This is a genomic window from Kitasatospora sp. NPDC048365 (assembly GCF_043200835.1).
Taxonomy (GTDB): domain Bacteria; phylum Actinomycetota; class Actinomycetes; order Streptomycetales; family Streptomycetaceae; genus Kitasatospora; species Kitasatospora terrestris.
In genome coordinates this window covers 1-88,657 of record NZ_JBICYJ010000038.1, presented here as the reverse complement: position 1 = coordinate 88,657, position 88,657 = coordinate 1, and the positions used below count along the sequence as shown (strand labels likewise).

Below are 88,657 nucleotides of genomic sequence, written 5' to 3'. Positions count from 1 at the left end.
CCGACGAGGGAGTCCATGCGGAGCATCGGCGACTGAGGAGAAGCCGTCGAGGTGCGTGCCCCGGCGGCGGCCCGCAGGCGGGGGTTTGAAGACGGACCCTAGCGGAACCTCCGGTCGGTGCGGGCGAGTTGGTGGAGGGCGAGCAGCACGTCGGGGCCGAGGACGGCCTCGGCGAGGACGGGCAGGCCGCGCAGCCGCAGCACGGCGCGCAGGACGTCGGCGTGGTGCAGCAGGCGCAGCGCCTCGGCGTACTCGTCGGCGTCGGCGGGCGCGGCCTCGTGCCAGGTCAGCAGCAGCGCCTTGACCACGGTGAACATCATCCGGCGGCCGCGCACCAGTTCGGCCCGGGCGTTCAGGCCGAACACCTCGATGGTGGCCGCGCCCTTCGGGGTGAGCGGGTCGTAGTCGCCGGAGGCCAGGTAGAGCCGCAGGTGGTCGGCCGGGTCCTCGCGGGACGGGTCGACCAGCAGCTGCTCGCCGGTATCCGGGTCGCGCGGGAAGCGGTCGCGTTTCTGGTTGCTGTTGCAGTGGGCGCAGGCCAGCAGGTGGTTCTGCCAGTCGAAGGTGCGCAGCGGGGCCTGGGCGATCGGCTCGAAGTGGTCGATGTCGGTGCCCAGGTTGTCGCCGCAGTACATGCAGCGTTCCAGCCCGGGCGCCATCTGCCGGAGCATCAGCCGCAGTTGGGCCTTCTGCCGGACGGCCTTGTGCCAGGCGGCGCGTCCGGTCGCGGTGTTGGGGCCGGCGGTGCGGATGGCGGCGGTGTGGCGGGCGAGTTCGGCGGCGAGGTGCGGCTGCAGGCGAGGCCGCTGCAGCGGGATCACGGCTCTCTGCCGAGCAGTCGGGCGGCGACCTCGTCCGCGCGGGCGCCGAGCGAGGAGTTCAGTTTGGCGCCCAGCTCGCGGTACTCGGCGAGTTCGGCGTCCGAGGCCTGCCCGGCGTACAGCTTGCGTTCGAGGCGGACCAGCAGGCGGCGCTCCGCCTCGGCGGCCGGCGAGTAGCTGCTCGGCAGGCCGAAGAGGTCGGAGACGGCGGTGTCGTCGCCGCTGCCGTAGAGGATCCGCTGGTGCAGGTCCTCGTCGAGGCGGTACGGGGCGCGGCCGGAGTCGGCGGGCGGCAGGTGGACCAGCGCGCCGGGGTCGGCCGCCTGGCAGACGTACGGGCTGTGCGCGGCGACGATGAACTGGGCCTGCGGGAAGTGGCCGGTCAGCCAGCCGCCGATGCGCTGCTGCCAGACGGGGTGCAGGTGGGCGTCGACGTCGTCGATCAGGATCGGGGCGTCGACGGGGGCGGCCGCGGCGACCGCGGAGGCGAGCAGGGCGAGGGCGGCGGTGCCGGCGCCGAGGTCGGCGAGCGGCACTTCCAGGCCCTCGCGGACCACGTACCGGCGGACCGGGTCGGAGACCTGCCAGCCGGGCGGCAGGATGCCGTCGGCGAGCAGCGCGGGGACCAGCGGGGCGCCGGACCGCGCGGTGACGTAGTGGGCGCGGCGCAGCCGGGTGGAGGAGGCGGTGGACAGCCGCCAGCGCGGGGCGCCGTCGACCTCGACCACGGCGTCCGGCTGCCCGGGGGCGAGCCAGCGGGCGGCGGCGACCGGCGGATGCGCGCCGAGTGCCAGCGCGAGCGCTTTCAGCAGGGTGGACTTCCCGGCGCCGGTCGGGCCGGCCAGCACCGTCCAGCCCGGTTCGCCGTCCAGCGCGAGATCCACCTCCCGCGGCCCGGCGAAGCACTTGAGCCCGGCAACCCTGACCCGCGACACGTACACGGCCCACCCCCGTCGACTCGATCACGTACCGGAGGTATGCCCCCGTTGGGGGCTGCTCCAATCGGTGATCCGGACCGGAAGCTCGCCGAGTGCCTCGCGCAGTGCGGCGGCGAAGCGGTCGTACTCAGGGGTGCGGGCGGAACCGGGGCGGTGGGCGAGGCCGATCCGCCGGCCGGGGGCGGGGGCGGCGAAGCGGACGGCGGCCAGCCGGTCGGTGCGGCCGGCCTCGACGTCGAGGGCGGTAGCGGGCAGCAGGGTCACCCCGAGCCCGCCGGCGACCAGTTGGACCAGGGTGGAGAGGCCGGCGGCCCGGGTGGTGGAGCCGCCCGCGTCGGCGCCGACCTCGCGGCAGATGTCGAGCGCCTGGTCGCGCAGGCAGTGGCCCTCCTCCAGCAGCAGGACGTCCAGGTCGAGCAGGACGTCCCGGGGGACGTCGACCCGGCCGGCGAGGTCGTGCTCGGGCGGGGTGACCAGGACGAAGTCCTCGTCGAAGAGCGGGATGTCGCGGGTCGGCGAGGCGCCGCCGGCGGGCAGCGCGAGCAGCAGGACGTCGAGCCGTCCGGCGGCCAGGCCGTCCAGCAGCGAGGGGGTGCGCTCCTCGTGGACGTGCAGCTCCAGGTCGGGGTAGCTGTCGCGGACCAGCCGGAGCACGGTGGGCAGCAGGTACGGGGCGACGGTCGGGATCACGCCCAGGTGGAGCGGGCCGGTGAACGGGCGGCGGGCGGCCTCCACCTCCTCGGTGAGCTCGTGCAGCGCGCCGAGCACCCGGCGGGCGTGGGCGGCGACCCGCTCCCCCAGCGGTGTGATGATCACCTTGCGTGTCGTACGCTCCACCAGTTGCGCGCCGAGGACCTCCTCCAGAGCGGCCACCGCACCGGACAGCGCGGGCTGGCTGGTGCCGATCGCGGCGGCGGCGTCGCGGAAGTGCAGGTGCTCGGCGACGGCGGCGAAGGCCCTCAGCTGGGCCACGGTCGGGGTGCGGTGCCTGGGCTGAACAGTACTGATAGCTCTCTCCGATCAGATACATCGAGTGTAGCTATTTCCCCGATCAGTCCACGATGTGGAACTGTGGATCACGTCCGCAATCCGGACGCACCCTCACCTCACGCTCTATCCAGGAGAAGCGAACGTGCTCACGATCGGTGACAAGTTCCCCGAGTTCGAACTCAACGCCTGCGTGGACCTCGACGCGGCGAACGCCTTCGCGCAGATCGACCACAAGACCTACGAGGGCAAGTGGAAGATCGTCTTCTTCTGGCCGATGGACTTCACCTTCGTCTGCCCGACCGAGATCGCCGCGTTCGGCAAGCTGAACGAGGAGTTCGCCGACCGTGACGCCCAGATCCTCGGCGTCTCCGGCGACAGCGAGTTCGTCCACCACGCGTGGCGCAAGGACCACAAGGACCTGCGCGACCTGCCCTTCCCGATGCTGGCCGACATCAAGCACGAGCTGATGCAGGCCTGCGGCGTCGAGGCCGCCGACGGCACCGCCCAGCGCGCCGTGTTCATCGTCGACCCGAACAACGAGATCCAGTTCGTCATGGTGACCGCCGGCTCCGTCGGCCGTAACCCCAAGGAGGTCCTGCGGGTGCTGGACGCCCTGCAGACCGACGAGCTGTGCCCGTGCAACTGGACCAAGGGCGAGGACACCCTCGACGCCCAGGCCCTGCTGGCGGGCTGACCCATGGCCCTGGACGAACTGAAGGCCGCACTCCCCGAGTACGCCAAGGACCTCAAGCTCAACCTGGGCTCGGTCATCGGCAACTCCGACCTGCCCGAGCAGCAGCTCTGGGGCACCGTGCTGGCCTGCGCGATGGCCACCCGCTCGGCGGCCGTGCTGCGCGAGCTGGAGCCCGAGGCCCGCTCGTACCTCAAGCCCGAGGCCTACGAGGCCGCCAAGGGCGCCGCCGCGATCATGGCGATGAACAACGTCTACTACCGGACGCTGCACCTGCTCTCCGACAAGGAGTACGGGACCATGCGGGCCGGCCTGCGGATGAACATCATCGGCAACCCCGGCGTGGACAAGGCCGACTTCGAGCTGTGGTGCTTCGCCGTCTCGGCGATCAACGGCTGCGGCCAGTGCCTCGACTCGCACGAGGGCGTGCTGCGCAAGGCGGGTGTCGACCGCGAGGTGATCCAGGCCTCCATCAAGATCGCCGCCACGGTCCAGGCCGTCGCCGCGGTGCTCGACGCCGAGGCCCAGCTCGTCTGAGCCCGGCCCACCGGACGACGAAGGGGCCCGGAGGACCGACAGGTCCTCCGGGCCCCTTCCGTTGCGCTACTTCGCCCGGGCGGCCTCCAGCGCCTCGAAGACCTCCTGGCCGGCGGCGTTGCGGCGGCGGAGGTGGCCGACCACCGTGTTGGTGACCGCGATCAGCGGGACGGAGACGATCGCGCCGGCGATGCCGCCGACGATCGAACCGGCGGCGACGCCGAGCACCACCCCGAGCGGGTGGACCCGCACCGCCCGGCCCAGGATCAGCGGCTGCAGGATGTGGCCCTCGATCTGCTGGACGGCCACCAGCACCACCAGCGTCATCAGCGCGGTGAACGGCCCGACCGCGACCAGCGCGATCAGCACCGCGATCGTCCCGGTGACCAGGGCGCCGACCAGCGGCACGAACGCCCCCAGGAAGATGATCACCGCCAGCGGCAGGGCCATCGGCACCCCGAGCAGTTCCATGCCGACGCCGATGAACAGGGCGTCGATGAAGGCCACCGCCACCGTCCCGCGCACGTACGCGGTGAGCGTCGCCCACGCCTTGGGGCCGGCCCCGGCCATCGCGTAGCGCGAGTGCAGCGGCAGGCCGCGCAGCACCCACCCCCAGATCCGGGCGCCGTCGTACAGCAGGAAGAAGGTGCTGAACGCGGTGAGCACCACACCGGTCAGCACCTCGACGGCGATGGTCACCCCGGTGAAGCCCGCCGAGGTGATCTGCTCGGAGTTGGTGCCGATCGCCTTGGAGATCTGGTCGGCGAAGTCGTTGATCTGCTGCTGGGTCAGGTGCAGCGGCCCGTCGACCAGCCAGTCGCGGACCGAGGTGACGCCCTCCTGGACCCGGCCGGTGACCTTGTCGAGGTTGGTGGACACCTGCCAGACCACGAACCAGCCGACCAGCCCGATGCCGGCGATGCCGCTGAGGAAGGTGCCCGCCGCCGCGAGCGAGCGCGGGACACCGTGCCGGCGCAGCCAGGAGACGGTCGGCTCCAGCAGCGCGGAGATCAGGATCGCGGCGAGCAGCGCGAAGGCGACCAGCCGCAGGGTGTCGACCACCCGGAAGACGATGTAGAGGGCGACGCCCAGCAGCAGCAGCCGCCAGGCGGACTCGGCGGCGACCCGCAGGCCCCACGGGACGGCCTCGGCGGGGGTGGCGGGCCGGCCGAGCGGATGGGTGCTCGGCGCGGCGAAGCGCACCGGCGTGCGCGGCGCGGGGACGGCCTGCCCGGCCCGGTCGCCGTCCGCCCCGTCCGCGGCATGCCGGTCGGCGGCGGCCGGCTCGGCGGCCACCGCCGCGGGCACCGCGGCGTGCAGGCGCTCGACCCGGGCGGCCAGCAACCGCGCCTCGGCGGCCTCCTGTTCGGCCTGCGCCCGTTCGGCCTCCGCGCGCTCGGCGGCGGCCAGGGCGCGGCGGTGCCGCTCGGCGGCGGCGAGCGCGCCGGCCGCCACCGCCCCGGCCTTGGCCAGCCCGCGCCAGCCCTTCGAGTCCCGCTCCTCTTCCGGCATGACCACCCCCCGTTAGACCGCTCCGCCGTGGATCGCGCCACGGCCGTCCCCACGACGCTACCCGGCCGTCAGGCAAGTGTGGCGACGGCCCCGGAAGCCGACGGAGAACCGCCGGTGACAAATCGGGACGGACCATCCGGTTTCAGACCGTCCCGGGTGGGGAGGAGGCCGATAGAGCCAACTGAACGCGGACCGGCCGGGGCCGGAGGTACCAGGACCCTCTCCGGCTCCCCGCGTCCGCACCACCGGCCGCACCGCCCGTGAGCGCACTGGTCAGCGCCGCCCGGGCGGCGCTGCCGGCGCTCCGCAGGCCGCTGTCTCGCGGCAGCACGAAGGCCCCGCTCCGCAAGCGCGGAGCGGGGCCTTCGGCACGATCGGTACGGCCTAGTACCAGTGGTGCGACTGCCAGAACGACCAGGCGCCACAGGGGCTGCCGTAGCGGCTGTTCATGTAGTTCAGGCCCCACTTGATCTGGGTCGCGGGGTTGGTCCGCCAATCGGCGCCGGCCGAGGCCATCTTGGAGCCGGGCAGCGCCTGGACCAGTCCGTACGCGCCGGACGAGGCGTTGGTGGCGGTGTAGTCCCAGCCGCTCTCGCGCTTGACGATCTGGCTGAAGCACTGGAACTGGTTGGCGTCGCCGACGATCTGCAGCGCCATGTCCTGGACGGACCCGGGGCTGATCGACGCGAGCGCACTGCGGGCGGCCGACCGGTTGGCCTCCTCCTGCTTGCGCTTCTCGTCGGCCGCCTTGGCAGCCTTGTCCGCGTCGGCCTTGGCCTGCGCGTCGGCGGCGGCCTTCTGCCGGGCGGCCTCTTCGGCAGCCTTCTTGGCGGCGGCGTCGGCGGCCACCTGCTGGGCGTTCGCCTGGGCGGCGAAGCCGTCGCTGACGTTCTGCGCCTGCAGGCCGGTGGGCACGTCGGCGAGCAGCGTGGCGCTCGCGACGTCGACCGTCTGGACGGCCTTGCCCTCACTACCCGAGGCGGCACCCACGACGGCACCCACGGCGGTCACCGCGGTGGCGGAGGCGACAGCGACTCCCCGGACCGAGATCCGAGTCACATGGTTTCCTTCCAGCAGCTCCCGTGCGCGACCGTACGGGTGCGATCTGCCCCTTGCACCGGCCTCCGCACTGCTCTGGTCACGGGAGGCGCTGGCCCGGCCGACCGGCCGAGCTGACCTCGGACGGGCGGTTGGATCGAGCGGCGTACGGCCTTTCGGTGTTCAGTTTTCCGCCCGCCGACCGGAGTTGCCGGGCGTAGATCTGCCGTACGCGGGGCCTGACAGAACCCTCACCATGCCGCACCGGGACGTGTCTACGCAATTCCCGGTTGCGTGGCGGATCTCACAGACTTCGCCGAGCTGGGGGTTTGGCGAAAAGTCGGACGAGCGCCAGTCAGATGTGATGACAACAAAGGGAGTCTGCCGCTATGCGGCAGACTCCCTTTGCCCGACTATGTCCTACTTCAGGGCTGGATGTCCTCCAGCATCTCGGTCACCAGCGCGGCGATCGGCGAGCGCTCCGAGCGGGTCAGGGTGATGTGCGCGAAGAGCGGATGGCCCTTCAGCTTCTCCACCACCGCGACCACGCCGTCGTACCGGCCGACCCGCAGGTTGTCCCGCTGGGCGACGTCGTGGGTGAGCACCACCCGCGACCCCTGGCCGATCCGGGACAGCACGGTGAGCAGGACGTTCCGCTCCAGCGACTGGGCCTCGTCCACGATCACGAAGGCGTCGTGCAGCGAGCGCCCGCGGATGTGGGTGAGCGGGAGGACCTCCAGCATCCCGCGGGAGATCACCTCCTCGATCACGTCCGGGGTGGTGACCGCGGAGAGGGTGTCGAACACCGCCTGGGCCCAGGGGCCCATCTTCTCCGCCTCACTGCCCGGCAGGTAGCCCAGCTCCTGGCCGCCGACCGCGTACAGCGGCCGGAAGACCATCACCTTGCGGTGCTGCTGCCGCTCCAGGACCGCCTCCAGGCCGGCGCAGAGCGCCAGCGCGGACTTGCCGGTGCCCGCCCGGCCGCCCATCGAGACGATCCCGACCTCGGGGTCGAGCAGCACGTCCAGCGCGATCCGCTGCTCGGCGCTGCGACCGCGCAGCCCGAACGCCTCGCGGTCCCCGCGCACCAGGCGGACCTGGCCGTCCTGGGTGACCCGGCCGAGCGCCCTGCCCCGCTCCGAGTGCAGCACCAGACCGGTGTGCACCGGCAGTTCGGCGGCGCCCTCGATGTCCACCGGGACGTGCTCCGCGTTGAACAGGGTGTCCACCTGGTCGCCGGAGACGTGCAGCTCCGTCATCCCGGTCCACCCCGAGGTGATCGCCAGCTCGGCCCGGTACTCCTCGGCCAGCAGGCCGACCGAGCTCGCCTTGATCCGCAGCGGCAGGTCCTTGGAGACGACGGTGACGTCGTACCCCTCCGCCTGCAGGTTGCGGGCGACCGCGAGGATCCGGGTGTCCGCCTCGCCGCCCCCGACCCGGTAACCGGCCGGCAGTATCGAGGTGTCCGAGTGGTTCAGCTCGACCCGGATCGTGCCGCCCAGGTCCCCGACCGGGATCGGCTCGTCCAGCCGACCGTGGCGGACCCGGTAGTCGTCCAGCATGCGCAGCGCCTGGCGGGCGAAGTAGCCCAGCTCCGGGTGGTGCCGCTTGGCCTCCAGCTCGGTGACCACCACCACCGGCAGGACGACCTCGTGCTCCTCGAAGCGGGTCATGGCCAACGGGTCGGCCAGGAGCACGCTGGTGTCGAGAACGTACGTGCGCCGGTCTGGTGTCCGGCGGCTCTTGGTACTGACCACTAGGCCTCCAGAGCGGGTGACCCGACGTCACCCGCGGCTCACCGGTCCCCGCGACCCCGGTGGCCGGGGTACCGGTCTGAGTGGTCTATGCCCACCGGAGGCCTACCATGAACCCGCCGGAGCGAACAGTGGGATCACAACCGATGAACGTTTCCCGCCCCCCACCTGCGGGTATGCCAACCTGACCGGCGGTCAGCCGCCACCCGGCCCGCAGCCGGCCCCGGTCACAGGCCCATGCGCCGATTGCGCAGCTGGAAGTCGCGCAGCGCCCGCAGGAAGTCGACCTTGCGGAAGGCCGGCCAGTACGCCTCGCAGAAGTAGAACTCGCTGTGCGCGCTCTGCCAGAGCAGGAAGCCGGACAGCCGCTGCTCGCCCGAGGTGCGGATGACCAGGTCGGGGTCGGGCTGGCCCTTGGTGTAGAGGTGCTCGGCGATGTGCTCGACGTCGAGGATCCCGGCCAGCTCCTCGATCGAGGTGCCGCGGCCGGCGTGCTCCTGGAGCAGCGAGCGGACCGCGTCGGCGATCTCCTGCCGCCCGCCGTACCCGATCGCGACGTTGACCGTGATGCCCTGGATGTGCGCGGTGGTCGCCGCGGCCTCCTTCAGCACCTCGGCGGTCCGGTCGGGCAGCATGTCGAGCGCGCCGACCGGGTTGACCTTCCACCGTCCGGCGGCGACCAGGCCGCGCACCGCGTCCTCGATGATGCCGAGCAGCGGCACCAGCTCCTCGGCGGGCCGGGAGAGGTTGTCGGTGGAGAGCATCCAGAGGGTGACGACCCGGACGTGGGTCTCGTCGCACCAGCCGAGGAACTCGCTGATCTTGTCGGCGCCGCGCTGGTGGCCGTAGGCGGTGGTGCCGCCAGTGGCCTTGGCCCAGCGGCGGTTGCCGTCGAGGATCACGCCGATGTGGCGGGGAGTGTTGTTGAGGTGCACCTCGACCCGGCGGCCGTAGAGCCGGTAGGCGTTGTCCAGCAGGCTTCGAAGCCCTGGCGTGCGCTCGACCACATCGCGCAGACCCATTGTGTACGGCCCCTCCGTGCTGATTGACCCGGGTGCGAACTCCCCCGGCGCAGCCTACTCCGGGTGGGTGGACGGCGGTAAAGCCGCAGGTACCGGAGTTGTCACAGTCCGCGCTCGGATACGGAACGGTCTCCGCTTCCTTAAGCGCCCCCTAAGCCCCGATCCGGGTCCTTGACGCTTGCCATTGGTCTAGTCCAGCGTGTGGGCAGCACCACATCGGCACCACTGCGGACCCTCCCCCACAGCGGAGCCGCCGCGCCCCCCACCGCGGCGGCTCCTTCCCTCCCGCTCCTGTTTCCCAGGAACCACCCCAGGAGACCCCCACATGGCCCGTACGCTGCAGCAGCCGTCCCACCGGCGCCGCAACAAGCTCCCCGCCGTGCTCGCCGCCGGCACCACCGCGGCGGCCCTGGCCGCCACCGGTCTGACCCTGTTCGCCGGCGGCGCCGACGCCGCGGTCGGCAACCTGGTGAACAACGGCGGCTTCGAGGCCGGCAACCTGTCCGGCTGGAGCTGCGCCGGCACCGCCGCCGTCGCCTCCGCCCCGGTCCACACCGGCTCGTACGCGCTCACCGCCACCCCGAGCGCCGCCGCCACCGCCGAGTGCACCCAGACCGTCAGCGTGCTGCCCAACAGCTCGTACACGCTGTCCAGTTGGGTCCAGGGCCCGTACGTCTACCTGGGCGCCCGGGGCACCGGCGGCACCGACCCGTCCACCTGGTCGAGCCAGAGCGCCTGGAACCAGCTGTCCACCACCTTCACCACCGGTGCGAACACCACCAGCGTCACCCTGTACCTGCACGGCTGGTACGGCCAGTCCGCGTACAGCGCCGACGACGTCCAGCTGATCGGCCCGGGCGGCACCGCCTCCCCGTCGCCGTCGCAGACCTCCGCGTCGCCGTCCCCGTCGCCGTCGCAGACCTCGGCCTCGCCGAGCCCGTCGCAGACCTCCGCGTCGCCGTCGCCCTCGCAGACCTCGACCTCGCCGAGCCCGTCCGCGACCGTGACCACCCAGCCGCCGACCGGCAACCTGCCCAAGCACGTGCTGACCGGTTACTGGCAGAACTTCGACAACGGCGCGCCGGTCCAGCGCCTGCGGGACGTCCAGGCGAACTACGACATCATCGCGGTGTCCTTCGCCGACGCGACCACCACCCAGGGCGCGATCAGCTTCACCCTGGACCCGGCGCTCGCCTCCAAGCTCGGCGGCTACACCGACGCCGACTTCAAGGCGGACATCGCGGCCAAGCACGCGGCCGGCAAGCGGGTCGTGCTCTCGGTCGGCGGCCAGAACGGCGCGATCAGCGTCGGCAACGCCACCGCGGCCACCAACTTCGCGAACACCGCGTACGCGCTGATCCAGCAGTACGGCTTCGACGGCATCGACATCGACCTGGAGAACGGCGTCGACGCCACCTACATGTCGCAGTCGCTGCACACCCTGCAGTCCAAGGTCGGTCCGAACTTCATCCTGACCATGGCGCCCGAGACCATCGGCATGTACTCCACCGCCGGTGCGTACTTCCAGCTCGCGCTGAACACCAAGGACATCCTGACCGTCGTCAACACCCAGTTCTACAACTCGGGCGGCATGAACGGCTGCGACGGCAAGGTGTACACCCAGGGCACCATCGACTTCATCACCGCGCAGGTCTGCACCCACATCCAGGGCGGCCTGCGTCCCGACCAGGTCGGCATCGGTGTCCCGGCGTCCTCCCAGGCGGCCGGCGGCGGCTACGTCAACTCCACCGTGGTCAACAACGCGCTGGACTGCCTCGCCACCGGCAACCACTGCGGCAGCTTCGTCCCGCCGGCCAAGTGGCCGACCATCCGCGGCGCGATGACCTGGTCGACCAACTGGGACCAGAAGAACGGCAACGACTTCTCCACCAACGTCGGCAACTTCGCCCACGCCATGCCGTAACTCCTGAACGTGCGGCGCCTCTTGAGGGTGGGGCCACCGCACTTGAATAGGGGCCCGTCGTACCGCTGGGGTACGACGGGCCCCGCCCATTTCCCGGACCCTCAGCGCCGCAGCCGGCGCCCCAGGTACACCCCGCCGCCGATCAGTCCGACGCCTCCGGCCAGCGCCAGCCCGTCCTCGACCACCGGACGCGCACCGGTCTCGGAGCACGCGTCCGCGGCCGTGCACCGGACCGGCACCACGGTGCCCGCGGGCCACGCCTCGTACACGTCCCTGACCACCCGCGGGGCGCCGTCCGCCCGGGCGGCGCAGTCGGTGACCGAGGAGCGGCCCGAGCGATGGCTGTGGCACTCCTCGACCGCCACCGACTCCACGGGGGTGCCGGTGGCGCCGCTGTCGAAGGCGAGATTCCAGCCGCCGAGCAGGACCAGCAGCAGTCCGACCGCCGCCAGCGCCCAGGGGCCGGCCGGGTGGTCGTACCCGCTCCTCGCGCGCCCGCGCGGCGCGGCCTCCCGCCGCCGGCGGCGGGACCGGTTGGCCCTCCGCCGGCTCTGCTCGGTCGCCATGCGGCTCTCCCTCAGTGATTCACCAGGGCGAGCAGTGTGCCAAGAAGCATGGCCGGACCGAAAGCGAGTTCGGTGCCGCGGCCGGCGCGGCGGGTGAGGAGGAGGGCGACGGCCCAGAGGCCGGCCAGCAGGCAGGTGTAGAAGAGGCCGTTGGTGAGGGTCCGCAGGCCGTACAGGCCGAGGACCGCGCCGAGGGCGGGGGCGAGCTTGACGTCGCCGAAGCCGAGCGGCGCGAACAGCGCGAGCAGGCCGAAGAGCAGGCCGAGCGCGGCGGCGGCGAGCAGGCAGCGCAGCAGCACCGCGGGCCGGTGCTCGACCAGCGGGAGCAGGACGGCGGTGCCGGCCAGCAGCGGCAGGGTGAGCGGGTCGGGCAGCCGGTGCACCGCGGCGTCCACGAAGGCGAGCACCACGCCGAACACGGCCGTCCAGGCGAGCAGCAGCACCACCGGCGCGTCGGCGGTGGCGGCGACCGCCCAGCCGACCGCGGCGCAGACCGCCTCGACGCTGCCGGGCGGCGGTCCGGTCCGGCTTCGGCAGCGGGCGCAGCGCCCGGTGGGCAGCACCGGCAGCGGCCGCGGGCAGCAGTCGCGGCGCGGCTCTCCGGACGGCACGGCGAAGCGCACCGCGGTGGCGCGCAGCAGCGGCGCGAGCAGCAGTCCGACCGCGGCCCCGGTCCATGCCCCGTCCACAGGCCCTCCCCCGTCCGGTTGGGGGCGAGACTAGTCGCCCGTCCGTGTCCAGGTGGCGAACACCACGGAGTAATCGCCGTAACACCGCCGTAAAGTGGGTGGGTATGCAGGTCATCCAGTCCAGCAAGCTCGCCAATGTCTGTTACGACATCCGCGGCCCGGTGCTCGACGAGGCGATGCGGCTGGAGGAACAGGGCCACCGCATCCTGAAGTTGAACACCGGCAACCCGGCCGCCTTCGGTTTCGAGGCGCCGCCGGAGATCCTGCAGGACATCCTGCGCAACCTCGCCTCCGCGCACGGCTACGGCGACTCCAAGGGCCTGCTCTCGGCCCGTCGCGCGGTGGTGATGCACTACGAGGAGCGCGGCCTGCACGGCCTGACGGTCGACGACGTCTTCCTCGGCAACGGTGTGTCGGAGCTGATCCAGCTCGCCATGACCGCGCTGCTGGACGACGGCGACGAGGTGCTGGTCCCGGCGCCGGACTACCCGCTGTGGACGGCGTCGGTCTCGCTGGCCGGCGGCACCGCCGTGCACTACCGCTGCGACGAGCAGTCCGAGTGGTACCCGGACCTGGCGGACATCGAGGCCAAGGTCACCGACCGGACCCGGGCCATCGTGGTGATCAACCCGAACAACCCGACCGGCGCGGTCTACCCGCAGGAGGTGCTGGAGGGGATCGTCGAGATCGCCCGGCGGCACAAGCTGGTGGTCTACGCGGACGAGATCTACGACAAGATCCTCTACGACGACGCGGTGCACGTGCCGCTGGCGACGCTGGCGCCGGACCTCTTCTGCGTCACCTTCAACGGCATGTCGAAGTCGTACCGGGTGGCCGGCTTCCGCAGCGGCTGGATGGTGCTCTCCGGCGACCGGCACCGGGCCCGCAGCTACATCGAGGGGCTGAACGTGCTGGCCTCGATGCGGCTGTGCGCCAACATGCCGGCCCAGCACGCGGTGGCCGCGGCGCTCGGCGGCCGGCAGTCGATCAAGGACCTGGTGCTGCCCGGCGGGCGGCTGCTGGCCTCCCGCGACGCGGCGTACGAGCTGCTGAACCAGATCCCCGGCGTCAGCTGTGTGAAGCCCAAGGGCGCGCTGTACGCCTTCCCCCGGCTGGACCCGCAGGTCTACAAGATCAAGGACGACGCGCAGATGGTCCTGGACCTGCTGCGCTCGCAGCGGATCCTGATCGTCCAGGGCACCGGCTTCAACTGGCCCGAGCCCGACCACTTCCGCCTGGTCACCCTGCCGCGCCCGGAGGACATCACGGACGCGGTCACCCGGATCGGCGACTTCCTGGCCGGATACGTCCAGCCGTAGCCGCCCCCGCACGGGAACACGGGAAGGGCCCCGGGGAATTTCTTCCTCGGGGCCCTTCCGTGTGCGGGTCAGCCCAGGCGCTTGACCAGGCTGCGGTACTCGTCCCAGAGCTCGGTCGGGGTGTGCTCGCCGAACATCTCCAGGTGGGCCGGGACCAGCGCGGCCTCCTGGCGCCAGATGTCGGCGTCCACCGAGAACAGCAGCTCCTGGTCGGCGGCGGACAGCTCCAGGCCGTCCAGGTCGAAGCCGTCGACGGTCGGCAGCACGCCGATCGGGGTGTCGACGCCCTCGGCGGTGCCCTCCAGGCGCTCGACGATCCACTTGAGCACGCGGCTGTTCTCGCCGTAGCCCGGCCAGACGAACTGGCCGTCGCTGTTCTTGCGGAACCAGTTGACGTAGTAGATCTTCGGCAGCTTGCCGGCGTCGGCCGAGGCGCCGACCTTCAGCCAGTGCGCGAAGTAGTCGCCCATGTTGTAGCCGCAGAACGGCAGCATGGCGAACGGGTCGCGGCGCAGCTCGCCGACGGTGCCCTCGGCGGCGGCGGTCTTCTCGGAGGCGATGTTGGCGCCCAGGAAGACGCCGTGCTGCCAGTCGAAGGACTCGGTGACCAGCGGGACGGCGGTGGCCCGGCGGCCGCCGAAGAGGATGGCGGAGATCGGGACGCCCGCCTGGTCCTCCCACTCGGGGGCGATGGTCGGGCACTGCGCGGCCGGGACGGCGAAGCGGGCGTTCGGGTGGGCCGCCGGGGCGTCGGACGCCGGGGTCCAGTCGTTGCCGCGCCAGTCGGTCAGGTGCGCGGGGGCCTCCTCGGTCAGGCCCTCCCACCAGACGTCGCCGTCGTCGGTCAGCGCGACGTTGGTGAAGACGGTGTTGCCCCACAGCGTCTTGATCGCGTTGGCGTTGGTGTCCTCGCCGGTGCCGGGGGCGACACCGAAGAAGCCGGCCTCGGGGTTGATGGCGTAGAGCCGGCCGTCGGCGCCGAAGCGCATCCAGGCGATGTCGTCGCCGATCGTCTCGACCTTCCAGCCCGGGATCGTCGGCTGGAGCATCGCCAGGTTGGTCTTGCCGCAGGCGGACGGGAAGGCGGCGGCGACGTACTTGACCTCGCCGGACGGCGGGGTGAGCTTGAGGATCAGCATGTGCTCGGCCAGCCAGCCCTCGTCGCGGGCCATGGTCGAGGCGATCCGCAGCGCGTAGCACTTCTTGCCGAGCAGGGCGTTGCCGCCGTAGCCGGAGCCGAAGGACCAGATCTCGCGGGTCTCCGGGAAGTGCGAGATGTACTTGGTGCTGTTGCAGGGCCACGGCACGTCCTGCTCGCCCTCGGCCAGCGGGGCGCCGACGGTGTGCACGGCCTTGACGAACTCGCCGTCCTCGCCGAGCTGGTCGAGCACGGCCTGGCCCATCCGGGTCATCACGCGCATCGAGACGGCGACGTAGGCGGAGTCGGTGATCTCGACGCCGTACGCGGCCAGCGGGGAGCCGACCGGGCCCATCGAGAACGGCACGACGTACATCGTGCGGCCCTTCATCGAGCCCCGGAAGAGGCCGTTCGCGCCGGCGAAGATCTCCCGCATCTCGGCGGGGGCCTTCCAGTGGTTGGTCGGGCCCGCGTCCTCCTCCTTCTCGGAGCAGATGAAGGTGCGGTCCTCGACGCGCGCGACGTCGGTGGGGTCGGAGGCGGCGTAGTACGAGTTGGGGCGCTTGGTCTCGTCGAGCTTGGTGAAGGTGCCCTGGGCGACCAGGAGGTCCGCGAGGCGCTGGTACTCCTCCTCGGAGCCGTCGCACCACTCCACGCGGTCCGGCTGGGTCAACTCGGCGATCTCGCCGACCCAGTCCACCAGGCGCTGGTGGCGGGTGGGCGCGGACTCGGCGAGCGCAGAGATCTCGAGGGACACGATCGCTCCGTTTCACACCATCTCGGCCAGGAGACGGCATCGCGGTTGGTTGAGGGTGCTTACACCGTAGCCCCGTACACCAGCCCACCCTTCGGCGAAATGGAGCGCCTGACGCAATCTTTACTACGAAATGGCAGAATCGGCGGGCTTGCGGAGGGGTTGATGACACCGCGCGGACCCCCGGGTGACCGCCCCGAACACTCCAGAACGTCTAAAAGTGACGATCGCCACTGACTACGGGCCAGTAACCTACGGTTCCGTAGGATGCTGCCCATGACTGCGGAAGCGACAGCGGACGGGGCTGCGGAAGCCCTTCTGATCAAGCCCAAGTGGCGCGGCTGGCTGCACGCCGGGATGTTCCCGGCCGCCGTCGCGGCGGGCATCGTGCTGATCTGCCTGGCCGGAACGACGGCGGCCACGGTCGCCTGCGTGGTCTACTCGGTCAGCGCCTGGATGCTCTTCGGCGTGAGCGCGGTGTACCACCGCTTCACCTGGGGCCCGCGCGGCGACGCCGTGCTGCGGCGCCTCGACCACGCCAACATCTTCCTGATCATCGCCGGCACCTACACCCCGTTCACCATCCTGCTGCTGGACGGGGCACGGCAGCAGGTCCTGCTCTGGCTGGTGTGGGGCGGCGCGCTCGCCGGCATCGCCTTCCGGGTGTTCTGGGTCGGCGCTCCGCGCTGGCTCTACACGCCCTGCTACGTGGCGCTGGGCTGGGCCGCCGTCTTCTTCCTGCCGGACTTCCTGCACAAGGGCGGCGCCGCCGTACTCACCCTGATCATCGTCGGCGGCGTGCTCTACACCCTCGGCGGCGTGGTCTACGGGCTCAAGCGGCCCGACCCGTCACCGCGCTGGTTCGGCTTCCACGAGGTCTTCCACGCGTTCACCCTGGGCGCGTTCGTCGTCCAGTACGTGGGCATCTCGATCGTCGCCTACACGGCGGCCTGAGGCCCCGCCGCTCAGGCGGCGTCCAGCCGCTCCCGGGCCCGACGGCAGCGCTCGCAGTGCGCCGCGTCGGGCCCGTCGCCCGCCCTGCGCACGTGCGCCTTGGAGCTGAAGCGGCGGCCGACGTACGCCATCACCGCGAGCACCTCCACGGCGGACACCGCCCAGACCACCCGGGGGCCGCCCAGCAGGTAGCCCGCCACCACCGCGAGGGCGGCGGCGACCGCGGCCACGCCGCCCCAGAACTGCTCAGGACCGAACTCCATGCAAAGACCCCCCGTCGTCTGATTGGGCATCAGATACATCCCCACCCAGGGTGACATGTGCAGCACCCGGCGGGGCGAACGGGGGGTCAACGTTGCGGCAACACCAGTGGCGCCGGTGTGAAGGTCAGGTCCGGCGGCGTCGGAGCGCGACGGTCAGCCCGGTGACGGCGGTGACGCCGACCGCCGCGCCGGCCGTGGCCAGCGGCAGGACGCCGCCGCGGTCGGCCGCCGCGTCGTCGTAGCCGCCGCCCTTGCCGGCCCGGTCGTACGCCGAGCCGGGCAGCTTGTCGCCGTACCGCTGGTGCACCAGCTTCTGGTACCCGGCGACGCTCGTCCCGCCCTCGCCGACGGACCGGCGGGCCTCGTCGTCCAGCGGCAGCACCCGGTCGCCGCGCAGCACGTACCAGGCGTTGATCTGCGGCTCCCGGAAGGCGGTGCCACCGGCGGCCGCCGCCTTCGCGGCGTAGCCGGCCTCGTCGCCGCCGGAGGCGATGTTCACCACCTTCCAGGACGCACCCTGCCGGACGGTCCACACCGAGGCCTGCTGCCCGTCGGCGGCCACCGCCGTGGTCGCGGCGAACTCCGCCGTCGCGACCGCCGCGCCCGAGCGCCCGGCGACGAACTCGGCGGAGAGGCTGTAGACCGCCACCGTGTCGCCGGTCAGCCGCGGCGCCGCCTCGCCGGCGGCCCGGGCCTCCTCGGCGGCGCCGATCGCGAGCTGCTGGTTCGGCGGGACGCCCTTGCGGGCGAAGAAGTGCCCCAGCTGGTCCAGGACGGCCGGGGTCTGCGCCGCGCCCCGGGCGGCCGCCAGGTCACCGGCGGCGAGCGGGGCGGGCTGCGCCGGCCCGCCGGCCGCCGAGGCGAGCGGCGCGGCGGCGAGTGCGAGGCCGGCCGCCAGGACTGCGGCGGCGGCGGTGCGGGCGAGGTGCTTGCGGTAATCGGTCATGGCTCGCTCCTCACGCGCCGATCCGGTACAGGGAGTGGGTCCAGGAGAACGAGCTGTTGTTCACGTAGTACCAGTAGTCCGCCCAGTTGTAGCGGTAGTTGGACGGCCACGGGTCGCCCCAGTAGACCCAGTTGTTGGCGGTGTCGTAGCCGTAGACGACGTGCATGTGGCCGCCGCCGGAGCTCCACTGGATGCGGGTCTCGATCGGCCGGTTGGCGTCCACCTCGGCCTGCACGGTGGTGTAGCGCAGGTACCCGGTGACGTACGAACCGGGGTTGATGCCGATCCAGCTGAGACCGTTCTGGACGTCGCCGAGGGTGGCCTGGCTGTTGGGGCAGCTGGAGTTGGTCGAGCGGCCGAAGGCGGCGTTGCAGAACTGGTTCTGGCTGTAGCTGTAGCCGTAGAAGGTGGCGATGGTGTTGCCGCTCGCCGCCCAGCACCAGTTGGTCTGCTGCTGTTGCTGCATGGTGATGTTGAGCCTGCGTGAGGTGCCGGCGAGGGTGGCCGCGGCGGTGGGGGTGCCGGGCGCGGCGGCGGCGGCCGGAACGGCCTGGGCGGCCTGGGCCGGGGCGGTGGTCACCGCCGTCAGGGTGGGGGCGAGGACGCCCAGGGCGAGCGCCGCGACGGCACGGCGCAGCCGGGTCCGAGTGCGTGGCATGGGGGATTTCCTCCTTGCGTTCGCGCAGGAGAGGGATGTGGGGGCAGCGGCGTCCGGACGCGCTGCCGATGAGCATCCGGCGCTGACCGGTGCCGGTCAACGTCCGTTCCCTGCACCGGCGTTCGGATGTGAACGGGTCACGTCCCGGTGTGAACGGCGCAGCTGCGAGCAGCGCGGAAATCGCCGGGACCGGTGACAACGGCGCCCACGGGTGTGAATATTCACGCTCTACTCCCGGAGGTGCCGATGCCGTACGCCGACCGGCCCGACCTGGCGACCGCCCTGCGCACCGGGCCGTTCCACCTCGCCCTGCGCACCGCGATCACCGCCCGCGGGCTCGCGCTGCACCGGGTCCGCGAGCACCTGGCCCAGCGCGGGGTGCGGGTCGGGGTGACCAGCCTGAGCTACTGGCAGCAGGGCCGGCGCCGGCCCGAGCGGCCCGAGTCGCTGCGCGCGGTCCGGGCGCTGGAGGAGGTGCTGGAGCTGCCCGCGCACTCGCTGACCCGGCTGCTGGGCCCCCGGCAGGCCGCGCCCGGCCCGGCCGCCCCGGCGACCCGCCCCTACCGGGACCTGATCGCGCCGGCCGAGGCGGTGGACGGGCTGCTGGCCGTCCTGTCCGGGCCGCCGGGCACCGCGCTGCACACCGTCACCCACCTGGAGCGGATCCGGGTCGGCGCGGACCGGCGGCAGGTCAGCCGCGACTCGCAGCACGTGCTGCGCGCGCACCGCGACGGCATCGACCGCTACCTGGCGATCTACCAGGGCGATCCGGGCTGCGACATCGAACGGGTCACCGTCCGCGCCGAGGAGAACTGCCGGCCCGGCCGGATCCGCCGCGACCGGGCGGCCGAGCTGCTGGTCGCCGAGCTCCTGCTGGACCGCCGGCTGCGCACCGGCGACACCCACCTGCTGTCGTACGGCTTCGACGACGCGCCCGCCGCGGAGGCCAGCCAGGAGTACGTCCGCGGCTTCAACGCGGGCGCCGGGCAGTACGTCCTGCAGGTCAGCTTCCACCCGGACGCGCTGCCGGTCCGCTGCACCCGCTTCGCGACCCGGGAGCCCGGCGAAGCCCCCTACGAGACGGAGGAGTTGACCCTGGACGGGCACCACTGCGTGCACCTGGTGGCGTCCGCGCTGCGGCCCTGCCTGCTCGGCATCGCCTGGGACTGGGAGTAGCTCAGTTCAGATCCAGCACGATGCAGTCCTCGACCGGGCGGTAACCGAGCTTCTGGTAGACGGAGTTGCTGGTCGGGTTGGCGAGGTCGGTGTAGAGCAGCACCTCGCCGGCGCCCTCGGCGACGGCGTGCGCGGAGGCCCCGGCGACCACCGCGCCGGCGTAGCCGTTGCGGCGGTGCTCCGGCGGCGTGTAGACCGGGCCGATCCGGGACATCCCGGCGATCACCGGGCTGGCCCCGGCGAACGAGACCGGCCGGCCGGCCGACTCCCAGATGTGCCAGCTGCGTTCGGCGATCCGCTGGTCGACGATGGCGGCGGCGTCCAGGTCGGGTTCCATCACCTCGGCCTCGGCGACGAAGGCGATCAGCCACTCGATCAGCAACTCCCGGTCGGCACTCCGGGCGAGCCGGAAGCGGCCCTCGGGGGCGGGCGAGGGCGGCGTCAGCCCGTCGAGCCGGTAGAGCCGTTCGTCGGTGCGGACGACCGGCTCGGCGCCGGTCAGCCGCTGCCAGCGCTCGGCGAAGGCCAGCGCCGCGGCCTTGCCCCCGGAGACGGCGGCGAGCGCCTCGCCCCGGGCGTGCAGGGCGTCGGCGAGCGCGGCGCCGGCCCCGACCGGGGTGCGGCCGAGTCTGGGCGGGTACGGCGGGGTCTGCAGGAAGACGCCGTCGACCGGGGCGTCCGGCCGCGGGCGCCACCACCCGAACCGGGGAGGCTGCGCGCCGAAGGCGTTCAGCCCGTTCCGCTCCAGCCGGTCGGCGATGGTCAGCAGCGCGGTGTTCTCGGCCGGGTGCGCGGCCAGGTACTCCCCGGCGGCGGCCCGGAACTCGTCCAGGGATGCGGTGATGGTCCACGTCATGGGTCCATCCCTAACCGATCGGCGCCGCCGCCCACCACCGCTTTCCGGCCGGTGTTGCGCCTACTGCCACCGCCCACGAAGCAACGGCTACCGCTCCGTCCGGCCGAGCCGGGCGGCCAGCTCGCCGGCGTCCGCGGTCGGCGCGTCGCAGGTGAAGTGGCGGCAGACGTACGCGGCGGCGCGGCCGTCCAGCAGCGGGCGGTCGGCGAGCAGCGGGACGTCCTCGCGGCCGGGTTCGCCGACCGCGACGACCGCGCCGGGGGCGGTGGCGGCGAGCGCGGTGCGGTGCAGCAGCGCCCGGTCCGGGTCGTCGGCGGCGCCGACCACGGCGATCTCGCGCGGCCCGTCGAGCAGCGCCTCGGCGACGGCCAGGCCCCAGCCGGTGAACCGGGGGGCCCGGGTGCCGAGCGCGCCGACGATGGCCAGCGCCCGTTCGGCGGCGGTGCGGTGCCGCTCCGAGCCGGTGTACGCGGCGTAGCCCAGCAGGGCGCCGGCGGCGGCGTTCCAGCCGGACGGGGCGGCGTTGTCGGTGGGGTCCTGCGGGCGGCGGATCAGCTGCTCGGCGTCGTCGGCGGTGTCGTACAGCGCGCCGGAGACGGTGTCGGCGAAGTGCAGCAGCACGATGTCGAGGAGCTCCCCGGCGAGGTCCAGCCAGGCCGAGTCGCCGGTGACGGCATACAGCGCGAGGAAGCCCTCGGCGGTGTCCGCGTAGTCCTCCAGCACGCCCGCGTTGGTGCCGGCCCGGCCGTCCCGGGAGGTGCGCAGCAGCCGGCCGTCGGCGGTGAGGTGGACGGTGATCAGCAGGTCGGCGGCGCGCTCGGCGGCGTCGACCAGGTCGGGGCGGTCCAGCAGGGCGCCGGCCTCGGCGAGCGCGGCGATCGCCAGGCCGTTCCAGGCGGCGACCACCTTGTCGTCCCGGGCGGGCGCCGGGCGGGCGGCACGGGCCTCGAACATCGCGGCGCGGATCCGCCGGTACTCGGCCTCGTCCTGCGGGTCGACCGGCAGCTGCAGGGTGGAGGTGCCGTGCTCGAAGGTGCCGGCGGCGGTCACCGTGAACAGCCGGGCCGCGGTCGCGGCGTCGGCCGGGCCGAGCAGGTCGACCAACTGGCCGGGCTCCCACACGTAGTAGGCGCCCTCGGCCTGCTTGCCGGTCTCCTCGTCCAGGCTGTCGGCGTCCAGCGCGGAGGCGAACCCGCCCTCCGGGGTGCGCAGGTCGCGCAGCAGGAAGTCGGCGGTCTCCAGGGCGATCCGGCGGGCCAGGCCGCTACCGGTGGCGCGCCACAGGTGCAGGTAGACCCGCAGCAGCAGGGCGTTGTCGTAGAGCATCTTCTCGAAGTGCGGCACCACCCAGGCACCGTCCACCGCGTAGCGGGCGAAGCCGCCGCCGAGCTGGTCGTACAGGCCGCTGCGAGCCATCGCCTCGCAGGTCTGCTCGGTCATCTGCAGCGCCGCCCCGGAACCGGTCCGGGCGTGGAAGCGCAGCAGGAACTCCAGCACCATCGACGGCGGGAACTTCGGCGCCCCGCCGAAGCCGCCGTGCTTGGCGTCGTAGCTGCGGCCCAGCTCGGTCAGCGCGCCGTGCAGCTCGGCCTCGCCGGGGGCGCTCATCACGCCGCTGCCCACCGCGTACACCGAGGCCCGCTCGGCCAGGTCGGCGCGGATCCGGGCGGCCACCTCGCCGACCTCGTCGCGCCGGTCGCGCCACGCCGCCGCGACGCCCTCCAGCACCTGCCGGAAGCCGGGCATCCCGTGCCGGGGCTGCGGCGGGAAGTACGTCCCGAAGTAGAACGGCTCCTTGCCGGGCGTCAGGAACACCGTCATCGGCCAGCCACCCTGCCCGGTCGCCGCCTGCACCGCCTCCATGTAGACGGCGTCGACGTCCGGCCGCTCCTCGCGGTCCACCTTCACCGCGACGAAGTGCTCGTTCAGGTACTCGGCGACCGCCTTGTCCTCGAAGGACTCGTGCGCCATCACGTGGCACCAGTGGCACGCCGCGTAGCCGACCGACAGCAGCACGGGCACCCCGCGCCGCTCGGCCTCCGCGAAGGCCTCGGGCCCCCAGGGCCACCAGTCCACCGGGTTGTCGGCATGCTGCAGCAGGTACGGCGAGGTCGCATCCGCGAGACGGTTCGGCATGCCCCCATCCTTGCGCATCCCGCGGGCGGAGCGGCTACTCCTTGGGCTGCTCGGGCTCCTCGACGAAGTCGATCTTCTTGAAGCGGGTGTTCATCGACTTCAGCAGGAACCAGGTGGCCACGCCGAGGACGGCGAAGACCACGAAGCCCAGCAGGCCGGGGGTCACCTTGGCCTCGTCGAGGGCGAGGTACGACAGGTTCATGGGGGTGCTCATTCCTCCATGGTGACCCGGCCCCGCGGGGGCCGGGTCACCGGGGTACCGCAGGGGCTACTTGCGCAGGCCCGCGAAGAGGTCGCTCTCCGGCAGGTCGGTGTCGACGTGGGCGCGGACCAGCTCGTAGTCCTCGGTGGGCCACACCTCGCGCTGGACGTCCAGCGGGACGCGGAACCACGGCCCGTCCGGGTCGATCTGGGTGGCGTGGGCGATCAGCGCCTTGTCCCGGATCTCGAAGAAGTCGTCGCACTTCACCCGGGTGGTGATCTCGCGCTCCTTGCGGCCGCTCTTCTCCCAGCCGGCGATCCACTCGCCGTACGGGGACTCGTGGCCGTTGTCGGTGAGGTAGGCGTGCAGGGCGCGCAGCCGCTGCATCGGGAAGCCGTGGTTGTAGTACAGCTTCTGCGGCTGCCAGGGCTCGCCGGCCTCGGGGTACGCCTCGGGGTCGCCGGCCGCGTCGAAGGCGGCCACGGTGATCTTGTGGGTCATGATGTGGTCGGGGTGCGGGTACCCGCCGTTCTCGTCGTACGTGGTGATCACGTGCGGGCGGAACTCGCGGATCAGCTTGACCAGGGCGCCGGCGGCCACCTCCACCTCCTCGAGGGCGAAGCAGCCCTCGGGCAGCGGCGGCAGCGGGTCGCCCTCGGGCAGGCCCGAGTCGACGTAGCCGAGCCACGCCTGCTGGACGCCGAGGATCTCCCGGGCGGCGTCCATCTCCTTGCGGCGGACCTCGTGGATGTTCTCCTCGACCCACTTGTCACCCTGGAGCTTCGGGTTGAGGACCGACCCGCGCTCGCCGCCGGTGCAGGTGGCGACCAGCACCTCCACCCCTTGCGACACGTACATCGCCATGGTGGCGGCGCCCTTGCTGGACTCGTCGTCCGGGTGGGCGTGCACCGCCATCAGTCGCAACTGCTCAGTCAACGCCTGGTTCCTTCCAGGTATGTCCGGTTCGTCGGGCGGCCTCCCCCGCCGCCTCCGGCGCGGACGTGCCCCTCCTATAGTGACGGACTGAAGGGCGCGTCCATTCCCCCGGCAGGCGGACCCGTCCTCGTCGAAAGGACCGAGCCCGCCATGGACCAGAGCACTACGACCCTCCCCGAGGGCCGGTACAGCCGCCGCACCGATCAGGAGGCGGACCGCCGGCTGCGGACGGCCGCGATCGTCTGCGGCGTGCTCTTCCTCGGCCTGGTCGGCTGGCTGGGCACCTCGTACCTGCTGCGGGAGACCGCGATCAACGGCTCGGTGCCGACCTTCCAGGCGGTCTCGGACAGCGAGCTGCAGCTGCAGCTGTCGGTCAGCAAGCGCGAGGGGACGGCCGGGGTGTGCACGGTCCGCTCGCAGGGCGAGGACGGCGGCGTGGTCGGCCAGTACGACTTCCCGGTGCCCGCCGAGGGCGACCGCTACAGCGCCGTGGTGACGCTGCGGACCACCGCCCGCGGCACCACCGCCCAGCTGCTGGGCTGCACGCCGCGCGGCTGACCAGGCCTTTGCGCGTCTCACCCGTTCGGGCGCATATTCGAGGGAGCGGGCGGGAACGGAGACTCCCGTCGGCCCCCGGAAATTGTTAGGCTCGTGGTTTCGCCCCTTCCGAGCCGAGCGGCACGGAAGCGGGCGTTGCTTTGTAATGCCGCCCGACACCGCACTGCTGACGACCAAAACCCCTCAGCACCGCCAGCACCGACGAGGAGCACCTGTGACCCAGACCAGCGATGACGTGACCTGGCTCACTCAGGACCACTACAACAAGCTCAAGGCTGAGCTGGAGCAGCTGAGCGGCCCCTGGCGCATCGAGATCGCCCAGAAGATCGAGGCCGCCCGCGAGGAGGGCGACCTCAAGGAGAACGCCGGCTACCACGCGGCCAAGGACGACCAGGGCAAGGGCGAGGCGCGGATCCGCCAGCTCACCCAGATCCTGGAGCGCGCCAAGGTCGGCGAGGCCCCGGCCGACTCCGGCGTGGTCGCGCCCGGCATGCTGGTCAAGGTCGCCTTCGACGGCGACCTGGACGACACCATGGAGTTCCTGCTCGCCTCCCGCGAGGTGGTCGACGGCGGGCTGGACGTGTACTCCCCGCAGTCGCCGCTGGGCCGCGCCATCACCGGCAAGGCGGTCGGCGAGGACGCCACGTACGAGCTGCCGAACGGCAGGAAGGCGACCGTGAAGATCGTCGACGCCAAGCCGTTCACCGGCTGAGCCCCCCGACACGCCGAAGCGGCCGTCCCCCGTGCGGGGGACGGCCGCTTTCGCTTTTCCCTGCCCGACCGCGGAGCGGCCTGCGCCTGCCCGGCCGCGGAGCGGCCAGCGCCTATCCGACCGCGGAGCGGTACTTGCGCACCGACAGCCACGAGAACACGCCCATGATGACCAGCGACCAGACCACCGACACCAGCACCGCGTGCTGCATCGGCCAGGCGTCGTCGACCGGGCCGACCTGGTTGCCGAAGAGGTCGCGGCAGGCCTGCACGGTGGCGCTGAACGGGTTCCAGTAGGCGATCGGCTGCAGCCAGCCCGGCATCGAGCTGATCGGCACGAACGCGTTGGAGATGAAGGTCAGCGGGAACAGCCAGATCAGACCGGCCGAGGTGGCCGCCTCGGGGCTGCGCACCGAGAGGCCGATCAGCGCGCCGATCCAGGAGAAGGCGTAGCCGAGCAGGAGCAGCAGCGCGAACGCGCCGAGCGCCTTGAGGACGCCCTCGTGGATCCGCCAGCCGACCAGCAGCGCGACCAGGGCCAGCACCAGCAGGGTGAAGGCGGTCTGGACGAGGTCGGCGAAGGTGCGGCCGGTGAGCACCGCGGCGCGGGCCATCGGCAGCGAGCGGAAGCGGTCGACCAGGCCCTTGGTCATGTCCTCCGCGATGCCGGCGGAGGCGCCGGCGACCGCGAAGGTGACGGTCTGGGCGAAGATGCCGGCCATCAGGAACTGGGTGTACGCGTCGGAGCTCGCGGTCGTCCCGGGGATCTGGATCGCGCCGCCCATGACGAACGAGAACAGCAGCACGAACATGACCGGCTGCATGAGGCCGAAGACCACGATCTCGGGGATCCGGGTCATCCGGCGCAGGTTGCGCTTGGCCACCACCCAGGAGTCGTGCAGGGTCGCGGCGACACCGGTGCGGTGCCGGACCTGCGCCTGGCCGATGGCGTGCTCGGTGGAGGTGCTCGCGGTGGTCGTCATCTCAGGCGTCCTTCCCCTTGCCGCGGCGGCCCTTGTGGTCGGCGGCCTGTCCGTCGCCGTCGTCGGTCTCGTCCTCGCCCGCGGTGACGTGGCCGGTGAGCGACAGGAAGACGTCGTCGAGGGTGGGGCGGCGCAGGCCGATGTCGTCGATCTCGATCGAGCGGGCGTCCAGTTCGCGGATCACGTCGGCGAGCACCTTGGCGCCGCCGCTGATCGGCACGGTGATCCGCCGGGTGTTCTTCTCCACCGCCGGGTCGCCCTTGGCGTAGGGGCCGAGCGCGGCGACCGCCTCGGAGACCAGGTCGCGGTCGTGCACCACGACCTCGATCCGCTCGCCGCCGATCTGGGCCTTGAGCTCGTCCGCGGTGCCGCGGGCGATCACCTTGCCGTGGTCGACCACCGCGATGTCGTTGGCGAGGCGGTCGGCCTCCTCCAGGTACTGGGTGGTGAGCAGCAGCGTGGTGCCCTGGGCGACCAGGGTCTCGATCACCTCCCACAGCGCCAGGCGGTTGCGCGGGTCGAGGCCGGTGGTCGGCTCGTCCATGAACATCACCGGCGGCCGGACGACCAGGGCGGCGGCCAGGTCGAGCCGGCGCCGCATGCCGCCGGAGTAAGTCTTCGCGGTGCGGTCCATCGCCTCGGTGAGGTTGAACCACTCCAGCAGCTCCAGCGCGCGGGCCTTCGCGTCGCGGCTGCTCATCTGGTAGAGCTCGCCGACCATCTGGAGGTTCTCCCGGCCGGTCAGGTACTCGTCGACCGCCGCGTACTGGCCGGAGAGGCCGATCAGGCTGCGCACCTTGTTGGGGTGCTTGAGCACGTCGACGCCGGCCACCACGGCCTGCCCGGAGTCCGGGCGGAGCAGGGTGGTGAGGACCCGGACGGTGGTGGTCTTCCCGGCGCCGTTCGGGCCGAGCAGCCCGAGCACGGTGCCCTCGGGGACGTCCAGGCTCACTCCGTCGAGAGCGCGGACGTCGCCGAAGGTCTTCACCAGGTTCTCGGCTTGGATGGCTGGCGCCATGGACCTGCCTCATCTCCTGATTAGGGTGATTTGTCCTGATCTGTGGTACCCGAACCGGCGCATGCCAAAGCTCGCGATACATCGCGAGATGCTGGCAGTACGCGATATATCGCGTCAAGCGATTTCCGGCTGCCGGCCCACCGACTACTGGCCCACCACGTACCCGGCGTCCCGCAGCTCCGAGACCACCGACGCGCAGTGCTCCGGCCCCTTGGTCTCCAGGTGCAGGTCCACCTCCACCTCGGTGAGGCCCAGCCGCGGGTCGATCCGCACGTGCGCCACGTCCAGCACGTTGGCGTCCACCCGGGTGAGCACGCCCAGCAGGTCGGCCAGCGCGCCCGGCTTGTCCGCCAGCCGCACCCGCAGCGACAGGTACCGGCCGGCCGCCGCCAGGCCGTGCCGCAGCACCCGCTGCATCAGCTGCGGGTCGATGTTGCCGCCGGACAGCACCGCAACCACCGGGCCCTCGAACGCCTCAGACTGCTCCAGCAGCGCCGCGATCGGGCTCGCCCCGGCCGGCTCCACCACCAGCTTCAGCCGCTCCAGGCCGACCAGCAGGGCCCGCGACAGCGCGTCCTCGGAGACCGTCCGCACCCCGTCCGCGAGGGTGTTGATCACCTCGAACGGGATGTCGCCCGGACGGCCCACCATGATCCCGTCCGCCATGGTGGAGAACTGCTCCAGCGACACCGGCCGGCCCGCCGCCAGCGAGGGCGGGTACGCCGCGGCGGCGGCCGCCTGCACGCCGACCACCCGGACGTCCGGCCGCAGCGGCTTCACCGCCGCCGCGATCCCCGCCAGCAGCCCGCCGCCGCCCACCCCGACCAGGATCGTGCGCACCTCCGGGCACTGCTCCAGGATCTCCAGGCCCATCGTCGCCTGGCCGGTGATGACGTCCCAGTGGTCGAAGGGGTGGATGAACACCGCGCCGGTGGAGTCCGCGTACCGCTGCGCCGCCTGCAGCGCCTCGTCCACGGTGGAGCCGTGCAGCCGCACCTCGGCGCCGTAGTCCCGGGTCGCCGACACCTTCGGCAGCGGCGCCGCGACCGGCATGAACACCGTCGAGCGCACCCCCAGCAGCGAGGCCGCCAGCGCCACGCCCTGCGCGTGGTTGCCGGCGCTCGCCGCCACCACCCCGCCGGCCCGCTGCACCGGCGACAGCCCGGCGATCCGCACGTACGCGCCGCGCAGCTTGAACGAACCGGTGCGTTGCAGGTTCTCGCACTTGAGGTGCACCGGCGCACCGACCAGCCCGGAGAGGTACCGGCTGCTCTCCATCGGCGTGACCCGGGCGATCCCGGCGAGCATCTTCTGGGCGCCCCGGACGTCGTCCACGGTGATCGGCCAACTCTGCATGCGGCTCAGGCTAGCCGGGTCCGGGCCCCGGGCCCGTGAAGCGCGGGTTGTTCCCGCCGCTGCCCGCCGCGCGTACGCTGCTGGGCACACGCCAGCCGAACCCCGCACTCCGCGCCGCCCGGTCCCGCCGTACGAAGCACCCTCACCGCACCCCCGAACGTGAGCCGCGATGACGACACCCTCGCCCCACGACCCCGGCAGCAACGACCCCCTCCACACCCAACTCCAGTACCAGGTGGCGCTGTTCGCCCGACGGATGGAACAGGCCCGGCACGGCGCGGTGGGCGCCCTGGACCGGGCCGGCTACCTGCTGCTCGACCACCTCGCCCGGCACGGCCCGGCCAACGTCAAGGCCCTGGCCGAGGCGCTCGGCATCGACTCCTCCACGGTCACCCGGCAGGCCGCCCCGCTGGTCCGCGCCGACCTGGTCGGCCGCGTCCCGTACCCGGCCGACCGTCGCACCGTCCGGCTCGCCCTGACCCCGCTCGGCGGCCGCCGGCTCGCCGAAGTCCGGGCCGACCGCGAGGAGTTGATCCGCAGCCTGACCGCCGACTGGCCGTCCGAGGAGCAGCGGGCGTTCTGCCGGCTGCTGGCCCGCTTCAACGACTCCCTCGAGTCGTACTCGACCGACCGAAAGCTGTGATCTGCGCCACACCGGTGACGCAGCGCGAGCGGTGACGATCACTGCGTGAACGGCGCCCGGCGCCCGCCACCACGCACTCTCCCGGCGGGCCCCGGGGCGCCGGTGACGCAGCGTGCCCACGCGCACGAAGGGAACAGAGAAACGACTGGTGGGCATGAGTGCAGGACCGACGATTTCGCTTAGCTGGGACGGAGGAACAACCCGACTCCGGCGCACGGAACCCGCGGAAACCGCGGAACCCGGCGCCGCGCTCGCGAAATGAGTCAGATGGACAGCACCCCTGCGCCCGGTCGGCCGCCGCACCGGCCCGGCGCCGTCCAGGTCACCGAACTCCCGCTGGACTTCGAGGCCTTCTACCTCAGGCACCTGGACGTCTACCTCGAGTACGCACAGCGCCGGATCGGCGACCCGGCGACCGCCGCGGACCTCGTCCACCAGGTCTTCCTCTACCTGCTCAGCACCTGGGACGAGGTCCTCGTCGAGCCCAACCTGTCCGCGCACTGCTGGGACGTGCTGCGCTCCGCCATCGGCTACGAGCTGCGCCGCTCCACCGCCGACCCGACCTTCACCGAGCGGATCACCTTCGCCCGGGCGATGCTGCTCAGCCGCGAGTGGTTCGCCGCCCAGGTCGGCGACCACGACCTCTTCCGCCGCATCGCCGAGCTGCCCCCGCGCCAGTTCGACGTGGTCGTCCTGAAGTACGTCATGGGCCGGCCGGTCACCGAGATCGCCTGGCTGCTCGGCCTCAGCACCCGCACGGTCGACTACCACGCGCGCAAGGCGCGGGAACGGCTCGCCGTCCTGGTGCCCGAGCTGCACCTGTCGGACAACCACTACCCGGGGGACCACGATGAAGACGTACGACGACCGCAGGATCGATGAACTCCTCGTCCGACGCCTGCGGGCCGCCCCGCCCGGCCCGGCCGACGCCCCGGCGGGGCTGCGCCGGCTCGCCGCCGACGCGGGGCGCCGGGCGGAGGGCGGCCAGCGGCCGCCGCACTGGTGGGACAAGCGCGAGCACGTCCGCGACACCCTGGAGAAGGTCTCCCGGCTGGTCATCAACGAACCCATGGCCGCCGGGAACTTCTCCCGGCTGGCCCGGTCCGACGACTCGCCCATCGAGCGCCAGGGCGCCCGGGTGTTCGGCTGCCTGTTCTACCTGACCGGCCACCCGGTCCGGGCCCAGTACTGGTGGCGCTTCGCCGGCGGCGCCGACGACCGGACCGCCGCCTTCTGCCTCTACCTGCACCACCTGTACCGGGGCGAACTGCGCGAGGCCCAGCTCTGGTACGAGCAGGCCTCCCGGATGGAGGCCACCGGCCCGGACGCCGCCAACCTGTTCGCCGCGATGGCGAAGATCGCCCAGAACGCCGCCCCGCCCACCGAACGGCTCGCCCAGGAGGTCGACCTGCTGGTCACCACCTCCACCCACGACCACGGCGAGGCGGGCATCGCGGCCCCACCCACCGAGCGGCTCGCCGAGACGCTCAACCGCTTCGCCGGGCGCAGCTGAACCGCACCCGGCGAACCCGGCGAACCCTCGGCCCGAGAGCCGACCCCCCCGTCAGCCGAGCGCCTGCTGGAGGTCGGCGAGCAGGTCGTCGATCGACTCGATGCCGACCGAGACGCGCACCAGGTCGGCCGGCACCTCCAGCGGGGAGCCGGCCGCCGAGGCGTGGGTCATCCGGCCCGGGTGCTCGATCAGCGACTCCACACCGCCCAGCGACTCGCCCAGGGTGAACAGCTGCGCGCGGTTGCAGACCTCGACCGCCGCCTCCTCGCCGCCCGCGACCCGGAACGACACCATGCCGCCGAACGCCTTCATCTGCTTCGCGGCGACATCGTGCCCCGGGTGCTCGGCCAGGCCCGGGTAGAGCACCTGGCTGACCTTCGGGTGGCGGGTGAGCAGCTCGGCGACCTGCTCGGCGTTGGAGCTGTGCCGGTCCATCCGGACACCCAGCGTCTTGATGCCGCGCAGCACCAGCCACGCGTCGAACGGGCCGGACACCGCGCCCATCGCGTTCTGGTGGTAGGCCACCTCCTCGGCCAGGCCCGCCTCGGCCACCACCAGGGCACCGCCGACCACGTCCGAGTGGCCGCCCATGTACTTGGTGGTGGAGTGCACCACCACGTCCGCGCCGAGCGCGATCGGCTGCTGCAGGTACGGGCTGGCGAAGGTGTTGTCCACCACCAGCAGCGCGCCCGCCGCGTGCGCGATCTCCGCGACCGCGGTCAGGTCGGTGATCCCCAGCAGCGGGTTGGACGGGGTCTCCACCCACACCGCGCGGGTGTTGGGACGGATCGCCTCGCGCACCTTCTCCACGTGGTGGGTGTCGGCGACGGAGAATTCCACACCCCAGCGGGTCAGCACCTTGGCGAACAGCCGGAAGGTGCCGCCGTACGCGTCGTTGGGGATCACGATGTGGTCGCCCGGCTTGAGGATCGTGCGCAGCAGGGTGTCCTCGGCCGCCAGGCCGGACGCGAAGGCGAGGCCCCGGGCGCCGCCCTCCAGCGCCGCCAGGCACTCCTCCAGCGCGGTCCGGGTCGGGTTGGCGCTGCGGCTGTACTCGTAGCCGCCCCGCAGGCCGCCCACCCCGTCCTGCTTGTACGTGGACACCTGGTAGATCGGCGTGACGACGGCCCCGGTCTGGGGGTCCGCTTCCTGACCCGCGTGGATGGCGAGGGTCTCGAAGCCCTGGGAAAGCTGGTGCTCGGTCATACTCCTGAGCCTAGTGGCCCCGAGGCCCCACAGCCCGCTGCACAACCACCGAGCCGTACCCCGGCCGGCGCCGCTGCGACAGCCTCCGCGCGTGATCATGTCCGTACGTCGAACTCTCGTCGTCGGCCCGGGACGAGGCGGCGCGTACGACGTCCTGCAACTCCGCCCGGGGGCAAGGGATTACGGCCCTGCGGGCGGGGTGGCGCCGGTGCTCTCCCGCGGTGGACGATCGCGCGAGGGGGGCGGCTGCAGTCGGCCCGTCGCCTCGCGGGGGCCGGGGGGCGGGCGGAGACTGGAGGGGTCGGCGGGGCGCGTGGATGCCGGCGCGGCCGGTGGCGGCGCCCTTCGTGACAGGGTGAGGAGCGGTCATGGCCGGGCTGGTGCGGATGAGTCTTGACGAGCCGGAGGAGGTCCGCCCGTTCGAGGGCGGGACCGGGCAGCTGGCGCTGGTGAACCTGGAGGGCGGCGCGGTAGGGCGCGCCGTGTTCGAGCCGGGCTGGCAGTGGTCGAAGCACGTGAAGCCGATCGCGAAGACCGAGAGCTGTCAGGCGTCCCACATGGGGTACATGGTGTCGGGCCGGATGAAGGTCGTGATGGACGACGGGCAGAGCGAGGAGTTCGGCCCGGGTGACGTGATGATCTGCGCGCCGGGGCACGACGCCTGGGTGGTCGGCGACGAGGCCTGCGTGGTCATCGACTGGACCGGCTTCGCCGACTACGCGCGGGGCTGATCCGGTGCGGCGCGCCGCACTTCGTGCATGAAGCAGCCGAAGGCGAGGGCCCGGACGTGGACCACGGCGACGTCCGGGTCGGCGAGGAGTTCCGCGGCCAGGGCGGGGAGCTCGTCGGGCTCTCCGGGGACGCCGCGCAGGATCCGGCCGGCCGCGTCGTAGGCGCGGAGCACGCGCGGGCCGCTGTGCATGGCGCCGGGCCAGCCGCCGGCGGGGCCGGGGCAGGGGTCGGCGTGCACGAAGACCGGGCCGAGTTCGTCGTAGGGGCCGGGGTCGGTGCCGGTCTCGGCGGCCCAGCGGCGCAGCGGGGCGTAGCCGAGCAGGGCGATCCGGTCACCGGGGCGGGCGCGGTCGAGGCAGCAGCGCAGCGGGGCGCCGCCGGTGGTGTCGACGGAGTGGACGGGGGGCCGTCCGGCGTCGTCGGCGGTGCGCAGGGCGGTGAGGACGGCGGGGGCGATGGGGCGGACGTCGAGTTCGGTCATGCGGTCCATCGTGGACGGCGCGCGGGCCGCCGTCCGGCGGGAAACGGACGTCGCGTTCCCCGCCGGAGGGCGGCCCGTGGGTGCGGGGTCGGTCAGCTCTTGAGCTGGACGAACTCCTTGAGCTCCTCGAAGGTGAAGCCGGCCTCGTTCATGGCCTTGGCCTGCTCGCGGTTCATACCGAGCTTGGCGAGCTCGGCGAGCTGGGCGTCGGTGAGCGGTGCGGCGTCGCCGGGGGCGGTGGTGGGGCCGCCGTCCTCGAGGTCGCCGCCGGCCATCTCGCCGAAGCCCTTGGTGAGGTCCTCGATGTCCTTCTTGGTGACCTCGGTGGCGCCGCCGGGGGCCTCGATCGCCGGGACGTCGCGGCCGAAGCCGATCCGGATCGGGAAGTGGATCTCCGGGCCGGCCTTGTCGGTGAGCTGGGCGATGTCGAAGGTGGCGTGCGAGAGCGCGCCGTCGCGCAGGTAGACGTCGGCGCCGACCTTGCGGTCGGGGACGGTGGCGGGCGCCGAGTCGGGCAGCGGGGTGTCCGTCGGGAGGTCCTTGACCAGCGGCTTCGCGGCCTTGAGGAAGCCCTCGACGATCGGGCGGGCGTTCGCGGAGACGTGGATCTGCTGCAGGCCGGCGCTGGCGCCGCGGTCCTCCAGGGTGACGTTCTTGGCGAACACGTCCTTGAGCGCCTTGCCGAAGCCCTCGACGGCCTTCGGGTCGAGCGACGGGACCGCGCTGGGCGAGGCGGAGGCCTTGCCGGTCGCGCTCTCGGCCTGCTTGGAGAGCTCCTCCATCAGGGCCGGGTCGAAGGAGATCCACTTGCCGTCGAGCAGGTCCTTGGCGACCTTGAAGGACGGCGGCATCGCGGCGGACATCTCATCGATCCCGGTGGTGGGCTCGCCGGCCAGCTGGGCGACGCCTCGGGCGTCGACCTTGAGGTAGCCCTTGCCGCCGACGATGCGGAAGTCGAGGTAGTTCTTGCCGCTCTTCTTGCCGCCGATCTCGTACGCGAGGTCGACGTCCTTGCTGGTGGCGAGGGCGTTGTAGTCACCGCCGGCCTGGGCCTTCTTGAAGTCCTCGACGTCCTTGAGCGGCTTCTTGGCGCTGACCGAGACGGTGAGGCTGAGGTCGGCGAGGGCCTCGGCGGCGTTCCGCTCGATCGGGTCGTCGACGGCCTTGCCGAAGGCGACCAGCTGGTCGGCGGTGGCGTCGACGGAGAGCTCGGCCTTGAAGGTCTTGCCGTCGCCGAGCTTGTCGAACGCGTCGGCGATCTTCTCGCCGGCGGTGAGCTGCTTGACGGTGCCGCAGGCGGTGAGGCCGGTGGTGAGGGCGAGGGCGCACGCGGTGGCCGCAACGGTCAGGCGGGCGGTGCGGCGTATGGCGGTGTTGATGGCTGGCTCCTGTGGAAAGGCTGGGCGGCGGCGCCAGCCAACCACGGCGGCACCGGTGCCCACACCTGGTTATTCGCCGAGTGTCGCGAACAAACTACCGGGAGCCCCCGACGGCCCCCGGAGCCGGGGCCGTCGCGGGACTTCGCAGGTCGGACCGGTCGCGGCTCAGACCGCGCTGCCGGCCTTCCACTGGGCCCAGGGCATGTTCCAGCCGTTGAGGCCGTTGGCCGGGTCGACCGTCCGGTCGCCGGAGTTCACCACCTCGACCACGTCGCCGATCATCGAGCTCGCGTAGAACTTGGCGGCGTTGGTGGTCGGGTCGTTCGCGCCCTGGACGTCGCGCAGCGCGATGCAGCCGTGGCTGGTGTTGGCGTTGCCGAACTGGGAGGCGGGCGACCAGTAGTTGCCGTGGATGAAGGTGCCCGAGGTGGTGAGCCGCTGGGCGTGCGGGACGTCCGGGATGTCGTACTCGCTGCCGAGGCCCACGGTGGCGGAGTTCATCCGGGTCTCCTTGTACTGCTCGGAGATCACCATCTTGCCGGCCCAGGTCGTGTGGTCGGGCGCGCCGCCGATCACCGGGTAGGTGGCGGTGACCTGCCCGTCGGTGGTGACGGTGAGGGTGTCGGCCTTGAGGTCGGCGACGCTGACCTGGCTGCGGCCGACGGTGAAGGTGACGTCCTTGGACTGGGTGCCGTAGACGCCCTTGGCGCCCTGCACGTCCTTGAGCCGGAGCTTGAGGGTGACCTTGGTGCCCTTGGCCCAGTAGGTCTCGGGGCGGAAGTCGAGGCGGGTGCTGGAGAACCAGTGGCCGACGATCTCGACGCCCGGTTCGGCGACCACGGTGATCGCCGACTGGACGGCCGCGCGGTCGGTGATCGCCTTGTTGAAGTTGATCGACACCGGCATACCGACGCCGACCGTGGTGCCGTCCTCCGGGGTGAAGTACCCGACGAAGGTGTTGGCGGGCGAGGAGGTGCCGAAGACGGTGTTGGCGTCGGCCTCGCGCTGCTTCTTGTCGAGGGCGACGACGGCGACGGTGTACTTGGTGCCGCTGGCGAGCGGGTCGGTGGAGGTCCAGCTGGTGCCGTCGAGGCCCAGCTGGCCGACTATCTTCTTCCCGTTCCCGCCGGTGACCGTGACGGTCTGCAGGATGCCGTCCGCGACCGTGACCTTGACCGGCTGGTTGAACGGGGCGGCGGTGGTGCCGTCGGCCGGGACGACGGTGATCTTGGCGATGGAGAGCTCGGGGCTGGGCGAGGCGTCGGTGGCGCCGGTACCGCCGGCTCCGGCGCCCGTTCCGCCGGACGGGGTGTCCTTGTCACCGCTGCAGGCCGCCACGAACAGGATCGGGGCGCCCAGCAGCCCGCCGATGACGCCGCGCCGGGTCCAGTTGCCGCCGCGCGGCCGGTCCCGCTTCTCCGATGCCGTCACGTCACGCTCCCTGGACTCGTACGAAAGTGTTCAGATCGTACGAGACTACCCATACGGTCGCCATAACGGACAAAAACCCGGTCCGGATGGTTCCGGACCGGGTTCTCGATGTGACGCAGGGCTCACTGCACCTCGTACTCGTCCCAGCTCTCGTCGTCCGGGTCGAAGTCGGTGGTGGCGGACTCCCAGGTGGCCGAGGCCAGCTCGACGCCCGGGACGTCGCCGAGCAGCGCCACCGGGTCGACGAAGTGGGCGAGCGACCCGGACGGGTCGACCTCGATCGCCTCTACGGCCTGGGCGCGCTCCTCGTCGTCCAGGTACTCGTCCTCGGTGACCTGGGACAGGGCGGCGGCCTTGAGCGCCTTCTCGTCCGTGATCTCGGCGATGAGCTCGATGGTGAGGCGTACGAAACGCGGTGCGTCCTGCTCGGGCAGGTCAGTGCTGGTCATGCCAGCGAGCGTAGGGGTTCGGACAGGTATCCGGAAACGTCGGCGCCGGGATACGGCGAGGGCCGGTCCCGGATACCGGGACCGGCCCTGCCGCTCCGTAGCGGCACCCCCACCCGGGAGCCGGTACGGAGCCGCGCCTCACGGCGCGACGGTTGCCGCGGGAGCCGCCGCACCCTGCCGCCGGCAGTGCCGGGCAGGGGCGGGACGACGGCAGCCCCCGCGGGCGGACACGGTGGGCCGGGTCAGGGCCGACCGACGTGTCCGGGACGGCCGCGGTGCCGGGGAGCCGCTCCCGGTCTTCGCTGTCGTCCTGCTCGGCGTTCTCGCCGTCGACCACTACATTGCCGAACGGTTGTTAACCGGGTGATGCGCGGAGGTGACGTCCGCGTACCAACCAGCCGGGGCGGCATCTGTTCACCCGTTCGGCGTACAGCCGGTGACGCTGCCTCAGTGGCCGGCCCGGGCGGTCAGGAAGGCCAGCAGGTCCTGCCGGGTGACGATGCCCTGCGGCTTGCCCTCGACCAGCACCACCACGGCGTCGGAGTTCTCCAGCACGGTCATCAGGTTGGTGACCGACTCGCCGGAGCCGACCACCGGCAGCGGCTTGGACATCACCTTGTCCAGCGCGTCGGTGAGCTGGATGCGCTGCGCGAACAGGCCCTCCAGCAGCTCGCGCTCGACCACCGAGCCGACCACCTCGCCGGCCATGATGTCCGGGTGCCCGGCACCCGGGGAGACCACCGGCATCTGCGAGACACCGAAGTCGCGCAGCACCCGGACCGCCTCGGCGACGGTCTCGCCCGGGTGCATGTGGACGAACTGCGGGATGCCCTCGTGCTCCAGCGCGTCCTTGCGGGCCAGCACCTCGCCGATGTGGGCCTCGTCGGTGGCGGTGGGCAGGAAGCCGTAGTCGGCCATCCAGTCGTCGTTGAAGATCTTCGACAGGTAGCCGCGGCCGCCGTCCGGCAGCAGCACCACGACGACGTCGTCCGGGCCGAGCTCGCGGGCCACCTCCAGCGCGGCGACCACGGCCATGCCGCAGGAGCCGCCGACCAGCAGGCCCTCCTCCTTGGCCAGGCGGCGGGTCATCTGGAAGGAGTCCTTGTCGGACACCGCGACGATCCGGTCGGCCACGTCACGGTCGTAGGCGGTCGGCCAGAAGTCCTCGCCGACGCCCTCGACCAGGTACGGCCGGCCGGTGCCGCCGGAGTAGACCGAGCCCTCCGGGTCGGCGCCGATCACCTGGACCTTGCCGCCGGAGGCCTCCTTCAGGTAGTTGCCGGTGCCGGAGATGGTGCCGCCGGTGCCGACGCCCGCCACGAAGTGGGTGATCCGGCCGTCGGTCTGCTCCCACAGCTCGGGGCCGGTGGAGTGGTAGTGCGAGGCCGGGTTGTCCGGGTTGGAGTACTGGTCCGGCTTCCAGGCGTTCGGGGTCTCCCGGACCAGGCGGTCGGAGACGTTGTAGTAGGAGTCCGGGTGCTCGGGGGCGACCGCGGTCGGGCAGACCACGACCTCGGCGCCGTACGCCCGGAGCGTGTTGATCTTGTCCGTGGAGACCTTGTCCGGGCAGACGAAGATGCACTTGTAGCCCTTCTGCTGGGCCACGATCGCCAGGCCGACGCCGGTGTTGCCCGAGGTCGGCTCGACGATGGTGCCGCCGGGCTTGAGGGCGCCGGACGCCTCGGCGGCCTCGATCATGCGCATCGCGATCCGGTCCTTCACGGACCCGCCGGGGTTGAAGTACTCGACCTTCGCCAACACGGTGGCGCTGATCCCGTCGGTGACCTTGTTGAGCTTCACCAGGGGCGTGTTGCCGACCAGGTCGATGATCGAGTTGTGGTACCTCACGGGGGTCCTCCCGGTGTGTGGCTTCTGTGACTGTGGGTACGGAAAGCCTATGGCCACGGATGGCCGATGCGGGCCGGTAGCGCGCCGCGCGGACGGGTACCAGTGGGGTACGCAAGGTCAGTCGCCTCGAATCCAAGGGGGTGCGGGATGCCAGGGGCACAGGCGTCGAGGGCCCGGGTGGCCCGGAGGATCGCCACCGCCGCCGCGTACGGCGGGGGCGGGCTCGGGCTGCTCGGCGTGGGCCTGGCCGGGGTGCTGCTGACCGAGAGCCGCCTCGCCATCCGGGCGATCGGCATACTCGACGGCGACCCGCCGCGCGCCGACGGCGTGTACGGCGCCGCCTTCGCCGACGCCGACGACACCCGGCCGCCGCTGACCCTGGCCTTCCTCGGCGACTCCACCGCCGCCGGGCTCGGCGTCGCCCGGGCGCAGGAGACCCCCGGCGCGCTGCTCGCCGCCGGGCTCGCCGCGATCGCCGAGCGGCGGGTGCGGCTGGTCAACGTCGCCAAGTCCGGCGCCCGCTCCTGCGACCTCGCCCAGCAGGTCGAGCAGGCCCTGGCCGAGCGGCCCGAACTCGCGGTGATCATGGTCGGCGCCAATGACGTCACCCGGCACAGCCCGGCCGCCGTCTCGGTGCGGGAGCTGGGCGACGCGGTCCGGACGCTGCGCACGGGCGGCTGCGAGGTGGTCGTCGGCACCTGCCCGGACCTCGGCACCATCAAGCCGGTCCGGCCGCCGCTGCGCTGGGTGGCCCGGCGGCTCAGCCGGCAGTTGGCCGCCGCCCAGACCATCGCCGTGGTCGAGGCGGGCGGGCGGACGGTCTCGCTCGGCTCGCTGCTCGGCCCCGAGTTCGCCGCCCGGCCGGAGATGTTCGCGGCCGACCGCTACCACCCGTCCGCCCAGGGGTACGCCACCGCCGCGATGGCCCTGCTGCCCTCGCTCTGCGCGATCCTCGACCTGTGGCCGGAGGAGCCGGCCACCGGGCCGGAGCCGATCGAGCCGCAGGCGGTGCTGCCGGTGGCGATCGCCGCCGCCGCGGCCGCCGGGCGCGCGGGCACCGAGGTGGCCGCCGCCGGACCGGAGGCCGGGGCCTGGCGCTGGGCCCTGCTCAAGCACCGGCTGCGGCTCGGACTTCCGGGCGCGGAGGAGACGCGGAGCGCGTCGCCGAGCTCACACTCCGGGACCGGTGACGTTGGAGCTACCAAGCGGTAACTTGGCGCGCGGGTGCCCGGCCGGGGCCGGGCACCCGACCACCAGGCCGTTCAGCGAGGAGCCCGCCATGCCCGAAGCCGTCATCGTCAGCGCCGCCCGTTCGCCGATCGGCCGCGCGTTCAAGGGCTCGCTCAAGGACGTCCGCCCCGACGACCTGACCGCCCAGATCATCACCGCCGCCCTCGCCAAGATCCCCGAGCTCGACCCGCGGCAGATCGAAGACCTGATGCTCGGCTGCGGCCTGCCCGGCGGCGAGCAGGGCCACAACCTGGCCCGCATCGTCGCGGTCCAGATGGGCATGGACCACCTGCCCGGCGCCACCGTCACCCGCTACTGCTCCTCCTCGCTGCAGACCACCCGGATGGCCCTGCACGCGATCAAGGCCGGCGAGGGCGACGTCTTCATCTCCGCCGGCGTCGAGACCGTCTCCCGCTTCGCCAAGGGCTCCTCCGACGGCATCCCCGGCACCACCAACCCGCTCTTCGACGACGCGATCGCCCGCACCGCCCACCGCGCCGAGCACGGCGGCGGCGAGTGGCACGACCCGCGCGAGGACGGCCTCCTCCCGGACGCCTACATCGCCATGGGCCAGACCGCGGAGAACCTCGCCGCCCTCAAGGGCATCACCCGCGCCGAGCAGGACGAGTTCGGCGTCCGCTCCCAGAACCTCGCCGAGGCCGCGATCAAGTCCGGCTTCTGGGCCCGCGAGATCACCCCGGTCACCACCCCCGACGGCACCGTCGTCAGCACCGACGACGGCCCGCGCGCCGGCGTCACCCTCGACGCCGTCCAGGGCCTCAAGCCGGTGTTCCGCCCCGACGGCACCGTTACCGCGGGTAACTGCTGCCCGCTCAACGACGGCGCCGCCGCCCTGGTCATCATGTCCGACACCAAGGCCCGCGAGCTCGGCCTCACCCCCCTCGCCCGCGTCGTCTCCACCGGCGTCTCCGGCCTCTCCCCCGAGATCATGGGCTACGGCCCCGTCGAGGCCTCCAAGCAGGCCCTCAAGCGCGCCGGCCTGTCGATCTCCGACATCGACCTGGTCGAGATCAACGAGGCCTTCGCCGCCCAGGTCATCCCCTCCTACCGCGACCTCGGCATCGACCTCGACCGCCTGAACGTCAACGGCGGCGCCATCGCCGTCGGCCACCCCTTCGGCATGACCGGCGCCCGCCTCACCACCACCCTGATCAACTCCCTCCAGTGGCACGACAAGCAGTTCGGCCTGGAGACCATGTGCGTCGGCGGCGGCCAGGGCATGGCCATGGTCATCGAGCGCCTGAGCTGATCGACTCACCCATGTGGAGTCACGCTGCGTAATTGAGGGCCGAATCACATCCGCGATGCGATTCGGCCCTCTTCCACACCCCCGAATACCGATTTGTCGACGGTCCGGATTGGATCAACTCCGCAGCGTAGAGGGGCTTTACCTAACAATTTGAGGACAAGGCAGAAAGTCCAGAACAAATCGGACATCAGCCCCTGCAGTTACGGACGCACATACGGCAGTGTGGAGACGTAACCCCGTTCCGCCCCTCGTTGGGAGTACGTTCCGTGAGCGTCGTCTACACCTCCCTGCTGCTGATCCTGATCGCCGTGTCGACCGCCGCCCTGATCCACGTCCGCGCCCTGACGCGCAAGTTGGACGCCGGCCTGGGGGCGGAGCGGACCGACGGCGTCGACGAGGCACTCATACGCCGCGCCGTCACCGAGGCACTCGCCGCCGACCGCGAGCGCGAGATCACCGAGGCCCGCGCGTTCTGGGCCGAGCAGGAGGCCCGCGCCGCGGAGGACGCACCGCTCTTCGACGCCCCGCTCACCACCATCGGCGAGGACTGGCCGCTCTTCTTCCCGCGCCCCACCGGGCCGCAGGACGCCGCCGACAACGCCGGGACGATGGACCCGGAGTTCGGCGAGGCGCTGCGCAGCGCCCTGGAGGACCTGATCAAGGAGGGCAACGGCGGCGCCCCCGCCGCGGGCTCCGACGAGGGCGGCGTCCGGCCGGCGCACCCGTCGCACCCGGCGGCCGGCGGCGGCGCCCCGGTCCCGGTCGACCCGGCCGGGGACGCCCGGGCCCGCCGCGAGGCCGACCTGCTCGCCACCGGCCTGGAGGCCGGGCTGCTCGACGCCGAGACCGAGCCCGCCGCCAAGCCCGACCCGCGCCGGCACCCCTCGCACCCGGACTTCGTGCCGAGCCCGACGCCGTCCCGCGAGTGGACCGACGACCGGCTGGCCGCCCTCGCCGAGGAGTGCGTCGCGCTGATCGACGTCCGTCCCGGCCCGCTGGGCACCCTCGACGTGTACGCCTTCGCCGACGGCACCACCCTGTGCGTGGCCCCCGGCGACCGCGAGGCCGCCTACCGGCTGATCGACGCGGTCCGGGCCGGCGAGGACGTCCGGCTGCTCGGCGGCTCGCGCTTCAGCGGCTCGTACTCGCTGACCTTCTCCACCGACGAGGAAGCCGTCTACGTCCTCGCCGACCGCGTGGTCGCCTCGATCTAGCGGACGGCCCCGGGCGCGGCTAGAGAACGGCCTCGGTCGCCTCGACGTCGGCCAGGGCCGCTGCGAGGGCCTCGGCGTCGGCGACCGCGGCGAGGTCGTGGCCGGTGACGGCCAGCTGGTCGCCGATCGCGAAGGGGCCCACGTCGGGGACGTCCTGCGCGGGGCGGCCCTCCAGGGCGAGGGCCGTGGCGGCGAGCCGGCGGGCGAGGGCCAGGCCGGCGGCGGCGCGCGACGGGTGGCCGGGCACGGCGCCCAGCAGGCGGCTCTGCGGCATCGAGCGGAAACGATCCGCCAGGCGGTCGACGGCGGCCGTGAAGGGCGTCTGATCAGGCATGGGGACGAGCGTAGCCCCCGGGAAGCGGACTTCCCGGGGGCTACGGTCACAGCAGGAGCCTCAGTCGTCGCCGCGCAGGATGGCGATCAGCCGCAGCATCTCCAGGTAGATCCACACCAGCGACAGGGTCAGGCCGAAGGCGGCCCGCCAGGCCTCCTTCTCCGGGGCGCCGCAGCGGATGCCCTCCTCGATCTCGGCGAAGTCCAGGGTGAGGAAGAACGCGCCGAGGGCGATGCCGATCAGGCCGACCACGATGCCGAGCGGGCCGGAGCGCAGCCCGAGGTCGGCGCCGAAGGCGTACGCGACCGAGTTGACCAGCATCAGGAGCACGAAGCCGATCGCGATCGAGATGCCGATCTTGGCGTACCGGGAGGTGACCCGGATCCGGCCGCTCTTGTAGGCGATCAGGGTGGCGGCGAAGACCGCGGTGGTGCCGAGCACCGCCTGGATCGCGATGCCGGGCCACAGGGTCTCGAAGACCTTGGAGACCGCGCCGAGGAAGAAGCCCTCCAGGCCCGCGTAGAGCAGGATCAGCGGCGGGCTGACGCTGCGCTTGAAGGTGATGACGAAGCCGACCACCATGGCGATCAGCGCGGCGCCGAAGGCGATGCCGTAGGTCTCGACCGGGACGGTGAACCAGGCGACGGCGCCGGCGGCGACCAGGGTGAGCAGGGTGAGGCCGGTGCGGGCGACCACGTCGTCCATGGTCATCCGGCCGGTCTGCAGCGGGCCGGCGGCCGGCTGCTGGTACATCTCGGCGAGCTGCCCGTCGGTCATCGTCTGCTGCGCGTACGGGTTGTTGCCGTAGGGGTTGGCGCCGTACGGCTGCTGCTGGGTCGTGGTCGACCCGAAGCCGGCGTAGGCGGCGTCGCGGGTGAAGGACCCCTCCCGCGAGAAGACCGGGTTGCTGCTTCTCATCACATTCCCTCCGGGACGGCACGTCGCCGCCCACGGACACCAGGGTAATGGTTTGGCAAAAGGATCCACCTCAACCGCGAGAACGATCTCGCGGGGCCGCGGTGGCGGAGTTGGTGCCCGGAGCCGGACTCGAACCGGCACGGCCTCGCGGCCAAGCAGTTTTAAGCTGCCCGTGTCTGCGTTCCACCACCCGGGCGAACCACTCTCCGCCCCTGTACGGGCTACCCCTGAGCCTAGTCGCCTTCCTGCCCGTTTCGCATATTTCCGGCTGCGGAAGTTGTCATGCTTCCTTGCCTTCTGACGAACCGTCTGTGATTCGGCCAGCGGTGAACCGGAATCGGCCAGGGCCGGCCGGGTCGGGGGCGGTGTCATACCGCAGGAGGAGACCGGCGCGTCGGAGTACGCCTGGCGGGGTGGGTCCAACCGTCCGCCGGAGCGACGGAAAACCATGATCGCGCGACAGAGGATGGAACAGCGGTCGGAGCCCCGGGCCCGACCGCCCAGACGTTCCGACGCCCCCTCCCGACAGGAGTGCCCTCGATGACCACGACGACCGCACGGCCCGCCGCCACCGGCCTCGCGGCTGCCCGCGCCACCGGCCTGAACAAGGTCTACGGCGACGGCGAGACCCGCGTCGTGGCGCTGGACGACGTCAGCGTGGTGTTCCCGCGCGGCGAGTTCACCGCGATCATGGGCCCCTCGGGCTCGGGCAAGTCCACCCTGATGCACTGCATGGCGGGGCTGGACACGGTCTCCTCCGGCTCGGCGATGATCGGCGACACCGAGCTGGTCGGGCTGAAGGACCGCCAGCTGACCCAGCTGCGCCGCGACAAGATCGGCTTCGTCTTCCAGGCGTTCAACCTGCTGCCGACGCTGACCGCGCTGGAGAACATCACGCTGCCGATGGACATCGCCGGCCGCAAGGTCGACCAGCCGTGGCTGGACCGGGTGGTCGAGACGGTCGGCCTGTCCGGCCGGCTGAGCCACCGCCCGTCGCAGCTCTCCGGCGGCCAGCAGCAGCGCGTGGCGTGCGCCCGGGCGCTGGCCTCCAAGCCCGAGATCATCTTCGCCGACGAGCCCACCGGCAACCTGGACTCGCGCTCCGGCGCCGAGATCCTCTCCTTCCTGCGCAACTCGGTCCGCGAGCTCGGCCAGACCGTGGTGATGGTCACCCACGACCCGGTCGCCGCCTCGTACGCGGACCGGGTGGTCTTCCTCGCCGACGGCCGGATCGTCGACGAGCTGGCCGCCCCCACCGCCGACGCGGTGCTCGACCGGATGCGCCGCTTCGACGCCAAGGGCCGGACGAGCTGACGCCCTGACAGCACAGGCCGCCGCCCCGACCACCCAGGACTGACCCCATGTATCGCACCGCACTGCGCAATGTGCTGGCCCACAAGGGCCGACTGCTGATGACGGCACTGGCCGTCATGCTCGGCACGGCGTTCGTCGCCGGCACGATGGTGTTCTCCGACACCGCCGGCCAGGCCATGAAGAACAGCTTCTCCAAGAGCTACTCCGACGTCTCGGTGATGGTCACCGACAACGCCGCCGGCGGCCACGCCTCCGCCCGGGAGAAGAGCGAGGGCGCGGCCGGCAGGCTGACCGACGCCACCGTCGCCCAGCTCGCCGCCCTGCCCGGCGCCCAGTCGGTGCGCCCGGTGGTCTCCGGCTTCACCGGGGTCGCCGACAAGAAGGGCAACCTGATCGGCCAGGCGTGGAGCGCCCGCGGCACCAACTTCGCCCCGGACGCGGCCGGCAAGGACCCGCGCTACCCGATGGCCGAGGGTCGCGGCCCGAAGGCGGCCGGCGAGATCGCGCTCGACCAGGAGACCGCGAAGGCCGGCGGGTACAAGGTCGGCGACACCGTCCGGATCGCCGGCAACGCCGCCGCCCAGGACGCCAAGCTGACCGGTGTCTTCACCACCGACGACCCGGAGGTCAGCTCCGGCGGCACGCTCACCCTGATGGACACCGCCAGCGCCCAGAAGGCGCTGCTCACCCCCGGCCAGTACAGCTCGATCGTGCTCGCCGCCAAGCCCGGCGTCACCCAGGAGGCGCTGCAGACCCAGGCGCTGGCCAAGGTGCCCGGCGAGACCCAGTTCGTGGTGCAGACCGGCAAGCAGCTCGACGACCGGCAGCAGGAGATGGTGGCCAGCTCCACCACGGTGCTCAAGACCGTCCTGCTGGTCTTCGCCGGGATCTCGCTCTTCGTCGGCATCTTCATCATCGCCAACACCTTCACCATGCTGATCGCCCAGCGCACCCGTGAGCTGGCCCTGCTGCGCGCGGTCGGCGCGGGCCGCGGCCAGGTCACCCTCTCGGTGCTGGCCGAGGCGCTGGTCATCGGTGTCTCCGCCTCGGTGGCCGGCCTGCTCGCCGGTGTCGGGATCGGTGCCGGCCTGCAGGGCGGCATGACCCTGCTCAACCCGAACTTCCCGACCGGTTCGCTGGTGGTCGCCCCGGCCACCGTCGTCACCGGCCTGGTGGTGGGTGTCCTGGTCACCGTGCTCTCCGCGGTGCTGCCCGCCGTCCGCGCCGCCCGGATCCCCCCGGGCGCGGCGATGGCCAGCAGCGAGCAGCCGGCCACCCAGAAGGGCCTGATCATCCGCAACACGATCGGCTCGCTGATCGCGGCCGGCGGTATCGCGCTGATCCTGGCCGGCGCCTCGGCCGGCAAGGACGGCCGCACCCTGCTGGAGGCCGGCACCCCGATCACCCTGATCGGCATCTTCATCCTGCTGCCGCTGCTCTCCCGCCCGGTGATCTCCGTGGTCGGCCCGGTGCTCGGCAGGCTGTACGGGACGGCGGGTCGGCTGGCCCGGCTGAACGCGGTGCGCAACCCGCGCCGCACCGCCGCCACCGCGGCGGCGCTCACCATCGGTCTGACCCTGGTCAGCGCGCTGACCGTGCTGGGCACCTCGGTCAACGACGCGGTCGCCCGCTCGGTGACCGGCTCGATGAAGGCCGACTACGACGTCGCCATGGCCGGCGGCGCGGGCCAGCTCTCGCCGGAGGTCGGCAAGCTGGTCGCCAAGGCCCCCGGGGTCGCCGCGTCCAGCCCGGTCGCCAACGTGTACTGGGACTTCGACGGCAAGACCCGCGCGGTGCAGGGCTTCGACGCGGCCGCCCTCGACCAGCTGATGAAGGTCACCATGGACTCCGGGTCCACCGGGGCCCTCGCGCAGGGCCAGATCCTGGTCAACGACGAGGTGGCGAAGAGCGCGAACCTCAAGGTCGGTTCGACCCTGAAGGTGGCGTACCCGGACGAGACCACCGGCACCGTGACGGTCGGCGGCGTGTTCCAGCGCGCCGAGACCCTCTCCCCCGTGCTGATGGCCAACGCCGAGGTCCTCAAGCACGAGCCCGAGGCCTACATCAGCGACATCCTGGTCAAGGGCACCGACGGCGCGACCGGCGCGCTCAAGCAGTCGATCAAGGACGCCACCGGCAACAACCCGGTGATCGAGGTCAAGACCAAGCAGGACATGCAGGACGAGTTCAGTCGGCAGATCTCCTTCGTCCTGAACCTCATGTACGGCCTGCTCGCGATGTCCGTCCTGGTCGCCGTGCTCGGCGTGATCAACACGCTGGCGATGTCGGTGTTCGAGCGCAAGCGCGAGATCGGCATGCTGCGCGCGATCGGCCTGGACCGGCGCGGCATCAAGCGGATGGTGCGGCTGGAGTCGGTGGTGATCTCCGTCTTCGGCGCCCTGATCGGCGTGGGCCTCGGCTGCTTCGTGGCCTGGGCCGCCAACCAGACCATCGCCCCGGATCTAAAGGGACTGACCACCGTGATCCCCTACGGCCAGATGATGATCTTCCTGGCGCTCGCCGCGCTGGTCGGCATGATCGCCGCCCTGTGGCCCGCCCGCCGGGCGTCCCGGCTGGACATCCTGACCTCCATCAAGACGGACTGACGCCCCGTCGACCGGCCCCGGCCGGTCACCCGTCACCACCGCAGAGCTGGGCGCGGAGGGTCTCGAAGACCCACCGCTCCCAGCTCTTCGGCGTCCAGCCCCGGTCGCGGACCAGCACCAGGTAGAGCTCGGTGGAGAGCAGCCCGTAGAGCAGGTCGCCGGCCCGGGCGGCGGTGACGCCCGGTCGGATGCCGGGCTTGCCGACCAGCACCTCGGCGGCGGCCTGCTGCACGGCCAGCCGCGGGTCCGGGTCGGTCGGCCAGAGCGCGGCCACCTCGGGGTCGGTGGCGCAGGCCACCCGGACCTGCTCGTCGATCTCCGCCATCCGGCCGAGGACGGCCGTGGCGCCCGCCACGTGCGCCCGCAGGTGGCCCTCGGCGGTGGGTTCGGCCAGGGCGTCCAGGAACCAGGGGCGCTCCATGGTCGGCACCGGCTCGTCGTCCCCGGCGACGACCACGTCGACCACTTCCTTGAGCAGGGTGCGCTTGTTGCCGAAGGTGAAGTAGATCGTCTGCACCGCCACCCCGGCCCGCCCGGCCACGTCCTGCAGGGTGGTCGCCCCGTACCCCTGCTCGGTGAACAGCTCCCGGGCGGCCTCCAGCATCCGTCGCCTGGTCTCCCGGGCCTTCTCGGCACGCCGGTTCCCGCTCTTGACCTCCGCCATGACGGGAGCTTAACTCGACCATGTTCACTAGAGTACGACTCTAGAGATGGACTCCAGCGAAGTCGGAGGGGTGCGGGAGATGAGGTTCCTGGTACTGGGCGGCTACGGCGCGGTGGGCGCCCGGATCGCCGAACTGCTGCGGGCCGGCGGCCACGTCGCCCTGGCCGCCGGCCGCGACCCGGCCCGGGCCGACCGGGTGCTCGACCTGCGGCAGGTACGGCCCGGCGGGGACGACGCCTACCGGGAGGCGGCCGCGGCGGCGGACGTGGTGGTCAACGCCTCCGGCGCCGAGGACCCGCACCTCGCGCTGGCCGCGACCGCGGTCGGCACCGCGTACGTGGACATCACCGCCGACACCCGGTACGTGGCCGCCGTCGAGGCGCTGCGGCCCGCCGCGCCGGTCCTGCTCAGCGTGGGCCTGGCCCCGGGGCTGAGCGGGATCCTGGCCACCGAGGCCGCGGCCGCCGCCCCCGGCCCGGTCGACCTGGCGGTGGTGCTCGGCGCCGGGGAGCGGCACGGCGCGGCCGCCACCGACTGGAGCTACCGGCTGCTCGGGCAGCGGTTCGCGGACACCGGCGGCGGCCGGCCGGTGCTCAACTACTCGGCGCCGCAGCGGTTCGAGGTGCCGCTGCTCGGCCAGCGGCGGCTCTACCGGACGGACTTCGCCGACCAGCACACCCTCACCCGGCGGCTCGGCGTGCCGGTGCGGACCTTCTTCGGCCTGGACTCGCGGACCGCCACCGGCGCGCTCGCGGTGCTGACCCGGGTGCCCGGGTCCGACCGGCTGCCGCGCGGCGGCCACCTGCCCGGCACCGACCGCTGGTGGGTGCTGGCCCGGGCCGCCGACGGCGCCGTCCGCTGGGCGCACGGGCGGACCCAGTCGCACGCCACCGCCCTGGTCGCGGCCCGCGCCGCGACCGCCGCGGCCGGCCTGCCGCCCGGGGTGCACCACCTGCCGGACGTGCTGACCGCCGCCGACCTGCCCGCCGAGCTGGCGGTCCGCGGCCGGTGACGCACGAAGGCCCCCCACCCTCGCGGGGTGGGGGGCCTTCGGCACTTCTGCTCCGCCCGGTTCGCACAACCGGCTGAGCACCACGGAGGTCGTGGTCCGGCAGCGCTGCCGGGCGGAGGGCCTCCGACTCGTACCCGAATCTGTCGGGTCTGGTCGCTTACTTGCTGGTCGCGAGCTCCTTGGCGGGCTCGGCCGGGGCGACGACGGCGGGCTTCGGCGCGGGGCCGGCCGCCTCCTGGAACGCCGCGAACGGCTTCTCCATCTCGCCGAGGCCGACGGTCTCGCGCTTGAGGAACACCGCCAGGGTCCAGTCGGTGAAGACGCGGACCTTGCGGTTCATGGTGGGCACCATCGCGCCGTGGTAACCGCGGTGGAACCACCAGGCCAGACGGCCCTTCAGCTTGATCTTGCCGAAGAGGATCGCCACGCCCTTGTGCAGGCCGAGGCCGGCCACCGCACCGAGGTTCTTGTGCTTGTACTCGGACTGCGGGAAGCCGCGCATGCCGGCCACCACGTTGTCGCCGAGGACGGCGGCCTGACGGACCGCGTGCTGGGCGTTCGGCGCGCACCAGGCGCCCTCGCCGGCGGCGAGGTCCGGCACCTGGGCGTTGTCGCCCGCGGCCCAGACGTAGTCGAAGCCCTGGACCTGGAGGGTCGCGGCGGTGTCGACGTGGCCGCGCGGGCCGAGCGGGAGGCCGAAGTTGTTCAGCACCGGGTTCGGCTTCACACCGGCGGTCCACACGATGGTGGAGGCGTCCATCTCCAGGCCGTTCTTCAGCACCACGTGCTGGTCGACGCAGGAGTCCATCGAGGTCTCGATGTAGATCTCGATGTTCCGCTCCTCGAGCTTCTCCTTGGTCCACAGACCGAGGTCCGGGCCCATCTCGGGGAGGATGCGGTTGGCCGCCTCGACCACGACGAAGCGCATGTCGTCGCGGGAGACCGTCTTGTAGAGCTTGGCCGCGTCGCGGGCCATGTCCTCGATCTCGGCGATGGTCTCGATGCCGGCGAAGCCGCCACCGATGACCACGAAGGTCAGCGCCTTGCGGCGGACCCCCTCGTCCGTGGTGGACTCGGCCTTGTCGAGCTGCGACATGACGTGGTTGCGGAGGGTGATCGCCTCCTCGACCGTCTTCATGCCGATGCCGTGCTCGGCCAGACCCGGGATCGGGAAGGTGCGGGAGACCGAGCCGGCCGCGACGACCAGGTAGTCGAAGGGCAGCTCGTAGGAGTCGCCGGCTGCGGGCTGGATGGTGGCGACCTTGCGGGCGTGGTCCACACCGGTGACAGCACCGGTGAGCACCTCCGCCTTCTTGAGGGCGCTGCGCAGCGGCGCGACGAGGTTGCGAGGCGCGACGTTGCCGCCGGCCGCCTCGGGAAGGAAGGGCAGGTACGTCATGTACGACCGCGGGTCGACGACCGTGACGGTCGCTTCGCCGTAGCGCATCTTCTTGAGGATGCGCATCGCGGCATACAGGCCGACGTAACCACCGCCGACAATGAGGATGCGAGGACGCTCCGTGGTGCTCATATCCGAAAGTATCCACCCCCTCCCGACCGGCACTTCGTGAGGGGAGTCACAAGGTGCTGGACAGCGGGTGCTACACTACGCGCCCACACAAGCCGGTCGGGGCCTTCGGCTCACCGCCGCCGGGCGCCCGCGGTGAGCGGTCGGACACACGGAGCCCCGCTGAGCAGCAACGATCCTGGTGGGGCGCGGGTTCCCGGTCGCTTTTTCGATTTACCCGGCCGTCGGCGGGCCTGGCCTGCGATCCGCTGGCAGACCCGCCGACAGAGCCTTCGGTCCCACATATCGGACGGACCGGACACCTGGGTGCGACGAAAGCATGGTTCGCCATGTGAAGAAATTCACGAACCTTTTCCGCCGACACGCGTCAGGCGATGCTCCAGGCGATCCCGTCCAGGATGTCGTGCTCGCTGACCAGAAGCTCCAAGGCCCCGGTCCGCTCCATGATCTCCAGCAGCACCAGCGCCCCGGCGGCGATCACGTCCACCCGGCCCGGGTGCATCACCGGGATCGCGGCCCGCTCGTCGTGGGTCGAGGAGAGCAGCCGGGCGGTGGTCTCCCGGACCTGCTCGACGGTCAGCCGCGCGTGGTGGATCCGCTCGGAGCGGTACTCCGGCAGGTCGAGCACGATGCCGGCCACCGTGGTGACCGTGCCGGCCAGGCCCACCAGGGTGGCCTCGGCGTCCAGCGGCACCGTCTTCGCGGCCTCGTCCAGGGCGGCCAGCACGTCCGCCTGCGCGGCGGCGATCTGCGCCTGGGTCGGCAGCCCGGCACCGGCGAAGTGCCGCTCCGTCAGCCGCACGCACCCGATGTCCACCGACCGGGCCGCCTGCACGTCCTCGGCGCCCAGCACGAACTCGGTGGAGCCGCCGCCCAGGTCGAAGACCAGGTACGGGGGCTTGTGCGGGCCGGCGGTCAGCTCCTTGGTGGCGCCGGTGAAGGACAGCCGGGCCTCCTCGTCACCGCTCACCACACTCGGCGTGACGCCCAGGATCTCCCGGACGCCGTCGGTGAACTCGGCGGCGTTCTCGGCGTCCCGGGACGCGGAGGTGGCGACCATCCGGATCCGGTCCGGACCGACCCCGTGCTCGGCGATCAGCGCCGCGTACTCGCGGCAGGCGGCGAACGTCCGCTCCAGCGCCTCCGGGTGGAGCCGGCCGGTGCTGTCCACGCCCTGGCCCAGCCGGTTGATGATCATCCGGCGGTCCAGGTCGGTGATCGAACCGGTCTCCGGGTCCAGGTCCGCGATCAGCAGCCTGATCGAGTTGGTGCCGCAGTCGATCGCGGCCACACGCGTCATGGTCAACTCTGCTCCTCCTCCGCCTGGCGCTTCTTCTCGGCGCGCTCGGCCGTCTTCTGCTGCTTGGCGGCGATCACGGCCGCGTGGTCCTCGTCCTTGGCGCGGTTCTTCAGGACCCGCGCGCCCGCCGCCTCGACCTCGGCCGGGGAGACGCACGGGCCCTTGGCCCACCAGTCCTCCAGCATGCCGAGCGCCTCGTCGCCGAGCGGGTTCACGCCCTCGCCGGCGGCCAGCGAGTGACCGACCAGCACGTGCAGGCACTTCACCCGGTCCGGCATGCCGCCGGCGCTCGGGAAGCCCTCCAGCACCTCGATCGCGTCCCGGCGGGCGATGTAGTCCTCGTGGGCCTTCTGGTAGGCGGCGGCCAGCTCCGGGTCCTCGGCGAGGCGGGCGGTCTGATCCTTCATCACGCCCTCGGCCTCCAGGGTGCCGATCAGCGAGGCCGCCTTGGGGCAGGTCAGGTAGTACAGCGTGGGGAACGGCGTGCCGTCCGGCAGCCGGGGCGCGGTCTCCACCACGTCCGGGTTGCCGCACGGGCAGCGGTGCGCCACCGCGCGCAGGCCGCGCGGGACGCGGCCCAGCTGGGCCGCGATGGCGGCGATGTCGGAGTCGGGAACGGCAGCGGGTTCGTTGGTCATCAGCGGTCTGTCTGTCAGTGGGATGCGGGGGGTTCGGTACCCGGCTGGGCGGTGTCGGCCAGATCGACCGAATCCCAGAGCTCGGCGTACCAGGGCTTGGCGGCCTTCGGCCGGACACCGGCCAAGGCACCGGCGGCCGGCGGCCGGCCGTCCGAGGAGGGCTTGGGGTCCACCGAGACGAACGGCGTCTCGCCCGGAAGCGCGTAGTGCAGCCGCTCGCGGGCCTGCGCCTTCACGTACTCCGGGTCCTGCCAGCGGGCCCGCTCGCGGCGCAGCTCCTCGACCTGCTGCCGGGCCTGCTCGGCCTTGGCGCGCTGCGCGGCGATCTCCGAGCGCTGGGCGATGAACTGCCGGGTGGGATACGCGAGTATCGCGATCAGCGAGCACAGGACGAGCACCAGCACGGTGGCGCGGCTGGTGAAGCGCGGCCGCGCCGCCAGCCCCGGGATCCTCCACTTGGCCATCTCGTACCCCTCCTGCACATGCCGGTGCCCCGGCCCCACCCTACGCGGTGGGAGCCGGGGCACCGGTCAGGCTGGCTCAGCCCTCGTGGACTCAGCCCTCGTACTTGAACCGCGGGAAGGCGCCGCGGCCGGCGTACTCGGCGGCGTCGTCGAGGATCTCCTCGATGCGCAGCAGCTGGTTGTACTTGGCGACGCGCTCGGAGCGGGCCGGGGCGCCGGTCTTGATCTGGCCGCAGTTGGTGGCGACGGCGAGGTCGGCGATGGTGACGTCCTCGGTCTCGCCGGAGCGGTGCGACATCATGCAGCGGTAGCCGTTGCGCTGGGCCAGCTCGACGGCGTCCAGGGTCTCGGTCAGCGAACCGATCTGGTTGACCTTCACCAGCAGCGCGTTGGCGGTGCCGGTCTCGATGCCCTGGGCCAGGCGGGCCGGGTTGGTGACGAACAGGTCGTCACCGACCAGCTGGACCTTGTCGCCCAGCTTGACGGTCATGGCCTTCCAGCCGTCCCAGTCCGACTCGTCCAGCGGGTCCTCGATGGAGACCAGCGGGTACGCGGCGACCAGCTCGGCGTAGTACTCGATCAGCTCGGCGGCGGAGAGCGCCTTGCCCTCGAACTGGTAGGCGCCGTCCTTGTAGAACTCGGAGGCGGCGACGTCCAGCGCGAGCGCGACATCCTTGCCCGGCACGTAGCCGGCCTTCTTGATGGCCTCGGTGATGAGGTCCAGGGCCTCGCGGTTGGAGTCCAGGTTCGGCGCGAAGCCGCCCTCGTCGCCGAGGCCGGTGGACAGGCCGCGCTCCTTCAGGACGCCCTTGAGGGTGTGGTAGACCTCGACGCCCCAGCGGACGGCCTCGGAGAAGGACTCCGCACCGATCGGGGCGATCATGAACTCCTGGATGTCCACGTTGGAGTCCGCGTGCGAACCGCCGTTGAGGATGTTCATCATCGGGACCGGCAGGACGTGCGCGTTCGGGCCGCCCAGGTAGCGGAACAGCGGCAGGTCGCTGGCCTCGGAGGCGGCGTGCGCCACGGCGAGCGAGACGCCGAGGATGGCGTTGGCGCCGAGCGAGGACTTGTCCGGGGTGGCGTCCAGGTCCAGCATGGCCTGGTCGATCAGGCGCTGCTCGGTCGCGTCGTAGCCGACCAGCTCCGGGCCGATCTGCTCGATCACGGCGAGGACGGCCTTCTCGACGCCCTTGCCGAAGTAGCGGTTCTTGTCGCCGTCGCGGAGCTCCAGCGCCTCGAAGGCGCCGGTGGACGCACCCGACGGGACAGCGGCACGGCCGGTGCTGCCGTCGTCGAGGCCGACCTCGACCTCGACCGTGGGGTTGCCGCGGGAATCGAGGATCTCGCGGGCTACGACGACATCAATGGACGGCACGAGGCATCTCCTAGCGGAAGCGGATGTGTAGTCGTTACGACCAGAGCCTAACCGCCCCGGGCTTCCGGTCCACGTTGACCTTCGTCCCGTCTCACCGTGTGGCGCGCTACTCGCTGGTAGTTCATCTGAATGTCCCGCAAAAGCGGGCACCCCGGACGGTCCGGAGTGCCCGCTCCCGCAGCCGTCAGAACGACAGCACCTGACCCGGCATGATCAGGTCCGGGTTGCCGCCGATCACCGGACGGTTGGACTCGTACAGCTTCTGCCAGCCGCCGGACACGTGCTGGGCGGCGGCGATGCCGGACAGCGTGTCACCGGGGCGCACGGTGTAGCCGCCGCCGGCGACCGGCGGCGCGGCCGGGGCCTGGGCGCCCTGCGGCACAACCCGGGGCGCACTCTGCGACGTCGCGCCCTGCGGCGCAGCCTTGGGGGTCGCGGTCTTCGGCGTCGCGGTCTTGGGCGTCGCGGCCTTCGGGGCCGCCGCGCGGGTCTCGGAGCGCGAGGCGGTGTCCGTCTGGGCCGACGATCCGCCCCTGGTCAGGCCCGCGCGCTTCGAGCAGACCGGCCACGCGCCGGGGCCCTGCGAGGCGAGCACCTTCTCGGCGACGGCGATCTGCTGCCCCTTGCTGGCCTGGTCGGCGCGCTGCGCGTACTGGCCGCCGCCGAAGGACTTCCAGGTGGAGGAGCTGAACTGCAGCCCGCCGTAGTAGCCGTTGCCGGTGTTGATCGACCAGTTTCCGCCGGACTCGCACTGCGCGACCTTGTCCCAGATGGAGACCGGGGCGGCCTGGGCGCCGGTGGCGGTCAGCAGGGGCAGGGCCAGACCCACGCCCGCGACGCCCGCGGCGGCGATGGCCTTCTCGGCCTTGGTACTGCGACGGTGGCGGCCGGAACCGGTGAACAGCATGACGAATCCTCTCCGCACGCCTGCGAGGTGAGCTGTCGGGTTCGGACCGGGAGGTGGCCCGGCCGCCGGGAAGGCGGCTTCACCCCAAGCCGTGGGGGACGGCGTCAAACCTGGTTCCCCCGCCCCTGTCCGGGTCGTTGTCGGATTCCCTGCAGCGCGGCGGACAGGATTCGGCGTTCCGCACCCGGGGCCCGCGGCTGCGGGCAGAGGGAGAGTAGGCAGATCCGACGATCAATCACAAGCTCATATCACCGGTATCACGCAAGAATTACGACGCGTCACAACTCGGGCACGAACCATGCAGGTATGTCCGGTTTAATCCGCATTCAGATCTCGCGACACGACGCGCCGTCAGGCGTCCACCGGAGTGAAGGAGACCGGCAGTTCGCGCAGGCCACGCATGATCAGGCCGCCGCGCCAGCGCAGTTCGGACGGGTCGGCGGCAAGACGCAGATCGGGCAGCCGGGTCAGCACCGTGGCGAGCGCCCGCTGCCCCTCCAGCCGGGCCAGCGGCGCGCCGATGCAGTAGTGGATGCCGTGCCCGAACCCCAGGTGGGGGTTGTCGGCGCGGGCCAGGTCGAGGGTGTTCTCCTCGGCGAACCGGGCCGGGTCGCGGTCCGCCGCCGCCAGCACCACCAGCACCGGGTCGCCGACCGGAATGTCCACCGCGCCGATGGACAGCGGCTGCGACGCGAACCGCCACGTCGCCAGCTCCACCGGTCCGTCGTAGCGCAGCAGTTCCTCCACCCCGGTCTCCAACAGCCCGCTCTCGCCCCGGGCCAGCGACTCCTGCAGCAGCACGCGCTGCCCCGGGTTGCGCAGCAGCGCGTACAGGCCGTTGCCGATCAGGTTCACGGTGGTCTCGAAACCCGCGAAGAGCAGGATGAACGCCATCGCGGCGGCCTCGTTCTCGGTGAGGTGCTCGCCGTGGTCGCTGGCCCGGATCAGCCCCGAGATCAGGTCGTCCCCGAGGTCCGCCCGCTTGCGGTGGATGAGCTCGGCCAGGTACGTGCGCATCCGCTTCACCGCCCGGCCGACACCCCCGCGCTGCCCCCCGTGGTGTCGGATCATCATCCCGGCCCAGTCCCGGAAGTCGTCCTGGTCCTCGGCCGGGACACCCAGCAGGTCGCAGATCGCGTAGATGGGCAGCGGGAACGCGAACTCGTGGATCAGGTCCGCCGAGCCGCGCTCCGCGAAGGAGTCGATCAACCGGTCGGTGAGCTGCTGCACCCGCGGCTCGAACTCCGCCACCCGGCGCGGCGTGAACGCCTTCGACACCAGCCGCCGCAGCCGGGTGTGGTCCGGCGGGTCGATGTTCAGCAGGTGCGTCATCAGGTTCGCCTGGCGCTCGCCCGGGATGCCGACCCGGCCGCTGCGATGAGCATGCACGTTGTGCTGCGCGGGGTTCTTGGAGAGCCGGCTGTCCGCGAGGGCCTGCCGCGCGTCCGCGTACCGGGTCACCAGCCACGCCTCCACCCCGCTCGGCAGCGTCGTCCGATGCACCGGCGCGTGCTCGCGCAACCACGCGTACGCGGGGTACGGATCGGCGGCGAACTCCCAGGTGAAGAGCTCCGGGCGGGTGGTCTCGGGCGTGTGGGACATGCCTTGACGGTATCCGGTGCCCCGACCTGCGTGAGTCTGGTCACCTGGCGGGTAATCCCTGTTGCGGAGGGTCGTGGCGTGCCTACGATCCTCCGACAACCGTTGGTGGGCGGCGTGCGGACCGGCCACCGGGCGTCTCAAGGAGGAGCAGTCCATGCGGGTAACCGGGGCAGTGGTGGTCATCGCGGTACTCGACGGAGGTTCGGGGGCGGAACTCGCCCGCCGCTTCACCGCCGCCGGCGCCGCCCGCCTCCTCATCGCCGACCTGCGGCCCGGCGTCGCCGAGGACCTCGCCACCGAACTCGACCGGCCCGACTGCCACGTCGTCGGCGTCTCCGGCGACATCCACCGCCCCAGCGACATCGCCGCGCTGGTCTCCACCGCCGTCAAGCACCTCGGCCCGATCGACCTCTTCGCGGTCGCCGGCCCCGACGGCGAGCGGATCGTCCAGCTCGCCGACCTCCCCGACCACCTCGACCCGCTCGCCGACCTCCTCGCCCTGCTCGGCGAGGCGATCGGCGAGGTCGTCCCGCAGCAGCGGCGCAGCAGCCCGGAACCGGCCGCCGCCGCCTAGCACCCGGGGCGTGGGACGCGGGGCTGCGCCGACGACCGCAGCCCGGCGGGTCGCTACGGGTTGAGGCCCTCGGCCTGTCGCACCGCGGCGCGGTAGCGGCGGGCGGCGGCCCGCAGGGCGGCGTCCACGTCCACGTCCGCGTCGTACGCGCGCTGGGCGACCGCGAGCAGCAGGTCGCCCGCCGACCGCTCGGTCAGCTCCGCCGGCAGCTCGTACGCGCCGTCCGGCACGCCGGCGAAATTCGCCCGCCGCACCCGGGAGACCAGCTTCGCCGCGTACGCGAGCGCCGGCAGCCCCGCCGGCACCCCGTCGAGCACCGACTCCCGCTGCTTCTCGGCCGCCTTCAGCTGCTCCCAGTTCGCCTCGACCTGCGCCGCACCCGACGCCTCCACGTCACCGAAGACATGCGGGTGCCGGTACATCAGCTTCTCCACGATGTCGCCGGCCACGTCGTCGATCGAGAACGGGTCGTCCGGGTGCTCCTCGGCGATCCGCGAATGGAAGAACACCTGGAGCAGCACGTCGCCGAGCTCCTCCCGCAAGGTCTCCCGATCACCCTCCTCGATCGCCTCGACCAGCTCGAACGCCTCCTCCACCAGGTACTTCACCAGGCTCGCGTGCGTCTGCTCGGCGTCCCACGGGCAGCCGCCCGGCGAGCGCAGCCGGTCCATCACCGACGCCAGGTCGAGCAGCCGCGCACCCGGCAGGTCGTACGAGCCCGGCAGCACCTCGATCTCCGGCACCCGGCCCGCCTCCTCCACCGAGATCCGCGCCAGCGCGTCCGTCAGCCCCGGGTCACCGTCCGCACCACCCAGCCACAGCACCGGCGCCGCCTCCACCAGCATCCGCGCCAGCGCCGGAGCGGAACCCCGCTCCACCACCTCCACCACGACGCCCGCCTGGCGGACGGCGGGCAGCTGCGGATGCGAGGCGTCGCCCGCGAGCACCCGCGGCGCGGACCGCAGCGCCTCCCACGCGGGCCAGGAGAGCAGCCCGGGGGCCACGCGGTGAGTAGTGGTGAGCAGCGTCAGCTTCGGAGTGTCCACACCCCAGAACCTACCCGCTCCCCCACCCCCCGCCCGGCCCTCCGCACCCCCCGCCCACCGCCCCCGCGGGGGCGCTGCGCGACGGCGGGATACGACGGCGCCTCCGGCGGGGCGCTCCGCGAACCGGCTCCCGCCAGGCGCCTCCGGCGGGGCGCTGCGCGACGGCGGGATACGAGGGACACCCCCGGCGGGACCGCCGTGCGAACGGCACACGCCCGACGACCGCCTCCGGCGGGGCGCTGCGCGACGGCGGGATGCGAGGGACGCCCCCGGCGGGACCGCCGCACGAACGGCAGACACCCGACGACCGCCTCCGGCGGGGCGCTGCGCGTGACCGTGCCCACGAACGCCTCCGGTGGGACGCTTCGCGGGGCGAGGACGGCACCGGCCCGACGGCCGCCTCCGGCGGGGCGGCTCGCGACGGCTGCCGCCAGGCCCCGCGGGGCGCGGACAGCACCGGCCCGGCGGCCGGGGCGGCGTGCGGGTCAGGCGGGGTTGGTGTTCTGGGGGAGCCAGGAGTCGACGGTGTCGGCGAGGCCGATCTGCTGGACGTCCCAGTGGCCGTAGCGGGGGTTGACCTGGATGTCGAGTTCGGTGCCGGCGGCCACCAGGGCCTTGCGGATGGCGGCGTTGCCGGCGTCGGTGCGGGGGTCCTCGCCCTGCGCGGCGGCGAGCTTCTGGATGCCGAGCTGCTGCCGGTAGAACGCGTCGATGCCGCCGCTCGGCACCGCCTGCCGGAGCAGGAGTTCCCGGGCGAGCTGGGTCTCGCCGCCGAGTGCCTTGGCGTCGGCGCTGCGCCCGTCGGCGATCTCCGTGTCGGTGACGCTGAGGCCGTGGTCGGTGAGGGCCTGGGCGATGACCCGGTCCAGGACGAGGTCGGAGACGGTCTTGCGGGCGAGGCCGGCGCGCTCGTTGCGGGCGCCGCCGTTCTGGCCCTGCGCGGCGGCGACGCCGTCCCGGACCTCGGCGACCCGGGCGTCCACCGCGGCGATGCTGATCCGCTGGCCGCCGACGACCGCTGCGGCGCCCTGGTGCGCCGGCTGCGTCCCGCAGGCGGTGAGCGCGGCGGCGGCGAGCGCGAGGCCCGCGGCGCCGACGGCGGTCCGCGTGCGGCGGCGGATGGAGCTGGTGCGGATCACGAGGTGCCTCCCGGGGCTGGGGTGGGGCCGGTGCGTTCCGGTGGTACTCCTGGGGTGGTTCGACGAGCTGGGACGAACAGTAGAGCGCACCGCCCGCCCTTGCCCAGACCGCCGCAGCAACGGGCCGTCGGGGGCTCAGGCCGTGTACGGGTTGCCGCTGGTGGTGCGGGTGGCGCCGAGCTGTTCGAGGTGCCGGCGCAGGCGGCGGACGTCCTCGTGGTGCGGGCCGAGCCGGCGTTCGGTGTCGAGCAGCAGTTCCAGGAGGGCCTGCCAGCCGCCTTCGCGGTCGCCGGCGGCGACCTGGGCGAGTCCGGCGCGCTCGCGCAGGCCGGGGACGGCCGGGGAGTCGGCCGGGTGTGCGGCGAGCAGCGCCCGGTACTCGGCGAGCGCGTCGGCGGGGCGGTCGGCGGCGAGCAGGGTGCGGGCCCGGATGGTGCGGACGGTGAGGACCAGGGGCGCGTCGGGGCCGAGTTCGGCGACCGCGCGGGGCAGCAGGTCGGCGGCGAGGGCCAGGACCTCGCCGTGCCGGCCGGCGGCGACCAGGTCGGAGAGCCGGGCGCAGGCTTCGGCCAGGGCTTCCGCCCCGCCGGCGGGTCCGGCCTCCGGGGCGGGGACCGGGGCGGCGGCCGGGCCGCTGTGGGCGAGGCGGGGGTCGGGCAGTGCGGGCATCACGACGGGGACGGAGGCGGCGGCCCGTGGCGGTGTGCCGGGTCCGGGCCGGTGGTCCGGCCAGGGTGGGCCCGGCCGCGTACCGGACGGCGGCTGCGGGTGGTGCGGGTAGCGGTAGGGGCGGGTCGGGTCCGGGACGGCGCCGTGCGGCGGTTGCGGGGCGACGGTCGGGGCGGGGAGCAGCGGCAGCAGTCGGGCGTGGACCTGCTGGGCGTCGGCGGGCCGGTCGGCGGGCCGTTTGGCGAGCAGGTCGAGGACGAGGGCTTCGACGGCGGCGGGGAGTTCGGGGCGCAGTGCGCGCAGCGGTACCGGCGGGTCGTCGACGTGCCGGCGCAGGACGCCGAGCGCGGTGGGGGCGGGGAACGGTGCCTGGCCGGTCAGCATCTCGTGCAGCATGCAGCCGAGCGCGTACAGGTCGCTGCGCGGGTCGGCGCCGGCGGCGAGGGCCTGTTCGGGGGCCATGTAGGCGGGGCTGCCGATCGGGCTGCCGGTGAGGGTGAGGCGGGTGGCGTCGGGGTCGAGGGCGGTGGCGATGCCGAGGTCGAGCAGGACCACCCGGCCGTCGTCCCGGACCATCACGTTGCTGGGTTTCAGGTCGCGGTGGACCACGGGGACGGCGTGCACGGCGGCGAGCGCGGCGCACACCTGGCCGGCGACGGCGGCGGCCTGCTCGACCGGCAGCGGTCCGTCCTCGGCGATCAGGTCGGCGAGGCTGAGGCCGGGCACCCGCTGCATCACCAGGTACAGCTCGCCGCCGTCCGAGCCGGCGTCGAAGACGGTGACCAGTCCGGGGTGGTCGAGGGCGGCGCTGACCCGGCACTCGCGCAGGAAGCGGCGGCGCAGTTCCTCGCCGCGGCTCGCGGCGGCGTCGGACGGGTCGGCCAGCAGGTCGGTGCGCAGCAGTTTCACGGCGACGTGTCGTTCCAGCCGCTCGTCGAAGCCCGCCCAGACCTGGCCCATCCCGCCGTGGCCGATCTTCTCGGCGAGCCGGTAACGGCCGTCGACCACCCGGCCCGCCGTCACGGGCGGCCTTCCTGCGCCTGCCGCCGGAGCAGTTCGCCGAGCTGCCGCAGCTCCTCGCCGGTCGCGGACGGCGCGGGGGCCTGCGCCGGGGCCTGCCCGGGCACGGGTGCGGCGGGCGTCGGCGCGGCCGGTACCGCTGTCGCGGCCGGCGCCGCCGCCGCGGGCGGGTAGCCGTAGGTGGGCTGCGCGGGGTACGGCTGCGGGTACGGGGTGCACTGCGGGTACGCCGTCGCGTCCTGCGGGTATGCCGCCTGCTGCGGGTACGTCGGGTAGGTCGGCGGGTACGTCGGGTACGCCTGCGGGTACGGCTGCGCGAGCGGCTTCGGGCCGGGCCACATGCTCCGACGGTTCATCAGCAGGAAGTGCAGCGGCGCGCCGATCCACATCGGCATGACGACGATCATGCCGAGCGTGTCCCACACCGAGCCGCCGGCCTTCGGCGCCAGCGCGGCCGACACGTAGAGGGTCAGCTGGAGCAGGCCGAAGACCACCGCGCCGACGATGTCCACCGGCCGGCGGCGGCCGACGGCGAGCACCGTGGACGGCACCATGCCGAGGATTCCCAGCGTCAGGAGCGGGAGCGCGCAGCACAGGACGGTCGGGCCGACGCGGTAGGGACCTGACGCGGCGGGGCCGGGCATGCGCGCTCCTCAGCAACGGTGGCGGCGGCGGACGGTGACGGTGCTTCGCACACCGTACCGCCCCCGCGCGACACGCCGGGATCGCTTATCCGTCGCTCTCCCCACCGCCGTCGGCGGGTTCCACGGTGCCGGCGGCGAGGGCGTCGGTGAGGGTCCGGGTGAGCGTGTCGGCCAGCTCGGTGGTGCGGGCCAGGCCGGTCCGGAAGTCGGCGAGGCGGCGGAACGCCGCGCCGAGGACCCGCTGGCGCTCGACCGGGAGGCGCGGCAGTTCGAGCCGCCGGATGTCCAGGCGGGTGGTGGTGGAGGCGTAGCTGCTGGCCCGGCGGGCGGCGCCGGTGGCCCGCAGCCGGCCCGCCAGGTAGTCCGGGTCGACCTGCTCGGGGTCGGGGCGCAGCAGGTGCAGGCGCGGGCCGAGCACCGCGCCGTCGTACGGGTCGCCCGCCCGTACCGCGTGCGCGGTCTCGCCGCCCAGCGCGGGCAGCAGGACGTCGCCGGGACGCGCGGTCGGCGCGTCGGTGGCGTCGGTGGTGCCGGACGGGGGGCGGCCGGCCAGCAGGTCCTGGTCGGTGAGCAGTGGGGCGGTGCCGGTGCCGGCGGCCGGGCCCTGACCGGAGGAGTGGACCTCCAGGGCACCGGCCCGGGCGAGTTCCCCGACCGTGACCGACGGCGGGACGACCGGCTCGGCGACGGCGGCGACCTCCGGCAGCCGGGCGTCCAGGTCGGCGAGCGCGCCGAGCAGCTCGCCGACCCGGGTGCGCAGGTGGGAGAGGGTGTCGGGCGGTGCGGTGGGGGCGGCCGGCAGGTGGCGGGCGGGCGACAGGTCGGTCTCGTCGTCCAGCAGGTCCAGCGCGGTGACGGTGCGGTGCACGCCCGGGCGGTCGGCCGGGAGCGGGCCGCCGGAGCGGGCGGCGGCGTCGAAGGCGTACCAGGTGTCGAGGACGGTCCGGGTGAGCGCAGGCCAGTCGATCCGGTCCCGGCCGCCCTCCGCCGCCGGGTGGGCGGCGGCCGCGTCCAGCAGCAGCACCTGCCGGAAGTCGTCGCCGGGCCGCGGCCGGCGCAGCACCCACAGGTGCAGCGGCACGCCGTACGGCGGGGCCGTGCCGGCGGGCAGCGCGACCACGGCACGCAGCGCGCCGGTGCGGATCAGCTCGGAGCGGACCCGGCGGCCGGCCCGGCGCGAGGCGACGGTCGGCGGCAGGAGCAGCGCGGCGAGGCCGCCGGGGCGGGTGTGCGACAGGCAGTGCAGCAGCCACGCCAGTTCGGACTCGCCGCGCGGCGGGACGACGCCGCCGGACCAGCGCGGGTCGAACTGCAACTCGTCGTGTCCCCAGTCGCGTTCGTTGTACGGCGGCTGGCAGAGCACCGCGTCGGCGAGCAGGCCGGGGTGCGCGTCGGCCCGCAGCGCGTCACCGGGACGCAGGTCGACCGCGAGCGGGCCGGGCCACGCGGCGGGCGTCTGCAGGGCGAGCCGCAGCACGGCGAGCGCGGCGTACCCGGCGTCCAGGTCCTGCCCGGCCCGGACGGCCCCCGGCCCGGCCGCCAGCAGCAGCGCGCCCAGCCCGCACGCCGGGTCGAACACCGTCACCGCCCCGGCAGCCGACGGACCGGGCGGGACGCCAGGACCGGACGGAACCGCCGGGCCGCCGGTCGCTGCGCCGGTAGCAGAGTGCGGCCAGCCCGGGACGGACGGAACCACCGGGTCACCGGCAGCGGAGTGCGGCCAGGCCGAGGCGGCGGCGCCGGACGGCGCGTCGGCCGGTCCGGAGGCGGGTCGCGACACGGCGCCGGTGTGCCACGGCGCGGCGGCCGGTTCGTCCACCGGCGTCCCGCTCGTGTCCGCGGCGCGGTGCGGCCGGGCCGTAGCGGCGCTTGCCGTCTCGGCGGCGTGCGGCGCGGCCTGGGGCGCCGCCGTGTCGGCCTGCGGGAGGGCGGCGAGGAGGGCGGCGGCTTCGGGCGGGGTGGGGGCGAGCTGGCGGGTGTTGGCCTCGGCGTGGCGGGTGAGCAGTTGCTCGTAGGCGGCCGGCGCGCCGTGGGTGTCGGCGAGGCGGGCGAGGAGGCGGGCCAGGTCGAGGTAGGTGGGGCCGACCAGCGCGGGGAGGCCGAGGCGGTCGGTGGCGTCGGGGCCGATCGCGGCGCGGGCGGCGTGTCGCAGGGCGCGGGGCAGGTCGGTGGCGAGCCGGGTGTCGGGCCGGTCGGCGAGCGCGGTCCAGGCGGCGGGGTCGCGGTGGAGCAGCAGCAGGAAGGCGCCGGCGCCGATCAGCGGGGCGACCGGTGGGCCGTCGGGGTCGCGCAGGGTCTCCAGCTGCTGCCAGGCCCGCTCCAGCGGCGGCAGTTCGGCGATCTTGCCCTGGTCACGGAGCCACTGCTCGACCTGGTCGAGCGGGAAGGTCGGGCTGCTGTCGGTGCCGCCGACCGGGCGCGGGAAGTCGGGGTGACGGCGGCGCCAGTTGGAGACGGCGGCCCGGCCGACGCCGGCGAGCCGGGCGATCTCGACGGCGGTCACCTCGGGGCGGTCCGGCATCGCTGGCTCCTCACGTTCACGACCGACTGTGACCACACAGCATAGCGATCGGCCTCCACCCGCTCCGTTCACACGTGAACAGAGACGTTTTATGAATAGCCGTTGACACTGTTCACAGTCGCATGGTCTGATCTAGTCATCGCCAGGGAGACCCCGGGCGAGAGGCAGCACCGACAGAACAGACCGAACAGACCGAGGAGTCAGTCATGGCCGTCACCACCACCGCCCGCCGTAGCGCCGCGTTCCTGCTGGGTGCTTCGCTGCTGGTCCTGGGCGCCACCGCCTGCGGCCCGTCCGACAGCGGGGTGTCCACCGAGGCGAAGCCGAGCACTCCGGCGTCCGCCGCCGGCGCCGCCGCCGGTGCCGGTGCCGGTGCCGGTGCCGCCGAGTCGAAGCCGGCCGCGGCCGCCGCCAAGGTGGGCGACACGATCGCGCTGAAGGGCATGGAGAAGAGCAACACCGCCGACGTCACCCTGGTGAAGGTGGTCGACAACGCGGAGGGGGAGGACGAGTTCACCAAGCCGGCCGACGGCAAGCGCTTCGTCGCGGTGCAGTTCCGGATCAAGGCGACCGGCAGCAAGGCCTACAGCGACGCCCCGATGAACAGCGCCAAGCTGCTGGACGCGCAGGGCCAGGCGTTCGGCACCGCGATCGCGGACACCAAGGCGGGCCCGTCGTTCCAGGTCCCGGCGAACATCGCCCCGGGGGAGAGCGCGCTCGGCTTCCTCACCTTCGAGGTGCCGAAGGACGCGGTGCTCGCCAAGGCCCAGTTCAGCCTGGACAGCGGCATCGCCGACCAGACCGGCCAGTGGAAGCTCGGCTGACCCACCGGCACGCAGGGCCCCGTACAGACGCAACGGCGGCCTCCGGCCCGAGGGCCCGAGACCGCCGAGGAGCGCGGGGCGGCGTCAGCGCTTGGCGCCCGCCAGGTCGTCGAACATAGTGGTGAGGAACTCCGTGCACCAGGCGAGGAGTTCACGCCCGACCAGCGGCTTGCCGCCGATCCGCCCGCCGCTGGCGGGCTTGGGCACCAGCAGCTGCTGCGCGGCGGACTTGATCTGGGTGCGCGGGTAGAGCCGGTTCAGCCGCAGCTCCTGCGACTCGCGCAGCTCGACCGGCCCGAAGCGGACGAAGTTGCCCTGCAGGGTGATGTCGCCGATCCCGCAGCGCCGCGCGTACAGCCGCAGGGCGGCGACCAGCAGCAGGTTCTCCACCGGCTCGGGCAGCTTGCCGTAGCGGTCGGTGAGCTCCTCGCGGACCTGGACGATGTCCTGCTCGGAGTTGACCGCCGCGATCGAGCGGTACGCCTGGAGCCGCAGCCGCTCCCCCGGCGCGTAGTCGTGCGGCACGTGGGCGTCGACCGGCAGCTCGATCTTCACCTCCAGCGGCTCCTCCTCCGGCTCGCCGCCGCCGGCCTCCAGCGACTCGCGGAACTCGGCGACCGCCTCGCCGACCATCCGCATGTAGAGGTCGAAGCCGACGCCCGCGATGTGGCCGGACTGCTCGCCGCCGAGCAGGTTGCCGGCGCCGCGGATCTCCAGGTCCTTCATGGCGACGTACATGCCGGCGCCCATCTCGGTGTGCTGGGCGATGGTGGCGAGACGCTCGTGCGCGGTCTCGGTGAGCGGCTTCTCCGGCGGGTACAGCATGTACGCGTAGCCGCGTTCGCGGCCGCGGCCGACCCGGCCGCGCAGCTGGTGCAGCTGGGAGAGGCCGAAGGTGTCGCCGCGCTCGACGATCAGGGTGTTGGCGTTGGAGATGTCGATGCCGGATTCGACGATCGTGGTGGAGACCAGGACGTCGAACTCCTTCTCCCAGAAGTCGACGACGACCTTCTCCAGCTGGGTCTCCCCCATCTGTCCGTGCGCGGTGGCGACCCGCGCCTCGGGGACGAGGTCCTTGAGCCGCGCCGCCGCCTTGTCGATCGACTCGACCCGGTTGTGGATGTAGAACACCTGGCCCTCGCGCAGGAGTTCACGCCGGATCGCCGCCGAGATCTGCTTCTCGTCGTACGGGCCGACGAAGGTCAGCACCGGGTGCCGCTCCTCCGGCGGGGTGGTGATGGTGGACATCTCGCGGATGCCGGTGACCGCCATCTCCAGGGTGCGCGGGATCGGGGTGGCGGACATGGTGAGCACGTCGACGTTGGCGCGCAGCTTCTTCAGCTGCTCCTTGTGCTCGACGCCGAAGCGCTGCTCCTCGTCGACGATGACCAGGCCGAGGTCTTTGAACCGGGTCTCGGAGGAGAACAGCCGGTGGGTGCCGATGACCACGTCCACCGAGCCCTCGAAGAGGCCCTCCAGCACGGCCTTCGCCTCGGTGTCGGTCTGGAAGCGGGACAGCGCCTTCACGTTGACCGGGAAGTTGGCGTACCGCTCGGCGAAGGTGGAGAAGTGCTGCTGCACCAGCAGCGTGGTCGGCACCAGGACGGCGACCTGCTTGCCGTCCTGCACGGCCTTGAAGGCCGCCCGGACGGCGATCTCGGTCTTGCCGTAGCCGACGTCGCCGCAGATCAGCCGGTCCATCGGGACGGACTTCTCCATGTCCGCCTTGACCTCGGCGATGGTGGTCAGCTGGTCGGGCGTCTCCGCGTACGGGAAGGCGTCCTCCAGCTCGCGCTGCCAGGGGGTGTCCGGGCCGAAGGTGTGGCCGGGCGCGGCCATCCGGGCCGAGTACAGCTTGATCAGGTCGGCGGCGATCTCCTTGACCGCCTTCTTCGCCCGCTGCTTGGTCTTCGCCCAGTCCGCGCCGCCGAGGCGGTGCAGGGTGGGCGCCTCGCCGCCGACGTACTTGGTGACCTGGTCGAGCTGGTCGGTCGGCACGAACAGCCGGTCACCGGGGTGGCCGCGCTTGGCGGGCGCGTACTCCAGCACCAGGTACTCGCGGGTGGCGCCCTGCACGGTGCGCTGCACCATCTCCACGTACCGGCCGACGCCGTGCTGCTCGTGGACGACGAAGTCGCCGGCCGCCAGGGCGAGCGGGTCGATGGCGTTGCGGCGGCGGGACGGCATCCGGCGCATGTCCTTGGTGGAGGACTTCTGGCCGGACAGGTCGGTCTCGGTGATGACGGTCAGCTTGAGCGTCTCGTCGACGAAGCCGTGCTCGATGGAGCCGCAGGAGACGTGGACGACGTCGCGGGTCGGGGCGTCGGCGAGGTCGGCGACCAGCCGGGCCGGGATGCCCTCGTTGCCGAGCACCTCGGCGAGCCGGGACGCCGGGCCGTGACCCTCGGTCACCATCACGACCCGCCAGTCGGCGTTCAGCCGCTCCTTGGCGTCGGCGATGGCGCGCGCGGTGTCGCCCCGGTACGCCTCCACCGCGTGCATGCCGAGGGTCAGCGTGTCGGCGTCGAATTCGAGAATCGCGCTGACCGAGGAGTCGCTGGTGGCGAACGGGCTGACCGACCACCAGTTCAGGCCGATGTCGGCGGCGTGTTCGCGCACCGAGGCCAGCGGCCAGAGCGAGGCGGCCGAGACGTCGATCATCTCGATGTCGATCGGCCGGTCGGCGCCGGCCGCCGCGGCCACCCAGGAGGCCTGCAGGAACTCCTGGCTGGTGGCGACCAGGTCGGCCGCCCGGGTGCGGACCCGCTCCGGGTCGCAGACCACCGCGACCGAGCCCTTGGGCAGCACGTCCAGCAGCAGCTCCATGTCGTCGACCAGGACCGGGGCCAGCGACTCCATGCCCTCGACGGCGATGCCCTGGGCGATCTTGTCGAGGATCTCGGCCAGCTCCGGGTGGTCCTGCGCCAGCTCGGCCGCCCGCGCGCGGACCTCGTCGGTCAGCAGCAGCTCGCGGCAGGGCGGCGCCCACAGGCCGTGCTCGGCGATCTCCAGCGAGCGCTGGTCGGCCACCTTGAAGTAGCGGATCTCCTCGACGTCGTCGCCCCAGAACTCCACCCGCAGCGGGTGCTCCTCGGTCGGCGGGAAGACGTCCAGGATGCCGCCGCGCACCGCGAACTCGCCGCGCTTCTCGACCAGTTCCACCCGGGAGTAGGCGGCCGCCGCGAGCTTGCGGGCCACCTCGCCGAGGTCGTGCTGCTCGCCGCGCTGCAGCGCCACCGGCTCCAGCTCGGCCAGGCCCTTCACCTGCGGCTGCAGCACGCTGCGCACCGGCGCCACCACGACCTGGACGGGCCCGGCCGCCGGGTCGTCGGCCCGCGGGTGGACGATCCGGCGCAGCACGGCGAGCCGTCGGCCGACGGTGTCGGAGCGCGGGGAGAGCCGCTCGTGCGGCAGGGTCTCCCAGGCCGGGAACTCGGCGACCGCGTCGGGCGGCAGCAGCGAGCGCAGGGACGCCGCCAGGTCCTCGGCCTCCCGGCCGGTGGCGGTCACCGCGAGCACCGGCCGGCCGAGCTCCCCGCCCTTGGCGGCGAGCGAGCGGGCCAGCGCGGCGATCGCGAACGGCCTGGCGGCGGGCGGGCCGACCAGGTCGAGGTGCTGCCTGTGTCCCGTGGCGGCCGCCTCGATCGCCTCGGCGAGAGCGGCGTCGCGTACGACGACATCGAGCAGTCCGGACAGGCTCATACGTCAAGTTCTCCACGGCCGGAGTGGCCCGGCGGCGACGGCCGGCCGGGCAGCGCGAACGGCCCGGTACGCGGTGCGCCCCGGGGGTTCCCAGCCTACGCCGCACGGCCGGTGCGTACGCGGCGCGGCGGCACCGTCGGTGCCCGCCGGTGTCCGCCGGGTGGCGAGGTGTCCGGTCAGGCCGACACCAGAGATCATGAATCGGACATACTCCTGTCACTGTCCGTCCATGGTCGCCGCGCAAGATGGTCTCAGCGCACGCCGCATCCAACCGTGGGGGATGGCTGTGGCAGCGCAAGTCGCACCCCCGATGGGGGTCGGGTGTGCGAGGCCGGGCGACCCTGGGTGGGGGCGCCCGTGCCACCTTCGCCGGGACCGCGGCGCCCACTGCACGGGCGCCGCAGGTCTCGGCGCCGCTGTCTGCGGCCCCGGACGGCCGTGGACGACCCCGGACGGCCCCGGTCCGACCCACTTCGCCGGAAGCCGCCCGCGCGGCGCGGCGCCTCCGTACCCTCATGTGAAGAAGGTGTGGGGACACCGTTCGCGATGCAGGGGGTACTTCGGTCATGCGCGTCGTCATCGCAGGTCAGGGCTATGTCGGGCTTCCGCTGGCGGTACGCGCCGCGGAAGTCGGCCACCAGGTCGTCGGGTACGACGTGGACGAGCGACGGATCAAGCGGCTCGCCGTCGGCGAGTCCTACGTGGAGGACATCCCGGGTGAGCGGCTGCGTCCGCTGCTGGACGGCGGCGCGTACCTGCCGTCCGCCGAGCCGGGCGACGTCGCCGGGTTCGACATCGCGGTGATCACCGTGCCGACCCCGCTGCGCGACGGGGTGCCCGACCTCTCGTACATCGAGTCCTCGGCCCGGCTGCTCGCCCGGCACCTGCGGCCCGGCGCCACCGTGGTGCTGGAGTCCACCACCTACCCGGGGACGACCGAGGAGCTGCTCGCCCCGCTGCTGGAGGAGGGCTCCGGGCTCACCGCCGGCCGCGACTTCCACCTCGGCTACAGCCCCGAGCGGATCGACCCGGGCAACCCGCAGTGGAAGCTGGAGAACACCCCGAAGGTCGTCTCCGGCACCACCCCCGAGGGCCTCGCCGCCGTGGACGGCTTCTACTCGCAGCTGGTCGAGCGGACCGTCCCGGTCTCCTCCTGCAAGGAGGCCGAGCTGACCAAGCTGCTGGAGAACACCTTCCGGCACGTGAACATCGCCCTCGTCAACGAGCTCGCCATGTTCGCCCACGACCTCGGCATCGACGTGTGGGAGGCGATCGACGCCGCGTCCACCAAGCCGTTCGGCTTCCTGCGCTTCACCCCCGGCCCGGGCGTCGGTGGGCACTGCCTGCCGATCGACCCCTCGTACCTGTCCTGGCGGGTGGAGCGGGCGCTCGGCCGGTCCTTCCGCTTCGTGGAGCTCGCCAACGACGTCAACAGCCACATGCCGGACTACGTGGTCGGCCGGCTGTCGGAGGCGCTGAACGAGCGGCGCCTGTCGGTCAACGGCTCGCGCGTGCTGGTGCTCGGCCTGGCGTACAAGAAGAACACCGGCGACGCCCGGGAGACCCCGGCCGCCCGGATCGTCGAGCTGCTCACCCGGATGGGCGCCGACGTCCGCGCCGCCGACCCGCACGTGGTCGCGGGCGTCCACGTCGCCGAGCCGACCATCCCCGGCCAGCGCACCGCCGACCACCACGAGGGCGGTCCGCTCGCCTCGGTCCGCCGGGTCGACGCCACGCCGGAGGAGCTGGCCGCCGCCGACGCGGTGGTGCTGCTCGCCGACCACGACGAATTCGACTACGACGCGGTGGTCGCGCACTCCCGGTACGTCCTCGACTGCCGCCGCCGGGTCACTGGGGCGGCAGTCGAAGTGCTCTGATCAGCCCCTGACGACTACCGCCGCGTGATGCGGTGGGCGTCCTCGTCGTACTCGGAGCCGTCGTCGACGATCACGATCTTCGGGACGATCGCCGTCCGGGCCTGGGCGGCCGGCGGTTCGACGACCGGCTTCGCCCAGGGCGCGGGCGGCGGGGGCGGGGTGCCCGGGGCGATCGCGGGCTTCGGCGGGGCGGCGGACGGCGCGGCAGCGGCTGGTCCGTCCTCCTCGTCGGCGTCCGCCGCCCCGGCGTCCGCGGCGTCCGCGGCGTCCACGGCGGTCTCCGGGGCGCCGACCGCGGAGCCGGTCAGCTCGGCGAGGTTCCGCTTGATGTGGTCGAGGTGCTCCTGCACCTTGTCCAGCCGCGCGCCGAAGTCGCGCTGCTCACGCTCGCTCTCCGCCTTGATCCGCTCCGCCTCGCGCCGCGCCCGGGCGACCACCTCGTCCGCCTCGGCCTGCGCCTGCGCGTCGATCCGCCGGACCTCGCCGAGCATCGTCTCGCGGTGCTGCTCCGCCTCCCGGACCTTCCGGTCCGAGCTGGCGGTGATCGCGGCCTCGGCGGCGTCGCCCTCGGTCTCCTTGGCGGCGGCCTCCTCGTCGGCCCTGCGGCGCTTGTCGGCGAGCGCCATCTCGGCGCTCTCCTCGGCCTCCGCGGCCGCGAGCCGGGTCTTCGCGGCCTCCGAGGTCGCGGCGTCCCGCAGCGAGCGGGCCTCCCGGTCGGCCTCGGCGCGGATCCGCTCGGCCTCGGCGCGGCTGCGCTCGTCCGTCCGGCGGGCCGCCTCGTCGGCCGCCTCGCGGGTGGTCCGGCCGAAGGCCTTCGCCTCCTCCCCCGCGGCCTGTCCGGCGTCGTAGGCGGCGTCGCGGGCGTCCTCGGCGGCCGTCTCGGCGGCGGTGCGCACCGCCAGCGCCTCGGCCTGGGCGGTCCTCATCAGGCCGGCGGCCTGCTCGGAGAGCACGCCGAAGTCGGGGTCCGGCGCGTCCTCGGCGGCCTGCCGGACGTCGGCGAGCCGCTTCTCCATTTCCCGGATGCCGGCGCCGAGGACGCTCAGCCGGTCCCAGGCCTCATCACGTTCACCACTGAGCGCCTCCAGGGCGCGGTCGACCTCGTCGGGCGCGTAACCGCGGCGGGCAACGCTGAAGCCGTTCTGGGAGACGGCGTCACTCATCGGCTCTTCCCCTCGTACGCGCGGGCTCCGGGGCCCCTCGTGCGGTGATCAGATCGGATGAATCGCTCCATCCTCTTGACCTATTTTGCGCAGATAACGCACCAAACCAAACAGCATCCCGCCGTGACGCACGCGAAGGGGCCGTGCCGACCACCGGGACGGCCCCCTTTTCGCAAGTTTATGGCGGGTCGTTACATCAGCCCGTCCCACATCTGTTCCAGCAGCACGCCCCACCACGACTCCGGGGTGTGCACGGCGGCCGGATCGACCGCCATCAGCTGCGCCTGCAGGTCGGTCGTCCAGCGTCCCGCCTGCTCCGGGGTCAGCCCGAAGCGCAGCCGCCACATCCGGCCGAGCACCGCGAGGCTGCGGACGAACTCCGGCACCCCGCTGTTCACGAAGCGCGGCGGCTCGCCGGCCCGCTCCAGGTCCACCGCGACCACCGCCGCCGTCCCGTACTGCACGCACAGCTGCCGGCCGTAGTCGTTGCCCAGCACCAGGTAGCCGCCGAAGTCCGGACCGCCCGGCAGCCCGCGCTCGGCGGCCAGCTCGGCCAGCGTCGGGATCGGCCGGCCCTCCTGGGCCTGCGCCCAGAAGAACGGCGGGAACTCGCGCGGCAGCCCCGCCCACATCAGCGTCTGGGCGACCACCTCCGGCACGCCCTGCCGGGCCACCGCGCGCTGCTCGAACCGGAACACCGACGGGCCGAACTCCTGCCCGAGCTCCGCCGCCAGCTGCTGCGGCGGCACCGGCGGCATCGGCGGGACCGTCCCCGGCGCGGGCAGCGGCACCCGGACGGCGCGCGGCCGCTGCGGGGCGGACGCCAGCTGGTGCAGCTGGTCCAGGTGGTCGTGCAGCAGCGCCATGCCGGACTGCCGGCCCGCGACGTCCTTGCCGTACGGCACGGTGTGGCTGATCCGCACGTTCGGCCAGGACGCCTGCACCATCCGGGCGCAGTAGCCGCCCGGCAGGTCGCACAGCTCCAGGTCGGTGTGCAGCTCCAGCACCTGGTCCGGCGGGACGTTCAGCCGCCGCATCTCGTGCAGCGCCTTCCACTCCGGGTGCGGGGTGCCCGGCTCACTGCGCATGATCACGGTCTGCTCGGAGCCGTCCGGACCCCGGTAGCTGACCACCGCCTGGGTGCCCGGGCCGATCGCGGGCACGCCGGACGGCGGCACCGGCGCGGCCGGAGCCGGAGCGGCGGGCGGCGCGGCCTGCGCCGGCGGCGCGCCCATCGGGGCGCCCGCCGCCGGGAAGCCGTACCCGGCCGGCGCACCCGGACCCGGCGGCGGGAACGGGCCGCCGGGCGGGAACGGCGCGGCCTGGCCGCCGGGGCCACCCGGGCCGAACGGCGCGCCACCGGGGGCACCCGGAGCACCCGGGGCGCCGGGCGCGAACGGGCCCGAGGCGGGCAGGTCGAGGGCCGGCGCGAGCTGGGTGGCCTGGTGGGCGACATTGGCCGCGTCCGGGCCGGGCGCGGCCGGGGCGGGCGGCGCCGCGCCGTCCCCCCGCAGGGCGCCGGGCGGCGGGGGCGGCGGGACACCCGGGCCACCACGGCCGGCGCCCGAGCCCGCCGGGCCACCGGCACCGCCGAGCAGCTCGCCCGGCGGCGGGGGCGGCGGCGCGGTCGGCGCGGTCCGGCCGGCCACGCCGTGGGCGGGACCGGCGGCGGGGTTCAGCAGGGCACCGGGCGGCGGGGGCGGCGGGACACCCGGGCCACCACGGCCGGCGCCGGCCGGTCCGGGCTGCGCGGGCGCCGCCGGAGGCATGCCGGGGGCGCCGGGCAGGCCCATCAGGCCGGGCGGGCCGTCGGTGGCCAGCACGGTCGGCGCGTAGTCGATCGACGGACCGCCCGCGCCCGGCGGCGGACCGTCCGGCGCGGCGAGCATCGTCGCCGCGTGCTCGATCCCGCCGCCGGGCGGCGCGAACGGGGGCACGGGCGTGCCGGGCACCGGCGTCCCGCCCGGCGGCGCGAACGGCGGGGTCGGCGTCCCGCCCGGGGGCGTGAACGGCGGCACCGCGGCACCGGGACCGGGCGGCGCGAACGGGGGCACGGGCGTGCCGGGCACCGGTGTCCCGCCCGGCGGCGCGAACGGCGGGGTCGGCGTCCCGCCCGGGGGCGTGAACGGCGGCACGGCCGGGGCGCCGACCGGACCAACCGGACCGACCGGACCAACCGGACCGACCGGGCCGACCGGGCCGACCGGGCCGACCGGGAGCGGCGGCACCTCGGGCATCCGGACAGTCGCGTCCTCCGCGCCGTGCGCCGGTCCGGGGACGACGGCGGGCGGGGCGAGCATCGTGGGGGCGTCCCCGGCGGGGCGGCCGGACTCGGGCGGGGTGGTCAGCCGGGCCGGGCCGTCGCCGCCCTCGCCCAGGCGCGCGGACTCCGCCGCGATCGCGGCCTCGCCCGCCTCCTGGAGCCACTGCGGCGGGCTGAGCAGGAAGGAGGTCGCCTCGATCGCGCCGCGCACCGGCTTGGCCGCGCCGGCCGGGTTGGGTTCGACCCGGGTGCCGTACAGCTCCTCGAACTGCCGGACCACCTCGTTGACGGGCAGCGCGGGCCAGAGCGTGCTGGCGCCGCTGTCCCGGGCGATCACCAGCCGCAGCTCACCGGGGCCCGGCTGCCCGGTCGACCCGTCCGGTCCGTCGTGCCCGGCGGCGTGCCCGGCCTGTCCGGCCTCGCGGGCGACCGCCCAGCACACGAAGCCCAGGTCGAACTCCCGCACCCGGACCTCGCGCTGCTGGGAGCGCGGCACCCCGGCGTTGATCCAGTCCTCGGCGATCTCCTGCGCCTGCGCGTACGTCGTCGTCACGAACGCCACACCCCTTCGTTCTGCCAACAGCCGGTGCGTTGCGCCGGGCTCAGTCCACCGGGACGGCGCGGGCGAACCCGCCGTCCACCATCAGCTCCGCCACCGTCTCCAGTTCGGGCGGGCTGCCCGCGAGCCGGAGCAGGAACTCGTCGATCCCGTCGCCGCAGGGCAGCAGCAGCCGCTCCACCCGTGCCTCGGCCGACGCGTCGGCCCCGTTGTCGCGCGCGTCGTCGTACGGGCAGAACCACACCGAGCCGGTCCGCTCGCCGCGCACCTTGAGCGCCAGCAGGCCGCCCTGCACGTAGGCGATGCCCAGGTAGTCCTTGGTGAGGTGGTCGCGCAGGCACTTGTTGGCGTACACCAGGTCGTGGACGCCGTACTCCTCGCTGAGCGTCAGGAACGGCTGGTCGAGCAGCAGGCCGAGCTCGACGTCCAGTGCCACGCCCACCGGGGCGCGGCCGCCGGCCAGCTTGAGGAAGTCGCGGTACGCGGGCGGCAGCGGGTGTCCCAGGCGCTGCTCGGCGCGCTGGACCAGGTCCTCGGTGACGGCGATCGGGTCGCCGCCGTCCCTGGCCAGGCCGAAGTGCGCGGGGCGCTGCTCCTGCAACGGGCGGGTGCCGCGGCGGCCGTGGTCGGCGCTGGACCGGGCCAGGCCGCCGTGGTGCCGCAGCAGTGCCTTCACCTCGACCGGGATCAGCTCCATCCGCCGCCAGCCGGGGGCGGCCCGGCCGACCGCGTGGTGCCACGTCCAGCCGGGCGGGGTGGCGACAGCGCTCTCCACGTCCGCCCACAGCTGGTGGCCCTGGGTGTAGAGCGCGGCGTTCGCCGAGACGTAGTCGGTGAGCCGGAGTTCGTCCACGCCGAAGCCCTGCGGCGGGTCGGCGACCTCGGCGGCGGCCGCCGCGTAGGAGGCGAAGTCGGGGAAGCCGTACTCGTCGATCCGGACGCCCGCCGGGTGCAGCCCGCTGCGCACCGGGTCGGGGAACCGGACCACCTGACCCGCGTACGCCGAGTTGGGCACGGCGGCAGCGATGCCGGGCCGACCTGTCGTCATCTGGGTTCCCCCACTGGCAGAAGGCGATTACCTCGACCACCAGCCTAGGGGACACGAACAGCAGATTCGCCAGGGGCTCGGAACGCGGATGCCTCCAGGGGCTCGGGGAACGGCGAGGCCGCCCCCGAGCCCCTGCCTCCCTAGCCGTTCGCCTTGAGCGCCGCGGTCAGCGTCTCCGCGACGCGGGTCTGCTGGCCCTCGGTGATCTGCGGGAAGAGCGGCAGGGTGAGGATCTCCGCCGCGGCCCGTTCGGTGGCCGGGAAGGCGCCCTCGCCGTACCCGAGTCCGCGGAACGCGGGCTGCAAGTGGACCGGCACCGGGTAGTGCACGCCCGCGCCGATCCCGGCCGCGTGCAGCGCGGCGAGGACCGCGTCGCGGCCGCGCTCGACCCGCACCGCGTACAGGTGCCAGACGTGCTCGTTGCCGGGCAGGACGCGCGGCGTGGTGAGGCCCTCCAGCCCGGCCAGCAGCTTGTCGTAGCGCTCGGCGGCGGCCCGGCGGGCCTCGTTCCAGCCGGGCAGCCGGCGCAGCTTGGCCCGCAGCACGACGGCCTGCAGGGTGTCCATCCGGGAGTTGAAGCCGAAGCGCTCGTGGACGTACTTGCGGCCGGAGCCGTGGTCGCCGATCAGCCGGACGGCGGTGGCGAGTTCGGCGTCGTCGGTGACGACCGCGCCGGCGTCGCCGTACGCGCCGAGGTTCTTGCCGGGGTAGAAGCTGGTGGCGGAGATCCGGCCCCAGGAGCCGGAGACCCGGCCGTCCTGCCGGGCGCCCTGCGACTGGGCGCCGTCCTCGATCACCGGGCGGCCGCCGGCGGCCTGCAGCAGCTCGGCCATCGGCGCGAGCTGGCCGTTCAGGTGGACGGGCATCAGCGCGACGGCGTCGGCCACCACGTCGGCGACCCGCTCCGGGTCCATCAGCAGGTGGTCCTCGTCCACGTCGACCAGGACCGGCCGCAGCCCGGCCCGGACGACCGCCTCGGCGGTGGCGACGAAGGTGTTGGCGGGCAGCACCACGCCGCCGCCCTCGGGCAGGTCGAGGGCGCGCAGGGCGAGCTCCAGCGCGTCCGTGCCGTTGGCGGTGCCGACCGCGTGCCGGACGCCGGAGAACTCGGCGTACTCCTGCTCGAACGCGGTGACGTCCGGGCCCTTGATGTACGCGCCGCTCGCCAGGACCCGGTCGAAGCCCTCGCGGACCTCGGCGGCGATCTCGGCGTGCGCGGCGTGCAGGTCGACGAGCGGGATGTCGGTCATGCGCTGGGCTCCTCCGGTAGGACCGGCGCTGAATCGCCGGGTTCGGGCTCGACGTGCAGGGGCAGGGCGCCGCCCTCCAGGCAGGCCCCGGTGGCGGTGGACCACTTCCAGTGGTGGCGCGGGCACTCGACCACGCCGTCGGCGATCACCGCGTGGCTGAGGTCCTCGCCGGCGTGCGGGCACCAGCGCTGCAGCCGCAGCCCGTCGCGGCTGATCGTCTCGCCGCCGCGGCCGGACCGCTCGCGCACCAACTGGCGGGTCTGGGCCGGCCGGTGGCCGTAGCGCAGCAGGCCGAGCAGGGTCAGGTCGAAGACGTCCGGGTCGCGGTGCAGGCTGAGCCGCATCGAGAGCAGCGCCTCCTCCCAGCCGGCCCGGCCGTCCAGCACCGCGCGCAGGGCGCGCGGCGGGATCCGGATGGTGTACGCCGGGTCGACCGGCGGGTCCTCCAGGTCGACCCGCTCGGCCAGTTCGCCCAGGGTCAGCCCCCACGCGGCACCGCCGGCCTCGACCCGGATCCCGGTGCGGTAGTCGGCCAGCAGCGGCCGGTTGAGCCGCTGCAGCCGGGTGAAGTACGCGGCGACCTCGTCCGCCCCGACCGGCGCGCACGGCTCGGTGTGCCACGCCCGCCATTCGTCCCGGCGGCGCTCCCGGTACGCGGCCAGGTAGCCGGCCGGGTCGGTGGCCCAGCTCCCGGGCGGCGAGGGGGCGTCCACCCGGTCCCCGGGCGCGGTGCGGACCACCCTGGTCTCCGGGCAGGCCGCGGCGAAGGCGTCCGCGACGTCCTCCCACTGCGGGAAGATGGTCGCCGCCCGGTCGTTGAACCGGTCCAGCTCCGGGTCGAGGAAGCACGCCGGACCGGCCGACGGCAGGTACGCCCGGGCGCCGGTCAGCTTGACCTTGCGGGCCAGGGTGTCCAGCAGGTCGGCGCGGACCGCCGCCGTCTTGGCGGCCATCGCCTCCGCCGGGTAGTCGTACGCGTTCGGGTACCACATGGCCCCCGAGTACTGGGCGGCCAGCAGGTCCACGCCGGACGGCAGCTCGGACATCGGGGTGTTGCAGTCGTTCAGGTCCAGGAAGCGGTAGCCGCCCAGGTCGAGCAGCAGCCCGCTGTCCTCCTTGTGGCTGGTGTCCAGCAGCATGGTCGCCACGAGGTCCGGCCCGAGCCGGTGCTCCTCGCGGTGGCCCAGCCGCACCTGCCGCTCGAAGCCCAGCGCCCGCAGCCGCCGGGCCGGCTCCCGGCTGCGGAAGTCCGGCACCAGCACGGTGACGTCCCGGGAGAGCCGGGCGAGCAGCCGGGCGTCGAAGTGGTCCTCGTGGGTGTGCGACACGTACAGGTAGTCGTAGGTCCCGGCCACCACCTCGGGCAGCAGCTCCCGGTTGTCCGGGTACGGGAACCACGCCTCCAGGAACGCCGGGTGGAACCACGGGTCGATCAGGACGCGCACACCGGCGTGCTCGACCACGAAGCCGGCGTGCCCGAGGTGCCGGATCGACGTCACCCGAGGGACTCCCGCAGTGCCAGGACCACCCGGTCCTGCTGCTCCTCGGTCAGCGAGTGGTACAGCGGCAGGACCAGCGACCGCTCGGTCAGCAGCTCGGTCGCCGGCAGCGGCACCCGGGCACTGCCCTTGTACGGCAGCTCCAGGTGCGCCGCCATGATGCCGCGCCGCGCGGACACACCGCGCTGCGCCAGCCCGGCCAGCACCTCGGTGCGCTCCGGCGCGCCCTCGGGCAGCAGCAGCCAGCAGGACTGGAAGTTGCCCGTCCCGTGCTCCGGCTCCGCCACCAGCCCGGACGCCAGGTCGCCCAGCAGCTCCCGGTACCGGGCCGCCAGCTCCCGGCGGCGGGCCACCATCGCGGGCAGCTTGCCCAGTTGCACCAGGCCCACCGCCGCCTGGATGTCGGTCATCCGGTGGTTGAAGCCGATCTCGTCGTACGTCTCCACCAGGCTCGCCCCGCCACCCGCCGAGGCGTGCCGATCGGCGGCCGAGACGCTCATCCCGTGCTCGCGCAGCCGGCGCAGCCGGGCGGCGAGCTCGCCGTCCTGGCAGGTCACCATGCCGCCCTCGCCGGTGGTCAGCAGCTTGCGCGGGTGGAAGGAGTACGCGGCGATCTCCGCGGTCGCGCCCGCCGGACGGCCGCGGTACGTCGAGCCGGCCGCGCACGCGGCGTCCTCGACCACGGTGATGCCGCGGGGCTCGACCAGCGCCCGGATCGCGTCCAGGTCCACCGGGACGCCGCCCTGGTCGACCACCACCACCGCCCTGGTCCGCTCCGTCAGCAGCGGCGCGACCGTCTCCGGCGTCAGGTTGCCGGTCGCCGCGTCCACGTCCGCGAACACCGGCGTCCCGCCGACGTAGGTGACGGCGTTCGCCGTCGCGATGAACGACAGCGACGGCACCACCACCTCGTCGCCCGGGCCCACCCCGGCACCGACCATCGCCAGGTGCAGCGCCGTCGTGCACGACGACACGGCCACCGCGTGCGGCACGCCCAGGTGCTCGGCGAAGGCGCGCTCGAACTCCGCGACCCGCGGCCCCTGCGCCACCCACCCCGACCGCACGGCCTCGGCGGCGGCCTGGGCTTCCTCTTCACCGAGCCAAGGAATCATCACGGGAATCGTCTGCATGTACGGAACTCCTGGCAGGGGCGCGGGGAACTGCGCGAATCGGAAGGTACGGCGCCGTTGATCGCCCTCACCCGGGTGAGTTGCACGTGCCGCGATCTGACGGAGTGGTGATGCTTGCTCGCGCAGTTCTCCCCCAGCCTCCGGCCGGGAGGTGCCCCCACGCGCCCCTGACGGTGCTTCCGTCAGCTGTTGGCCCGCCACCAGGTGACGAGCTGGCGGAGGCCTTCTTCGAGGTCGCGTTCGGGCTTCCAGCCGAGGTCGCGTTCGGCGGCGGAGATGTCGGCGAGGCGCCGGACCACGCCGCCGGCGGTGCCGCGGGCGGGCCCGTGCTCGACGTCGAGGTCGGAGTCCATGGCGCGCAGCAGCGCGTCGGCGAGGCCGCGCAGCGAGACCTCGGTGGCGGAGGCGATGTTGTACACCCGGTCGGTGACGGGCGCCGCGGCGGCGAGCAGGTTGGCCCGGGCGATGTCCTCGGTGTACACGAAGTCCATGGTCTGGGCGCCGTCGCCGAAGATCAGCGGGGGCTGGCCGGCGACGATGCGCTCCATCCAGCGGATGAAGACCTCGGTGTAACGACCGTGGACGTCCATCCGGGGGCCGTACACGTTGAAGTAGCGCAGGGCGACGTAGTCGAGCCCGTACATCGCGTGGAAGCTGCGCAGCAGGCCCTCGTTGAAGACCTTGGCGGCGCCGTACAGGGTGTCGTTGTTGTAGGGGTGCTGGGTCTCGGGCGTCGGGAAGACGTCGGCGAGGCCGTAGACCGAGGCGGTGGAGGAGGCGATGAGCTTCTTGACGCCCTTCTCGGCGGCCGCCTCGACGACGTCGAAGGTGCCGTCGACCATGATCTCCAGGGCGAGCCGGGGTTCGGCGGCGCACTGGGTGATCCGGATGGCGGCGAGGTGGAAGAGCAGGTCGGTGTCGTCGCCGAGGAGCTCGCGGAGCAGCGCGCGGTCGCGGATGTCGCCGTCGACGACGCGCAGTTGGCCGGGCCGGGCGGTGGCCTGGGCGTGGGCGAGGTTCTCCATCCGGCCGCGGACGAAGTTGTCGAGGACGACGACCTCTCCGGCGCCGGCTTCGATCAGCTGGTCGACGACGGTGGAGCCGATGGTGCCGGCGCCGCCGGTGACCAGGCAGCGGGATCCTTCGACGGTGACGGCGTTCATCGGGCGGCTGCCCTCTCCTGTTCGGTGATCAGTTGCACATCGGAGCCGGCACCGACCGGGACGGTGGCGCCGCCGAGTTCGAGGCTGCGGGAGGCGGCGTGCAGCAGTTGGAGGACGCGCAGGCCGGAGCGCCCGTCGGTGAGCGGTGCCCGGCCCTCGGTGATCGAGGCGGCGAACTCGGCCATCACGTTGCGCAGCGCCTCCTGCTCGACCAGCGCGGGGGCGACCATGTCGCCGACCCGGTAGGAGATCAGGGCGCGGTGCCGGATGGCGTCGGTGAGCTCGTCGGGCGGGGTGAGGTCGACGCCGCGGTCGTGCATCGCCAGCCGCGCCTGCGGATTGAGGTCGTCCCAGACCAGGGTGCGTCGCGATCCGCCGATCATCGTCGTCCGGACCTTGGTCGGGGAGAGCCAGTTGACGTGGCAGTGGGCCAGCGCGCCGTTGCTGAGCTTGACGGTCAGGTAGGCGACGCAGGCCCGCCCGGCGCCGATCGGGTCGGCTCCCTGGGCGCTCACCCCGACGGGCTCGACGCCGGGCGGCAGCACGAAGTCGAGGATGGACAGGTCGTGCGGTGCCAGGTCCCACAGCACGTCCACGTCCGGCTGGACGAGGCCGAGGTTGATCCGGACCGAGTCGAAGAACTGGACGTCGCCGATCTCGCCGCCGTGCACCAGCTCCCGGATCCGCCGGACCACCGGCGTGTAGCAGAAGGTGTGGTCACACATCAGGACCAGGCCGCGCGCCTCGGCGATCTCGACGAGCTCGGCGGCGTCCTCGACGGTGGTGGTGATCGGCTTCTCGACCAGGACGTGCTTTCCGGCCTCCAGGGCGGCCCGGACCAGTTTGTAGTGGGCGGCGGCCGGGGTGGCGATGGCCACCGCGTGCACCCGCTCGTCGGCCAGCACGTCCTCGAAGGAGGTGGTGGACCGTACGGTGCTGTACTCGCCGAGCACCCGCCGGGAGCGGGCCTCGTCCAGGTCGCACAGCCAGTGCAGCCGCAGTGCGGCGGTCTGCTGGGCGTTGCGGACCAGGTTCGGCCCCCAGTACCCGGCGCCGACCACGGCCAGGCCGATCCTCTCGGCGTACCGCGGTTCCGGGACTCCCGGAGTCGGTACGTGCTCCCCCGGCGCTTCGTGCGCCATGTCCTTAGGTGCGCTTGTCATTGCAAGACCCCCCTTGCCCGCGCTCACTGGAACGCTACCGGTCACGGCCTGCGGCGAGGGGCCGATTGGGGAAACCCGGGGGCGGTCAAAACCGGCGCGCGAAGCGTGTGCCAGGCGTGCGCGTGGCCGCGTGCGGGCCCTCCGTACACCCCGGCTCGGAGATTGTCGGAGGCGTTTGGCAGGCTGGTCCCCTCACGGGGAGATCACCGTCCATCAGCAGACCCCCGGCAGCCGAGAACTGCCGGTGCACCGAGTACGACCGAGGAGACAGCCATGGATCAGCCGGACGCACAACCGCCGGCACTGCGCCACCACCGGGACAGCCTGCTGCCCGCGGTGGCCGCCGCGCTGTCGCTGCGCGGCGGCGAGGTGCACACCCTGGCGGGCGAGAAGTCGGAGCTGCCGCCGGCCCTGCACCCGCTGGTGGCGGAGTTCCTGGCGGGTCTTCCGGTGGAGCAGCGGGAGCGCTTCCTGGGCCGCTGCCCGGAGGCGGCGCTGCTCTCCCAGTACCTGGTCTCGGTGGACACGGGCCGTTCCAAGCGGTCGGCGCGCAAGCCGCTGACCGTGCAGGAGGCCCGGAAGTCGCTGAAGGGCGCCCGGCTGACCACGGTGCGGATCCGCGAGGAGGGCGACCCGGCGCACGGTACGCACGCGCCGCCGTGCCGCTCCTGCGCTCCCCTGCTGGAGCACCTGAACGTGGCGAGCGTCGCCGTCGGCCCGGCCGCCGGCTGATCCCTCCGCCGCACCGCCCCTGTCCCCCAGTCACCGGAGCCGACCCTGAACGCGAGCACCCTGCGCACCCAGCCCCGTTTCCCCGCCGACGTCGCCGCCGCCCTCAAGCAGGCCGGCTGGCACCCCGGCCGGTGGGAGATCCGGCAGGCCGAACGGTGGGCCGACGCGCTGGTCGCCCACGGCGGGGCGCTGGACCCGCAGCACGCGGTCTTCCCGGCCGCGATCGAGGCGTGGGCCGAGTTCGGCGGCCTCTCCTTCGACGTGCCCGGGCCGGGCCGCACCCTGGCGCGGACGCCGTTCCTGCTGGACCCGCTCGCCGGCCTGCACCAGCCGCGCACCCTGGCGGACCTGGGCCGGGCGCTGGGCACCAAGCTGGCGCCGCTCGGCGAGGAGCTGTACGGGCAGGCGCTGCTGGCGGTGGACGAGCACGGCCGGGTGTTCAGCCTGGACCACACCGGCGAGTGGTTCCTGGGCCGCTCGATCGACCAGGCGCTGGCCACCCTGATCCTGGGCCTCGCCCCGCACCGCCTGACCACCGGGGCCTGACCGCCACGGCCCGACCACCGCGGCCCGACGGCCCGACCGGCCCGACCGGCCCGACCGGCCCGAGCACAACGACGTGGCCCTGTCACCGGATTGGTGAATCCCCTCCCGCCACCGGCCGGTTGCCGCCACACTGAGGCGCACCCGGTTGTGGAGCTTTTGAGGAGATCCGGATGGGTGAGCGCCAACCGCTCTTCGACAACGCCAAGTTCGCGGCCGTCGCGCTGGTGGTCTGCGCCCACACCTGGATGCCGCTGCTGGCGTACGACCGCACGGTGGCGGCCGCGGTGCTCACCGTGGCGGCGTTCTCGATGCCGCTGTTCATCACCCTCTGCGGGTACTTCGCGCGCCCCCGGCCGGGCCGCCCGCAGGTGGACGGACCGCGGCTGATCGGCCAGCTGGCCGTCCCGTACGTGGTGTTCCAGCTGCTCTACAACCTGGTCGGGATGGCGCTGGAGCGCCGGCTGGCGCCGATCCACCTGCTGGAGCCGCGCTGGCTGACCTGGTTCCTGCTGTCGCTGCTGATCTGGCGCCTGACGGTGCCGCTGTGGACGGCGCTGCGCCATCCGCTGCCGGTCGCGGTGCTGGTGGCGGCCGCCACCGGAGTGGTGGACGCCTTCCCGGCGGAGCTGGCGTTCGGTCGGACGCTCGGCTTCCTGCCGTTCTTCGTGCTCGGCCTGGTGCTCCGCCCGGAGCACTTCGCGCTGCTGCACCGCCGGGCCGTGCGCCGCTGCGCCCCGGTGGTGCTGGCGGGCGTCGCGGCGACGCTCTGGGTGGTCGGCCCGAAGCTGCTGAACCCGGGCTGGTTGGAGTACACCGACTCGGCCGCCCAGCTGCGGGTCGGCTACCCGGTGTGGCTGGCGGTCCGGGTCGCGCTGGCCGCGCTGGCGCTGGTCGCCGGCGCCGCGTTCCTCGCGGTGCTGCCGGCCCGCCGCACCCGGTACACCGCGCTGGGCGCCGCCTCGCTGTACGTCTACCTGCTGCACGGGCTGCCGCTGAAGCTGGTCCAGGCGTCCGGGATCTACCACGCCCGGCTGCTGCACCACTGGTGGACGGCGCTGCCGCTGCTCGGCGCCTGCGCGCTGGCCCTCGCGGTGGTGCTGGCGCTGCCGCGCACCGTGCGGCTGTTCACCCCGCTGGTGCAGCCCCCGCTCGGCCGGCTGCTGCACCCGGAGGGCACGTCACGGGACCAGCCGGTCCCGCTGCACCGCGAGGCGTGAGGGCAGCACCGCCTCCACCCGGAAGCCGCCGTCCCCGTCCGGCCCGGCGACGAAGCTGCCGCCCAGCGCCAGCACCCGCTCGCGCATCCCGACCAGGCCGTTCCCGCCGCTGGGCAGCACCACGCCGACGGCGCCGCGCGCCGCGCGCTCGTTGACCACCACCACCCGCACGCCGTTCGGCACGTACGCCAGCACCACGGCGACCGCCGCGCCGCCGGCGTGCTTGTGCGCGTTGGTCAGGCCCTCCTGGACCACCCGGTAGGCGGTCCGCTCGGCCTCCGGCGCGTACGGCAGCCGGTCGCCGCGCACCGTCAGGGTGACCGCCATGCCGGCCGCCCGGGACTGGTCGACCAGCCGGGGCAGCTCGGCCAGGGTGTCGGCGGGGTCGGCGGCCGGCCCGGGCTGCTCGGCGGCCTCGGACATCCGCAGCACGCCGAGGATCTCGCGCAGCTCGTCCAGCGCCTGCCGGCCGACGTCCCCGACCAGCTTGGCGCTCTCCTGGGCGCGCGCCGGGTCCTTGGGGATGATCCGCTCCAGGGCGGCGGCGTGCACCACCATCAGGCTGACCCGGTGGGCGACCACGTCGTGCATCTCCCGGGCGATCCGGGTGCGCTCCTCCAGCCGGGCCCGGCGGGCCCGCTCCCGGGCCCGCTCGGCGAGCAGGTCCAGCTCGGTCTCCAGGCCGTGGGCGCGGTCCTTCAGCGACTCGATCAGCCGCCGCCGGGCACCGACGTACAGGCCGGTCGCGACCGGGGCGACCACCAGGCCGACCGCCATCACGGCGGCGATCAGCACGAACACCCAGTACGGCGGCAGCGGCTCGGCGGAGGCCGGCTCGGCCGGCACCGACAGCACGAACAGCGCCATGCCGAAGGTCTCCACCATCGCCAGCGCGGAGAGCAGCACCACCCGCAGCCGCCGCGACGGCCACTCCCAGGTCGCCGCCAGGGTGTACAGCGACACCACCAGCAGCACCACGCCGAACAGCCCCGGCACGAACACCATCGCCGCCAGCACCGGCACCGCCGGCCAGCGCCGCCGCACCACCAGCGACAGCCCGGCGAGCACGCCCAGCGCCGCCGCGACCACCCCGGCGGGCACCCCCAGATGCAGCCGGTCGTGCACCACCCCGTACGCGCCGAACGCGCACTCCAGCCCGGCCAGCAGTGCCAGCCCGATGTCCAGCACGGCACTGCGGCGGCGCTGCCACCACCACAGCCCGCTGCTCCGGTCCCCCTCCGGCGTCTTGCTCATGGGAGACAGACTAAGGCTCGGTGTCCGCCATGCGGCCAGGCATCGGACGCGGCACCCGGTGCCACCTATGCTGGTCCGGTCCGGACAGCGCGGTCCGCACACGTCACCTCTCACCGGGTGATGCAGAGCCGTTGCCGAACCCCACCACCACAGGGAGCCAGCCGTGACCGCTCCGGTCCCCAACTCGGCGGACAACCCATCGCCGAACGTCGCCGACAACGCAGCGCTCCGTGCGGACATCCGCCGCCTGGGCGACCTGCTGGGCGAGACGCTCGTCCGCCAGGAGGGCCCCGAACTGCTGGGCCTGGTCGAGCAGGTCCGCCTGCTGAGCCGCACCGACGGCGAGGCCACCGCGCAGCTTCTCGGCGAGATCGACCTGGACACCGCCGCCAAGCTGGTCCGCGCCTTCTCCACCTACTTCCACCTGGCGAACGTCACCGAGCAGGTGCACCGCGGCCGCGAGTTCGCCGCCCGCCGGGCCCGTGAGGGCTCGCCGCTGTCGCAGACCGTCGACCAGCTGTCCGAGGCGGACCCCAAGCACCTCGCCGACACCCTGGCCAACCTCGCGGTCCGCCCGGTCTTCACCGCGCACCCGACCGAGGCCGCCCGCCGCTCGGTGCTGAACAAGCTCCGCCGGGTCGGCGAGCTGCTGGAGCGCATCCACCGCGAGCACGCCGCCTCCGGCCTGCTGGAGGCCGACCCGGCCCGGCACACCTCGGCCCGCCGCAGCGCCGACCGCCGCCTCGCCGAGGTGATCGACCTGCTCTGGCAGACCGACGAGCTGCGGATCGCCCGCCCGGAGCCCACCGACGAGGCCCGCAACGCCGTCTACTACCTGGACGAGCTGTACCGCGACGCGGTCCCCGAGGTCCTGGAGGAGCTGCACGAGGAGCTCGCCCGGGTCGGCCTCGCGCTGCCCGAGGGCGTCCGCCCGCTGACCTTCGGCACCTGGATCGGCGGCGACCGGGACGGCAACCCGAACGTCACCCCCAAGGTCACCTGGGACGTGCTCAACCTCCAGCACGAGTACGGCATCAAGGACGCCCTGGCCGCCGTCGACGACCTGCGCGCCTCGATGTCCACCTCGGTCCGGCTGGCCGGCGCCTCGGAGGAGCTGCTGGCCTCGCTGGAGGCCGACCTCAAGGAGCTGCCGGAGCTCAGCCCCCGCTACAAGCGGATGAACGCCGAGGAGCCGTACCGGCTCAAGGCCACCTGCATCCGGATCAAGCTGGAGAACACCCGCGACCGCCTGGCCGCCGGCACCCCGCACGTGGTCGGCCGCGACTACGTGGGCACCCGCGAGCTGGTCGCCGACCTCAAGCTGATCCAGGACTCGCTGCGCGCCCACCGCGGCGGGCTGATCGCCGACGGCCGGCTGGCCCGCGCGATCCGCACCATCGAGGCGTTCGGCCTGCAGCTCGCCACCATGGACGTCCGCGAGCACGCCGAGGCGCACCACCACGCGCTCGGCCAGCTCTTCGACCGGCTCGGCGAGGAGGCGTGGCGCTACACCGACATGCCGCGCGAGTACCGCCAGCGCCTGCTCTCCAAGGAGATGCGCTCGCGCCGTCCGCTGGCCCCCACCCCGGCCCCGCTGGACGCGGCCGGCGCCAAGACCCTCGGCGTCTTCTCCACCATCCGGGAGGGCTTCGAGCGGTTCGGCGACGAGATCGTCGAGTCGTACATCATCTCGATGTGCCAGGGCGCCGACGACGTGTTCGCCGCCGCCGTGCTGGCCCGCGAGGCCGGCCTGATCGACCTGCACGCCGGGATCGCCAAGATCGGCATCGTGCCGCTGCTGGAGACCACCGACGAGCTCCAGGAGGCCGACCGGATCCTGGACGAGATGCTCTCCGACCCGTCGTACCGCCTGCTGGTCTCGCTGCGCGGCGACATCCAGGAGGTCATGCTCGGCTACTCCGACTCCTCCAAGTTCGGCGGCATCACCACCTCCCAGTGGGAGATCCACCGCGCCCAGCGCCGGCTGCGCGACGTCGCCCACCGCTACGGCATCCGGCTGCGCCTGTTCCACGGCCGCGGCGGCACCGTCGGCCGCGGCGGCGGCCCCTCGCACGAGGCGATCCTCGCCCAGCCCTGGGGCACCCTGGAGGGCGAGATCAAGGTGACCGAGCAGGGCGAGGTCATCTCCGACAAGTACCTGCTGCCCTCGCTCGCCCGGGAGAACCTGGAGCTGACCCTCAGCGCCACCCTGGCCGCCTCCGCGCTGCACACCGCCCCGCGCCAGGCCCCCGAGGAGCTGGCCCGCTGGGACGCCGCGATGGACCAGGTCTCCGAGGCCGCGCACACCGCGTACCGCGCCCTGGTGGAGCAGGAGGACCTGCCGAAGTACTTCTTCGCGGCCACCCCGGTCGACCAGCTCGCCTCGCTGCACCTGGGCTCCCGCCCGTCCCGCCGCCCCGACTCCGGCGCCGGCCTGGACGGCCTGCGGGCCATCCCGTGGGTGTTCGGCTGGACCCAGTCCCGCCAGATCGTGCCCGGCTGGTACGGCGTCGGCTCCGGCCTCGCCGCCGCCCGCGCGGCGGGCCTGGGCGACGTGCTGAACGAGATGCACGGCCAGTGGCACTTCTTCCGCAACTTCCTGTCCAACGTCGCCATGACGCTGGCCAAGACCGACCTGCGGATCGCCCGCCACTACGTCGAGCAGCTGGTCCCCGCCGACCTGCACCACGTCTTCGACCAGATCGTGGCCGAGCACGACCTCACCATGCGCGAGGTGCTGCGGCTCACCGGCGAGGGCGAACTGCTGGAGCACAACGAGGTGCTGAAGCAGACGTTCAACGTCCGCGACGCCTACCTCGACCCGATCTCCTACCTGCAGGTCGCGCTGCTGCGCCGGCAGCGCGAGGAGGCCGCCGCCGGGCGTCCCGAGGACCCGCTGCGCGCCCGCGCGCTGCTCCTCACCGTCAACGGCATCGCGGCCGGCCTGCGCAACACCGGCTGATCCGGAACGGCACGCCGCGGGGGGGGGGGGGGGGGGGGGGGGGGCGGCCCGCCCCCCGCCCCCCCCCCCCCCCCCCCCCCCCCCCCCGCCGCCCCCCCCGCCCCCCCCCCCCCCCCCCCCCCCCCGCCCACCACCCCCCCCCCCCCCCCCCCCCCCCCCCCCCCCCCCCCCCGGGCGCCCCGCAC

76 protein-coding genes, 1 tRNA gene and 1 riboswitch are annotated in these 88,657 nt (G+C 73.3%); of the genes, 25 read left to right on the top strand and 52 right to left on the bottom strand.

Annotation, left to right across the window (positions count from 1 at the left end; all coding sequences use genetic code 11):
• Positions 1-98: 98 nt before the first annotated feature.
• Genes ACGFX4_RS31205 through ACGFX4_RS31195 form a run of 3 tightly spaced genes read right to left on the bottom strand, consistent with a single transcriptional unit; the run spans position 99 to position 2,731 of the window.
• Positions 99-821: an HNH endonuclease gene (locus ACGFX4_RS31205; RefSeq protein ID WP_393081450.1), complete on the bottom strand. Its 723-nt coding sequence runs from the start codon at positions 819-821 to the stop codon at positions 99-101.
• Positions 818-1,756 carry an AAA family ATPase gene (locus ACGFX4_RS31200; protein WP_393081447.1) on the bottom strand — a complete coding sequence of 313 codons (939 nt, stop codon included), beginning with the start codon at positions 1,754-1,756 and terminating at the stop codon, positions 818-820. The genes ACGFX4_RS31205 and ACGFX4_RS31200 overlap by 4 nt, the downstream gene beginning before the upstream one ends.
• Positions 1,757-1,783: 27 nt before the next feature.
• Positions 1,784-2,731: a LysR substrate-binding domain-containing protein gene (locus ACGFX4_RS31195; RefSeq protein WP_393081444.1), complete on the bottom strand. Its 948-nt coding sequence runs from the start codon at positions 2,729-2,731 to the stop codon at positions 1,784-1,786.
• A 160-nt stretch (positions 2,732-2,891) separates the two neighbouring features.
• Between ACGFX4_RS31195 and ACGFX4_RS31190 the strand changes: the two genes are divergently transcribed.
• A complete protein-coding gene (locus tag ACGFX4_RS31190) occupies positions 2,892-3,443 on the top strand; it encodes a peroxiredoxin (RefSeq protein WP_393081441.1) in 552 nt (183 codons plus the stop codon).
• A gap of 3 nt (positions 3,444-3,446) precedes the next feature.
• Positions 3,447-3,977 (top strand): alkyl hydroperoxide reductase, encoded by a 531-nt coding sequence (locus ACGFX4_RS31185; RefSeq protein WP_345698763.1) that lies wholly within the window; start codon positions 3,447-3,449, stop codon positions 3,975-3,977.
• 66 nt (positions 3,978-4,043) lie between these two features.
• Here ACGFX4_RS31185 and ACGFX4_RS31180 read toward each other — a convergent pair whose 3' ends face one another.
• From ACGFX4_RS31180 to ACGFX4_RS31165, 4 genes are all read right to left on the bottom strand, one after another.
• Positions 4,044-5,489, bottom strand: coding sequence for an AI-2E family transporter (locus ACGFX4_RS31180; protein WP_393081438.1), 1,446 nt, complete (start codon positions 5,487-5,489; stop codon positions 4,044-4,046).
• Positions 5,490-5,873: 384 nt separating this feature from the next.
• Entirely contained in the window at positions 5,874-6,548 is a 675-nt protein-coding gene (locus tag ACGFX4_RS31175; protein WP_393081435.1) for a transglycosylase SLT domain-containing protein, read from the bottom strand.
• A gap of 404 nt (positions 6,549-6,952) precedes the next feature.
• Entirely contained in the window at positions 6,953-8,284 is a 1,332-nt protein-coding gene (locus ACGFX4_RS31170; RefSeq protein ID WP_393081432.1) for a PhoH family protein, read from the bottom strand.
• Between the two features lie 224 nt (positions 8,285-8,508).
• The gene (locus tag ACGFX4_RS31165; protein WP_393081429.1) at positions 8,509-9,303 is read right to left on the bottom strand and encodes an isoprenyl transferase; all 795 of its coding nucleotides are present in this window, start codon (positions 9,301-9,303) and stop codon (positions 8,509-8,511) included.
• Positions 9,304-9,628: 325 nt separating this feature from the next.
• On the opposite strand from ACGFX4_RS31165, the gene ACGFX4_RS31160 reads away from it, so the two are divergent.
• Positions 9,629-11,227 carry a chitinase gene (locus tag ACGFX4_RS31160; RefSeq protein ID WP_393081427.1) on the top strand — a complete coding sequence of 533 codons (1,599 nt, stop codon included), beginning with the start codon at positions 9,629-9,631 and terminating at the stop codon, positions 11,225-11,227.
• Positions 11,228-11,328: 101 nt separating this feature from the next.
• On the opposite strand, the gene ACGFX4_RS31155 is transcribed toward ACGFX4_RS31160, so the two are convergent.
• Complete coding sequence (locus ACGFX4_RS31155; RefSeq protein ID WP_393081424.1) at positions 11,329-11,793, bottom strand: hypothetical protein; 465 nt, start codon at positions 11,791-11,793, stop codon at positions 11,329-11,331.
• 11 nt (positions 11,794-11,804) lie between these two features.
• Entirely contained in the window at positions 11,805-12,482 is a 678-nt protein-coding gene (locus tag ACGFX4_RS31150) for a prepilin peptidase (protein WP_393081421.1), read from the bottom strand.
• Positions 12,483-12,586: 104 nt separating this feature from the next.
• Between ACGFX4_RS31150 and ACGFX4_RS31145 the strand changes: the two genes are divergently transcribed.
• Positions 12,587-13,801, top strand: a complete 1,215-nt coding sequence (locus ACGFX4_RS31145; protein ID WP_393081418.1) for a pyridoxal phosphate-dependent aminotransferase — start codon at positions 12,587-12,589, stop codon at positions 13,799-13,801.
• Between the two features lie 68 nt (positions 13,802-13,869).
• On the opposite strand, the gene ACGFX4_RS31140 is transcribed toward ACGFX4_RS31145, so the two are convergent.
• A complete protein-coding gene (locus tag ACGFX4_RS31140; protein ID WP_393081415.1) occupies positions 13,870-15,696 on the bottom strand; it encodes a phosphoenolpyruvate carboxykinase (GTP) in 1,827 nt (608 codons plus the stop codon).
• 264 nt (positions 15,697-15,960) lie between these two features.
• Here ACGFX4_RS31140 and ACGFX4_RS31135 point away from each other — a divergent pair, with 264 nt between their 5' ends.
• Positions 15,961-16,647, top strand: coding sequence for a hemolysin III family protein (locus tag ACGFX4_RS31135; RefSeq protein WP_393081412.1), 687 nt, complete (start codon positions 15,961-15,963; stop codon positions 16,645-16,647).
• Between the two features lie 11 nt (positions 16,648-16,658).
• Here ACGFX4_RS31135 and ACGFX4_RS31130 read toward each other — a convergent pair whose 3' ends face one another.
• The 3 genes from ACGFX4_RS31130 to ACGFX4_RS31120 form a co-directional block, all read right to left on the bottom strand.
• On the bottom strand, positions 16,659-16,910 hold the full coding sequence (locus tag ACGFX4_RS31130; RefSeq protein ID WP_393081409.1) for a hypothetical protein: 252 nt from the start codon (positions 16,908-16,910) through the stop codon (positions 16,659-16,661).
• A gap of 124 nt (positions 16,911-17,034) precedes the next feature.
• Entirely contained in the window at positions 17,035-17,856 is an 822-nt protein-coding gene (locus tag ACGFX4_RS31125) for a hypothetical protein (RefSeq protein ID WP_393081406.1), read from the bottom strand.
• A gap of 10 nt (positions 17,857-17,866) precedes the next feature.
• Positions 17,867-18,514: a papain-like cysteine protease family protein gene (locus ACGFX4_RS31120; protein ID WP_393081404.1), complete on the bottom strand. Its 648-nt coding sequence runs from the start codon at positions 18,512-18,514 to the stop codon at positions 17,867-17,869.
• Between the two features lie 246 nt (positions 18,515-18,760).
• Between ACGFX4_RS31120 and ACGFX4_RS31115 the strand changes: the two genes are divergently transcribed.
• On the top strand, positions 18,761-19,690 hold the full coding sequence (locus tag ACGFX4_RS31115) for a hypothetical protein (RefSeq protein WP_393081401.1): 930 nt from the start codon (positions 18,761-18,763) through the stop codon (positions 19,688-19,690).
• A gap of 1 nt (position 19,691) precedes the next feature.
• Here the strand turns inward: ACGFX4_RS31115 and ACGFX4_RS31110 are convergent, their stop codons facing one another.
• From ACGFX4_RS31110 to mca, 4 genes are all read right to left on the bottom strand, one after another.
• On the bottom strand, positions 19,692-20,546 hold the full coding sequence (locus ACGFX4_RS31110) for a GNAT family N-acetyltransferase (protein ID WP_393081398.1): 855 nt from the start codon (positions 20,544-20,546) through the stop codon (positions 19,692-19,694).
• 87 nt (positions 20,547-20,633) lie between these two features.
• Positions 20,634-22,682 (bottom strand): thioredoxin domain-containing protein, encoded by a 2,049-nt coding sequence (locus ACGFX4_RS31105; RefSeq protein ID WP_393081396.1) that lies wholly within the window; start codon positions 22,680-22,682, stop codon positions 20,634-20,636.
• Positions 22,683-22,716: 34 nt separating this feature from the next.
• The gene (locus tag ACGFX4_RS31100) at positions 22,717-22,896 is read right to left on the bottom strand and encodes a hypothetical protein (protein ID WP_393081393.1); all 180 of its coding nucleotides are present in this window, start codon (positions 22,894-22,896) and stop codon (positions 22,717-22,719) included.
• Positions 22,897-22,950: 54 nt separating this feature from the next.
• Positions 22,951-23,820, bottom strand: coding sequence for a mycothiol conjugate amidase Mca (mca, locus tag ACGFX4_RS31095; RefSeq protein WP_393081390.1), 870 nt, complete (start codon positions 23,818-23,820; stop codon positions 22,951-22,953).
• Positions 23,821-23,970: 150 nt separating this feature from the next.
• Here mca and ACGFX4_RS31090 point away from each other — a divergent pair, with 150 nt between their 5' ends.
• Together ACGFX4_RS31090 and greA are read left to right on the top strand one after the other, a co-directional pair.
• Complete coding sequence (locus ACGFX4_RS31090) at positions 23,971-24,378, top strand: DUF4307 domain-containing protein (protein WP_393081387.1); 408 nt, start codon at positions 23,971-23,973, stop codon at positions 24,376-24,378.
• Between the two features lie 214 nt (positions 24,379-24,592).
• Complete coding sequence (greA, locus tag ACGFX4_RS31085; protein ID WP_393081384.1) at positions 24,593-25,090, top strand: transcription elongation factor GreA; 498 nt, start codon at positions 24,593-24,595, stop codon at positions 25,088-25,090.
• A gap of 112 nt (positions 25,091-25,202) precedes the next feature.
• On the opposite strand, the gene ACGFX4_RS31080 is transcribed toward greA, so the two are convergent.
• From ACGFX4_RS31080 to ilvA, 3 genes are all read right to left on the bottom strand, one after another.
• Positions 25,203-26,072: an ABC transporter permease gene (locus tag ACGFX4_RS31080; RefSeq protein ID WP_393081381.1), complete on the bottom strand. Its 870-nt coding sequence runs from the start codon at positions 26,070-26,072 to the stop codon at positions 25,203-25,205.
• A gap of 1 nt (position 26,073) precedes the next feature.
• Positions 26,074-27,090: an ATP-binding cassette domain-containing protein gene (locus ACGFX4_RS31075; protein WP_393081378.1), complete on the bottom strand. Its 1,017-nt coding sequence runs from the start codon at positions 27,088-27,090 to the stop codon at positions 26,074-26,076.
• Positions 27,091-27,234: 144 nt separating this feature from the next.
• Complete coding sequence (gene ilvA / locus ACGFX4_RS31070; RefSeq protein ID WP_393081375.1) at positions 27,235-28,446, bottom strand: threonine ammonia-lyase; 1,212 nt, start codon at positions 28,444-28,446, stop codon at positions 27,235-27,237.
• A gap of 169 nt (positions 28,447-28,615) precedes the next feature.
• On the opposite strand from ilvA, the gene ACGFX4_RS31065 reads away from it, so the two are divergent.
• The 3 genes from ACGFX4_RS31065 (at position 28,616) to ACGFX4_RS31055 (ending at position 30,602) form a co-directional block, all read left to right on the top strand.
• Positions 28,616-29,089, top strand: coding sequence for a MarR family winged helix-turn-helix transcriptional regulator (locus tag ACGFX4_RS31065; RefSeq protein ID WP_393081372.1), 474 nt, complete (start codon positions 28,616-28,618; stop codon positions 29,087-29,089).
• A 267-nt stretch (positions 29,090-29,356) separates the two neighbouring features.
• Positions 29,357-29,971, top strand: coding sequence for a sigma-70 family RNA polymerase sigma factor (locus tag ACGFX4_RS31060; RefSeq protein WP_393081370.1), 615 nt, complete (start codon positions 29,357-29,359; stop codon positions 29,969-29,971).
• Complete coding sequence (locus ACGFX4_RS31055; RefSeq protein WP_393081367.1) at positions 29,940-30,602, top strand: hypothetical protein; 663 nt, start codon at positions 29,940-29,942, stop codon at positions 30,600-30,602. Before ACGFX4_RS31060 ends, ACGFX4_RS31055 begins: the two co-directional genes overlap by 32 nt.
• 51 nt (positions 30,603-30,653) lie before the next feature.
• On the opposite strand, the gene ACGFX4_RS31050 is transcribed toward ACGFX4_RS31055, so the two are convergent.
• Positions 30,654-31,808, bottom strand: coding sequence for a cystathionine gamma-synthase (locus ACGFX4_RS31050; RefSeq protein WP_393081364.1), 1,155 nt, complete (start codon positions 31,806-31,808; stop codon positions 30,654-30,656).
• A 368-nt stretch (positions 31,809-32,176) separates the two neighbouring features.
• On the opposite strand from ACGFX4_RS31050, the gene ACGFX4_RS31045 reads away from it, so the two are divergent.
• Positions 32,177-32,539: a cupin domain-containing protein gene (locus ACGFX4_RS31045; RefSeq protein ID WP_393081361.1), complete on the top strand. Its 363-nt coding sequence runs from the start codon at positions 32,177-32,179 to the stop codon at positions 32,537-32,539.
• Here ACGFX4_RS31045 and ACGFX4_RS31040 read toward each other — a convergent pair.
• From ACGFX4_RS31040 to ACGFX4_RS31020, 5 genes are all read right to left on the bottom strand, one after another.
• Entirely contained in the window at positions 32,524-33,021 is a 498-nt protein-coding gene (locus ACGFX4_RS31040) for a DUF1203 domain-containing protein (protein ID WP_393081358.1), read from the bottom strand. The genes ACGFX4_RS31045 and ACGFX4_RS31040 overlap by 16 nt on opposite strands.
• Before the next feature lie 92 nt (positions 33,022-33,113).
• Positions 33,114-34,445: a hypothetical protein gene (locus tag ACGFX4_RS31035; protein ID WP_393081355.1), complete on the bottom strand. Its 1,332-nt coding sequence runs from the start codon at positions 34,443-34,445 to the stop codon at positions 33,114-33,116.
• Between the two features lie 120 nt (positions 34,446-34,565).
• A complete protein-coding gene (locus tag ACGFX4_RS31030; protein ID WP_393081352.1) occupies positions 34,566-35,831 on the bottom strand; it encodes an Ig-like domain-containing protein in 1,266 nt (421 codons plus the stop codon).
• A 122-nt stretch (positions 35,832-35,953) separates the two neighbouring features.
• Positions 35,954-36,280, bottom strand: coding sequence for a hypothetical protein (locus ACGFX4_RS31025; RefSeq protein WP_393081349.1), 327 nt, complete (start codon positions 36,278-36,280; stop codon positions 35,954-35,956).
• 447 nt (positions 36,281-36,727) lie between these two features.
• A complete protein-coding gene (locus ACGFX4_RS31020) occupies positions 36,728-38,128 on the bottom strand; it encodes a cystathionine beta-synthase (RefSeq protein WP_393081346.1) in 1,401 nt (466 codons plus the stop codon).
• A 147-nt stretch (positions 38,129-38,275) separates the two neighbouring features.
• On the opposite strand from ACGFX4_RS31020, the gene ACGFX4_RS31015 reads away from it, so the two are divergent.
• From ACGFX4_RS31015 to ACGFX4_RS31005, 3 genes are all read left to right on the top strand, one after another.
• A complete protein-coding gene (locus ACGFX4_RS31015) occupies positions 38,276-39,340 on the top strand; it encodes an SGNH/GDSL hydrolase family protein (RefSeq protein ID WP_393081343.1) in 1,065 nt (354 codons plus the stop codon).
• Between the two features lie 67 nt (positions 39,341-39,407).
• Positions 39,408-40,628: an acetyl-CoA C-acetyltransferase gene (locus ACGFX4_RS31010; RefSeq protein ID WP_393081340.1), complete on the top strand. Its 1,221-nt coding sequence runs from the start codon at positions 39,408-39,410 to the stop codon at positions 40,626-40,628.
• Positions 40,629-40,894: 266 nt separating this feature from the next.
• A complete protein-coding gene (locus ACGFX4_RS31005) occupies positions 40,895-41,842 on the top strand; it encodes a hypothetical protein (RefSeq protein ID WP_393081337.1) in 948 nt (315 codons plus the stop codon).
• A gap of 19 nt (positions 41,843-41,861) precedes the next feature.
• Here ACGFX4_RS31005 and ACGFX4_RS31000 read toward each other — a convergent pair whose 3' ends face one another.
• From ACGFX4_RS31000 to ACGFX4_RS30990, 3 genes are all read right to left on the bottom strand, one after another.
• Positions 41,862-42,176, bottom strand: coding sequence for a hypothetical protein (locus ACGFX4_RS31000; protein WP_393081334.1), 315 nt, complete (start codon positions 42,174-42,176; stop codon positions 41,862-41,864).
• A 60-nt stretch (positions 42,177-42,236) separates the two neighbouring features.
• Positions 42,237-43,094, bottom strand: coding sequence for a Bax inhibitor-1/YccA family protein (locus ACGFX4_RS30995; RefSeq protein WP_393081331.1), 858 nt, complete (start codon positions 43,092-43,094; stop codon positions 42,237-42,239).
• Positions 43,095-43,205: 111 nt separating this feature from the next.
• Positions 43,206-43,290 (bottom strand) — tRNA-Leu (locus ACGFX4_RS30990).
• A gap of 344 nt (positions 43,291-43,634) precedes the next feature.
• On the opposite strand from ACGFX4_RS30990, the gene ACGFX4_RS30985 reads away from it, so the two are divergent.
• Positions 43,635-44,408, top strand: a complete 774-nt coding sequence (locus ACGFX4_RS30985) for an ABC transporter ATP-binding protein (protein WP_393081328.1) — start codon at positions 43,635-43,637, stop codon at positions 44,406-44,408.
• A 47-nt stretch (positions 44,409-44,455) separates the two neighbouring features.
• Positions 44,456-47,014 (top strand): ABC transporter permease, encoded by a 2,559-nt coding sequence (locus tag ACGFX4_RS30980; RefSeq protein ID WP_393081325.1) that lies wholly within the window; start codon positions 44,456-44,458, stop codon positions 47,012-47,014.
• 25 nt (positions 47,015-47,039) lie between these two features.
• Here ACGFX4_RS30980 and ACGFX4_RS30975 read toward each other — a convergent pair whose 3' ends face one another.
• A complete protein-coding gene (locus ACGFX4_RS30975) occupies positions 47,040-47,678 on the bottom strand; it encodes a TetR/AcrR family transcriptional regulator (RefSeq protein WP_393081322.1) in 639 nt (212 codons plus the stop codon).
• Between the two features lie 46 nt (positions 47,679-47,724).
• Here ACGFX4_RS30975 and ACGFX4_RS30970 point away from each other — a divergent pair, with 46 nt between their 5' ends.
• Positions 47,725-48,690 carry a hypothetical protein gene (locus ACGFX4_RS30970; protein ID WP_393081319.1) on the top strand — a complete coding sequence of 322 codons (966 nt, stop codon included), beginning with the start codon at positions 47,725-47,727 and terminating at the stop codon, positions 48,688-48,690.
• Between the two features lie 157 nt (positions 48,691-48,847).
• Here the strand turns inward: ACGFX4_RS30970 and ACGFX4_RS30965 are convergent, their stop codons facing one another.
• From ACGFX4_RS30965 to ACGFX4_RS30935, 7 genes are all read right to left on the bottom strand, one after another.
• Positions 48,848-50,221 carry an NAD(P)/FAD-dependent oxidoreductase gene (locus ACGFX4_RS30965; RefSeq protein WP_393081317.1) on the bottom strand — a complete coding sequence of 458 codons (1,374 nt, stop codon included), beginning with the start codon at positions 50,219-50,221 and terminating at the stop codon, positions 48,848-48,850.
• Between the two features lie 364 nt (positions 50,222-50,585).
• Positions 50,586-51,518, bottom strand: a complete 933-nt coding sequence (locus ACGFX4_RS30960; RefSeq protein ID WP_393081453.1) for an exopolyphosphatase — start codon at positions 51,516-51,518, stop codon at positions 50,586-50,588.
• A gap of 2 nt (positions 51,519-51,520) precedes the next feature.
• Entirely contained in the window at positions 51,521-52,156 is a 636-nt protein-coding gene (locus ACGFX4_RS30955) for a DUF501 domain-containing protein (RefSeq protein WP_393081314.1), read from the bottom strand.
• A gap of 14 nt (positions 52,157-52,170) precedes the next feature.
• On the bottom strand, positions 52,171-52,620 hold the full coding sequence (locus tag ACGFX4_RS30950; RefSeq protein WP_393081311.1) for a septum formation initiator family protein: 450 nt from the start codon (positions 52,618-52,620) through the stop codon (positions 52,171-52,173).
• A gap of 91 nt (positions 52,621-52,711) precedes the next feature.
• Positions 52,712-53,998: a phosphopyruvate hydratase gene (eno, locus tag ACGFX4_RS30945; RefSeq protein WP_393081308.1), complete on the bottom strand. Its 1,287-nt coding sequence runs from the start codon at positions 53,996-53,998 to the stop codon at positions 52,712-52,714.
• A gap of 184 nt (positions 53,999-54,182) precedes the next feature.
• Positions 54,183-54,905, bottom strand: a complete 723-nt coding sequence (locus ACGFX4_RS30940; protein WP_393081306.1) for a transglycosylase family protein — start codon at positions 54,903-54,905, stop codon at positions 54,183-54,185.
• Between the two features lie 3 nt (positions 54,906-54,908).
• Positions 54,909-55,058: riboswitch (cyclic di-AMP (ydaO/yuaA leader) on the bottom strand.
• A 198-nt stretch (positions 55,059-55,256) separates the two neighbouring features.
• Positions 55,257-56,507, bottom strand: coding sequence for a cytochrome P450 (locus tag ACGFX4_RS30935; RefSeq protein WP_393081303.1), 1,251 nt, complete (start codon positions 56,505-56,507; stop codon positions 55,257-55,259).
• 154 nt (positions 56,508-56,661) lie between these two features.
• Between ACGFX4_RS30935 and ACGFX4_RS30930 the strand changes: the two genes are divergently transcribed.
• The gene (locus ACGFX4_RS30930; protein WP_393081300.1) at positions 56,662-57,081 is read left to right on the top strand and encodes an SDR family NAD(P)-dependent oxidoreductase; all 420 of its coding nucleotides are present in this window, start codon (positions 56,662-56,664) and stop codon (positions 57,079-57,081) included.
• Positions 57,082-57,134: 53 nt separating this feature from the next.
• Here the strand turns inward: ACGFX4_RS30930 and ACGFX4_RS30925 are convergent, their stop codons facing one another.
• The 5 genes from ACGFX4_RS30925 to ACGFX4_RS30905 form a co-directional block, all read right to left on the bottom strand.
• Positions 57,135-58,127, bottom strand: a complete 993-nt coding sequence (locus ACGFX4_RS30925; protein ID WP_393081297.1) for a MazG family protein — start codon at positions 58,125-58,127, stop codon at positions 57,135-57,137.
• A 485-nt stretch (positions 58,128-58,612) separates the two neighbouring features.
• The gene (locus ACGFX4_RS30920) at positions 58,613-59,266 is read right to left on the bottom strand and encodes a SurA N-terminal domain-containing protein (RefSeq protein ID WP_393081294.1); all 654 of its coding nucleotides are present in this window, start codon (positions 59,264-59,266) and stop codon (positions 58,613-58,615) included.
• A 135-nt stretch (positions 59,267-59,401) separates the two neighbouring features.
• Complete coding sequence (locus ACGFX4_RS30915) at positions 59,402-60,958, bottom strand: protein kinase (RefSeq protein WP_393081291.1); 1,557 nt, start codon at positions 60,956-60,958, stop codon at positions 59,402-59,404.
• Positions 60,955-61,599, bottom strand: a complete 645-nt coding sequence (locus ACGFX4_RS30910) for a hypothetical protein (protein ID WP_393081288.1) — start codon at positions 61,597-61,599, stop codon at positions 60,955-60,957. Before ACGFX4_RS30910 ends, ACGFX4_RS30915 begins: the two co-directional genes overlap by 4 nt.
• Positions 61,600-61,684: 85 nt before the next feature.
• Complete coding sequence (locus ACGFX4_RS30905; protein WP_393081285.1) at positions 61,685-64,120, bottom strand: N-6 DNA methylase; 2,436 nt, start codon at positions 64,118-64,120, stop codon at positions 61,685-61,687.
• A 206-nt stretch (positions 64,121-64,326) separates the two neighbouring features.
• On the opposite strand from ACGFX4_RS30905, the gene ACGFX4_RS30900 reads away from it, so the two are divergent.
• Positions 64,327-64,944: a DUF4352 domain-containing protein gene (locus ACGFX4_RS30900; RefSeq protein ID WP_393081283.1), complete on the top strand. Its 618-nt coding sequence runs from the start codon at positions 64,327-64,329 to the stop codon at positions 64,942-64,944.
• Between the two features lie 84 nt (positions 64,945-65,028).
• On the opposite strand, the gene mfd is transcribed toward ACGFX4_RS30900, so the two are convergent.
• Positions 65,029-68,646, bottom strand: coding sequence for a transcription-repair coupling factor (gene mfd, locus ACGFX4_RS30895; RefSeq protein ID WP_393081280.1), 3,618 nt, complete (start codon positions 68,644-68,646; stop codon positions 65,029-65,031).
• Positions 68,647-69,212: 566 nt separating this feature from the next.
• Between mfd and ACGFX4_RS30890 the strand changes: the two genes are divergently transcribed.
• Positions 69,213-70,523, top strand: a complete 1,311-nt coding sequence (locus ACGFX4_RS30890) for a nucleotide sugar dehydrogenase (protein ID WP_393081277.1) — start codon at positions 69,213-69,215, stop codon at positions 70,521-70,523.
• 14 nt (positions 70,524-70,537) lie between these two features.
• Here the strand turns inward: ACGFX4_RS30890 and ACGFX4_RS30885 are convergent, their stop codons facing one another.
• From ACGFX4_RS30885 to ACGFX4_RS30850, 8 genes are all read right to left on the bottom strand, one after another.
• Complete coding sequence (locus ACGFX4_RS30885; protein WP_393081274.1) at positions 70,538-71,686, bottom strand: hypothetical protein; 1,149 nt, start codon at positions 71,684-71,686, stop codon at positions 70,538-70,540.
• Positions 71,687-71,877: 191 nt separating this feature from the next.
• The gene (locus tag ACGFX4_RS30880; RefSeq protein WP_393081271.1) at positions 71,878-74,502 is read right to left on the bottom strand and encodes an SUKH-4 family immunity protein; all 2,625 of its coding nucleotides are present in this window, start codon (positions 74,500-74,502) and stop codon (positions 71,878-71,880) included.
• A gap of 49 nt (positions 74,503-74,551) precedes the next feature.
• Positions 74,552-75,556, bottom strand: coding sequence for an SMI1/KNR4 family protein (locus tag ACGFX4_RS30875; RefSeq protein ID WP_393081268.1), 1,005 nt, complete (start codon positions 75,554-75,556; stop codon positions 74,552-74,554).
• Between the two features lie 140 nt (positions 75,557-75,696).
• Positions 75,697-76,806 carry a DegT/DnrJ/EryC1/StrS family aminotransferase gene (locus tag ACGFX4_RS30870; protein ID WP_393081265.1) on the bottom strand — a complete coding sequence of 370 codons (1,110 nt, stop codon included), beginning with the start codon at positions 76,804-76,806 and terminating at the stop codon, positions 75,697-75,699.
• Positions 76,803-78,305 (bottom strand): MBL fold metallo-hydrolase, encoded by a 1,503-nt coding sequence (locus ACGFX4_RS30865; protein WP_393081262.1) that lies wholly within the window; start codon positions 78,303-78,305, stop codon positions 76,803-76,805. Before ACGFX4_RS30865 ends, ACGFX4_RS30870 begins: the two co-directional genes overlap by 4 nt.
• Complete coding sequence (locus tag ACGFX4_RS30860; RefSeq protein ID WP_393081259.1) at positions 78,302-79,435, bottom strand: DegT/DnrJ/EryC1/StrS family aminotransferase; 1,134 nt, start codon at positions 79,433-79,435, stop codon at positions 78,302-78,304. The genes ACGFX4_RS30865 and ACGFX4_RS30860 overlap by 4 nt, the downstream gene beginning before the upstream one ends.
• A 182-nt stretch (positions 79,436-79,617) precedes the next feature.
• Complete coding sequence (locus ACGFX4_RS30855) at positions 79,618-80,598, bottom strand: NAD-dependent epimerase/dehydratase family protein (RefSeq protein WP_393081257.1); 981 nt, start codon at positions 80,596-80,598, stop codon at positions 79,618-79,620.
• Positions 80,595-81,761, bottom strand: coding sequence for a Gfo/Idh/MocA family protein (locus tag ACGFX4_RS30850; protein WP_393081254.1), 1,167 nt, complete (start codon positions 81,759-81,761; stop codon positions 80,595-80,597). The genes ACGFX4_RS30855 and ACGFX4_RS30850 overlap by 4 nt, the downstream gene beginning before the upstream one ends.
• Positions 81,762-82,034: 273 nt before the next feature.
• On the opposite strand from ACGFX4_RS30850, the gene ACGFX4_RS30845 reads away from it, so the two are divergent.
• From ACGFX4_RS30845 to ACGFX4_RS30835, 3 genes are all read left to right on the top strand, one after another.
• The gene (locus ACGFX4_RS30845) at positions 82,035-82,493 is read left to right on the top strand and encodes a YwqJ-related putative deaminase (RefSeq protein WP_393081251.1); all 459 of its coding nucleotides are present in this window, start codon (positions 82,035-82,037) and stop codon (positions 82,491-82,493) included.
• A gap of 45 nt (positions 82,494-82,538) precedes the next feature.
• Positions 82,539-83,039 (top strand): SUKH-3 domain-containing protein, encoded by a 501-nt coding sequence (locus tag ACGFX4_RS30840; protein ID WP_345701946.1) that lies wholly within the window; start codon positions 82,539-82,541, stop codon positions 83,037-83,039.
• Between the two features lie 170 nt (positions 83,040-83,209).
• The gene (locus ACGFX4_RS30835; protein ID WP_393081248.1) at positions 83,210-84,256 is read left to right on the top strand and encodes an acyltransferase family protein; all 1,047 of its coding nucleotides are present in this window, start codon (positions 83,210-83,212) and stop codon (positions 84,254-84,256) included.
• Here the strand turns inward: ACGFX4_RS30835 and ACGFX4_RS30830 are convergent.
• Positions 84,218-85,510, bottom strand: coding sequence for a sensor histidine kinase (locus tag ACGFX4_RS30830; protein WP_393081245.1), 1,293 nt, complete (start codon positions 85,508-85,510; stop codon positions 84,218-84,220). The genes ACGFX4_RS30835 and ACGFX4_RS30830 overlap by 39 nt on opposite strands.
• Before the next feature lie 163 nt (positions 85,511-85,673).
• On the opposite strand from ACGFX4_RS30830, the gene ppc reads away from it, so the two are divergent.
• Complete coding sequence (gene ppc, locus ACGFX4_RS30825; RefSeq protein WP_393081242.1) at positions 85,674-88,472, top strand: phosphoenolpyruvate carboxylase; 2,799 nt, start codon at positions 85,674-85,676, stop codon at positions 88,470-88,472.
• Positions 88,473-88,657 lie beyond the last annotated feature (185 nt).

Excerpts from the sequence above, each read along its gene's own strand:
- ACGFX4_RS30980 (WP_393081325.1), top strand. The coding sequence starts at position 44,456 with ATGTATCGCACCGCACTGCGCAATGTGCTGGCCCACAAGGGCCGACTG.
- ACGFX4_RS30835 (WP_393081248.1), top strand. The coding sequence starts at position 83,210 with ATGGGTGAGCGCCAACCGCTCTTCGACAACGCCAAGTTCGCGGCCGTC.
- ilvA (WP_393081375.1), bottom strand. The coding sequence starts at position 28,446 with ATGCAGAGTTGGCCGATCACCGTGGACGACGTCCGGGGCGCCCAGAAG.
- ACGFX4_RS31145 (WP_393081418.1), top strand. The coding sequence starts at position 12,587 with ATGCAGGTCATCCAGTCCAGCAAGCTCGCCAATGTCTGTTACGACATC.
- ACGFX4_RS31160 (WP_393081427.1), top strand. The coding sequence starts at position 9,629 with ATGGCCCGTACGCTGCAGCAGCCGTCCCACCGGCGCCGCAACAAGCTC.
- ACGFX4_RS30845 (WP_393081251.1), top strand. The coding sequence starts at position 82,035 with ATGGATCAGCCGGACGCACAACCGCCGGCACTGCGCCACCACCGGGAC.
- ACGFX4_RS31125 (WP_393081406.1), bottom strand. The coding sequence starts at position 17,856 with ATGACCGATTACCGCAAGCACCTCGCCCGCACCGCCGCCGCCGCAGTC.
- ACGFX4_RS31080 (WP_393081381.1), bottom strand. The coding sequence starts at position 26,072 with ATGACGACCACCGCGAGCACCTCCACCGAGCACGCCATCGGCCAGGCG.
- ACGFX4_RS30950 (WP_393081311.1), bottom strand. The coding sequence starts at position 52,620 with ATGGCCAAGTGGAGGATCCCGGGGCTGGCGGCGCGGCCGCGCTTCACC.
- ACGFX4_RS30985 (WP_393081328.1), top strand. The coding sequence starts at position 43,635 with ATGACCACGACGACCGCACGGCCCGCCGCCACCGGCCTCGCGGCTGCC.
- ACGFX4_RS31135 (WP_393081412.1), top strand. The coding sequence starts at position 15,961 with ATGCTGCCCATGACTGCGGAAGCGACAGCGGACGGGGCTGCGGAAGCC.
- ACGFX4_RS31065 (WP_393081372.1), top strand. The coding sequence starts at position 28,616 with ATGACGACACCCTCGCCCCACGACCCCGGCAGCAACGACCCCCTCCAC.
- ACGFX4_RS31185 (WP_345698763.1), top strand. The coding sequence starts at position 3,447 with ATGGCCCTGGACGAACTGAAGGCCGCACTCCCCGAGTACGCCAAGGAC.
- ACGFX4_RS31180 (WP_393081438.1), bottom strand. The coding sequence starts at position 5,489 with ATGCCGGAAGAGGAGCGGGACTCGAAGGGCTGGCGCGGGCTGGCCAAG.
- ACGFX4_RS30900 (WP_393081283.1), top strand. The coding sequence starts at position 64,327 with ATGGCCGTCACCACCACCGCCCGCCGTAGCGCCGCGTTCCTGCTGGGT.
- ACGFX4_RS30850 (WP_393081254.1), bottom strand. The coding sequence starts at position 81,761 with ATGACAAGCGCACCTAAGGACATGGCGCACGAAGCGCCGGGGGAGCAC.
- ACGFX4_RS31100 (WP_393081393.1), bottom strand. The coding sequence starts at position 22,896 with ATGAGCACCCCCATGAACCTGTCGTACCTCGCCCTCGACGAGGCCAAG.
- mfd (WP_393081280.1), bottom strand. The coding sequence starts at position 68,646 with ATGAGCCTGTCCGGACTGCTCGATGTCGTCGTACGCGACGCCGCTCTC.
- ACGFX4_RS31165 (WP_393081429.1), bottom strand. The coding sequence starts at position 9,303 with ATGGGTCTGCGCGATGTGGTCGAGCGCACGCCAGGGCTTCGAAGCCTG.
- ACGFX4_RS31075 (WP_393081378.1), bottom strand. The coding sequence starts at position 27,090 with ATGGCGCCAGCCATCCAAGCCGAGAACCTGGTGAAGACCTTCGGCGAC.
- ACGFX4_RS30975 (WP_393081322.1), bottom strand. The coding sequence starts at position 47,678 with ATGGCGGAGGTCAAGAGCGGGAACCGGCGTGCCGAGAAGGCCCGGGAG.
- ACGFX4_RS30955 (WP_393081314.1), bottom strand. The coding sequence starts at position 52,156 with ATGACCAACGAACCCGCTGCCGTTCCCGACTCCGACATCGCCGCCATC.
- ACGFX4_RS30905 (WP_393081285.1), bottom strand. The coding sequence starts at position 64,120 with ATGCCGGACCGCCCCGAGGTGACCGCCGTCGAGATCGCCCGGCTCGCC.
- ACGFX4_RS31060 (WP_393081370.1), top strand. The coding sequence starts at position 29,357 with ATGGACAGCACCCCTGCGCCCGGTCGGCCGCCGCACCGGCCCGGCGCC.
- ACGFX4_RS31040 (WP_393081358.1), bottom strand. The coding sequence starts at position 33,021 with ATGACCGAACTCGACGTCCGCCCCATCGCCCCCGCCGTCCTCACCGCC.
- ACGFX4_RS30855 (WP_393081257.1), bottom strand. The coding sequence starts at position 80,598 with ATGAACGCCGTCACCGTCGAAGGATCCCGCTGCCTGGTCACCGGCGGC.
- ACGFX4_RS30870 (WP_393081265.1), bottom strand. The coding sequence starts at position 76,806 with ATGACCGACATCCCGCTCGTCGACCTGCACGCCGCGCACGCCGAGATC.
- ACGFX4_RS31015 (WP_393081343.1), top strand. The coding sequence starts at position 38,276 with ATGCCAGGGGCACAGGCGTCGAGGGCCCGGGTGGCCCGGAGGATCGCC.
- ACGFX4_RS30960 (WP_393081453.1), bottom strand. The coding sequence starts at position 51,518 with ATGACGCGTGTGGCCGCGATCGACTGCGGCACCAACTCGATCAGGCTG.
- ACGFX4_RS30935 (WP_393081303.1), bottom strand. The coding sequence starts at position 56,507 with ATGTCCCACACGCCCGAGACCACCCGCCCGGAGCTCTTCACCTGGGAG.
- ACGFX4_RS30875 (WP_393081268.1), bottom strand. The coding sequence starts at position 75,556 with ATGACGACAGGTCGGCCCGGCATCGCTGCCGCCGTGCCCAACTCGGCG.
- ACGFX4_RS31010 (WP_393081340.1), top strand. The coding sequence starts at position 39,408 with ATGCCCGAAGCCGTCATCGTCAGCGCCGCCCGTTCGCCGATCGGCCGC.
- ACGFX4_RS31110 (WP_393081398.1), bottom strand. The coding sequence starts at position 20,546 with ATGACGTGGACCATCACCGCATCCCTGGACGAGTTCCGGGCCGCCGCC.
- ACGFX4_RS31090 (WP_393081387.1), top strand. The coding sequence starts at position 23,971 with ATGGACCAGAGCACTACGACCCTCCCCGAGGGCCGGTACAGCCGCCGC.
- ACGFX4_RS31115 (WP_393081401.1), top strand. The coding sequence starts at position 18,761 with ATGCCGTACGCCGACCGGCCCGACCTGGCGACCGCCCTGCGCACCGGG.
- ACGFX4_RS30970 (WP_393081319.1), top strand. The coding sequence starts at position 47,725 with ATGGACTCCAGCGAAGTCGGAGGGGTGCGGGAGATGAGGTTCCTGGTA.
- ACGFX4_RS31055 (WP_393081367.1), top strand. The coding sequence starts at position 29,940 with ATGAAGACGTACGACGACCGCAGGATCGATGAACTCCTCGTCCGACGC.
- ACGFX4_RS30995 (WP_393081331.1), bottom strand. The coding sequence starts at position 43,094 with ATGAGAAGCAGCAACCCGGTCTTCTCGCGGGAGGGGTCCTTCACCCGC.
- ACGFX4_RS31000 (WP_393081334.1), bottom strand. The coding sequence starts at position 42,176 with ATGCCTGATCAGACGCCCTTCACGGCCGCCGTCGACCGCCTGGCGGAT.
- ACGFX4_RS30860 (WP_393081259.1), bottom strand. The coding sequence starts at position 79,435 with ATGCAGACGATTCCCGTGATGATTCCTTGGCTCGGTGAAGAGGAAGCC.
- ACGFX4_RS31050 (WP_393081364.1), bottom strand. The coding sequence starts at position 31,808 with ATGACCGAGCACCAGCTTTCCCAGGGCTTCGAGACCCTCGCCATCCAC.
- ACGFX4_RS31155 (WP_393081424.1), bottom strand. The coding sequence starts at position 11,793 with ATGGCGACCGAGCAGAGCCGGCGGAGGGCCAACCGGTCCCGCCGCCGG.
- ACGFX4_RS31130 (WP_393081409.1), bottom strand. The coding sequence starts at position 16,910 with ATGGAGTTCGGTCCTGAGCAGTTCTGGGGCGGCGTGGCCGCGGTCGCC.
- ACGFX4_RS30965 (WP_393081317.1), bottom strand. The coding sequence starts at position 50,221 with ATGAGCACCACGGAGCGTCCTCGCATCCTCATTGTCGGCGGTGGTTAC.
- ACGFX4_RS31120 (WP_393081404.1), bottom strand. The coding sequence starts at position 18,514 with ATGCCACGCACTCGGACCCGGCTGCGCCGTGCCGTCGCGGCGCTCGCC.
- ACGFX4_RS30890 (WP_393081277.1), top strand. The coding sequence starts at position 69,213 with ATGCGCGTCGTCATCGCAGGTCAGGGCTATGTCGGGCTTCCGCTGGCG.
- ACGFX4_RS30940 (WP_393081306.1), bottom strand. The coding sequence starts at position 54,905 with ATGCTGTTCACCGGTTCCGGCCGCCACCGTCGCAGTACCAAGGCCGAG.
- ACGFX4_RS30830 (WP_393081245.1), bottom strand. The coding sequence starts at position 85,510 with ATGAGCAAGACGCCGGAGGGGGACCGGAGCAGCGGGCTGTGGTGGTGG.
- ACGFX4_RS30930 (WP_393081300.1), top strand. The coding sequence starts at position 56,662 with ATGCGGGTAACCGGGGCAGTGGTGGTCATCGCGGTACTCGACGGAGGT.
- ACGFX4_RS31025 (WP_393081349.1), bottom strand. The coding sequence starts at position 36,280 with ATGACCAGCACTGACCTGCCCGAGCAGGACGCACCGCGTTTCGTACGC.
- ACGFX4_RS30885 (WP_393081274.1), bottom strand. The coding sequence starts at position 71,686 with ATGAGTGACGCCGTCTCCCAGAACGGCTTCAGCGTTGCCCGCCGCGGT.
- ACGFX4_RS31045 (WP_393081361.1), top strand. The coding sequence starts at position 32,177 with ATGGCCGGGCTGGTGCGGATGAGTCTTGACGAGCCGGAGGAGGTCCGC.
- ACGFX4_RS30910 (WP_393081288.1), bottom strand. The coding sequence starts at position 61,599 with ATGCCCGGCCCCGCCGCGTCAGGTCCCTACCGCGTCGGCCCGACCGTC.
- ACGFX4_RS31105 (WP_393081396.1), bottom strand. The coding sequence starts at position 22,682 with ATGCCGAACCGTCTCGCGGATGCGACCTCGCCGTACCTGCTGCAGCAT.